The following is a 110,239-nucleotide window of genomic DNA, read 5'->3' on the forward strand; positions in this document are numbered from 1 at the left end:
CGCCGGGCTCAAGCGCGGCGACACGACCACCCGCATCCCTGGGCTGCCCAGCCGGTACGAGGCGCAGAGCGTCGCCTTCGGCAGCGCGGACGACACCCTGTGGATCGGGGTGGTGTGCGGCGTGCACTCGGCCCAGCGGTTCGTCACGCTGATCGGCGACTCGCGGTTGAGCACGCACGAAGGGCGGCCGGCGCTGCGCTGGAACACCCGGGGCAGCGTCCGGCACTTCATGTGGCTCGACCGGCCGGGCCTCGCCGTGTACATCGCGGCGACGCCCGACCTGGCCGACCAGATCGCCACGGTCGCGTCCTCGATCGGCGCCGGGTAGCCCGACCACTGGTACGGACCGCCCTGGTGACCCGCTCTGGTGGCCCGCCTTGGCGGTTAGCGGGCCTCTGATAGCAGCTTGGCGATGCGGCCCACGCCCTCGGCGAGGTCCTGGTCGCCCAGCGCATAGGACAGGCGGAAGTAGCCGGGGGTGCCGAAGGCCTCGCCCGGGACCACCGCGACCTCGGCCTCCTCCAGGATCAGCTCCGCCAGCTCCGCCGAGGTCTGGGGGCGGCGGCCGCGGATCTCCTTGCCGAGCACCTCCTTGACCGACGGGTAGGCGTAGAAGGCGCCCTTCGGCTCCGGGCAGAACACGCCCGGGATGTCGTTGAGCATGCGCACCATCGTCTGGCGGCGGCGGTCGAACGCCTCGCGCATCTCGGACACGGCCGACAGATCACCCTTGACCGCGGCCAGCGCGGCGACCTGGGCCACGTTGGAGACGTTCGAGGTGGCGTGCGACTGGAGGTTGGTGGCCGCCTTGACGACGTCCTTCGGGCCGATCATCCAGCCCACCCGCCAGCCGGTCATCGCGTAGGTCTTGGCGACGCCGTTGAGGATGACGACGTGGTCGGCCGGGACGTAGTGGGCGATGCTGGTGAACTCGGCGCCGCCGTACACCAGATGCTCATAGATCTCGTCGGTGACGACCCACAGGCCGTGCTCGCTCGCCCAGCGGCCGATGGCCTCGACCTCCGCGCGGCTGTAGACCGCGCCGGTCGGGTTGGACGGCGAGACGAACAGCAGCACCTTCGTACGCTCGGTGCGCGCGGCCTCCAGTTGCTCCACCGAGGCCAGGTAGCCGGTGGACTCGTCGGTGACCACGTCGACCTGGACGCCCCCGGCCAGCTTGATCGCCTCGGGGTAGGTGGTCCAGTAGGGGGCGACGGCCAGGACCTCGTCACCCGGGTCCAGCAGGGTCGCGAACGCCTCGTAGACGGCCTGCTTGCCGCCGTTGGTGACCAGGACCTGGGCGGCCTCGACCTGGAAGCCCGAGTCGCGCGCCGTCTTCTCGGCGATGGCCTGCTTCAGCTCGGGCAGGCCGCCCGCCGGGGTGTACTTGTGGTTCTTGGGGTCGCGCGCGGCCTCGACGGCCGCCTCGACGATGTAGCCGGGCGTGGAGAAATCCGGCTCGCCGGCGCCGAAGCCGATGACCGGGCGGCCAGCGGCCTTCATCGCCTTGGCCTTGGCGTCTACGGCGAGGGTGGCGGACTCGGAGATCGCGGAGATTCGTGTGGAGATGCGGGGTCGGGTGGACATGGCTCCATGCTCCCACGATGCTGTTTCCCGGGTGCTGTGACCTGGGCGATCAGATTCGGTTCGACGTGGCGGGGTATTCACCCGTAGACTCTCGCCTGGTCCTGCCGCCGCATGTCGAGCCGCGGTTCGGTCCGGGCAGTGAGCCGGCCGGGGTAGTCTGGTTGGCGACATAGGGCACTAGCGCAATTGGTAGCGCACCGGTCTCCAAAACCGGCGGTTGGGGGTTCGAGTCCCTCGTGCCCTGCGAGTGCGGTCCGCGCAGCTTGGCGTGAAAGCGCGCCGCAATCTGCGTTGGACACGACGGATCAGGTGAGGACTGTGGCGATCGACACGCGCGGCGAGACCGCAGGCAAGCCTAGTGGCGAGAAGAAGACCCGCACATCTCCTGCCCTTTTCTACCGGCAGGTGGTCAACGAGCTGCGTAAGGTCATCTGGCCGACACGCAAGGATCTCATCACCTACACCACGGTCGTTCTGATATTCGTTCTGATCATGGTTGGGATCGTTTACGGCCTCGACGCCGCCCTGGGCTGGGGTGTCATCCGCGTCTTCGGCGGGGAATAACCCTTCGCCACGCGATTCGACGAAAGAGGAAATGTCACCGTGTCCGAGTCTTCATTCCCGGCCGACGAGCCCCGCGAAGAGTGGGACGCCGAGCCGGAAGAGGCCGCTGACGAGGCTGCCGAGCCCGCCGACGACGACGTCGTCGCCGAGGCTCCTGCCGCCGATGAGGTCGATGAGGCCGAGGACGACGACGCTGAGGTTCCCGCCGCCGTCGATGAGGTAGAGGCCGATGACGACGCCGAGGACGAGGACGTCCCGGAGGTCGACCCGGTCGAGGAGTTCAAGCAGTCGCTGCGTGGCCAGCTCGGCGAGTGGTACGTCATCCACTCCTACGCCGGCTACGAGAACCGGGTGAAGTCCAACATCGAGAGCCGCAACGTGTCGCTCAACATGGAGGACTACATCTTCCAGGTCGAGGTGCCCACGCACACCGTCCAGGAGTTCAAGAGCGGCAAGAAGGTCCCGGTCAAGGAGCGCGTGCTGCCCGGCTACGTCCTGGTGCGCATGGAGCTGACCGACGAGTCCTGGGCCGCCGTGCGTAACACGCCCGGTGTGACCGGCTTCGTCGGCCTGTCCAACAAGCCTTCCCCGCTCAGCCTCGACGAGGTCGCCAAGCTGCTGGCCCCGGAGCCGAGCGAAGAGGCCAAGCAGACCAAGACCAAGGCGTCCGCCGGCCCCACGGTCGAGTTCGAGATCGGCGAGTCGGTCACCGTCATGGACGGTCCGTTCGCCACTCTGCCCGCCTCGGTGAGCGAGATCAGCCCCGAGTCGCAGAAGCTCAAGGTGCTGGTCTCCATTTTCGGCCGCGAGACCCCGGTCGAGCTGTCGTTTAACCAGGTCTCCAAGATCTGACATACACTGAGTCGTTCGGCTGGCCGTCTCTCGCGAAGGGCGGCCTTCCGACATGTTCGGCCAGGTACCCGGCCGAACACTTCACCTATCAGGACCCGGAGTAGGAAAAATGCCTCCGAAGAAGAAGATCGCGGCCTTGGTCAAGGTCCAGCTCCCCGCTGGTCAGGCCACCCCGGCCCCGCCCGTCGGTACCGCCCTCGGTCCCCACGGCGTCAACATCATGGACTTCGTCAAGCAGTACAACGCTGCGACGGAGGCTCAGCGGGGCAACATCATCCCCGTTGAGATCACCATCTTCGAAGACCGTAGCTTCACCTTCATCACGAAGACGCCTCCGGCGCCTGAGCTGATCAAGAAGGCCCTGGGCCTCGACAAGGGCAGCGCGGTCCCGCACAAGGAGAAGGTCGGCAAGCTCAGCCGCGAGCAGCTCCGCAGCATCGCCGAGACCAAGATGCCGGACCTCAACGCCAACGACGTCGAAGCAGCGGAGAAGATCATCGCCGGCACCGCCCGGTCGATGGGCATCACCGTCGCCGACTAACCTTCCGACCACCGTGGAAGGGCCGCGCTGGCCCGCACCACAGACTCCACCACAGGAGATAGCCATGCAGCGCAGCAAGGCGCACAAGGACGCGGCGGCCAAGGTCGACCGCGACAAGCTCTACTCTCCGGCCGAAGCCGCCAAGCTGGCCAAGGAGACCACCACCACCAAGTTCGACGCGACCGTCGAAGTCGCGCTCCGACTGGGCGTCGACCCTCGCAAGGCCGACCAGATCGTGCGCGGCACGGTCAACCTCCCGCACGGCACCGGTAAGACCGCCCGGGTCCTGGTCTTCGCGACCGGTGACCGTGCCGAGGCAGCCCGCGAGGCCGGAGCCGACATCGTCGGCGCCGACGAGCTCATCGACGAGATCTCCAAGGGCAACCGCCTCAACGAGTTCGACGCCGTCGTGGCCACCCCCGACCTGATGGGCAAGGTCGGCCGCCTGGGCCGCGTGCTCGGTCCCCGTGGCCTCATGCCCAACCCGAAGACCGGCACCGTGACGCCCGACGTCGCCAAGGCCGTGACGGAGATCAAGGGCGGCAAGATCGAGTTCCGCACCGACCGGCAGGCGAACCTGCACTTCATCATCGGCAAGACGTCGTTCCCCGAGCGCCAGCTCATCGAGAACTACGCCGCCGCGCTGGACGAGGTGCTCCGTCTCAAGCCGTCGGCCGCCAAGGGCCGTTACGTGAAGAAGGTCACCTTCTCCACCACCATGGGCCCCGGCGTCCCGGTCGACCCCAACGCCACCCGCGGGCTCACCGCGGAGCTGGACGGCTAGCCGTACTGGCTGCATCCGCTCAAGGCCCTGCCGTTGTACGGCGGGGCCTTCTGCTTTACCGGCTCGGGCCTTACAGGCACGGTCCTCGCTTCGCTCGGGCAGCCCTTTCTTGGGGCAAGCCCACGTGTGGCAGGCTCCCCTGTAGTCCTGGGCGGTGTCCAGTCTGCTTCGCTCCGTGGTGAGCCCGCTGGCACAGTCGGGGAGGTGTCGACCGTGGGTTGGGAGGGCGAGCGCTGTGCGGGCGGCCGGCTTGGTGGATGATCATCGTGCGCGGCTTGAGCGGCTGTTCTAGGCCTCCGCAGCGGTCGTGAGTAGGTGTCACGGCCCGAGTCCTTCAGGCAAGATCACTATTGCTCTATGCTCCTGAGCGGCAACACTGAGTGATCATCTCGTCTGGGGGAGTCATGCGCGTCAGGAACATCGCCACCGGTCTCGTCGTCGCGGCCCTGCTGTCCGGGCCCCACCCTGCGACGGCGGCCGCCGTCGCGGCGCCCGCGTGCACAGGGGCAGGATGCTTCAACAAGGACCCGCTCACCACCGGATGCGACAAGGACGCCCGGCCGATCGCGGAAGTGTGGTTCCGCGACCGCATGCTGCAGGGGTACTACAGCCCCTCCTGCAAGGCGAAGTGGGCCACCGTGATCGGCGCGCCGCTGGACCGCAGGATCTACGTCAGGAACAACAACGGCACACCGCTGTTCGAGAACATGGTCCACCATGTCGCGTGGACGAAGATGGTCGACGGCACGCGTCCGGCGGAAGCCTGCATCGAGGACACCTCCGTCTGCGCGAGGCCGACGGTGGGCCAGGCCCTCTTCTAACCGTCGGCCCGTGCCTGCCACAGCGCGCTCACCGGTACGGCCAGCATTCGGTCTCCGAAGGAGAAGGTGCCGGTGCCGGTATGCAGGACCAGGCCGGCGATGAAGTCGGGGCCGACGCGCTCGGCGAGGTGACGCAGCCCCTTGAAGTCGTCCGGGCGTACGGTGGACGCCGCCTTGACCTCGATGCCCACCACCTGGCCCTGACGGGTCTCAAGGATGGCGTCCACCTCCACCTGATCCTTGGTTCGGTAGTGGTAGAGCTCGACCAGAGTTTCCGACCAGGTTGTCTGCCTGGCCAGCTCCATGAGGACGAAACCCTCCAGCAGCGGGCCGAACGCGGAGCCCGGCCGCAGCAGGCCGCGAGCGTCGGTGCCGAGCAGGTTCGCGGCCACCCCCGAGTCCACGAAGGCGATCTTGGGGGTGCGGATGGCCCGGCTGCTGATGTTCCTCGACCAGGCGGGTATCCGTTTCACCAGGAAGACTTCTTCGAGGAGCGCGAGGAACCGTGCGGTGGTGCTGCCGGGCAGGCCGAGATCACGGCTCAGGCTCTGGGTGACGAGGAGTTGGCCGGACCTGGCCGCCAGCAGCCTGATCAACGCACGCAGTTCCGCGGTGCGCTCGATCTCCGACAGTTGCATCACATCGCGGTTGATCAGGTCGCCGATGTAGGAGTCGAAGAAGCGTTGCCGGCGACGGGTGACCGCCTCGGGGTAGCCGCCGCGGATCAGGCGTTCGGCGTAGTCCGCTCGGGTCACCTGGGAGTTGTGCCTCAGCGCGGGACCATGGGTGAAGATCGCATCGATGAAGCAGTCGGGCTGTCCGTCGATCTCGCCCTGTGCGAACGGCCAGAGCTCGATCGTCTCCATACGGCCGGGCAGAGTGTCCGGTAGCCCGCGAAGCGCGAGGAGGCGCGACGAGGCGGTGAGCAGGTATCTGCCGGGCCTCGGGTCTGCGTCTACCTGGCACTTGATGGCCAGGAGTAGTTCGGGGGCTCGCTGAATCTCGTCGATGACCATTCGCTCGGGAAAGTCGACGAACCCGCTGGGGTCGCTCAGTGCGGCCTGCCGGGTCACGGCGTCGTCCAGGTCACGCCACTCGGTGCCGTCTGACTTCGCCGGCAGTCGGACCAGTGTGCTCTTGCCCGACTGCCGGGCGCCGTTGACCAGGACGACGCGGGTGTCGGCCAGTGCGTCCTTGATCGCTTGCTCGGCGTGGCGCCGTACCAGCTGCCCGTGAGGTGTCGTGACCATACGTGCACGATGACAGTCGTGGGGAGATGGTCGCCATGATCACGGTGAGATGGTCGCTCGGGTGGTCAGTCTGTGGGGGTGGTGTGGGGGAGGCTGAAGACGAGGATGCGGGTGCCGGTTCGGGTGCCGGGCTGGTGGACGGAGCCGGGGTGGTAATGGAGGAAGGATCCGGCGGGGAAGGTGTGGCCGTTGTCGAGGAGTTCGCCCTCGGCCACGTAGATGAGTTCGTCGGTGGCGTGGTGGTCGGGTTCCGGCCAGGTGGTGCCGGGGGCGAAGTCGAAGGCGCGGGCGGCCAGGGCGCCGCCGGGCAGGCCGCGGCGGACGATGCCGGGGGCGATGTCGCTGGTCTCCACGGTGTCGATGGCCACGTGGGTGAGCTTCGGGATTTCTGGCATGGGGCCCATCGTGGCGGGCGGCGTACCAGGGGGAAAGTGGCTGGAATGTCATCTCTGGGTATATTGCTGCCATGATCAGAGTGGTCGCGCTGGTACATCCTCCGCAGGCGCCGTTCGAGCTGGCGTGTGTCACGGAGGTGTTCGGGCTGCGGCGGCCGGGGATGCCCGCGCGCTATGACTTCGGCATCTGCGCCCTCGAACCCGGGCAGGTGCCCACGCTCGGCGGCTACACGATCGGAGTCGGCGACGGGCTGGAGGCGCTGGAGAGCGCGGACACCGTGGTGATTCCGGGCTGGCAGGCGGACGACGTCCCCGGGGAGATCATTGACGCGGTACGGCGGGCGCATCGCCGTGGGGCGCGGATCGTGTCCATCTGTTCGGCGGCGTTTCTGGTGGCCGAGGCCGGGCTGCTGAGTGGGCGGCGGGCCACCACGCATTGGCGGCGGACGGAGGAACTGGCGCTGCGGTATCCGGATGTGACGGTGGATCCTGACGTTCTCTATGTCGATCACGGCGATGTGGCGACGTCGGCGGGGACCGCCGCTGGACTGGATCTTTGCCTGCACATCGTCAGGAACGACCACGGCGCCGCCTACGCCACGGAGATCGCCCAGCACATGGTGATGCCGCCGCGCAGGGAGGGCGGGCAGGCGCAGTTCGTGCGGCCGGCGCCGGCGCGCGAACGTGACGGGTCGCTGGGTGCGGTGCTCGACTGGGCGGCGGGGCGGCTCGACCAGCCCCTCACGGTCGGGGATCTGGCGCGGCGGGCCCGCCTGTCGCCGCGTACGTTCGCGCGTCGCTTCGCCGCCGATCTGGGGGTCAGCCCTGGTCAGTGGCTGCTCGCCCAGCGGGTGGACGCCGCACGTGAGCTGCTGGAGCGCACGCCGTTGCCCGTCGAGACGATCGCCGCCAGGGTCGGGCTGTCGTCGGCGGTGAACCTGCGGCGCCACTTCCACGCCCGCCTCGGCACCACCCCGGCCGCGTACCGGCGGACTTTCGGCGGGTAGAAGGCGGGTAGGAGACGACGGGAGCGTGGACACGCGTGCCAGAGTGGAGGGCATGGACTACGTCGCTCATTTTCATCGCGAGGTCCAGGCGTTCGAGGCCGCGTGCCGGCGGGTGGCGGGGCGGGAGGCGCCGCCGGTTCCGTCGTGTGCGGGGTGGACGATGTCCGACCTGGTGATGCACCTGTCGGGCGTGCACCGGGTGGTGACGGCGGTCATCGAGGAACGGCTCGCGCAGCCGCCGGATCCCAGCGGGCTGGCGCACCTGCTGCCCGCCGATACCGAGGGGTGGCCGCTGTCGGGGCGGGCGCCGAGCCTCGGGGTGTTGCCGGTCGGCTTGGTCGACTGGTTCGCGGAGGGCGCGGCCGTACTGGGAAACGTGTTCGCCAGGACCGGCCCGGACGAGCGGGTGTGGACGTGGTCGGCGGAGCAGACGGCCGGGTTCTGGTCGCGGATGCAGACGATCGAGGCGGCCATCCACCGGTGGGACGCGGAGAACGCCCTCGGCGAGCCGGGGGACATGGACGCCGAGATGGCCGCGGACGCCGTGGCGCAGACGTTCGAGGTCATGGTCCCGGCTCGGCGGGCGTTGAAGAAGGCCCCGCCGGGGGCGGGGGAGACCTTCCGGTTCGTGTGCGACGAAGGCGCTTGGACGGTGCGGTTCGAGGGGGATGAGCTGCTTGACGCGGGTTCCCCCGACCTTGAGGTCGCGGGTACGGCTTCGCAGCTGATGTTGTTCCTGTGGCAGCGGATCCCCGCCCGACGGCTGGCCGTCTCCGGAGATCCCAAGCTGCTTGATCGCTACTTCGAGCTGGCGCCGCCCGTCTGACCGCGGGGAGATGTGGAGGTGCTGTGCAGATCTAGGGGATTCCCCCGAGGTTTCCCTGGGTTTGTGCGGGGAAGCCGCCAGATCGGTGATTAGCCACATAGGGTCGGAGGCATGGTGAAGCGTAGGTTTTCTCTCGCTGCCGCCGCGGCTGCTGCCGCACTGGTGGTGGCCGGGGTAGCAGGTTGTGGATCGACGGCGCAGCCCATCCAGGTCAACCTGGCCGCCTCGGAGGTGCTCACGCAGGCTGCGCAGAAGACCGAGCAGGTATCCAGCTACACCGTTGACGCGGTGGTCAACGCGACGGACCCCAACGGGCAGAGCGGAAAGCTCCAGGGCCGGATGCTCTACCAGGGCAAGCCGACGCTGGCGATCGATCTCACCGTTGACACGGCGGGATTCGGCGACCGCGAGCTGCCGGGCGGGGCCAGGGCGGTCCTGCAGGGCGACGTCGTCTACGTCAAGGTCGACGCCCTCAACAAGCTCGTCGGAGCCACCAAGCCGTGGATCAAGGTTTCGCTCAGCGAGGCCGACAGCCGCGGTGAGGTGCAGCAGTATCTGGCGCAGGTCCAGCAGTTCGACCTGGCGGCGGTCACGAAGATGGTCACCGCCTCGAAGGATGTCAAGCAGGTCGGCACCGAGAGCGTGAACGGCGTCGACACGACCCACTTCAGCGGCACGTTCCCGGTCGAGGCGGCGGTGCAACTGCTGCCGGCCGACGAGCAGCAGCGCGCCAAGGAGAACATGGCCGAGCTGAAGGACGTCAAGTTCGACATCTGGGTCGACGGCCAGGGCCTTCCGGCGAAGCTCCAGCTCAACGGTGAGAAGCAGGGCGGCAAGCTCGACGCCACCCTGTTCTTCAAGGGCTTCAACGAGCCCGTCAACATCCAGACTCCGCCCGCGGACCAGGTCGGCGAAATGCCGTCGAACGTCCCGCAGCCGAGCCCGTCGAACTCGTAGCGGCAACCCACAAGAGAACATCGATTTGGAAACTCGGCGACCAGCCCGTAGTCTGGTCGTTGCCGAAGACCGCCGGTTGTCACCTTGGCCAGTCCTGGTGACCGAAGGATCCGCTTCTTGCGGACGGCCCGCGCAGGTGTGATACGAGTTTCCCCACACGATGAGTGTGTGTGAAGCCCCGTGCGCCCTGCGCCCGGGGCTGTTCTCATTTCTGGGCCTTCTCCGGCGGAACATCCTGGAAGGAGGCCCATGGCGAGGCCGGATAAGGCGAGCGCGGTCGCCGAGCTCAAGAACGAGTTCGTTGGAAGCAGCGCAGCCGTTCTGACCGAGTACCGCGGTCTCACCGTCGCTCAGCTCAAGGAGCTGCGCGTTGCACTCGGTGGGAATGCGAAGTTCGCCGTGGCGAAGAACACCCTCACCAAGATCGCTGCCAACGAGGCCGGTCTGACGGGCCTCGACGGCCTGCTCAGCGGCCCGACCGCGATCGCCTTCGTCAGCGGCGACGTCGTCGAGGCTGCCAAGGGTCTGCGTGACTTCGCCAAGGCCAATCCCCTCCTGGTGATCAAGGGCGGTGTCCTCGACGGCAAGACGCTGGACGCCACGGAGATCACCAAGCTCGCCGACCTGGAGTCGCGCGAGGTTCTCCTCGCGAAGCTGGCCGGTGCGATGAAGGCGAAGCAGTCCGCTGCTGCCGCCATGTTCGCCGCGCTGCCCACCAACATGGCTCAGCTGGCCGAAGCCCTGCGCGCCAAGCGCGCGGAGGCCGGCGAGTAGCTGGGGGTTGCCGCACTTAACCGCGGTCCCGATCCACCTTTAAAGCACATCCCATACGGAGGAAAACATGGCGAAGCTCAGCACCGACGAGCTGCTCGGCGCGTTCAAGGAGATGACCCTTCTCGAGCTCTCCGAGTTCGTGAAGGTCTTCGAGGAGACGTTCGACGTCAAGGCTGCCGCCCCGGTCGCCGTCGCCGCCGCTGCCGCCCCGGCCGCCGGTGGTGGCGAGGCCGCCGCTGAGGAGCAGGACGAGTTCGACGTCATCCTCGAGGCCGCCGGCGACAAGAAGATCCAGGTCATCAAGGAGATCCGCGCGCTGACCTCCCTCGGCCTCAAGGAGGCCAAGGACCTGGTCGACGGCGCTCCGAAGTCCGTCTTCGAGAGCAAGGTCAACAAGGAGCAGGCGGAGAAGGCCAAGGCTGCCCTCGAGGGCGCCGGCGCCAGCGTCACCGTGAAGTAACTTTCACGCTTCCGAAAGAGGCGGCCACACCCAGGTGCCGGGTGTGCCGCCTCTTTTGCTTTTCACGCTGTCTCAACCCGCTTTTCGGTGCGTTCCGGGTTGCGGCTGTTTCGACCCCGCCCTTCCGTGCGTTTCCGGTTGCGGCTGGTTCAACCCCGCCCTTCCATTACGGCTCCCGCCACCCCACCCGCCCCGCCGCCCTCAGCGGGCCTCCGTCGAGCGATGGTCATGAGGGCTCACGGGGTCCTCGCCGCGACAACTCCGCACTTGGCCACGTTCAGGCGATTCTCATGGCCGTCTCAGGCCGGGGTGCCCAGCGTCGCGTACCCCGATAACCGGCCAGTAACAAGTTATTAGAATCTGTTCCAATTCCGCGGAACACGGCTAACGTGATGGGAACTTGAAAGTAAAGTGTGCGTCACGTTACCCCATGCTCGCGGAAGGTGACCGGTGGGCGTCGAAGTCGTGGTCGAGGGGCTGACCAAATCGTTCGGTCGGCAGGTCATCTGGCAGGACGTCTCGCTGACGCTGCCCGCGGGCGAGATCTCGGTGCTGCTCGGCCCTTCCGGCACCGGCAAGTCCGTCTTCCTCAAGACGCTCGTCGGCCTGCTGCGTCCCGACCGCGGCCACATCTGGATCGACGGCTACGACCTGGCCAACTGCAGCGAGGACAAGCTCTACGAGCTGCGCCGGCTGTTCGGCGTGCTCTTCCAGGACGGCGCGCTGTTCGGCTCGCTGAGCCTGTTCGACAACATCGCCTTCCCGCTGCGCGAGCACACCAAGAAGAGCGAGACCCAGATCCGCCAGATCGTCATGGAGAAGATGGAACTCGTCGGCCTGCTCGGCGCGGAGTCCAAGCTGCCCGGGGAGATCTCCGGCGGCATGCGCAAGCGCGCGGGCCTGGCCAGGGCGCTGGTGCTCGATCCGGAGATCATCCTCGTCGACGAGCCGGACTCGGGGCTCGACCCGGTGCGCACCGCGTACCTCAACCAGCTCTTCGTCGATCTCAACACCGACTTCGAGGCCACGTTCCTCATCGTCACCCACGACATCAACACCGCCCGTACCGTGCCTGACGACATCGGGCTGCTGTTCCGCCGGGAGCTGGTGATGTTCGGGCCGCGCGAGATGCTGCTGTCGAGCGACGAGCCGGTCGTGCGCCAGTTCCTCAACGCGCGCCGCCACGGCCCGATCGGCATGTCGGAGGAGAAGGACGTCTCCGAACTGGAGGCCGAGGCCCAGATGGGCCACGACCCCGGCTCGTTGCCGCCGATCCCGCCGCAGCTCATGCCCACGGGCAACCGGGTGCGCCGCAGCCAGCAGCCGCCCGGCGCCTGGCTGGCCGCCCACGGGGTGATCCCGCCGCAGGGCTCGTTCGTCGACGACCGCGGGCGTAACTGGCTGGAGGAGTACCCTCGGCTGGTCAGCGCCCATCTCAACGGCGTCAGGTAACCCCCGCGCATGGACGGACCGGCCTTTTTCGCGGCCCAGAACGACTACTCTCCGCACTCGAAAGGACGCGACACGTGATCAGGGCGAGCGGCGCGTTCGTGGCGCTCACGCTCGACACCCTGCGTGCCGTGCCCAAGCGGCCCTTCCACTGGCGGGAGTTCCTGCAGCAGGCCTGGTTCATCGTCAGCGTCAGCGCCCTGCCCACGGCGCTGGTGTCCATCCCGTTCGGCGCCGTGCTCGCCCTTCAGGCGGGCAACCTGATCCGCCAGTTCGGCGCCCAGTCGTTCACCGGCGCCACCGCCGTGCTCGGCATCGTGCGCGAGGCCGGCCCGGTCGTGACCGCGCTGATGATCTCGGGCGCGGCGGGCAGCGCCATCTGCGCCGACCTGGGCGCGCGCAGGATCCGCGAGGAGATCGACGCGCTTGAGGTGCTCGGCATCGACCCTCTCCACCGCCTCGTGGTGCCCAGAGTGGCGGCGTGCGCGGTCGTCGCGCCCCTGCTCAACGGCCTGGTGACCACGGTCGGCCTGATCGCCAGTTATCTGTTCAACGTGATCGCCCAGGGCGGCTCGCCCGGCTCGTACCTGCAGTCGTTCAACGCGCTGGCGGAGCTGTCGGACCTGTGGATCTCCGAGGTCAAGGCGCTCGTCTTCGGCGCCACGGCCGGGATGATCGCCTGCTTCAAGGGGCTGAGCGCGGCCGGCGGGCCCAAGGGCGTCGGCGACGCCGTCAACCAGACGGTGGTCTTCGCGGCCATGGTCCTGTTCGCCGAGAACTTCCTCATCAGCGCGGCGGTGTGGTGATGTCACTCAACAGGCAGGGCGAGTTCTACACCAAGGCCTTCCTCCAACTGCCCCGCGCGCTCCGCTACCGCGCCGAGATCCTGCGGCTGCTGTCGGAGGTGAGCCTCGGCACCGGTGGCCTGGCCGTCATCGGCGGCACGATGGCGATCGTCGCGTTCATGACCTTCTTCGCCGGCACCGAGGTCGGCCTGCAGGGCTACACCGCACTCGACCAGATCGGCACCTCGGCCTTCGCCGGGTTCCTCTCCAGCTACATCAACACCCGCGAGATCGCCCCCATCGTGGCCGCCATCGGCCTGTCGGCCACCGTCGGGGCCGGCTTCACGGCCCAGCTCGGCGCGATGCGGATCAGCGACGAGATCGACGCGCTCGAGGTCATGGCGATCCCCTCGGTGCCGTTCCTGGTGGGCACCCGGCTGATCGCCGGGTTCGCCGCCATGCTGCCCCTGTACGTCCTCGGCCTGCTCGCCTCCTACGTCGCCACCCGCCTGATCACCACCGTCCTCTACAGCCAGTCGACCGGCACCTACGACCACTACTTCGACCTCTTCCTCGTGCCCTACGACGTGCTCTGGTCGCTGGGCAAGGTGGTGCTGTTCGCCGTGCTGGTGATCCTCGTGCACTGCTACTACGGCTTCCACGCCTCCGGCGGCCCCGCGGGCGTCGGCGTCGCGGTCGGGCGGGCGGTGCGCGCGGTGCTGGTCGCGGTGAACGTGGCCAACGTCCTGCTCGGCCTGGCCATCTGGGGCACCACGACCACGGTACGGCTGGCCGGATGAGACACGGCGCCGCCCTGCTGGCCCTGATCGCCGCCTTCACGGCGGTGACCGCCGCGGCGTACTTCAAGGTGTTCTCCGGCGCGACGATCGTGACCCTGTCGGCCCCCAGAGCCGGTCTCCAGCTAGGCCCACGCGCCGACGTCAAGGTACGCGGCGTCATCGTCGGCGAGGTCACCGCCCTGAAGGCGACCACCGGAGGCGCGGAGCTCACCCTCGCCCTCGACCACCCCGTCGACCGCGCCGCCACGGCCAGGTTCCTGCCGAAGACCGTCTTCGGCGAGAAGTACGTGGACCTCGTCCCGCCCGCGACCCCGACCTCCGAGCTGCGCGACGGCGACCGCCTGATCGCCCCGGCCGCCGCCGTCGAGGTGGCGCAGGTGCTCGACCGGCTGCTGCCGCTGCTGCGGAGCATCCACCCGGAACGGCTGGCCACCACCCTGACCGCCCTCGCCACCGCCCTGGAAGGCAGAGGCGCCGGAACCGGTGCCACCCTGGACAGGGCCGAGGACTACCTCACCCGGCTCACCCCCCACCTTCCGGCGATCCGCCGCGACCTCTCCGCCCTCGCCGACGTCACCGGCCTGTACGGCCAGGCCGCCCCCGACCTCCTGCGCACGCTGGCCAACTCCGCCGCGCTGAGCAGGACGCTCACCGGCAGAGAGGCCGAGATCGACCGGCTCGCCCGCGTGGTCACCAGGAGCGCGGGCAAGGCCGACGCTCTGCTGACGGTCAACGAGACCGGTCTGGTGGGGCTCCAGCACGTGTCCAGGCCCGCCCTCGACCTCGCCGCCCGCTACGCGCCGACGGTGCCGTGCGTGTTCCAGGGCCTTGACCGCCTGCGGCCGCTGCTGGACGAGGCGTTCGGTGACGGGCGGGTGAAGGCGGTGCTGGAGCTGGTCAGGCCGGCGCCGCCGTACAGGGAAGGGACCGACGCGCCCGCTTACCGCGACACCAGGGGCCCGCGCTGCTACGGCCTGCCCCGCCCGAAGGTGCCCTTCCCCGGGGTGCGGTTCGCCGACGGCGCCGAGGATCTGGCGGGGCTGATGCTGCGATGACCACGCTGAAGGCGGCGATCAAGCTCGGGCTGTTCGGACTGGCGACGACCCTGTGCGTGGCCATGCTGGCGATCACGATCTCCGGGACGCAGTTCGCCGCGGCGAGCGTCTACCGCGCGGTGTTCACCGACGCCACCGGGCTGCGGCCGGGCGACGACGTGCGGGCCGCCGGCGTACGCGTGGGCCGCGTGGAGGAGATCGCGCTGGCCGGGACGCGCGCCGAGGTCTCCTTCACCGTCCTCGAACGCACCCGGCTGCCCCGCGGCGTCATCGCCGCGATCCGCTGGCGCAACCTGGTGGGCGACCGCTACCTCGCGCTGTCCACCGGCCGCGGCGGACCCGGCGCGCTGCGGCCGGGCGAGCTGATCACCGACACCCGCCCGGCGCTCGACGTCACCGCGCTGTTCAACGGCTTCCGCCCGCTGCTCAAGGCCATCCGCCCGGAAGACGTCAACAAGCTGAGCTGGCAGATCGTCCAGGTGCTCCAGGGGGAGGGCGGCACCGTCGACAGCCTCCTCGGCCACGTCGCCTCGCTCACCGGCACGCTCGCCGACCGCGACGCCGTCATCGGCCGGGTGATCGACAACCTCACCGCGGTGCTCGCCGAGATCGCCGGCCGCGAGAACGCCTACAGCGAACTCGTCGCAGACCTGCGGTCGCTGGTCAGCGGCCTGGCCGAGGACCGCAAGGCCATCGGCGAATCCCTCGCCGCCCTCGACCGGCTCGCCGGCGTCACCGCGGGCTTCACCGAGCGCGCCAGGCCCGACCTCAAGGCCGGAATCCGGCACGCCGACAGTTTCCTCGCCGCGCTCAACGAGGAGCGGGCGCTGATCGACAAGACCATCAAGGACGTGCCGATCCGCCTCAACCAGCTCACCCGCGCCGTCTCCTACGGCTCGTGGTTCAACTTCTACCTCTGCTCCCTGGAGGTCCGGGCGGGCGCGACCACCACGCCGAAGATCGTCAACGAGAGCCGCCGATGCCGCTGACCCCCTTCCGCCACCGCGACCCGCTCCCGCTGGGCATCGCCGGCCTGGCCGCCGTCGCGGCGCTGGTGGCCGGTGTGCTGGCCGTACCCGAGCTGAAGACCGGCACCGTGTACACGGCCGCCTTCGCCGAGTCGGCGGGGCTGCGGCCGGGCGAGGACGTCATCGTGGCCGGGGTGAAGGTCGGCGAGGTGAGCGAGGTCGAACTGGAGGGCGCGCACGTCCGCGTCGGCCTGCGCCTGGAGCGCGAGGTGCAACTGGGCTCGCGGACCCGCGCGCACATCCGGCTGGCGACGCTGCTCGGCTCCCACCACGTCCAGCTCGAACCCCACGGCCCCGGCCGCCTCGACCGCGCCATCCCGGTCGAGCGGACCAGCGTGCCGTACGAGATCATGCCCGCACTCGGCGACCTCGCCGGCAGCGCAGCCCGCATCGACGCGGGCGCGCTCAAGAGCGCGCTCGACACGCTCGCCCAGACCCTGGACGGCTCCTCGGCGGAGATCCGCGCCTCCGTGCGCGGCCTCGGCCGCCTCTCGCGGACCGTCGCCTCCCGCGACGACAAACTCCACGATCTGGTACGGCACGCCGAAACCGTCACCGGCCTGGTGGCCGGCCGCAACCAGGATCTCCGCGCCCTGATCAAGGACGGCGACCTCCTGCTGCGCGAGATCTCCGCCCGCCGCGCCGTCATCCACAGCCTGTTGATGAACACGCTGGAGCTGACCGCGGAGATCGACGGACTGATCGCCGACAACCGGACCACGCTCAAGCCCGCTCTGCGGCAGTTGCGGGAGTTCGTCGGGCTGCTGCGGCGCAACGAGGAGAGCCTCGACCATTCCCTGCGGCTGCTGGCGCCCTTCACCCGGCAGTTCACCGACGCGGTCGGCAACGGACGCTGGTTCGACGCGATCGTCCAGAACCTCGTGCCGCTGCCCGCCTCCGTCAAGATGCCCGACCGCACGCTCGGAGGGCTGGCTCCGTGAAGACACCCGTCGCGATCACGGCCCTGCTGCTGGCCGCCGGCTGCGGTTTCGAGGGCGTCCAGTCGCTCCCGCTGCCCGGCGGAGCCGACCTCGGGCAGAACCCGCGCGAGGTGACGATCGAGTTCGCCGACGCCCTCGACCTCGTCCCGCACTCGCTGTGCAAGCTCAACGACGTCACCGTCGGCAAGGTCACCGCGATCGAACTGGCCGCCGGCTGGCGGGCCGAGGTCACCTGCACGGTCAGGGCCGACGCCGCGCTGCCCGCGGGGACCGGCGCCGCCATCTCCCAGACGAGCCTGCTCGGCGAGAAGTTCGTCAAGCTGGTCCCCGCCGGCACCGGCAGCCTGGGCGGCCGCATCCCGCTGAGCCGCACCACCCGGACCGCCGAGGTCGAGCAGGTGCTCGCCGCCGCCTCGCTGCTGGTCAACGGCGGCGGCCTGGAACAACTGGCCACCATCAACACCGAACTCGGCGCCATGCTCGACGGCCGCACCGGCACCGTCAGGAACCTGCTGCGCCGCCTCGACGCGTTCACCGCCGCGGTCGACGGCTCCAAGGGCGACATCGTCCGCCTCATCGGCAACCTCGACCGGCTCACCGCCACCCTGGCCGCCCAGCGCCGGACCCTGCGCGCCGTCGCCACCGACATCGGCCCCGCGGTCAAGCAACTGCGCCGCCAGCGCGCCGACCTCACCCGCATGCTCACCGCCCTGGCCCGCCTCGGCCGCACCGCCACCCGCGTCGTCACGCGTTCCCAGGACGACACCCTCGCCAACCTCGCCCACCTGCGCGCCCTGCTGGCCGACCTCGACCGCGCCCGCCACGAGATCGCCACGAACCTGGGCACCGCGCTCACCTTCCCCTTCCCCGGCTCGGCCACCGGCCTGCTGCGCGGCGACTACGGCAACGTCGACGTCACCGTGGACCTCACCCCGTCCACCACCCTGGACAACCTCCTCGGCAGGAGCCCGCGATGAGCCTGCGGATCAAGCTGGCCGCCTTCCTCGCCATCAGCCTCGCGGCCACCGCGTACACGCTGGTCCGCTACGCGCGGGTCGGCGCCGACCTGTTCGAGCCCGCCTACCGGGTCGGTGTCGAACTGGCCGAGGCCGGCGGCCTGTTCGAACACGCCGAGGTCACCTACCGCGGCGTCCAGGTCGGCCGCGTCGAGTCGCTGTCCCTCACCGCCGACGGAGTGCGCGCCGTGCTCCGCCTGCGGCCCGAGCCGCCGGTGCCCGCCACGGGGCTGCTCGCCGTCGTCGCCAACCGCTCGGGCGTGGGCGAGCAGTACCTCGACCTCCAGCCTTCGGGTACGGCGCGGCCGTACCTGAAGGAAGGCGACACGATCGCCAGGGAACGGACCGCGCTGCCGATCACCACCGCCCAGTTGCTCGGCGACGCCGAGCGGCTGCTGACGTCGGTGGACCCGCGCGACACCGAGACCGTCGTGACCGAGCTGGAACAGGCCTTCGGCGGCAACGCCGCGCACCTGCGGCGGCTGCTGGCGGCGGGCGAGGAGCTGACGGCGGCGGCCGTGGAGGTCCTGCCCGAGACGGTCACGCTGATCGAGCGAGGGGAGACGGTGCTGCGCACGCAGCGGGCCGAGGGCGGGCATCTGAAGCGGTTCGCGCGCGACCTCGCCTCGCTGACCGGTTCGCTGCGCGAGGGTTCGGCGGACCTGGAGCGCACGATCGACGCCGCAGGCCCGGCGGCGCGCTCGGCGGAGAAGCTCGTGGACGGGCTCGAACCGCACCTGCGGCCGCTGCTGGGCAACCTGATCGTCGGCGGCCGCACCGTCTCGGCCCGGGTGGCGGCGCTGCGCCAGCTGCTCATCGGCTACCCGGCGGGCGTGGCCGGGGCCTTCACCGTGGTCGGGCGCGACGGGCTGCACTTCGGGCTCAACCTCAACCTCAACGTGCCGCCGCCGTGCACGCGCGGCTACGAGGACGTACGCCGCCGCTATCCCCAGGACACCCGGGTGAAGGCGGTCGACCCGCGCGCGACCTGCACGGAGCCGGAGGGCTCGCCGACCGGTGTGCGCGGGGGCGCGGATGTGCCGCCGCCGGGCGTACCGCCGTCGATCCCGGGTCTGGAAGAGTGGCTCGCGGGTAATGATCCGGCGATCAGGAAGGAGCGGACATGACAGGCACCGCCTCTCGGTCCGCCGCTTGGCTGACGATCATCGTGCTCGGGGTGCTCGCGCTGCTGCTCGGCGGGTTCGCGCTGTGGGTCAGCGGCGAGCTCCGCGGCGAACAGGCCACCGACGACGACCGGGCCGCCGCGCTCGACGCCGCGGGCACCCACGCGGTCAACCTGCTCTCGCTCAACTACAAGACCGTCGACGCCGACCTCGGGCGCATCCTGGCGACCTCGACCGGGGCCGCGCGGGCCGAGTACACCGCCAACGCCGCCCGGCTCAAGGAGACCACGATCACCAACAAGGTCGTCCAGCACGGCGTGCTGCGCGCCCGCGGGCTGGAGTCCATGACGGGCGGCATCGCCAAGGTCCTGGTGGTGGCCGACGTCGAGATCCGCTGGGAGGGTTCCAAGAACGCCCCTCAGGAGCGCTTCTACCGCTGGTCGATGGATGTGACCAAGGTCGGCGGGGTCTGGCTGGTGTCGAAGGCGGTGCAGGTGCTGTGAAGGCCGTGGCGATCGGGGTGCTGGCGGCGCTCGTACTGGGGCTGTCGGTGGCCCTCTGGGTGATGTGGACGGATCTGCGGCACCTGCGCGACGGGCAGTCCGCGGGCGTCGAGGCGATGGCCGCCGCCAAGGCCGTGGCGCCGGACCTGCTGTCGTACAACCACCGCACGATCGAGCAGGACCTGGCGCGGGCCGGCGAGCACACCACGGGCCAGCTGACCACCCATTACAAGGAGCTGGCCACCACCCTCGTGCCCACCGCCAAGGCCCAGAAGACCGTCCAGACGACCGCGGTCGCCGGGGCGGCCGTCGAGCGCGCGGAACCCGACCGGGTAGAGGTTCTCCTGTTCGTCAACACGGGTACGGTCAAGGAGCTGCCCGGCGAGGCCGAGCCCCAGCAACAGATCACCCAGAACCGCGCCAGGTTCGTCATGATCAGGACAGCCGGCCGCTGGCTCGTCGCCGACCTGTCGACGCTGCTGGGCACCGCCTGAGGCCCCGGGCGCGGCGCGTCCTTCAATTGTTATCAAAATTCAGGTTTAGCGAGTCCTTGCCCAGGGGTATCCCAGTCACTGCTACACCGGTTGTCGGCATGGGTTCGACCCTCGGTGTGACGGAGCGTTAGCCGTCCCCGTTCGCGGGTATCGTCTTGGGCCTGACGGTAGGCGCCCGATCACGCAGGGGAGAAATCCCAGCGTCGCGGCCCCGACCCGGCGGAAAGTCGCGGTTGTGGGCTTGACGTTTGCGTCCGAACGGGCGATGCTGCGACCAACGTGGAGCATGCAGCGAGAGCGAAGTGGACAGGCGTGTGCCGTTCGGCTACACTGCCCCTTTGCGCTGCCCTTTGACGACCCGCGATGCTTGCTCACGTTGCGAGGTTGTCTGGCGTGCGTGTAGTCAGTCCGCCGCGAGCCCTCGGAAGGACATCTGTTGGCAGCCTCGCGCAACGCCTCCGCCGTACCCGCTGGTCCCAATCGCGTTTCGTTTTCGCGTATCCAGGAGCCCCTCGAAGTTCCTGATCTTCTCGCCCTGCAAACCGAGTCCTTTGACTGGCTGCTGGGCAACGAGAAGTGGAAGGCCCGGGTTGAGGCGGCTCGTCAGGCCGGGCGCAAGGACGTCCCGACCCAGTCGGGCCTCGAAGAGATCTTCGAAGAGATCAGTCCCATTGAGGACTTCTCGGGGACCATGTCCTTGTCGTTCCGCGACCACCGGTTCGAGCCGCCCAAGTACTCAGTAGACGAGTGCAAAGACAAGGACATGACCTTCTCCGCCCCGATGTTCGTCACGGCGGAGTTCATCAATAACACCACTGGCGAGATCAAGAGCCAGACGGTGTTCATGGGCGATTTCCCGCTCATGACGCCGAAGGGCACCTTCATCATCAACGGCACCGAGCGTGTCGTCGTCTCCCAGCTGGTCCGGTCCCCGGGTGTCTACTTCGGCCGCAGTGTCGACAAGACCTCGGACAAGGACCTGTTCGACTGCCGTGTCATCCCCTCGCGGGGTGCCTGGCTGGAGTTCGAGATCGACAAGCGCGACAGCGTCGGTGTGCGCATCGACCGCAAGCGCAAGCAGGCCGTCACCGTGCTTCTCAAGGCACTGGGATGGACCAACGAACAGATCCTCGAGCGCTTCGGCCAGTACGAGTCGATGCGGGCCACCCTGGAGAAGGACCACACGGCCGGCCAGGATGACGCCCTGCTCGACATCTACCGCAAGCTCCGTCCGGGCGAGCCGCCGACCAAGGAGTCGGCGCAGACCCTGCTGGAGAACCTGTACTTCAACCCCAAGCGCTACGACCTCGCCAAGGTCGGCCGCTACAAGATCAACAAGAAGCTCGGGGTCGACAGCGACATCACGCAGGGCACCCTCACCGAGGACGACATCGTCTCCACGATCGAGTACATCGTCCGCCTGCACGCGGGCGAGGAGTCGATGCCGAGTGCCCAGGGCGACCGGATCGTCGAGACCGACGACATCGACCACTTCGGCAACCGTCGTCTGCGCAGTGTCGGCGAGCTCATCCAGAACCAGGTCCGCCTGGGCCTGGCCCGGATGGAGCGCGTCGTCCGTGAGCGGATGACCACGCAGGACGTCGAGGCGATCACGCCGCAGACCCTGATCAACATCCGCCCGGTCGTGGCCTCGATCCGGGAGTTCTTCGGCACCTCGCAGCTGTCGCAGTTCATGGACCAGACCAACCCGCTGGCCGGCCTGACGCACAAGCGGCGTCTGTCCGCGCTGGGCCCCGGTGGTCTGTCCCGTGAGCGGGCCGGCTTCGAGGTCCGAGACGTGCACCCGTCCCACTACGGCCGGATGTGCCCGATCGAGACGCCCGAAGGCCCGAACATCGGTCTGATCGGCTCGCTGGCCTCCTACGGCCGGATCAACGCCTTCGGCTTCGTCGAGACGCCTTACCGCAAGGTCGTCGACGGCAAGGTGATCGAGCAGGTCGACTACCTGACCGCCGACGAGGAGGACCGCTTCGTCAAGGCGCAGGCCAACACGGTGCTCAACCCCGACGGCACCTTCGCCGAGTCGCGCGTCCTGGTCCGCACCAAGGGCGGCGAGACCGAACTCGCGCGTGCCGAGGAAGTCGACTACATCGACGTGTCGCCGCGCCAGATGGTGTCGGTCGCCACGGCGATGATCCCCTTCCTGGAGCACGACGACGCCAACCGCGCGCTCATGGGCTCCAACATGCAGAGGCAGTCCGTGCCGCTGCTGAAGAGCGAGGCGCCGCTGGTCGGAACCGGTATGGAGTACCGTGCCGCGACCGACGCCGGCGATGTCATCAGCGCCGAGAAGGCCGGGGTGGTGGAGGAGGTCTCCGCCGACTACGTCACCGTGATGAACGACGACGGCACCCGCACGACTTACCGTGTCGCCAAGTTCAAGCGTTCCAACCAGGGCACCTCGTTCAACCAGAAGCCCATCGTCGTCGAAGGCGACCGGGTCGAGGTCAACCAGGTGATCGCCGACGGTCCCTGCACCGACCAGGGCGAGATGGCCCTGGGCAAGAACCTGCTCGTGGCGTTCATGCCGTGGGAGGGCCACAACTACGAAGACGCGATCATCCTGTCGCAGCGGCTGGTGCAGGACGACGTCCTGTCCTCGATCCACATCGAGGAGCACGAGGTCGACGCCCGTGACACCAAGCTGGGCCCCGAGGAGATCACCCGGGACATCCCGAACGTCTCCGAAGAGGTCCTGGCCGACCTCGACGAGCGCGGCATCATCCGCATCGGCGCCGAGGTCGTACCCGGCGACATCCTCGTCGGCAAGGTCACGCCCAAGGGCGAGACCGAGCTGACCCCCGAGGAGCGGCTGCTGCGCGCGATCTTCGGCGAGAAGGCCCGCGAGGTGCGTGACACCTCGCTGAAGGTGCCGCACGGCGAGCAGGGCAAGGTCATCGGCGTCCGCGTGTTCTCCCGTGACGAGGGCGACGAGCTTCCCCCCGGTGTCAACGAGCTGGTCCGCGTGTACGTGGCCCAGAAGCGTAAGATCACCGACGGTGACAAGCTCGCCGGCCGCCACGGCAACAAGGGCGTCATCTCCAAGATCCTGCCCGTCGAGGACATGCCGTTCCTCGAGGACGGCACGCCGGTCGACATCATCCTCAACCCGCTGGGCGTGCCCGGCCGAATGAACATCGGGCAGGTGCTCGAGGCTCACCTCGGCTGGATCGCGGCCCGCGGCTGGGACATCTCGGGCCTGACCGAGCAGTGGGCGGAACGCCTGCGCGAGAAGGGCTTCGAGCAGGTCGCGCCGCGTACCAACGTGGCGACGCCGGTCTTCGACGGCGCCCACGAGGAGGAGATCGTCGGTCTGCTCAGCAACACCCTGCCCAACCGCGACGGCGATCGCATGGTGCAGGAGAGCGGGAAGGCGCAGCTGTTCGACGGCCGCTCCGGCGAGCCGTTCCCCTACCCGATCGCGGTGGGCTACAGCTACATCCTGAAGCTGCTGCACCTGGTGGACGACAAGATCCACGCCCGGTCCACCGGCCCGTACTCCATGATCACCCAGCAGCCGCTCGGCGGTAAGGCCCAGTTCGGCGGCCAGCGCTTCGGTGAGATGGAGGTGTGGGCGCTGGAGGCCTACGGCGCGGCGTACGCCCTGCAGGAGCTCCTGACCATCAAGTCCGACGACGTCCTCGGCCGGGTCAAGGTCTACGAGGCCATCGTCAAGGGCGAGAACATCCCCGAGCCCGGCATCCCCGAATCCTTCAAGGTCCTCATCAAGGAAATGCAGTCGCTGTGCCTGAACGTCGAGGTGCTCTCCAGCGACGGCATGTCCATCGAGATGCGCGACACCGACGAGGACGTCTTCAGGGCCGCCGAAGAGCTCGGTATCGATCTGTCCCGGCGTGAGCCGAGCAGCGTGGAAGAAGTCTGAGGGGGAGATCGCACATGCTAGACGTCAACTTCTTCGACGAGCTCCGGATCGGGCTGGCGACGGCCGACGACATCCGCCAGTGGTCACACGGCGAGGTCAAGAAGCCGGAGACGATCAACTACCGGACGCTCAAGCCGGAAAAGGACGGACTCTTCTGCGAGAAGATCTTCGGCCCGACCCGCGACTGGGAGTGCTACTGCGGTAAGTACAAGCGCGTCCGCTTCAAGGGCATCATCTGTGAGCGCTGCGGCGTCGAGGTCACTCGCGCCAAGGTGCGTCGTGAGCGGATGGGCCACATCGAGCTGGCCGCGCCCGTCACGCACATCTGGTACTTCAAGGGCGTTCCCTCGCGTCTCGGCTACCTGCTTGACCTGGCCCCGAAGGACCTCGAGAAGGTCATCTACTTCGCGGCCTACATGATCACGCAGGTCGACGCCGAGATGCGCGACCGTGACCTGCCCTCGCTCGAGGCGAAGATCTCGGTCGAGCGGCAGCACATCGAGCAGCGTCGTGACGCCGACATCGAGACCAGGCAGAAGAAGCTCGAAGGCGACCTGGCCGAGCTTGAGGCCGCGGGCGCCAAGGGCGACCAGCGCCGCAAGGTCCGCGAGGGCGCCGAGCGCGAGATGCGCCAGCTGCGCGACCGCGCGCAGCGCGAGCTCGACCGCCTGGACGAGGTGTGGAGCCGGTTCAAGAACCTCAAGGTCCAGGACCTTGAGGGCGACGAGCTGCTCTACCGCGAGATGCGCGACCGTTTCGGCCGCTACTTCAAGGGCGGCATGGGCGCGCAGGCGATCCAGGACCGTCTGACCAGCTTCGACCTCGACGCCGAGGCCGAGAACCTGCGCGAGACGATCCGCAGCGGCAAGGGCCAGAAGAAGGCCCGCGCCCTCAAGCGGCTCAAGGTCGTCTCGGCGTTCCTCAACACCACCAACTCGCCGCGCGGGATGGTGCTCGACTGCATCCCGGTCATCCCGCCGGACCTGCGCCCGATGGTGCAGCTCGACGGTGGCCGGTTCGCGACCTCCGACCTCAACGACCTCTACCGTCGTGTGATCAACCGGAACAACCGCCTCAAGCGTCTCCTTGACCTCGGCGCCCCCGAGATCATCGTGAACAACGAGAAGCGGATGCTCCAGGAGGCCGTCGACTCGCTGTTCGACAACGGCCGCCGCGGCCGCCCGGTCACGGGCCCCGGCAACCGTCCGCTCAAGTCCCTCAGCGACATGCTGAAGGGCAAGCAGGGCCGCTTCCGCCAGAACCTGCTGGGCAAGCGTGTCGACTACTCCGGCCGTTCGGTCATCGTCGTCGGCCCGCAGCTGAAGCTGCACCAGTGCGGTCTGCCCAAGCAGATGGCGCTGGAGCTGTTCAAGCCGTTCGTGATGAAGCGCCTGGTTGACCTCAACCACGCGCAGAACATCAAGTCGGCCAAGCGGATGGTCGAGCGCGCCCGCCCGGTCGTGTGGGACGTGCTCGAAGAGGTCATCACCGAGCACCCCGTGCTGCTCAACCGCGCTCCGACGCTCCACCGCCTGGGCATCCAGGCGTTCGAGCCGCAGCTGGTCGAGGGCAAGGCCATCCAGATCCACCCGCTCGTCTGCACCGCGTTCAACGCGGACTTCGACGGCGACCAGATGGCCGTGCACCTGCCGCTGTCGGCTGAGGCCCAGGCCGAGGCACGCATCCTGATGCTCTCGACCAACAACATCCTCAAGCCGGCCGACGGCAAGCCCGTGACGATGCCCACCCAGGACATGGTCATCGGCCTCTACTGGCTGACCACGCAGAAGGAGGGCGCCCTCGGCGAGGGCCGCGTCTTCGGCTCCGTGGCCGAGGCCCAGATGGCGTTCGACCGCCGCGAGCTGGACATTCAGGCGAAGATCCAGATCCGGCTCAAGGACGTCTTCCCCGCGCGCGACTGGGTCGCGCCGGAGGGCTGGGAGCAGGGCGACCCGATCCGCCTGGAGACGACGTTCGGCCGGTGCCTGTTCAACCAGACGCTGCCGCCGAACTACCCGTTCGTCAACTTCCAGGTCGGCAAGAAGCAGTTGTCCACGATCGTGAACGAGCTGGCCGAGACCTACCCCAAGGTCGAGGTCGCGGCTTCGCTCGACGCGCTCAAGGACGCCGGCTTCCGCTGGGCGACCCGCTCCGGTGTCACGATCTCGATCGACGACGTCGTCGCGCCGCCCAACAAGGCCGAGATCATGGAGAACTACGAGCGCCGGGCCGACAAGGTCCAGCGTGAGTACGAGCGCGGCCTGATCACCGACGAGGAGCGCCGCCAGGAGCTCATCGAGATCTGGACCCACGCCACCGCGGACGTCGAGACCGACATGGTCAACGCGTTCCCGGCGACGAACCCGGTCTGGATGATGCTCAACTCCGGCGCCCGCGGTAACAAGATGCAGGTGCGTCAGATCGCCGGTATCCGCGGCCTGGTGTCCAACACCAAGGGTGAGACGATCCCGCGTCCGATCAAGGCCTCGTTCCGCGAGGGCCTGTCGGTGCTGGAGTACTTCATCTCCACCCACGGTCAGCGGAAGGGTCTGGCCGACACCGCCCTGCGTACCGCCGACTCGGGTTACCTGACCCGTCGTCTGGTGGACGTGGCGCAGGACGTCATCGTGCGCGAGATCGACTGCGGCACCGACCGCGCGGTTCCGCTGCACGTCGGCGACCGTGACGCGGCGGGCAACCTGGTCAAGGCCGACAACGCCGAGTCCAACGTGCACGGCCGCATCCTGGCCGAGGACGTCGAGGTCGACGGCAAGATCATCGCCCCGGCGGGTGTCGACATCAACGACATCCACGTGACCGACCTGGTCAACGCCGGGATCGAGACCGTGCGCACCCGCTCCGCGCTGGTGTGCGAGGCCAAGATCGGTGTCTGCGCGACCTGCTACGGCCGCTCGCTGGCCACCGGCAAGCTCGTGGACGTCGGCGAGGCGGTCGGCATCATCGCCGCCCAGTCGATCGGTGAGCCCGGTACCCAGCTGACGATGCGTACCTTCCACACCGGTGGTGTGGCCGGTGCGGACATCACCCACGGTCTGCCCCGTGTCCAGGAGCTCTTCGAGGCGCGCATCCCCAAGGGTGTCGCCCCGATCTCCGAGGCCGAGGGCCGCGCGCGGATCGACGAGACCGACAAGACCCGCAAGGTGGTCATCACCCCGGACGACGGTTCCGAGGAGATCGCCTACCCGGTGTCGATGCGGTCGCGTCTGCTCGTCTCGGAAGGCCAGCACGTCAAGGTCGGCCAGCAGCTGATCGCGGGTGCGGTCAACCCGAACGAGGTCCTGCGCATCATGGGCCCGCGCGAGGTGCAGCTGCACCTGGTCGCCGAGGTCCAGCAGGTGTACCGCTCGCAGGGTGTGTCGATCCACGACAAGCACATCGAGATCATCGTCCGCCAGATGCTCAAGCGCGTGAACGTGCTGGAGTCGGGCGACACCGACCTGCTCCCCGGCGAGCTGGTCGAGCGTCCCCGCTTCGAGAACATGAACCGCGAGACCGTGGCCGAGGGCGGCCAGCCCGCCGCCGGCCGTCCGGTCCTCATGGGCATCACGAAGGCGTCGCTGGCCACCGAGTCGTGGCTGTCGGCGGCCTCCTTCCAGGAGACGACCAGGGTCCTGACGGACGCGGCGATCCACGCCAAGTCCGACTCGCTCCTGGGCCTGAAGGAGAACGTCATCATCGGTAAGCTCATCCCGGCCGGTACGGGCATGCCCCAGTACCGCAACATCCGGGTGGAGCCGACTGAGGAGGCCAAGGCCGCGATGTACACGGTCGGCGGCTACGACGGCTCCGCGGCGGACTACACGTTCGGCACCGGGTCGGGCGAGGCTGTGCCGCTGGAGGAGTACGACTTCGGCCAGTACAACCGATGAGCCGGTCGCGCTAGACGGTTAGTGGAGGCGCCCGAGATCTACGGATCTCGGGCGCTTCCGCGTCTGTGCGAGGATCGGGCCATGCGGCCCCTGGGGCGCGCAGGGGCCCGCTGGGAGGGCACTCACGTGCAAGGGTTGCCGGGGGCTTGCCGTACCCGCGTAGAAGGTTGGTGTAACGAGGGCAGAACAGTGGCCCGGAGCGGGTAAACTTGGCGCGGAGTCTGCTACTGACCACGGCGCGAAACATATCGACGCGCAGCCGTTTTGACGTGCTGCGCGGGGCTAGGTAGTCTTGCCCTTCGTGCCCGTGTATTCATGGGCTCTCACGCGTGCGCTCGCAATGGCGCGGCGTGGCCTCCCCCTGGCGTTCTTCTACGCGGGAGTGTGGCTCTGTAAGAGCGCGACACGCCCGACCGCGTGGGTCGAAGCAGGGGAGAAAACCGCAGGTCATGACACCGGCAGTACCTGCGAAATGCACAACCTGACGTATCACCGGCTTAGGCATGAACGGAGTGGCAGTGCCCACTATTCAGCAGTTGGTCCGCAAGGGCCGGCAGGACAAGGTCTCCAAGACCAAGACTCCTGCCCTAAAGGGGAGTCCGCAGCGACGCGGCGTCTGCCAGCGCGTCTACACCACGACCCCCAAGAAGCCGAACTCGGCACTGCGCAAGGTGGCCCGTGTCCGCCTCACCAACGGCATCGAGGTCACGGCCTACATCCCGGGTGTGGGTCACAACCTGCAGGAGCACTCCATCGTGCTCGTGCGTGGCGGTCGTGTGAAGGACCTGCCGGGTGTTCGCTACAAGATCATCCGTGGCTCGCTCGACACCCAGGGTGTCCGTAACCGCAAGCAGGCCCGCAGCCGCTACGGCGCGAAGAAGGAGAAGAGCTAACTATGCCTCGCAAGGGTTCTCCTGGCCGCCGTCAGCTCATGTCTGACCCGGTTTACAGCTCGCCGCTGGTTACGGCCCTGATCAACAAGGTGCTGCTGGACGGCAAGCGCTCCATCGCGCAGTCGATCGTCTACGGCGCCCTCGAGGGCTGCAAGGACAAGACCGGCAACGACCCGGTCATCACGCTCAAGCGTGCCCTCGACAACGTCAAGCCCACTCTCGAGGTCCGCAGCCGCCGTGTCGGTGGCGCGACCTACCAGGTCCCGGTCGAGGTGCGCGCCTCGCGCAGCACCACCCTGGCCCTGCGTTGGCTGGTGCAGTACTCCCGCGCCCGCCGTGAGAAGACCATGACCGAGCGCCTCATGAACGAGCTCCTCGACGCCAGCAACGGCCTGGGGGCGAGTGTCAAGAAGCGCGAGGACACCCACAAGATGGCCGAGTCCAACAAGGCCTTCGCCCACTACCGCTGGTAACAGCGGGTTCGACGAGACGACGAGGACGCGAGAGAAGTGGCCGCAACGACCGCTCTTGACCTGGCCAAGGTCCGCAACATTGGGATCATCGCCCATATCGATGCGGGCAAGACCACGACGACCGAGCGCATCCTGTTCTACACCGGTATCAACTACAAGATCGGTGAGGTCCACGATGGCGCTGCCACCATGGACTGGATGGAGCAGGAGCAGGAGCGCGGCATCACGATCACGTCCGCCGCGACGACTGCCGAGTGGGACGGTCACACGATCAACCTGATCGACACCCCGGGCCACGTCGACTTCACCATCGAGGTTGAGCGCAACCTGCGCGTCCTCGACGGCGCGGTCACCGTGTTCGACGGTGTCGCGGGTGTCGAACCGCAGTCCGAGACGGTGTGGCGGCAGGCTGACCGCTACGGCGTTCCGCGCATCTGCTTCGTTAACAAGATGGACCGCGTCGGCGCGGAGTTCCACCGCTGCGTCGACATGATGGTCAGCCGTCTGGCGGCGACGCCGGCGGTTGTCCAGCTTCCGTGGGGCGTCGAGGCCGGCTTCAAGGGCGTCATCGACCTCATCCGGATGAAGGGCCTGCTCTGGAGCGAAGAGGCGGCCAAGGGCGAGATGTACGACGTCGTCGACATCCCGGCCGACCACGCCGAGATCGCTCGCGAGTGGCGCGACCGTCTGGTCGAGACCGTCGCCGAGAACGACGACGAGCTGATGGAGCTCTACCTCGACGCCGTCGAGCCCACCGAGGAGCAGCTGGTCGCCGCCATCCGGCGCGCGACCCTGGCCAGCGCCATCAACCCGGTCCTCACCGGCACCGCGTTCAAGAACAAGGGCGTGCAGCCCCTGCTCGACGCCATCGTCGCCTACCTCCCCGCGCCGACCGACATCCCGGCCTTCAAGGGCCACGCGGTCGGCAACGAAGAGGAGATCATCGAGCGGCACGCGGACCCCGAGGAGCCCTTCTCGGCTCTGGCCTTCAAGATCATGAGCGACCCGCACCTGGGCAAGCTCACCTACCTCCGCATCTACTCGGGTTCGCTCGAGACCGGCTCGCAGGTGCTCAACCCTGTGAAGGGCCGTAAGGAGCGGATCGGCAAGATCTACCAGATGCACGCCAACAAGCGCGAAGAGCGCCCGTCGGCGTACGCCGGTCAGATCGTCGCCGTCATGGGTCTGAAGGACACCACGACCGGTCACACGCTCTGCGACGTGAACAAGCCCGTGGTTCTGGAGTCGATGACGTTCCCGGCCCCGGTCATCCAGGTCGCGATCGAGCCCAAGACCAAGGGCGACCAGGAGAAGCTGTCCACCGCCATTCAGCGTCTGGCCGAGGAGGACCCGTCCTTCCGCGTCCAGCGTGACGAGGAGACCGGTCAGACGATCATCTCCGGCATGGGCGAGCTCCACCTGGAGATCATCGTCGACCGTATGCGCCGCGAGTTCAAGGTCGAGGCCAACGTCGGTCGTCCGCAGGTCGCCTACCGCGAGACCATCCGCCGCAAGGTGGAGAAGGTCGACTACACCCACAAGAAGCAGACCGGTGGTTCCGGTCAGTTCGCGCGGGTCATCATCAACCTCGAGCCGCTCGGCGAAGGCAACGACGGGTACGAGTTCGAGAACAAGGTCTCGGGTGGCCGCGTCCCGAGGGAGTACATCCCCTCGGTCGACGCCGGCGCCCAGGAAGCCGCCGAGTTCGGCGTGCTGGCCGGTTACCCGATGGTCGGCGTGAAGGTGACGCTGACCGACGGTGCCGCGCACGACGTCGACTCCTCGGAAATGGCCTTCAAGATCGCTGGCTCGATGGCCTTCAAGGAGGCCGCGCGCAAGGCGGACGCTGTGCTTCTCGAGCCGATGATGGCCGTCGAGGTCACCACGCCCGAGGACTACATGGGTGACGTCATCGGTGACCTCAACGGCCGCCGCGGGCAGATCCAGTCGATGGACGAGCGCTCCGGCGCCCGCGTCATCACCGCCCTGGTTCCGCTGTCCGAGATGTTCGGCTACGTGGGTGACCTTCGTAGCAAGACGCAGGGCCGCGCGAGCTACAGCATGCAGTTCGACTCCTACGCGGAGGTGCCGCCCGGCATCGCCAAGGAGATCGTCGCGAAGGCCCGGGGCGAGTAGTACAAACCCCGGAGTCCCTGGTGAGGCGGTGCGAGCCGCCTCACCGCCCAGGGGCCGGGTAACTTCCCGGGCCCGAGTGTGAAGTAAGTCAGTCAGATTCTCTAAGGAGAGAACCAGTGGCTAAGGCCAAGTTCGAGCGGACTAAGCCGCACGTGAACATCGGCACCATTGGGCACATCGACCACGGCAAGACCACTCTGACCGCGGCGATCACCCAGGTGCTGCACAAGCGCTTCCCCGAGATCAATGAGGCGACCCCGTTCGACAAGATCGACAAGGCGCCCGAGGAGAAGGCTCGCGGCATCACGATCTCGATCGCGCACGTCGAGTACCAGACCGAGAAGCGCCACTACGCTCACGTGGACTGCCCCGGTCACGCCGACTACGTGAAGAACATGATCACCGGTGCTGCCCAGATGGACGGCGCGATTCTGGTGGTCGCGGCGACCGACGGTCCGATGCCCCAGACGAAGGAGCACGTCCTCCTGGCTCGCCAGGTCGGCGTTCCCTACATCGTCGTGGCGCTCAACAAGTCCGACATGGTGGACGACGAGGAGATCCTGGAGCTCGTCGAGCTCGAGGTTCGTGAGCTCCTGTCCGCTCAGGAGTTCCCCGGCGACGACCTCCCCGTGGTCCGCGTCTCCGCGCTCAAGGCGCTGGAGGGCGACACCAAGTGGGAGGACAGCATCATCGAGCTGATGACCGCTGTCGACGAGAACGTCCCCGAGCCGGTCCGTGAGACCGACAAGCCGTTCCTGATGCCGGTCGAGGACGTTTTCTCGATCACGGGTCGCGGCACCGTCGTCACCGGTCGTATCGAGCGCGGTGTGGTCAAGGTCAACGAGACCGTCGACATCATCGGCATCAAGGAAGACAAGACCACCACCACGGTCACCGGTGTCGAGATGTTCCGCAAGCTGCTCGACGAGGGCCAGGCCGGTGACAACGTCGGTCTGCTCCTGCGTGGCATCAAGCGCGAGGACGTCGAGCGCGGTCAGTGTGTCATCAAGCCGGGCACCACGACCCCGCACACCGAGTTCGAGGCTCAGGTCTACATCCTGGGCAAGGACGAGGGCGGCCGCCACACGCCGTTCTTCAACAACTACCGCCCGCAGTTCTACTTCCGTACGACGGACGTGACCGGTGTGGTGAACCTCCCCGAGGGCACCGAGATGGTCATGCCGGGCGACAACACCGAGATGCGCGTTGAGCTGATCCAGCCCATCGCCATGGAGGACGGTCTGAAGTTCGCGATCCGTGAGGGTGGCCGCACCGTCGGCGCCGGTCGCGTGACGAAGATCCTCAAGTAGCACGATTCGCCGGGGCGGCGGTCGGCCTCATCACAGGGCCGGCCGCCGATCCGCGAAAGCTCCAGCACGGCTCCACGCAAAGCCGTGATCTCGCAGTGGCTTCGGACGACCGCAGGTTGTGACCGAAGTAACTGCCGGATCACGGAAGAAAACGGCAGATCGTATGCGTCTGCTACGTGGGGTTATCGGGCGGTTTCGCCCGTATGAACAGCGGCAACAGGCCGCACGATACTTTTTCAGACGACAGCGAAGGACACCGAGGCCACTATGGCGGGACAGAAGATCCGCATCCGGCTTAAGGCCTATGACCACGAGGTCATCGATAGCTCGGCCAAGAAGATCGTCGAGACGGTGACGCGGACTGGCGCGAAGGTCGCGGGCCCGGTGCCGCTGCCGACCGAGAAGAACGTGTACTGCGTCATCCGCTCGCCGCACAAGTACAAGGACAGCCGCGAGCACTTTGAGATGCGCACGCACAAGCGGCTGATTGACATCATCGACCCCACGCCCAAGACCGTCGACTCGCTCATGCGGCTCGACCTCCCCGCGGGCGTTGACATCTCGATCAAGCTCTGAGGGAACGCACTGACATGGCTAAGACGATCAAGGGCGTCCTGGGCAAGAAGCTCGGCATGACCCAGGTCTTCGACGCGGACAACCGGATGGTTCCGGTGACCGTGGTCGAGGCCGGTCCGTGCGTGGTGACCCGCGTCCGCAGCGCTGAGAAGGACGGCTACTCCGCCATCCAGCTCGGCTTCGGGCAGGTCGACCCCCGGAAGGTCAACAAGCCGCTCGGCGACTACCTGCGTAAGCACGACATCACCCCGCGCCGTTACTTTGCGGAGATCCGCACCGACGACGCGAGCGACTACACCCTGGGCCAGGAACTGCTGGCCGACACCTTCGAGGCCGGCCAGTACGTCGACGTGACTGGCAAGTCCAAGGGCAAGGGCTTCGCCGGTGTCATGAAGCGCCACGGCTTCAAGGGCCTGGGCGCCTCGCACGGTACGCAGCGCAAGCACCGCTCGCCGGGTTCCATCGGTGGCTGCGCCACCCCGGGCCGCGTATTCAAGGGTCTTCGCATGGCTGGCCGGATGGGTAACGTCCGCACCACCGTGCAGAGCCTCAAGGTTCACGCCGTGGACGCCGAGAAGGGCCTCATCCTGATCAAGGGTGCGATCCCCGGCGCCAACGGCAGCCTGGTCCTCGTCCGTACCGCTGCCAAGAAGGGGGCTGCCAAGTGAGTACCACTATTGACGTCCTCGACGCCAGCGGCGCGAAGACCGGCACGGTTGACCTCCCCGAGAACATCTTCGGGGTCAAGGTCAACGTTCCGCTGATCCACCAGGTGGTCGTGGCCCAGCTCGCCGCTCGCCGGCAGGGCACCCACAAGGCCAAGACCCGTGGTGAGGTCCGTGGTGGCGGCAAGAAGCCTTACCGCCAGAAGGGCACCGGCCGCGCCCGTCAGGGTTCGACCCGCGCGCCCCAGTTCGCCGGCGGTGGCGTCGTCCACGGTCCGGTCCCGCGCGACTACTCGCAGCGGACCCCGAAGAAGATGAAGGCCGCCGCCCTGCGTGGCGCCCTGTCCGACCGGGCGTCCGGCAACCGCGTTCACGTGGTCAGCACGCTGGTCACGGGGGAGACCCCGAAGACCAAGGCCGCCCTGGAGGCGCTGCGTAAGATCACCCAGGCTCCGCGCGTTCTCGTCGTCGTCGACGAGGCCGACGAGCTGACCTGGATGAGCCTGCGCAACGCTCCGGAGGTCCACCTGCTGGACGCCGGGCAGCTGAACACCTACGACGTGCTCGTCCACGACGACGTGGTCTTCACGCAGGAGGCCTACGACCAGGTCGTCGCGCGGCTTTCGGTCGAGTCGAGCAAGAAGGAAGACGCCTGATGGAGAAGATCGCCGACCCGCGCGACGTCATCATCAAGCCGGTCGTCTCCGAGAAGAGCTACGGCCTGATCGATGAGCACAACAAGTACACGTTCCTGGTCCGTAAGACCGCGAACAAGACTCAGGTGAAGATTGCCGTCGAGCAGATCTTCGGGGTCAAGGTCAGCAGCGTGAACACCATCAACCGGCAGGGCAAGCGCAAGCGCACCCGCACCGGTTTCGGCAAGCGTCCCGACACCAAGCGCGCGATTGTGAGCCTGGTCGAGGGCGATCGGATCGACATCTTCGGTCAGATCGGCTAGTGCTCGCCGTACATAGCTAGAAAAGGGCGAACCGCCGCATGTTCGTGCGGCGGGCTCTCCCATGTAACCGACAAAGGATGAACGAAAAAGATGGGCATCCGTAAGTACAAGCCGACGACCCCGGGTCGCCGCGGCTCGAGTGTCTCGGACTTCTCCGAGATCACCCGCAGCACGCCCGAGAAGTCGCTGCTTGCGCCCCTTCACAGCAAGGGCGGCCGCAACGTACACGGCCGGGTCACCGCTCGCCACCAAGGCGGCGGTCACAAGCGCGCCTACAGGATTATCGACTTCCGCAGGCATGACAAGGACGGCATTCCGGCCAAGGTCGCTCACATCGAGTACGACCCCAACCGGACCGCCAACATCGCTCTGCTGCACTACGCCGATGGTGAGAAGCGCTACATCATCGCTCCCACCGGCCTCAAGCAGGGCGACCGGATCGAGAACGGCCCTTCGGCCGACATCAAGCCGGGCAACTGCCTGCCGCTGCGCAACATCCCGACCGGTACCTTCATCCACGCGGTGGAGCTCCGTCCGGGCGGTGGCGCCAAGCTGGGTCGTTCCGCCGGTGCGCAGATCCAGCTGCTCGCCAAGGAAGGCCAGTACGCCACGCTGCGTATGCCTTCCGGCGAAATGCGCATGGTCGACGTGCGTTGCCGCGCGACTGTCGGTCAGGTGGGCAACGCCGAGCAGGCCAACATCAACTGGGGCAAGGCCGGACGTATGCGGTGGAAGGGCAAGCGCCCGACCGTCCGCGGTGTCGCGATGAACCCCGTCGACCACCCCCACGGTGGTGGTGAGGGTAAGACCTCCGGTGGTCGCCACCCGGTCAACCCCAAGGGCAAGCCCGAGGGCCGTACCCGTCAGGCGAACAAGGCCAGTGACAGGCTGATCATCCGCCGTCGGTCCAAGAGGAAGAAGCGGTAGGAGCAGCCACAATGCCACGTAGCCTTAAGAAGGGCCCCTTCGTGGACGACCACCTTCAGAAGAAGGTCGAAGTCCAGAACGAAAAGGGTTCCAAGAACGTCATCAAGACGTGGTCGCGCCGGTCGATGATCGTGCCCGACATGCTCGGTCACACGATCGCCGTGCACGACGGCCGCAAGCACGTCCCGGTGTTCGTCACCGAGTCGATGATCGGCCACAAGCTCGGCGAGTTCGCGCCTACGCGGACGTTCCGCAGCCACGTCAAGGAAGACCGCCGCAGCCGGCGATAAACAGCCTTCAGAAGTAAGAGGAGTAAGCGATGGAAGCCAGGGCTCAGGCGCGGTTCGTCCGTGTCACGCCCCTCAAGGCCCGCCGCGTGGTGGACCTTATTCGCGGGCTGCCCGCTTCGGAGGCGCAGGCCGTGCTGCAGTTCGCTCCCCAGGCGGCGAGCGAGCCGATCTACAAGGTGCTCTCGAGCGCGATGGCGAACGCGGAGCACAACTTCAAGCTCGACCCCGAGTCGCTCGTCGTGAGCCGTGCGTGGGTCGACGAGGGCCCGACGCTGAAGCGGTTCCGTCCGCGTGCCCAGGGTCGCGCCTATCGGATCAACAAGCGGACGAGCCACATCACCGTGATCGTGGAGTCCCGCGAGCCGAAGGGAAGGACCCGATAGTGGGCCAGAAGGTTAACCCGCACGGGTTCCGCCTCGGCATCACGACCGACTTCAAGAGCCGGTGGTACGCCGACAAGCTGTACAAGTCATACGTCGCCGAGGACGTGTCGATCCGCCGCATGCTGCAGAAGGGCATGGAGCGGGCCGGCATCTCCAAGGTCGAGATCGAGCGCACGACGGACCGCGTACAGGTGGACATCCACACCGCGCGTCCCGGCATCGTCATCGGCCGCCGCGGCGCCGAGGCGGACCGCATCCGTGGTGACCTGGAGAAGCTGACCAAGAAGCAGGTTCAGCTCAACATTCTCGAGGTCAAGAACCCGGAGATCGACGCTCAGCTGGTGGCTCAGGCCGTCGCCGAGCAGCTGTCCAGCCGTGTCTCGTTCCGCCGCGCCATGCGCAAGGCGATGCAGTCGGCCATGAAGTCCGGCGCCAAGGGCATCCGTGTCCAGTGCTCCGGTCGTCTGGGCGGCGCCGAGATGTCCCGGTCGGAGTTCTACCGCGAGGGTCGCGTGCCGCTGCACACCCTGCGCGCGGACATCGACTACGGCTTCTACGAGGCCCGCACGACCTTCGGCCGTATCGGCGTGAAGGTCTGGATCTACAAGGGCGAGGCTCCGACCAGCCGCGCCGAGCGTGAGGCGGCTGCCGCCGGTGCTCGCGCCGGCCAGCGTCGTGAGCGCGACGACCGTCGTGGTGGCGGCGGCGACCGTCCGCGTCGTGGTGGTGGCGCCGGTGGCGCTCGCCGCGGTGGCGGTGGCGGTGGCCGTGGCGACCGCGCCCCCCGCACCGAGGCGGCCGCACAGGCTGCCCCCGAGACCGGCCCGGCTGCGCAGCCGGGTGCTGAAGGGAGCTGACCATGCTGATCCCGCGCAGGGTCAAGCACCGCAAGCAGCACCGGCCCGACCGCAGTGGCGCCGCCAAGGGTGGCACCAGGGTCACGTTCGGCGAGTTCGGCATTCAGGCGATTGAGCACTCCTACGTGACCAACCGCCAGATCGAGTCCGCGCGTATCGCGATGACCCGCCACATCAAGCGTGGTGGCAAGGTGTGGATCAACATCTACCCCGACCGTCCCCTCACCAAGAAGCCCGCCGAGACCCGCATGGGTTCCGGTAAGGGTTCGCCGGAGTGGTGGATCGCCAACGTCAAGCCCGGACGCGTGATGTTCGAGCTGTCGGGTGTCGCGGAGCCGGTGGCTCGCGAAGCGCTCAAGCGCGCGATCCACAAGCTCCCGATGAAGTGCAAGATCGTCAAGCGTGAAGTGGGTGAGGCGTGATGGCCAAGAGCCTGACCGCCGGCGAGCTGCGGGTGGAGGACCAGGACACCCTGGTCCAGAAGCTCAAGGAAGCCAAGGAGGAGCTGTTCAACCTTCGCTTCCAGTCAGCGACCGGTCAGTTGGAGAGCCACGGGCGGCTGCGTGCCGTTCGCCGCGAGATCGCCCGCATCTACACCGTGATGCGCGAGCGCGAGCTCGGCATTGTCACGGTGGTTGAGAAGGAGTCGAGCGATGGCTGAGACCGAGACCACTGAGACGACGCAGCGGACCTTCCGCAAGGTCCGCGAGGGCCTGGTCGTCAGCGACAAGATGGACAAGACCGTCGTCGTCGCTGTCGAGGACCGCGTCAAGCACCGTCTGTACGGCAAGGTCATCCGCCGTACGACCAAGTACAAGGCACACGACGAGGCCAACGCCTGTGGCGTCGGCGACCGCGTGCTGCTCATGGAGACCCGCCCGCTCTCCGCTACCAAGCGGTGGCGCGTGGTGGAGATCCTCGAGAAGGCCAAGTAAGGCCCGCTCGGATATATGCGCGCCTCGTGGGGGCTGTCTCGACAGCCCCCATGACGGCGTCCAAGGACGTGGCCGTCGTACGGCTGCCGCGTCGCCTGCGGTGCGGCCTCTCTCCTGGAGAGGGGCTGTGGCCGGGGGAACAAGACAACGACAGGTTCCGCCAGGCTCGGCTCGCTGAGAACCGGCGCGACTAACAGGAGTAACAGTGATCCAGCAGGAGTCGCGACTCAAGGTCGCCGACAACACGGGTGCCAAGGAGATTCTCTGCATCCGCGTTCTCGGTGGCTCGGGTCGACGCTACGCGGGTATCGGCGACGTGATCGTCGCCACGGTTAAGGACGCCCTCCCCGGCAGCACGGGCGTCAAGAAGGGTGACGTGGTCAAGGCCGTCGTCGTCCGCACGGTCAAGGAGCGCCGCCGGCCTGACGGCTCCTACATCCGCTTCGACGAGAACGCCGCCGTCATCATCAAGGACAGCGGCGACCCTCGTGGCACTCGTATCTTCGGCCCGGTCGGCCGCGAGCTGCGCGACAAGAAGTTCATGCGCATCATCTCGCTCGCTCCGGAGGTGTTGTAATGCCGAAGTTCCTGCACGTGAAGAAGGGTGACCTGGTTCAGGTCATCGCCGGCAAGGACAAGGGTGCCAAGGGCCGGGTCATCGCCTCCCTCCCGCACGAGGACCGTGTGGTGGTCGAGGGCGTCAACCTGATCAAGAAGCACTCGAAGGAGACCAACCAGGGTCCGCGTGGCGCCAAGCAGGGCGGCGTGCAGACCATGGAGGCCCCCATCCACGTGAGCAACGTGAAGAAGCTCAAGGACGACAAGCCCGCGGAGAAGAAGGCCGACGAGAAGAAGGCCGACGCTTCGGAGGGTGAGGACAGCTGATGACTGCCACGACCACCGAGACCGAGCGTCCGACGCCGCGCCTCAAGACGAAGTACCGCGAGGAGATCATCGCGAAGCTTCGTGAGGAGTTCGGCTTCGAGAACGTCATGCTGGTGCCCGGCCTGACCAAGATCAAGGTCAACATGGGTGTCGGCGAGGCCGCTCGCGACTCCAAGCTGATCGAGGGCGCTGTCCGCGACCTCACGGTGATCACCGGCCAGAAGCCGGCCGTCGTCCGCGCCCGCAAGTCCATCGCGCAGTTCAAGCTGCGTGAGGGCATGCCGATCGGCGCGCACGTGACCCTTCGCGGCGACCGGATGTGGGAGTTCCTCGACAGGCTGCTGTCGCTGGCGCTGCCCCGTATCCGTGACTTCCGCGGTCTGTCGCCGAAGCAGTTCGACGGCAACGGCAACTACACCTTCGGTCTGACCGAGCAGGTCATGTTCCACGAGGTCGACCAGGACAAGGTCGACCGCCCGCGGGGCATGGACATCACGGTCGTGACCACCGCGAAGAACGACGACGAGGGCCGGGCGCTGCTGAAGCTCCTCGGCTTCCCTTTCAAGGAGGCCTAAACGATGGCGAAGAAGTCGCTGATCGCCAAGGCGGGGCGTAAGCAGAAGTTCGAGGTCCGGGCCTACACCCGTTGCTCTCGCTGTGGCCGTCCCCGCGCCGTCTACAGGAAGTTCGGCCTGTGCCGTGTCTGCTTCCGTGAGATGGCGCACCGGGGCGAGCTGCCCGGCATCACCAAGTCCAGCTGGTAGGTACTCTAAGGGGCGGCCGTTCTCCGGCCGTCCCTGGAGTGCGCCAGCCGTACTTTCCAGATATATCCAAACTGGGTGCTCCGTCGGAGCGCCCGTGACCACGCCGAAGGTCCACCGGTAGAGCTCTGCTTCACCGACTGGAAACCGCGGCGAGGAAGGCCGTTGGCCATGACGATGACCGACCCGATCGCAGACATGTTGACGCGTCTGCGCAATGCGAATTCGGCATATCACGACAGCGTGACCATGCCGTATTCCAAGATCAAGGCGCACATCGCCGAGATCCTCCAGCAGGAGGGTTACATCCAGGCCTGGACCGTTGAGGACGCCAAGGTCGGGAAGAACCTCGTGGTGGAGCTCAAGTTCGGGCCGAGCCGTGAGCGTTCGCTCGCGGGGCTGCGCCGGGTTTCCAAGCCCGGGCTGCGTGTATATGCGAAGAAGGACAACCTGCCTCGAGTTCTGGGCGGGCTGGGCGTCGCGATCATTTCGACGTCTGGCGGGCTCATGACCGACAAGCAGGCCGGCAAGCGTGGCGTGGGCGGCGAAGTCCTCGCCTACGTCTGGTAGAGGGGAGGAACACAGCATGTCGCGAATCGGACGGCTGCCCATCCCTGTGCCCAGTGGCGTAGACATCACGATCACCGGCCAGGACGTCCAGGTCAAGGGCCCGAAGGGCACGCTTTCTCACACGGTGGCCGAGCCCATTTCGGTGGCTCGCGCCGAAGACGGGACCATCGCGGTCTCCCGTCCCAATGACGAGAACAAGGTCCGTGCGCTGCACGGCCTGTCTCGCACGCTCATCGCCAACATGGTGCAGGGTGTCACTCAGGGCTACTCCAAGAGCCTTGAGATCGTCGGTGTCGGCTACCGCGTTCAGGCCAAGGGCCCGTCGCAGCTCGAGTTCGCGCTCGGCTTCAGCCACCCGGTGATCGTTGACGCTCCCGAGGGTGTCACCTTCCGCGTCGAGAAGCCGACGCTGTTCCACGTGGACGGCATCGACAAGCAGAAGGTCGGCGAGGTCGCCGCGAACATCCGCAAGCTGCGCAAGCCTGACCCCTACAAGGGCAAGGGTGTGCGGTACCAAGGCGAGCAGATCCGCCGCAAGGTCGGAAAGGCTGGTAAGTAGGCATGGCTGGCAAGACTGCGTACAGCAAGCACACGGCTGCCCGCACCGTCTCGCGGGCCCGCCGTCACGGCCGCGTCCGCAAGAAGGTCGTCGGTACGGCGGAGCGTCCGCGCCTCGTCGTCAACCGCTCGACCCGGCACCTGTTCGTCCAGATCGTGGACGACTCCAAGGGTCACACGCTGGTCAGCGCCTCGACCATGGACGCCACGCTGCGTTCGGCCGAGGGCGACAAGACCGCGAAGGCCAAGAAGGTCGGCGAGCTCCTCGCTCAGCGGGCCAAGGATGCCGGTATCACCGCTGTCGTGTTCGACCGTGGTGGTAACCGCTACGCGGGCCGTATCGCCGCTCTGGCGGACAGCGCCCGTGAAGGCGGGCTCGAGTTCTGATGAGGAACCGAGGATCGCAACTGATGGCAACAGCTGAGAAGAGGAACCACTGATGGCTGCAGCTCCGCGTCGCGGTGGCGGCACCGGTGGCGAGCGGCGGGACCGTCGCGACGACCGCCGCGGTGGCGCCGCCGACAAGGGCGTTTCGTACATCGAGCGCGTAGTGAAGATCAACCGAGTGGCCAAGGTCGTGAAGGGTGGTCGTCGCTTCAGCTTCACCGCCCTGGTAGTCGTCGGTGACGGCAACGGCCTGGTCGGCGTCGGCTACGGCAAGGCCAAGGAAGTCCCCGCGGCCATCGCCAAGGGTGTCGAAGAGGCGAAGAAGCACTTCTTCCGCGTTCCTCGCATCCAGGGCACCATTCCGCACACCGTGCAGGGCGAGGAGGCGGCCGGCGTCGTCTTCCTGCGTCCGGCCTCGGCCGGTACCGGCGTCATCGCCGGTGGCCCGGTGCGCGCGGTCCTGGAGTGCGCGGGCATCCACGACGTGCTGTCCAAGTCGCTCGGCTCGGACAACCCGATCAACATCGTGCACGCCACGGTCGCGGCGCTGCGGGGTCTGTCGACTCCCGAGGCGATCGCGGCCCGTCGTGGCCTGCCGATCGAGGACGTCGCTCCCAAGGCGATGCTCAAGGCGCGCGCCGAGGGTATTGCCGAGGCTGCCGCGGCGGCTAAGGCGGTGAGCTAGTCATGGCACGCCTGAAGATCACTCAGGTTCGCTCGAAGATCGGTGGCAAGCAGAACCAGCGTGACTCGCTGCGTTCGCTTGGCCTGAAGCGAATCGGCGACGTCGTCGTCAAGGAGGACCGTCCCGAGATCCGTGGGATGGTCTCCGTGGTGACGCACCTCGTCGTGGTGGAAGAGGTCGACTAGTCATGACTGACAAGGCTCCGCTCAAGATTCACGACCTGCGTCCTGCTCCTGGATCCAACAAGTCGAAGGTCCGCAAGGGCCGCGGCGAGGCGTCCAAGGGCAAGACCGCTGGTCGCGGCACCAAGGGCTCGCGGGCCCGCACGACGGTTCCCCTCGGTTTCGAGGGTGGCCAGGTGCCGCTGCAGCGCCGTCTGCCGAAGCTGAAGGGCTTCTCCAACGCGCTGTTCAAGACGACGTACCAGGTTGTCAACCTGGACAAGCTCGGCGAGCTGTTCCCCGACGGTGGCGAGGTCACCGTCGAGACGCTGGTCGCCAAGGGCGCCGTCCGCAAGAACCAGCCGGTGAAGGTCCTCGGCACCGGTGAGATCTCCGTCGCGGTGAACGTGCAGGCTCACGCCTTCTCGGGTTCCGCGAAGGAGAAGATCACCGCTGCTGGTGGGTCCGTTACCGAGCTGTAAGACCGCTATGACGAGGCGTGGGGGCCCTGACCATGGGCCCTCACGCCCGTAGTGCGTTAGAGTTCGCGAGACGGCAGGCATCTGTCCGGCTCGAATTGACTTGACACTTCAAATGGCAGATCCCCGCACCATCGCATACTCACACCGCCACCATGGCGCGCAGGAGGGACCGTGCTGACCGCGTTTACCCGGGCGTTCCGGACGCCGGACCTGCGCAAGAAGTTGCTCTTCACTCTGGGCATCATCGCGCTGTTCCGACTCGGCTCGGTTCTTCCGACTCCGGGCGTTCACGTCCAGAATCTCGCGACCTGTCTCGAACAAGCACGAGACAGTTCCGCCGGCAACATCTATGGAATGGTGCAGCTGTTCAGCGGCGGCGCCCTTCTGAAGTTGTCGGTTTTCGCGCTGGGCATCATGCCGTACATCACCGCGAGCATCATTCTGCAGCTGCTCGTCGTCGTGATCCCCCGACTAGAAGCCCTGAAGAAGGAGGGGCAGGCCGGGCAGACGAAGATCACGCAGTACACGCGTTATCTGACCATCGGCCTCGGCATTCTCCAGTCGACCGCCTTCATCGCGCTGGCCCGTACCGGTCAGCTGTTCCCGCAGTGCCAGCAGGAGATCCTGCTCGACCCGGACAACATCTTCGGGATCGTCACGATGGTCATCATCATGACGGCGGGCACCTCGGTGATCATGTGGCTCGGTGAGCTCATCACCGACCGCGGTGTCGGCAATGGTATGTCGATCCTCATCTTCACGCAGGTCGTCGCGGTCTTCCCGTCCGAGCTGGCCAACATCTTCCAGGCGAACAGGTTCACCTTCGCCGCCGTTCTGGTGGTCGGTATCTTCATGATCGCCGCGGTCGTCTTCGTCGAGCAGGCTCAGCGCCGCATCCCCGTGCAGTACGCCAAGCGGATGGTCGGGCGCCGGATGTATGGCGGCACTTCCACCTACATCCCGCTGAAGGTGAACCAGGCGGGCATCATCCCGGTCATCTTCGCGTCGTCCCTGCTTTATCTGCCGCAGCTGCTCACCTCGCTGTTCGCCAACGCGGAGAGCCCGAACGCGGTGGTGCAGTGGATCTCGCAGAACTTCGTGACGGGCGACACCCCGATCTACATGATCACGTTCTTCCTCCTGATCGTGTTCTTCACCTACTTCTACGTGTCGATCACCTTCAACCCCACTGAGATCGCCGACAACATGAAGAAGTACGGTGGGTTCATTCCGGGTATCCGCCCGGGACGGCCTACGGCCGAATACCTGAACTTCGTGCTCACCCGGCTGACCGCGCCCGGCGCGCTGTATCTGGGTCTGATCGCCATGGTCCCGATCGTCGCTCTGGCCATCGCCGGTGCGAGCCAGAACTTCCCGTTCGGAGGGACGAGCATTCTCATCATGGTTGGTGTCGGCCTGGACACGGTGAAGCAGATCGAAAGCCAGCTCCAGCAGCGTAACTACGAAGGTTTCCTGCGCTAGTGAGGCTGGTTCTGGTCGGGCCCCCCGGAGCGGGTAAGGGGACACAGGCCCAGTACATCGCATCAAACCTGTCCATCCCGAAGATCTCGACAGGTGACATTTTCCGTGCCAATGTCTCGGGCGGCACGGAGCTCGGCAGGCTCGCCAAGACGTACATGGACCGCGGTGACCTCGTGCCCGACGAGGTCACGATCGCCATGGTCCGTGACCGGCTCCGTGAGGACGACGCGCAGGACGGTTTCCTGCTCGACGGCTTCCCCCGCAACGTGTCGCAGGCCGAGGTGCTGCGCGACATGCTGAAGGACTGGGAGCAGGGTCTCGACCTCGTGCTGGAGCTCGTGGTCGACGACGAGGAGGTGGTACGCCGGCTGGCCGGCCGGCGTACCTGCAGTCAGTGCGGGCGCATCTGGCACGTCGAGTTCGACGACAAGAAGGACGACGTCTGCGACGCGTGCGGAGGCAAGCTCTTCCAGCGCGACGACGACAAGGAGGAGACCGTCAGGCATCGCCTGGAGGTCTACCAGGAGCAGACGGCGCCGTTGGTCTCCTTCTATGCGAAGGACGACCTTCTCGTGGGCGTCGACGCCACCGGGCCGGTGGAAGAGGTCACGCAGCGGGCCATGGAGGCGATTCGCCCTTTCATGGGATAGCGAGCTAAGTATGCGAGGTGGCGCGGGATTCCGTGCCACCTCGCGGCTATTGTGGGGAATTGACCTCCCGCGTCCGCCCGTTGAAACACCCTGGGGGGTGCCACACGTGTTCAAGAAGAACCGGCATGGAATTCAGATCAAGTCGCCTGAGCAGCTCGAGAAGATGCGGGCGGCCGGTCTGGTCGTCGGGCGTACGCTCGATCTGCTGAAGCGCTCGGTGCGGCCCGGCATGACGCCGCTGGACCTCGATGTGATCGCGGAGAAGGCGATCCGCGAGGAGGGCGCCGTTCCGTCGTTCAAGGGCTATCAGGGCTTTCCCGCGACGATCTGCGCCTCGGTCAACGACGAGGTCGTCCACGGGATCCCGACCAATGCCCGCCAGTTGCGCGAGGGCGACATCATCTCGATCGACTGCGGCGCGATCCTGGACGGCTGGCACGGCGACTCGGCGGTGACCGTCGCGGTGGGTGAGGTGGCGCCCGAGCTGATCGAGCTCATGCGGGTGACGGAGGAGTCGATGTGGCGGGGAATCGCGGCACTCAAGGTGGGCGCGAACCTGTCCAACATCGGCTTCCAGGTGGAGAAGTACGTCAAGTCCCAGGGCCGCTACGGCATCCCCCAGGAGTACGGCGGGCACGGCATCGGCACCGAGATGCACATGGACCCGTGGATCGCCAACCACGGCAAGCCGGGCCGCGGGCCGGTTCTGGAAGAGGGCATGTGCCTGGCGATCGAGCCCATGGTGAACCTGGGCGGAGCGCGTACGCGGGTGCTGGCCGACGAGTGGACCGTCGTGACGATGGACGGCAAGCCCTCCGCGCACTTCGAGCACAGCGTCGCGGTGACACATAATGGTCCTTGGGTGCTAACCGCCCTCGATGGGGGCAAAGAGCGTCTAGCACAGCTGAACTAGCGGCCGGGAGTTGAGGGTGATGGCGCAAAGCCCCGAGATGAGGGCGTCCGACGTCGATCGCGACCGGGTGGCCGCAGTCCTGCGTGAACACACGGCACAGGGCCGCATCACCATGGACGAGTTCAACGATCGGCTTGAGCAGCTGTACCAGAGCAAGACCTATGGCGAGCTGGCCAGGCTCACCGCCGACCTGCCCGACGTGGACCTGCGGGCACGGCCCGCGAAGGCGGTCGGAGCGGGGGCGCCGGCGCCGAAGCAGGGCATGCATCCCGGGATGCGCGGCGCGTGGGGCGCATGGGCGGCGGCCAGCGGCATCAACTGGGTGATCTGGCTGATCGTCAGCGTGACCTCGGGCGACTTCATCTATCCGTGGCCGCTGTGGGTGATGGGGCCGTGGGGTGTGATCCTTCTGCTGAGTACGGTCTTCGGTAGCGGGCCGCGCCGTACGTAAAAGTGGTATGTGTGCATTCCTGCGCAGATCGGGCGGGTTCTGCTTCCTAACGTGAGCGGTGTCGGCAACAGCCGGCCCAACTCCCGGAGGAAGACAGATGCGTAAGTTCCTCGTAGCAGCAGCGATCGCCGGATCCGTCGCCAGCGGCCTCGCCCTCGCCCCCGCCGCCCAGGCGAGCGCCGACACGTCGAGCTCGGCCGGCTTCTGGGGGCCGTACTTCTCCAGCAACGGTGGCAAGGCCTACGCGAAGGGCCGCACCTACAAGTCCGGCGGATACGTGCACACGATCTGGTCCGGCAAGGAGAAGTTCGGCGGCGACAAGAAGTACGGCTACGTCTGGTTCGAGTACTACAAGGGCGGCAGCTGGCACAAGTTCTACCGCCACTGGAACGGCTCGGGCGGCAGCAGCTGGAAGTCCAAGGGCATCAAGAAGATGTACACCTACACCTGCTGGGGCAAGAAGCCGAACCACTACTGCGGTTCGAAGCACCGCATCTACTAGGCGATTCCCGCACAGAGCCCGTCCGTGACCTGGTCACGGGCGGGCTTTGCCCTATATCCGGAGTGAAAGACGCACTCTTTACCGCTGGTGCCAGTTGGCGGCGATCACGAGGGGTAGATGATCTTTGACCAGCGAACCGGCGCTTTAGGGGGACAGATTGAGACGTGTCCTGCTCGGGGTGCTGGTGACCGCGTTCTCCACTACGGGGGCTTCGTCTGCGGAGCTAGGGGTGAGTGTTTCGCCGGCCAGTGCCGGGCCTGGTGAGCGGGTGACCGTCTATGTCCATTCGTGCACGGCTGTGGATCAGGTTGTCGCCTCTTCGATGGCGTTCGCCGGACAGCATGTGCGGCTGGGGCGGGGTGGGAGTCCCGGCGGGTGGGCGGGGAGCGTGGAGGTGCAGGACAACGCGGTCAGCTCGGTGCACGAGGTGACCGCCCGGTGCTCCGATCGGCTGGTCAGGACCTACCTCACCGTGCGCGGCCATCCCCGGCGCGGGCCGGAGACCGGAGGGGGCGGGCTGGCCCTTGGCGGTGGTTCCGGGCTCGCCGACTCCGGGCTCGCCGACTCCGGGCTCGCCGACTCTGGGCTCGCCGACTCCGAGGTCGCGGGTTCCGAGGCTGCGCGGGCGCCTTGGCTGGCGGGGGCGCTGGGTGTGCTCCTTCTGGTGTCCGGGGGCGGTGCGCTGGCCGCCTGGAGGCGGTGGCGCGGCTCGCGTGACGCCGCGCCCTAGAGACTCGTGCCCGCCTGGCGCCGCGTGTCGGCGGTCGTCGGCGCCGGGCGGGCACGTGATCGTCGCTGTGGGGCTCCTTCTGGGCCTTTCCTCCTGTACGGCGCCGCCCGCCGTGCCCTGGGAGGTGGCCGGTGGGCCGCCTGCCGTACCGGGGAAGGGGTGGCCGCGGCCGCTCGCGGGAGAGCTGAGCAGGGCCGAGCCCACGCGGGTGCTGATCCCGCGCCTTCAGGTGAGCGCGCCGCTCGTGGTGCTCGGGGTGGGTGGCGACGGGGCGCTGGCGGTGCCACCTCTGGACCACGGGAATGTGGCCGGATGGTACGGCGGCGGCGTGACGCCGGGGGAGCGTGGCTCGGCGGTGATCGCGGGGCATCTCGACACCAGTCGGGGACCGGCGGTCTTCGCCCGGCTGGGAGAGCTGCGGGCGGGAGACGTGGTGGGCGTGGTGCGCGCCGACGCGAATGTGGCGGTGTTCGTCGTGGAACGGTTGTCGCGCGCGCCCAAGGACCGCTTCCCCGCCGAGGAGGTCTACGGGCCGACGGACACGCGCTGGTTGCGCCTGGTGACCTGTGGAGGCAGCTTCGACCGGGTGCGGCGTACCTATAGCGACAACGTGATCGTGCACGCGCGCTTCCGAGCGGCGTACGCGAGCGCGGACTTGCGCTAAACTGGCGCATGGTTGTGTCAGGACACCTGGCACGCGTTTCGCGTTTTTAGCTCAGGTGTCGTACACTCCTTAGTCGGCTCACTTTGACTGTCACGCGTCGGCGATCCTTGCCGGTCGCCGCTCTCTTCGAAGCGTGATGTCGCGGCTGCAGTGAACCGAAACCTCAGACGACCGATCAGTGAAACGCGAGGGATTTTGGCCAAGAAAGACGGCGCCATCGAGATCGAGGGCACTGTGGTTGAGTCGCTCCCGAACGCCATGTTCCGGGTGCAGCTCGACAACGGCCATAAGGTCCTGGCCCACATCAGCGGCCGGATGCGGATGCACTACATCCGAATCCTGCCTGACGACCGGGTAGTCGTTGAACTGAGCCCCTACGACCTCAGTCGTGGGCGGATCGTCTACCGATACAAGTAACGACGGAACCCGCCGCTCCGCGGGGATGTTCCGGCGTTAGGCGCGGGTTTCGGCCCGCGAGGAAACACGTCTGAGGATACGAAGGACAATGAAGGTTAAGCCGAGCGTCAAGAAGATCTGCGACAAGTGCAAGGTGATTCGCCGGCACGGTCGCGTCATGGTGATCTGCGACAACCTGCGCCACAAGCAGCGTCAGGGCTAGTCGCGGTAAGGCTTCTCCGAGTCCGACACCCGTCAAGGGGTGGCGGGCTCGACGCATGAGCAGCCTGAAGTAATCGCGTGCCACACCCACATCAGTGGGACACCCTCGGTCGGAGGCCGAGGCCCTCACCCCGGGCATGGGGAGGGGCAGTGGAGCGCAAGACCTCCGCCACAGAGAAGGAGAATGCCCGACCATGGCTCGCCTGGTTGGCGTCGATCTCCCCCGCGAAAAGCGGCTGGAGATCGCTCTCACCTACATTTTCGGAATCGGCCGCACCCGGGCCCTTGAGATCCTCAAGGCCACCGGCGTCAGCGGCGACCTTCGCGTGCACCAGCTCTCCGACGCTGAGCTCGTCCCGATGCGTGACTACATCGAGTCGAACTACAAGATCGAGGGTGACCTGCGCCGCGAGGTCCAGGCCGACATCCGTCGCAAGATCGAGATCGGTTGCTACCAGGGCATCCGTCACCGCAAGGGTCTTCCCGTCCACGGCCAGCGCACGCAGACCAACGCGCGCACCCGTAAGGGCAAGAAGAAGACCGTCGCCGGTAAGAAGAAGCCCGGTAAGAAGTAGTTCGCGCAGCCGCGGACCGAAGACCTCAGGAGTAATGGCTAACAATGCCTCCTAAGAGCCGTCAGGGCGCACCGAAGAAGGTGCGCCGCAAGGAAAAGAAGAACGTCGCTCACGGGCACGCCCACATCAAGAGCACGTTCAACAACACGATCGTCTCGATCACCGACCCCAACGGGAACGTGATCTCCTGGGCCAGCGCCGGCCACGTGGGTTTCAAGGGCTCCCGTAAGTCCACCCCGTTCGCCGCCCAGATGGCCGCCGAGAACGCCGCCCGCCGCGCCATGGAGCACGGTATGCGCAAGGTCGACGTCTTCGTGAAGGGCCCCGGCTCCGGCCGTGAGACCGCGATCCGTTCGCTGCAGGCGACCGGGCTCGAGGTCGGCTCCATCCAGGACGTGACCCCGGTTCCGCACAACGGCTGCCGTCCGCCGAAGCGCCGCCGCGTCTGACACCCAGGAGATATTGAGAAATGGCTCGTTACACGGGCGCGGACTGCAAGCTCTGCCGTCGGGAGAAGACCAAGCTCTTCCTCAAGGGCAGCAAGTGCGAATCCGCCAAGTGCCCCATCGAGATCCGTCCTTACCCGCCGGGTGAGCACGGTCGCGGTCGTCCCAAGGAGTCTGAGTACCAGCTCCAGCTTCGTGAGAAGCAGAAGACCCGCCGCATCTACGGCGTCCTCGAGAAGCAGTTCCGCAACTACTACGAGGAAGCCAGCGCCAAGACCGGCAAGTCCGGTGAGGTGCTTCTCCAGATTCTGGAGAGCCGTCTCGACAACGTCGTCTTCCGCGCCGGGTTCGCCCAGTCGCGTGACGCCGCCCGCCAGCAGGTGCGCCACGGCCACATCCTGGTGAACGGCAAGAAGGTCGACATCCCGTCGTACCGCGTTCGCGAGCACGACATCGTCGAGGTCCGCGAGAACAAGCGCAACCTGATGCCGTACGAGGTGGCCCGCGCCACCGCCGGCGAGCGCACCGTTCCGCCGTGGCTCGGCGTCGTGCCGGAGAAGCTCCGCGTCCTGGTTCACCAGCTGCCCGTCCGCGGTCAGATTGACACCCAGGTCCAGGAGCAGCTGATCGTCGAGTACTACTCCAAGTAGTCACTCGCCTCTAAGTGGAGTACGGCCTGCCGTACTCCACTTAAGCTGTTATGGAGAGCGGCGTCATATAGCGGTCGCCGCACTACAAGGGGAGATCCCACATGCTGATCGCTCAGCGTCCGACTCTTCTCGAAGAGTCGCTCGACGAGACCCGGTCCCGATTCGTCATCGAGCCGCTGGAGCCGGGTTTCGGCTACACCATCGGCAACGCGGTGCGGCGTACGCTGCTGTCGTCCATTCCGGGCGCGGCCGTCACCAGCATCCGCATCGAGGGCGTGCTCCACGAGTTCTCGACCGTGCCGGGGGTCAAGGAGGATGTCACCGACATCATCCTGAACCTCAAGGAACTGGTCGTCTCCTCCGAGCACGACGAGCCGGTCGTCATGTACCTGCGCAAGCAGGGCCCGGGTGAGGTCACCGCCGCCGACATCGCGCCTCCGGCCGGTGTCGAGGTGCACAACCCCGAACTGCGCATCGCCACCCTCAACGGCAAGGCGAAGCTGGAGATGGAGCTGACCGTCGAGCGCGGTCGCGGCTACGTCTCCGCCGCGCAGAACAAGCAGCCCGGCCAGGAGATCGGCCGCATTCCGATCGACTCGATCTACTCGCCGGTCCTCAAGGTCACCTACAAGGTCGAGGCGACCCGAGTCGAGCAGCGTACCGACTTCGACCGTCTGATCCTGGACGTCGAGACCAAGGCCGCCATGAAGCCGCGCGACGCCGTGGCGTCGGCCGGCAAGACGCTGGTCGAGCTGTTCGGCCTGGCCCGCGAGCTGAACGTCGAGGCCGAGGGCATCGACATCGGCCCGTCGCCGACCGACGCGGCCCTGGCCGCCGACCTCGCGCTGCCGATCGAGGAGCTGAACCTCACGGTTCGTTCCTACAACTGCCTCAAGCGCGAGGGCATCCACACTGTGGGCGAGCTAGTCGCCCGCAGCGAGCAGGACTTGCTCGATATAAGGAATTTCGGCGCCAAGTCCATCGAAGAGGTCAAGCAGAAGCTCCACGAGATGACGCTTGCTCTCAAGGACTCCCCGCCCGGGTTCGACCCGAGCGCGGTGGCCGGCGGCGGTTACGACGACGACGACTCCGCGTACGTCGAGACCGAGCAGTACTGAGCACGTCCCCGGCGCCCCTCTCGGGGTGACCGGGGTTCGCACTGGTTGATCGCGGGCGCCCCTGCGGGGGCGTCTGGCGGCCCGACTCCGGTACCTCGTACGGCCGTGGCGGGTTCATTCTCAAGGAGAACGTAATGCCCAAGCCCACCAAGGGTGCACGTCTTGGCGGCAGCCCGGCTCACGAGCGGCTGATCCTGGCGAACCTCGCCACCGATCTGTTCCGCTACGGCCGGCTCACCACCACCGTGACCAAGGCCAAGCGCGTCCGCCCGCTGGCGGAGCGCCTGATCACCAAGGCCAAGAAGGGCGACATTCACAACCGTCGCCAGGTGCTGACCGTCGTCAAGGACAAGGGCGTCGTCCACCACCTGTTCACCGAGATCGCCGTGACCTTCGCGGAGCGTCCCGGTGGCTACACCCGGATCACCAAGATCGGTAACCGTAAGGGCGACAACGCGCCCATGGCGGTCATCGAGCTGGTCACCGAGCAGCTGAACCCGGTCACCGTCTCGCGTACCACCCCGGCCGCCGAGGCTGCCGCCGCTCCCGCGGCCGCCGCCGAGGTCGTCGAGGACGTCGCTGAGGAGACCGCCGAGGCCGAGACCACTGAGGCCGAGGCCCCCGAGGCCGCCGACGACGAGGCTCCCGCCAAGGAGACCGAGGCGAAGAAGGACGAGGCCTGATCTTTCAGGCCGTCAACGGGCCCGGACCCCTCTTGCGGGGGTGCGGGCCCGTTGCGCATTCAGGAGATGACATTCAGGAGATGACATTTAGGAGATGACATCGTGGTACGGCTCCGCCTCGACCTCGGCTACGACGGCACCGACTTCTCCGGATGGGCGCGTCAGCCGGGGCGGCGTACGGTGCAGGGCGAGATCGAGGAAGCGCTGACGCGGATCCTGCGGCTGCCGGAGCCGGCCTCGCTGACGGTCGCCGGGCGGACGGATGCCGGGGTGCATGCCCGGGGGCAGGTGGCGCACGTCGACCTGGACGAGGAGTCGCTGGGGCAGCTGGATCCCCGGGGCGGCACGCCTGCGGGACGGGCTGAGAGGCTTGCTGCGCTTGTGCGGAGGTTGGCAGGGATCCTGGCGGCAGATGTACGGATATTTCGCGTCTCGGTGGCTCCTGAGGGCTTTGACGCGCGATTTTCGGCTATGTCCCGGTGGTATGCGTACCGGGTTTGCGACGCTCCGGGGGGAGTGGACCCGTTGGTGCGGCGGGAGGTGGTCTGGCACGCCAGACCGCTGGACGTCGAAGCCATGAACGCCGCGGCCGCGCGGTTGCTGGGTGAGCACGACTTCGCGGCGTTCTGCAAGAAGCGCGAAGGCGCCACGACGATTCGGGAACTGCAGCGGCTCGAGTGGGTGCGGGACGGACGGGGGCTGCTGGTCGCCACCGTGGTCGCGGACGCGTTCTGCCATTCCATGGTCCGGGCGCTGGTCGGGTCGTTGATGGCGGCAGGGGACGGGCGCCGGCCGGTGGAGTGGCCGGGGGAGGTGCTGGCGGCAGCCGTACGGGATTCGGGGGTGCATGTGGCGCCCGCCCACGGGCTGTGCCTGGAGGAGGTCACCTACCCGGAGCCCGCAGACCTCGCCACAAGAGCAGCCACCACCCGCCGCATCCGGACCCTCTAGTTCACCCCATCTGGCGGTACGGCTCGCGCCCACCCATGCCACGCGGCGCCCCGTCTCGGGCCGCCGCGCGACGGGCCCCGGGGCCAGCCGGTCGTGCCCGCACCCGCGGCTCGGGGTGGCGTCATGCGCGGAGCCACACCCGCACGCGCGCCTGCCGGTCCGGGCCATGCCGGGAGCCATGCCGGGAGCCACGCCCGCACGCGGGCCCGCGGCTTCGGCAGGTGTCTTGCCTGGAGTCGCACCCACACCCCCAGCGTTATGGCCGGACCATGCGATGGCATGGGTTTCCGTTGGCGGCGACGTCCTATGCGGGTCAGCTGGCGGCGATTCGGCGTTCCAGGACCTTGGCGGTTTGGTCGCGGAAGCCGCCGCTGATCTTGCCCAGGCCGGTTTCCTTTTCGGTCGGGGTGTGGCCGTCGGCGTAGGTGGCGTAGCTGAAGACGATGTAGCGGCCCCAGACCAGGCCGGCCGCGTAGCCGCCGGCGATGTGGATGCGGTCGCCGCCGCTGCCCGCCGAGCCGGGCAGGGCGCGGAACCAGAGGTTGCGGCTCAGGTTCTTGGCCTGGTCGGCTTCGACGGCCGCGTCCTTCGTGGGCAGGACCGCGAGGCCGGTGGTGACGGCGTAGCGGCGCTTGCTGTCGACGTAGGTGGCGCGTAGGACGCGGCTGCAGTCCTGCTTGCGCAGCGCGTCGGCGAACGGGCCCGCGGCGACCTTCTCGCAGTTCTCGGCCATGCTGGTCTTGACCCTGGTGAACGACCTGCCGCCGATCTTGATCTTCTTGGCGGGGAAGGCCTCGGTGAGGGCGAGCTTCTTGGGGTCGGTCTGCTCGGAGTTCAGGACGGAGGCGCCCGCGGTGTCGTCCGGGGGGTCGGTGGTCGTGGAGGTGGGGGGCTGCGAGGTGGCCGGGGGTTGTGAGGCTGCCGCGTCGGCGGGTTTGGAGCTGTTGATCGACCGGTAGGCGAAGAACGCGCCGGTCGCCACGCCTGCCAGGACCAGCACGCCGAGCGCGGCCAGGAGGACCTTCTTGCCCTTGGCCGGTGGCTGCGGGGGGCCTGGTTGCGGGGGCGCGGTGGGGCCGCCGGGGGTGAACAGGCTGCCCGGCTGGGTGTGCGCCTGCTGGCCTGCGAAGGGCTGGTTGCCGAAGGCCTGGCGGGCCGGGGGCTGGAAGTTGGTCGGCGGGGCTGGTACCGGTGCCTGTGGGCGTGCGGCGTCCGGGTGGGGGCTGTCCGTCGCCGGAGGGCGGGGGCCGGGGAAGGCGGGGATGCCGTGGGGCGGGGTGTCCGAATCGGCCGGGGGCAGCGCCATGGGCTGCCTCGGCGCGGGCAGCGCGGGCTTCGGGCCCCAGACCTCCGGTGGGAACGGGAGCTCGGGCAGTTGGTGCGGGCCGGTGTCGTCGGACTGCTTCATCGGCCACACCGGGATGTCACCGGGCTCGGCCTGGCGAGCCACCGGAAGGGTGAGGCCGGGGTCGGACGGCTGGCCCGGTCCGGGGCCCTGGTGTCCGGGCGGCTGGTTCGGTCCGGGGCCCTGGTGTCCGGGCGGCTGGTTCGGTCCGGCGCCCTGGTGTTCGGGTGGCTGGTTCGGTCCGGTGCTCTGGTGTCCGGGCTGCTGGTGTGGGGCGGTGCTTTGGTGTCCGGGTGGATGGAGCGGGCTGCCAGGGGGCTGGGGTGGGTTGCTTTGGGGGGCTGTGGCGGGGTGCTGGACGTCCTGGGGGTTTGCGGGTACGGCGGGCGTACCCGGCCACGGTGCCGGGGGTTCCAGGGCGTCGTAGTCGGCGCCGGGGATGGGTTCGCCGGTCGCCGCGGGCCACGGGGGTACCGCCGGGTCGGTCACCGGGGACGGCCACACCTGCATGCCTGCCGCCGCGGCGGTGAAGCCGGGCGGGGGTTCCCACGTGGGCTCGCCGGGAGGCGGGGTGTCGGACGGGAGTTCCGGCTTGGGCCAGGAGGTCCGGGTGAGCTGGGGGTCGTCGGGCTCGGGGTCGGCGAACCAGTCGTACTCGGCTTCCTCGCCGGGGACCTCCCACGGCTTCGCGCCCGGGAAGGCGGGCAGCTCGGGCAGGTCGGGCAGATCGGCGGTGGGCACGGGCTCGGGGGCCGGGGCCGCAACGTTCCACGGCTGGACGTCGGCCCCTGGCAAGGGGTTGGCCGGGTTGGTGTCGGCGGTGCCGAAGTCCGGGGCAGGACCGGGAGGCGGTGGGTACCCGAGCGCGTCCGTCGGCGGCGGCTGAGGGCCGCTGTCGGCGGGGGTGCCGTAGGTGGGCACGTTCTGCGCGGGCGGGTCGTGTGGGCCGGCGTTGCCGGGCGCGCCATGGGGGTTGCCGGAAGGACCGTACGCGGGCGCGCCATGCGGGCCGCTGTCGAGCGGGTGTCCGGGCATCGGCCTGGTGGGGTCGTGGCGGGGGTCCGGGGTGGTGGCGCGGGGGGCCTCGGGCCAGGACGGGGGCTGGGGCAGGGAGGACTGGCCCGGCAAGAGTGGCTGGCCCGGCGGGGGTGGCTGGCTCAGCAGAGGTGGTTGCCCCGGCAGAGGTGGCTGCCCCGGCAGAGGTGGTTGGCCCAGCAGGGGTGGGTCGCCGGGCAGGGGTGGCTGGCCCGGCGGAGGGGGCTGGGTCGGGAGGGGTGGCTCGGGGAGCGGGAGGTTGGGGGGCGGGCCCGGGTAGACGGGGATGGGGGCGCCGCCGGCACTTGGCCACGGCAGGCGCTCCGCCGTCTCCTGCTGGTCGCCCTCGCCACCATCCTGTACGGCGTCGCCGTACAGGATGGGCGGGGTTGTTGGGTCGTCGGCGGGTGAGAGGAGCTGGCCGAAGCTCGGCGGCGGTGTCGTCGCCGGAGCGACCGAGCCGTCGGTCTCGGCGCGCTCGTGCTCGGACCCGGGTTCCTGGCCACGCATAAGGGGGAGCCTAGCGAGAAGGTCGAGATCGTCATGCCGGTATGGGCGTTCCCGGCCGGATCGACCGCCTGGTTTGTCGGCTTATGGGGGAGTTTGGTGTGGTTCAGTTCCCGGGGTATCCGCTGAGCGAGCGGGCGTCCAGGGCCTTGAAGGCGGTCGCCTTCGCGATGTCGTCGGCCGCCTGGGCGAGGACCTTGGAGGTCTTCTTGGTCGGTTCCGAGCCGTCCTTGTTCTGGAACCAGACCATGATCGCGTAGTGGCCGTGGACCCAGATCTCGGCGGCGCCGGAGCCCGATCCGATGTACTTGGTGACCGCGTCCTTGCCGGGCAGCGCCTTCACGTACACTGAACGCTTGTCCTTGCCGCCCGCGGCGGCGACCTTCTTGGCCGAGCCGGTGGTGTTGAGGTTCGCGACGCCGACGGTGCCGATGACCTTGCCGGCCTTGTCGCGGAAGCTGGCGCGGACCACCTGGTTGCACTTGCCGGACTTCAGGGCCTTCGCGAGCTTGTCGCCGTTGGCGGCGTCACCGCACTTCTTGTCGTGCTTGGTGATGGTCATCTCGTAGGAGCGCCCGTCCACCGTGAACTTCTTCTGGGGGAAGAGCTCCTTGACCGACAGCGGTTCCGGGTCGGTCTTGCGCTCGCCGGCGAAGCCGAACTCGCCGGGCGGCGCCGACGGCAGCGGCGCGGAGGTACGGCGCGCCGTCTCGGCCTGGCCGGGAGTCTCGGTGTTCCACATGATGACGAGGCCGCCGGCGAGCAGTCCGAGCACGGCCAGCCCGCCCAGGGCGAACCACAGCGGCCCCCGGGAGCGCGGTCCCTCGTCATAGGGGCTCCACATGGTGCTCTGCCGTGTGGTCTCGGTCGTGGCCGAGGCCTCGTCTTCGCCGCCGGTCGATCGCTTTTTGGGGAAACCCATGCCGGGAGATTACCGCGTCAGCGGTAGCCGAAGTCCTGGGTCCACCACAGGCCGGTCGGCCCGTTGGCGACTCCAACGCCGATGGCCACGATGTCGCAGTTGAGGATGTTGCCGCGGTGGGAACGGTTGGTCAGCCACCCGCTGACCGCCTCGCCGGGGGTGGTGTAGCCGCTGCCGATGTTCTCGGCGGCGCCCTGGCGGTAGCCCGCGCGCTCCATCCGCTCCCAAGGTGAGGAACCGTCGGGCGAGACGTGGTCGAGCTTGCCCTCGGTGGCCATCTCCATCGAGTGGGCGCGGGCCGATCGGGTCAGGCGCGTGTCGACCCGCAGCGGCCGGCAGCCCTTCTTGACCCTGGCGCTGTTGGTGAGCACGACCACGCGACGGGCGAACTCGGGCTCCAGCCGTACCACCGGATCGCCGAGGATCTGCGTGGGGTGGTCCTGCGGGAAGAAACCGGAGATCTCGCTCGACGGCGAGGGCAGCGGCTTGGCGGTCGCGCGGCCGTGCGGCTGCGACGGGGTGGTCTCGCGCGGGATCGGGGCCGCGAACGGCTGCTTCTTTGGCGTCGGTACGGCTGTCGCCGCCGCGGGCGGCACGCTTTCGTTGAGGTAGAGCTGCTCGGCCGGCGGCTCGGCGTCGGTCAGGCGGCCGATCAGCACACCGGCGAAGACCGCGGCAGAGAGGCACGCCAGCACCCCCAGGTGGTTCCGGCGCCGGAAAGTCCGCTGGGTCAGCCGGGTGTGAATGCTCTGCCACATGCCGGAGCCAACGATAGGGATGAGCGGTGGTGGTAAAGAAGGGATTGCCGGGAAACGAAATAGAACCGTTCTGTGTCGGGTAGACTCGGCGCTGGTTACCGGTAGCTCTTGAAGTGAGGTAGCCTAGTCAATCGTTGTGTGCATAGGTCCAGAGCGACCGATGCGCGGCGCGTCCGGCGTCATCTCCCATGAAGCCTGCTGAGGCAGGGAGACGGAAGGTCCGGGCTGTCGTGCGCCCGCACCGACCGACAAAGGCGCTGACCGATTCCGGCAGCGGTAAGAAGACGCCGAGCAAGATAAGGCTAACGACCGTGCGCACGTACTCACCGAAGCCCGCTGACGTCGAACGTCAGTGGTACGTCATCGACGCGACCGATGTCGTGCTGGGCCGGCTGGCCAGCCACGTCGCGACCCTGCTCCGCGGCAAGCACAAGCCGATCTTCGCCAACCACGTCGACACCGGTGACTTCGTCATCGTCATCAACGCGGAGAAGATCGCGCTGAGCGGTAACAAGCTTGAGCAGAAGAAGGCTTACCGCCACTCGGGCTACCCGGGCGGTCTGCGTTCCGTGACCTACGGCGAGCTCATGGAGAAGCGCCCCGACAGGGCGGTCGAGAAGGCCGTCAAGGGCATGCTCCCCAAGAACTCCCTCGGCCGGAAGATGGCGAAGAAGCTCAAGGTCTACGCGGGTTCCGAGCACCCGCACCAGGCCCAGCAGCCCGTGCCGTTCGAGATCACCCAGATCGCCCAGTAGTAGTTCGAAAGATTTAGAGGAGAACCGTGGCTGAGCCCACCGGTGTCGAGACGGCCGTCGTCGAGGCCGAGCAGGAGGACTTCTCCACCGAGGAGTTCCCGTCCGAGTACACCACCGAATCCGCCGCCAGCGCCGACGCCCCCGTGCGTAAGCCCGTCACCACGGGCAACTCGTACGGCACCGGCCGCCGCAAGGAGGCGATCGCCCGCGTGCGCATCGTCCCCGGCACCGGCAAGTGGACGATCAACGGTCGTTCGCTGGATGCCTACTTCCCCAACAAGGTCCACCAGCAGATCGTCAACGAGCCCTTCGTGGTGCTCGGTGCCGAGGAGGCCTTCGACGTCATCGCCCGCATCGACGGTGGCGGCGTGACCGGCCAGGCCGGTGCCCTGCGCATGGGCCTGTCCCGCGCGCTGGCGGTCCTGGACGTCGAGAACAACCGTCCGCCGCTGAAGAAGGCCGGCTTCCTCACCCGTGACGCCCGCGCCACGGAGCGGAAGAAGTACGGCCTCAAGAAGGCCCGCAAGGCTCCGCAGTACAGCAAGCGCTAAGTGGGGCGCCTTTTCGGCACCGACGGGGTACGTGGGGTCGCGGGTCGCGACCTCACGGCCGAGCTCGCCATGGACCTTTCGGTCGCGGCGGCTCACGTCCTCGGCGATGCAGGCGCGTTCGCCGCGACCGGCCACAAGAGGCCTGTCGCGGTCGTAGGCCGGGACCCCCGGGCTTCAGGTGAATTCCTGGAGGCCGCGGTGGTCGCCGGCCTCGCGTCGTCCGGAGTGGATGTGCTGCGCCTCGGCGTGCTGCCCACCCCGGCCGTCGCCCACCTCACGGCCGCGCTCGGCGCCGACATCGGCGTCATGCTGTCGGCTTCGCACAACCCGGCGCCGGACAACGGCATCAAGTTCCTGGCCAAGGGCGGCTTCAAGCTGTCCGACGCGGTCGAGGACGAGATCCAGCGGCGGCTCGGTGAGGCGTGGAACAGGCCCGTCGGCTCGGCCGTCGGCCGGGTCAGAGACGCCTACGGCGAGGCCGACCGCTACATCTCCCACCTGCTGACCACCGTCCAGGGCAGCCTTGACGGGCTGAACGTGGTGGTCGACTGCGCGCACGGCGCGGCGCACATGGTGGCGCCGGAAGCGCTCGTACGCGCGGGCGCCCGGGTGGAGGCGATCGGCGCCAGGCCCGACGGGCTCAACATCAACAACGGCTACGGCTCGACCCACCTGGACAAGCTCCAGCAGGTGGTCATCTCGCGCGGCGCCGACCTCGGGGTCGCCTACGACGGCGACGCCGACCGCTGCCTCGCGGTCGACCACACCGGCGCGATCGTCGACGGCGACCGCATCATGGCGGTGCTGGCCAGGGCGATGCACGACGAGGGCACGCTGGCCCACGACACCGTGGTCGCGACCGTGATGTCGAACCTCGGCTTCAAGCTGGCCATGCGTGAGGCCGGGATCAACGTGATCGAGACCGCGGTGGGCGACCGCTACGTTCTCGAACGCATGAAGGCCAACGGCTACAACCTCGGCGGTGAGCAGTCGGGCCACGTCATCATGCTCGACCACGCCACCACCGGCGACGGCCTGCTGACCTCGCTCCACCTGCTGTCGGTGGTCGCGCGGACCGGCAAGACGTTGCGCGAACTGTCCTCGGCGATGACGGCGCTGCCGCAGATCCTCATCAACGTCAAGGACGTCGACAAGGGCAAGGCGTCGGTGCCGGAACTGGTCGCCGCCGTGGCCGCGGCGGAGGCGGAACTGGGCGAGACCGGCCGGGTGCTCATCCGGCCGAGCGGCACGGAGCCGATGATCCGGGTCATGGTCGAGGCCTCATCGGAGGACCAGGCCTCGCAGGTCGCGGGCCGCCTGGCCGATGTGGTGCGCACGTCCTGCTCGTAGAGGTTTTCAAGGGGGTACGGCGGTGCCGTGCCCCCTTTCTCATTCCACGCGCCCGTCGGGATAGACGCGCACCTGGGCGCGTCTGCTCACCTCGGCCAGCGCCTCCGTCGCGGCGTCGGGGTCCCAGGCGAGGCCGGGCTCTTCGATGACCTTCAGGAGCTCGTGCACGGTCTCCAGTCCTCGCCCACCTCGCCGATCCGGGTGGTCAACACTCGCGTGTCGTCGATGGCCCAGCGGGGGAGGTTCACCGCCCGGACGCGGCGGAGCATCTCGGCGGTGAGCGAGGCGGGCAGAGCGATCGCGAGGTTGCTCACCACGCTGCGGTAGTACAGCTCGCCGGTGATGCGAGGAAGGCCTTCGATCAGGGTGACCAGCCGCCTGCTGATCAGTTCGGGGGCGGTTTCCGTGAGGGCGTCCACCAGGTCGTTGCACTCGTCGGGGACTCGCGGATCGTCGGGTGTGGGCGGTGACTCCGCGGCGAGCTGATCGAAGCGGGAGACCAGCGCCTGGATCGCGGCCGGGTCGCCGGTTTTGGCCAGGCAGGTGTATACGCGTTCCCGTAGCGCGGTCTCGTGCTGGAGAACGGCGACCCGGTGGCCGGGATAGGCGGATCTGGGCGTTCCATCGATTCCGCGGGGCACCATCGCCAGCAGCAGCGGAACCCCTTCGTGGTGGCCGTGGTCGGCGAGCGTGGCCGCGGCGCCCACCCTGACCATGGGGTGGGCACGCTCGTCGGCGAGCACGTCGAGGAGTTCGGGCCCGCCGTCGAGCAGTTCGGTCAGCAGCCAGCGGGTCGGCCAGGCGATGCTCTCGTCGCGCAGATGACCGGCCACGGACCCGACGAGCGCCTTGGGCAGGTCCCCCCGCAGGTTGGTGGTGAAGCGCCGGAGGTGCCACGGGTCCGTACGCGGGTCGAGGAGCGCGCACAGCCAGCGGTCTTGGTCGCTGACCCGCAGGAGCAGGCTGACGAGGCCGAAGTCCCGCCAGCCAAGTGAGAGCGCCTCCCACAGTTCGTCCTCGGTGATCTCGCCCAGTTCGAGCAGCGCGTGGCGGCAGTCGTTGAGCGCGTGGTCGGCCCGGGAGTCCTCCCTGCCCAGGTCGTGGAGCTTCCACAACACCGGGACGGCGGCGTGGACCTCCAGCTCACGTGCCTTGTCGACGAGAAGCTCCAGCGGCTTCTCGCTGTCGGGATGGGTGGCGTGCGGGGTCAGGCGTTCCAGCCACTCCACGATGAGCGCCGGTTCGTGCGGGACCTCTGTCCAGTCCTTGAGGAAGTCGGGGGGTGTGCTGAGGTCGGCCAGGCCCAGGGTTTTGGCGACGGCCTTGCGGTGGCTGGGGTCGAGGTCCTTCAGGCGGGGTTCGATCTGGGAGATCCTCGTCGCCCCGATCTCCTTGAACAGCTCGGTCGCCGACTCGTCCGGCGCGGCCAGCATGAGCTCGCCTATCTCCTCGACGATCCGGCCCCGCAGCCACGCGGCCTTGATCCGCGGCGTGCTGACCAGGCAGCGTCCGGCCAGCAGCAGGTCGTTGTGGAACATGTCGTCGTCGCGGGCCACCGGCCCCTCGATGGCGGCGGTGTCCTGGTCGTGGCCGAGCACGGCCAGCAGCAGCGGTGTCGCGTCGTGGAGCCGGCCGGCGAGCAGCAGGATGACCTCCTCCCACCACGGGTCGTGGCGGACCTTGGCGATCTCCGCGATGGCCGGGGCGCCGATCCTGGCGGCGACCTCGGCGGCGAAGTACTCCTGGATGGTCAGGTGCAGGAAGCCGTACACCTCCTGCGCCTGCTCCTTGAGCATCCCGTAGTGCTCGCAGATCTCGCCGAGGATGGCGGGGGCGTCGGCGGGGTCGAGGTCGACGGTGGGCAGGAAGCCGGCGATCACGCCGAGCAGCTCGTCCTTGGCGAAGTAGGCCAGGCCGGCGCGCTGGTAGTGCCAGGCGATCTCTTCCAGGAGGTCGCGTTTGCGGTCGGCGGTGAAGCGGGGGAAGCGCTTGATGTCGCGCTTGCTGTCCCACTCCGTCAGCAGGACCTCGATGGTGCGGGCGTAGAGCTTGGAGCGGCGTTCGGGCAGTTCGAGGTCGGACTCGAAGACGATGGCGATGAGGGAGAGCAGCAGGGGGTTGGCGCTCAGGGTCTGGATGCGGCTGCTGCGGCGTAACGCGGCGGTGAGCTTGTCGCGCTTGTCGTGGTCGTCCTGGAACCAGTTGCCGACGAACTCCTCGATCTGGGAGTCGTCGAAGTCGAGCACCTCCAGCGTTCTGAAGGCGGGCAACTGGCCGCGCCAGCCCGCGCGGCGGCAGGTGACGGCGATGCGGGCGCCGGGGTAGCGGGCGGCCAGGCGGTCGATCTCCTGGATGACGCGCTGGTAGGTGGCGTCGGCCTCGTCGGCGCTCTCGCCGCCCAGGACCTCGTCGAGGCCGTCGATCAGCAGGACCGCGCTGCCGGTGGTGAGGGCGTGGTCGATGAGGTCGGCGGCCTGGAGTTCGCCGTAGCGCTCGGCCCAGCGGGTGCTGACGTAGTCCAGGAGGCCGCCTTCGGCGCGTACCAGGCGGCGCAGTTCGACGAAGACGGGCAGGATCTCGTCGGTGGCGGCCTTGAAACCCAGGTAGCGCAGCATCGTGGTCTTGCCCGCGCCGGGGTCGCCCAGGACGACCATGCGGCGGAAACGGGTGAAGGCCTCTTCCGGGGTGAGGATCTCGGCCTGCTGGTCCTTCTTGCGGGCTCTGGTGAGTCTGACGAGGTCGCCTGGGGCGCGGCCGCGTAGTTCCTGGAGTTCCTCGTGGTGCATGAAGCGCAGCGGCTGCTGGTCGTGGACGCGCAGCTGCACGTACAGGCTCTCGATGTTGAGGGGTTTGGGGTGGTTGAGGAGGTTGATGTGGCGCATGTCGTCGGTCAGCCGGTCGAGCAGGCCGCTGCGGCGGCGGCCGAGCGCCTTCTCCTCGGAGCGGGAGAGTTTGCCCGGCGGGGGCGGGCCCGGGGCGGTCGCGGCCTGGTGGCTCTTGCGCCATTGGTAAAAGCCGAGGCCGGCGGTCAGCAGACCGCCGGCCAGGCCGATCAACGCGACGATGATCTCCGTCCCCATGCAGGGGAGTGTCTCACTCGTCCCCGGTGAGGGAGAAGGCGCGCAGCCGCAGCCCCGCCCAGACGACCGCGCCGACCGTGACGATCGCGATCGCCGGTATGGCCCAGCCGATCGTCACCGCGGTCTGGTCGATGAACGCCGAGGTGGAGATCTGGTCGGCGATGGCCTGGGCCCACTGCTGGATGGAGAAGTTCTGGGCGCCCTTGACGAAGCTGCCCACCATGCCTTCCCAGATCAGCGCGTAGATGATGCCGATCGTGACCGCGTGGCGGGTCAGGACGCCCAGCAGCAGGAAGAGCGCCGCGTACGCGATGCCGCCGAACAGGGAGCCCAGGGCGAATCCGAAGGCGATGCCGTCCTCGTTGCGCACCAGCAGCCAGGCGGCGAGGTAGGTGGGGACGGCGGCGAAGACGGCCAGCATGGAGGCGGCCACGAGGAACTTCGTCTGGGCGATCACCGGCCGGGAGATCGGCTTGGACATCAGATGGATGATGGTGCCGTCGTCGATCTCGGGCGCGATGACGCCGGTGCCGGCGATCAGGCCGAGCAGCGGCAGCATGGTGGCGATCGCGAAGTTCTGCATGAGCAGGATGGCCGAGCGCTGGTCGGCGCCGCCGGTCAGGCGCAGCAGGACGGCCAGCCCGATGAGCGCGAGCGGCAGCAGGAGCAGCAGCAGGATGCGCCGCCTGCCGAGCAGCGCGCGGTAGGTGATCCCGGCAACCACGGTGTTCATCAGGTGCTCCGGTTGATCAGGTAGGAGAAGACGCTCTCCAGGTCCTCGTCGACGGGGGAGACCTGGTGCAGGTTGATGCCCTCGGCGCGGGCGACGCGCGGCAGCAGCCAGGCGAAGCGGCGGAACTCCACCGCCTGCACCTCCAGGCCGTCGGGGCCGAGCGTGACGCCGCCGGAGGAGGCGTCCACGATGAGCGCGGCGGCCAGCTTCCTGTCGTCGCTGGACTTGATGCGGAACAGGTGCGGGCGGTCGGTCATCAGGCGGCGGATCTGCCGGAAGTCGCCGGAGGCCGCGTGGCGACCGGCGACCAGCACCTCGATGTGCTGGGCGACCCGCTCGACCTCTTCGAGGATGTGCGAGCTGAACAGGATGGTCTTTCCGGCGGTGCCCATGGCGCGGATGAGGTCCATCAGGTGCATGCGCTGGCGCGGGTCCATCCCGTTGAACGGCTCGTCGAGCAGCAGCACCTCGGGGTCGTGGACGAGCGCGGCGGCGACCTTGACGCGCTGGCGCATGCCCTTGGAGTAGGTCTCGACGCGGCGGTCCTTCGGCCCTTCCATCTCGACCGTGGCCAGCGCTTTCTGGGCGGCGCTCACGGGGTCGGACAGGCCGTGGAGCTTGGCGGCCGACAGCACGAACTGCCAGCCGGTGAGGAAGCCGTAGACGCCCTCGCGCTCGGGCACCAGACCGATGTTGCGGTAGATGTGGTGGTTCTTCCACACCTTGGTGCCGTCGAGCGTGACGCTGCCTCCCGACGGGCCCAGGAACCCGGCCATCAGGTGCAGGAGCGTCGACTTGCCCGCGCCGTTGGGCCCGAGCAGGCCGGTCACGCCGGGCCCGATCGTCATGGTGACGTCGTTGACCGCCACCACGTTGCCGTACCAGCGCGAGACCTGGGAGAGCTCGAGTTTCATTGGGCCGCCGCCTTCCGGTAGCGCAGGGCCAGCACGCCGAGGGCGAAGGCGATCAGCGCGAGCGTGATCAGCGCGGGCGCGGGGCCCGGAGGGTATCCGCCCTCGGAGTTGGGCGTGGTGCCGAACAACCACACCTGGACCGCGTCCACCAGCCAGAACGGGTTGAGCAGCCACGCCCACTTGGCCGCGGCCTCCTCGTTCAGCGACAACAGCGTGCTGTAGATGACCGGTACGGCGGCCAGTGACAGCAGGTAGACGGCGATGACCGAGGCCACGCCGAGCCCGCGCCGGGGCGTGAGCGAGGCCAGCGCCAGGCCGAACGCGGTCAGCAGCACCGCCAGCAGCAGCGCCATGGCCATCGCGCCCAGGTACTCCTTGGTCTGCGGCGGCCCCGGCAGGTCGATGAGCAGCTCGCCGGCGTAGATGAGCGTGAGCGGCACCGCCACCAGCATGAACAGCGCGACCGTCATCGAGATGACCTTGGCGCTGACGTACTGCGCGACCGCGACCGGCCGCGAGAGGTAGAGCGGCAGCACGCGGTAGCGCAGGTCGGGGGCGACCACGGTGGGCGCCTGCGCGGCCAGGAAGATGGCGATCACCGCCTGCATGATCACCGCGAACGCGCTGTAGGCCATGCCGCGCTGCTGGAGCAGGGCCATCATGGCGATGCTCACGACCGCGGGCAGCAGCATGATGATGGCGAGCAGGAACGGCATGATCTTGCTGCGGGCCGTACGGCCGAGGCCGAAGATGCCGCGCAGGCTGTGCAGCGTCAGCGCCCGCGTCGCGTAGCCGGGGCCCAGTCGCGGCCCGTCGTAGTGGCGGTAGCCGATGTCATAGATCTCAGACGACATCCGCGGCCTCCTCCCTGAAGACGTCCTCGATGCGGTGGCGGCCCTGCTCCATCCGGATGAGGCACAGGTCGAGGTCGACCACGGCGTCGCGGATGGCGTCGAACGTCTCCGGGCCGCTCACCTTGACCAGCAGCAGGCGGCCGTGCTGGGTGACCTGCTGGCCGTGCTCCGCCAGCCGTTCCGCCAAGGGCTGGACGCCCTCCTCGACCTCGACGGTGAGGCTCTGCGTGGCCTGGGTGAACTCGGTGATGGCGGAGGAGCGCAGCAGGCGGCCGGCGTCGATGACGATCACGTGGTCGCAGATGCGCTCCAGCTCGCCGAGCAGGTGGCTGGTGACCAGGACGCTGATACCGAACTCGGTGCCGATGCGGCGGATCAGCGCGAGCATCTCGTCGCGCCCGCGCGGGTCGAGGCCGTTGGTGGGCTCGTCGAGGAAGATCATTTTGGGATCGTGTACGAGCGCCTGCGCCAGCTTGACCCGCTGCTTCATGCCGGTGGAGTAGCCGCCCATGGCACGGTAGCGCTCTTCGGCCAGTCCCACGTGGCGCAGGACGTCGGCGGCGCGTTCGCGGGCGGCCGTGCGCGGCAGCCCGGACATCTGGGCGAGGTGGACGACGAACTCGGTGGCCGACACGTCGGGCGGCAGGCAGTCGTGCTCGGGCATGTAGCCGACGAGGCGGCGAATCTGCGTGCCCTGCGTGGTCACGTCGAGATCGAGCACCTTGGCGCCGCCCGCGGTGGGCGGCAGCAGGCCCAGGAGGATCTTGATCAGTGTCGACTTGCCCGCGCCGTTGGCGCCGACCAGGCCGGTGACGCCGGTTCCGACGTCCACCGTGAGCCGGTCGAGCGCGGTGACGGTCGGGAAGCGTTTGGTCAGCCCCTCGGTAGCGAGGATGTGCATGATCCGGACACTACCCTCCGTGGCCGCCGGGTGGCCTCCTTCAATGGGAGGAGGGGCGTCCTACTTGAGGCCAGACTCTGCGCTGGATCAGGAGGGTGACGGTCCCGGCGAGGACCATGCCGAAGATGTTGACCGCGAGCTGCCAGACCGGCCCCGCCACCTCCGCCCAGTCACCCACCGCGAGCGCCACGGCCAGGTACCCGGCGGCGGGGATGGTGGTGACCGAGATGAAGACGCCGATCAGCGCCGAGGACTTGCCCGAGGTGATCGACAGCACGCCCGCGACTCCGGCCAGCAGCGCGACGATGAACGACCAGCGGTCCGGCTTCACGATGAACTTCACCTCGTCGTTGATCTTGAGGTTCTCGATGTCGATCCAGCCGAGCCAGTGGGAGACCAGCGCGCAGGCGAAGGTGATCGCGATCGCGATGGTGAAGCCGATGAACAACGTCCGCAGCGCCTCGATCACCAGGCGCCATCGCCGGCGCAGGAGCCCGAAGCAGATCGCCGCGACCGCCCCGAACTCCGGCCCGAGCACCATCGCGCCGACGATGAGGATGGGCGAGTTCTGCAGGGCGCCGATGCCCGCGAGCTGCGTGGCGATGGCCAGGAAGGCCACGTACGCCCAGGTGATGCGGGAGTCGTTGTGCACCCGGTGGGCCAGTTCCTCCCACACCACGGCGTCGTCGGGGTCGCCCGGCGCCTCCTCGATCGCCTCCGTGGCGACCTTCGACAGGGCCAGGTCGATGTGCTCGATCGCGATCGACCCCTCGTCCTCCAGCCACTTGAGCTTGGACAGGGTCTCGTTGGCCGACTCCCGCGCGGTGTCGCAGAAGACGAGGTCACCGGCGGGTTCGCGGGCGGCGCCGGGCAGCACCACGATGTTGGTGATGCCCGGACACTCCTCCAGCACCGTCAGCACTTCGTCCGTGCGGCCGGGAGGGCAGATCAATCGAAGATGTAGCACGGGGCCATTGTCGTAGATTCGACGTTGACGTTCTGTTGAACGGGTCCCTTCAGGCTGTGGCCATGTCAATACGCATCTGCCACGTCGACGGCGAGGACTGCTGGTTCGCCGACATCGACGACCAGGGCTGCCAGGGCCGCTTCGCCGTCTACGTGCTGGGGGAGAGCGGGGGCGGGGATCTCACGTACGGCGCAGCCGTACCCGCCTGATCGAGTGGTCGGCGCCCTTCTGCAGGACCAGGTCGGCGCGGCCGCGGGTGGGGGCGATGTTCTCCACCAGGTTCCGCTCGTTGATGTCGCGCCAGACGTTGACGGCGAAGTCGGTGGCCTCTTCGTAGGAGAGTTCGGCGATGTACTTGAAGTAGGACTTGGGGTCTTCGAAGGCGGTTCTGCGCAGTTTGTGGAAGCGGTCGACGTACCAGGACCTGATGTCCTCGACCTTCGCGTCCACGTAGATGGAGTAGTCGAAGTAGTCGTTGACCGCCAGCGAGGTCGGGGGAGCGGGCTGCAGGACGTTCAGCCCCTCGATGATCAAGATATCGGGGTTTTTCACGATCTGGTGGGCCCCGGGGACGATGTCGTACTCAAGGTGGCTGTAGACGGGGGCGCGTACCTCGCCCATGCCCGCCTTCACCTCGGCCACGAACCGCACCAGCGCCCGCCGGTCGTAGCTCTCCGGGAAGCCCTTGCGGTGCATGATGCCCTTGGCTTCGAGGACTTTGTTGGGGTAGAGGAAACTGTCGGTGGTCAGCAGCCCGACGTTGGGGTGCTCCGGCCAGCGGGCCAGCAGCGTGTGCAGCAGCCGCGCCGTCGTCGACTTGCCGACCGCGACGCTTCCGGCGATCCCCAGCACGTACGGCACGCGCGGCCCCGGTTTGCCGAGGAAGGAGCTCAGCACGTTGCTGCGCTCCTGGGACCCGGTGTAGTGCAGGTTGAGCAGCCGGGTGAGGGGGAGGTAGATGTCGGTGACCTCGGCGAGGTCGATGGGATCATCGACGCCGCGAAGGGCTTCCAGCTCGTCTGCGGTGAGAGTCAAGGGCGTGTTTCTGCGGAGATCGCTCCACTGCTCCCTGCTCAGTTCCACGTAGCCGTTGTTCACGTTGGCAGCGTAGCGACGGCGTACAAACCGGGTCCCCAGGGGTGCCCGCGAATCACTCCACAGCCTGTGGACAAAACACGGGGATTACCGGAGCTTGGCGCGGGGAATGATGTACTGCCTTGGCGAGGTCTGACATAGGCCACGATCTTCCGCGCACCTTAACATCCGGTGAACAACGTCACGGAAGGTCAGCACCATGGATCGACGTCGCTTTCTCACCGGAGCGGGAGCCGTCGCGGCGGGTGTCGCCGGGCCGTTCGCCGGAGTCGCCGAGGCCGGCGCCCGGGGCGGCGTACGGCCGGTGCCCGGGTACGGCCCGCTCAGGCCGGTGCCCGACGCCCGGGACGGCCAGGTGCGGCTCTTCCTGCCGGACGGCTTCCGCTACCGCTCGTTCAACGCGGCGGGCGAGACGTTCTCCGACGGCAGCGGGGTGCCGGGCAGGCACGACGGCATGGCCGCCTTCCGCGGCCCGCGCGGCAGCACGATCCTGGTCCGCAACCACGAGGTCAACGGGCCCGTCGGCGCGTTCGGCGATCCGGCCAAGGCCTACGACCCGGCCGCCGGCGGTGGCACCGCGACCCTGCGGGTGACCCCGTACGGGGAGGTGCTGGCCAGTGGGCCCTCGCTCAACGGCACCATGATGAACTGCTCGGGCGGCCCGATGCCGTGGGGCGCCTGGGTGACCTGCGAGGAGACGGTCAACGGCCCCGACGTGGGCAACGACTTCTCCGGCGGCGACAACTCCAAGCTCACCCAGAAGCACGGTTACGTGTTCGAGGTGCCGATCACCGGTGTCGCGCGGCCGGTGCCGATCCGGTCGGCGGGGCGATTCGCGCACGAGTCCGCGGCCTTCGACCCGGTCAGCGGGGCCCTGTACCTCACCGAGGACAACTTCGGCTTCCCGTCCGGCTTCTACCGCTACCTTCCGCCGAGGCATCCGCTCAAGGCCGGGCGCATCCTGGACGGCGGGCGGCTGGAGATGCTGGCCGTACGGGATGAGGACGGGAAGGATCTGTCGGCGGGCCAGCCCGCCGGCGCCGTCTACCGGACTCGATGGGTGGAGATCGCCGAGCCCGACCCGCGGTTCACCGGCAGGCCGGACAACGACACGGCGATACGGGCGGTGAGCCGGCAGGGGCTCGACCAGGGCGCGGCGATCTTCTCCAGGCTGGAGGGCGCCGTCCACCACCACGGCACCGTCTACTTCGTCTCCACCCAGGGTGGCGCCACCGGCGACACGCCGCCGTCCGGGTTCGGAAAGGGCCGCGGGCAGGTCTGGGCCTACGAGACGTGGAGCGGGCGGCTGAGGCTCGCCTACGAGTCGCCCGGCTCGACCGTCCTGGACCTGCCCGACAACGTCACCGTCAGCCCGCGCGGCACGCTGGTGCTGTGCGAGGACGGCGGCGGCGACAACTTCCTGCGCGGCCTGACCAGGCGCGGTGAGATCTTCGACTTCGCCCGGCTGGCGCCCGTGGCCGGCGACCCGGGTGCGGAGTTCGCCGGTTCGACCTTCGGCCCCGGCGGGCGGACCCTCTACGTCAACATCCAGTCGACCCAGGGCGTGTCGTTCGCCATCTGGGGGCCCTGGCATCGGGGCGGCTTCTGACGTGAACGACGTGCGCGGGCATCCGGAATGTTCGCATTTCGCGTACGTCGTGCGCTATGCTGGCGGGCACGTGAGAGGAGCTTCGCATGCCCGCCCAGAAGCAGCCCATTCCCTCGGTGTGGACCCGTCCGCGCCGCCAGCAGCAGCAACCCGCCCTCAGCCGTGAGCGCATCGTCGCCGAGGCCGTGAAGCTCCTCGACGAAGAGGGCATGGACAACCTCAGCATGCGCACGCTCGGCACCCGGCTCAACGCGGGTGCCACCTCCCTGTACCGCCACGTCGCCAACAAGGACGAGCTCATCGAGCTCGTCGTCGACGAGGTGTACGGCGAACTGCGCGTGCCCGAGGCGGAAGGCGACTGGCGGGCGGCGGCGACCGAGTGCGCCGGCAGCCTGCGCTCGATGATCCTGCGCCACCCGTGGGTGGCCTCGGTCCTGGGCCAGGTCGGCCTGGCCGAGCTCGGCCCCAACCTGATGCGCCAGACCGACCGCATGCTGGCCATCTTCACCCTGGCCGGATTCGAGCTCGACGAGGCCAGCCAGGCCATGAGCACGCTCATCTCCTACGTCATCGGCATGTCGACCTCCGAGGCGGCGCTGCTGTCGATGCTGTCCAGGCTCGGCCAGACCGAGGAGGAGCTGGAAGCCCAGATCCGCGCCGCTGCCGCGGAGACCAACCGGGAGCTGCCCCGGCTCCAGGCGCTCGACGAGCACATCCTGAAGAGCGGCGGCGGCCCCGCGGCGATGCGCGACCGGGACTTCCGCTACGGCGTGGACCGCATCCTCGACGGCCTCGCGACCCGCCTGCCCTAGCCTGGGGACATGATCCTGGGCATCGGCGTGGACGTGGTCGACGTCAAGCGGTTCGCGGCGGCCTTGGAGCGCACCCCGGGGCTGCGCGGCAGGCTGTTCACCGAGGACGAGCAGGAAGGCCGGGCCGTCCACTCCCTGGCCGCGCGCTTCGCCGCCAAGGAGGCCGTCGCCAAGGCGCTCGGCGCGCCGCCCGGCCTCGGTCACCTGGAGGCCGAGGTCGTCTGCGACGAGAACGGCCGGCCCGAGCTCCGCGTGCGCGGCAAGGCCGCCGACGTCGCCTACGGCCTGGGCGTCAAGCGCTGGCACCTCTCGCTCTCGCACGACGCGGGTGTGGCGATGGCCTACGTGATCGCGGAGGGATAGCTTCTGATCATGCTTACCGCCTACACCGCCGATCAGATCAGGGCCGCCGAGCAGGCGCTCATGGCGCGCCTGCCCGACGGGACGCTGATGGAGCGCGCCGCCGCCGGGCTGGCCGCCTGCTGCGCCGCGATGCTCGGGCGCGTCTACGGGGCGCGGGTGGTCCTGCTCGTCGGCAGCGGCGACAACGGCGGTGACGCCCTCTATGCCGGCGTACGGCTGGCGCGGCGCGGCGCCCAGGTCGAGGCGGTCCTGGCGGGCAGCAGGGTGCACGAGGCCGGGCTGGCGGCCCTGCGGCAGGCCGGCGGGCGGGTGCGCGGCATCGAGGCCGTGGACCGGGCGGACCTGGTCGTCGACGGGCTGGTCGGGATCGGGGTGGCGGGGGCGCTGCGGGAGCCGTACGCGCGGGCCGTGGCGCGGGTGAACCAGGGGCCGGGGCTGGTGGTCGCCGTGGACGTGCCGTCCGGGGTCGACGCGAGCACGGGACGGGTGCCGGGGCCCGCGGTACGCGCGCAGGTGACGGTCACGATGGGCGCCTGCAAGACCGGGCTGCTGATCGACCCCGGCGCCGGTCACACCGGGCGGCTGGAACTGGTCGACATCGGGCTGGGCGCGTACCTGCCGGATCCGGACGTCGCGGCGCTCACCGACGGGGACGTCGCCGATCTGCTGCCGGAGCCGGGCGCGGAGTCCGACAAGTACCGGAGAGGCGTGGTGGGCGTGGCCGCGGGCAGCGAGGAGTACACCGGGGCCGCGGTGCTGGCCGTCGGCGGGGCGCTGCACGCCGGGGCCGGCATGGTGCGCTACGCCGGCACCGCCGCGCCGGTGGCGCAGGTGCGCTCCCACTGGCCAGAGGCGGTCATCACCGAACTGCGCGAGCCCTCGCTCGACGGCGTCGGCCGCGTGCAGGCCTGGGTGCTCGGCCCCGGGCTCGGCACCGGCGACTTCGCCCACGAGCTGGCCAGGAGGGTGCTGGCCAGCGACGTGCCCGTGCTGGTGGACGCCGACGCGCTCACGCTGGTCTCGCGCGACGCCACGCTGCTGCGCCGCAGCGCGCCCGTGCTGATCACGCCGCACGCCGGGGAACTGGCGCGGCTGATGCGGGTCCCGCGCGAGCGGGTCGAGGCGGGCAGGCTGGAGCACGCCCGCAGGGCGGCGGCCGACCTCGGCGTGACGGTGCTGCTCAAGGGCTCAACGACGCTGGTGGCCGAGCAGGACAGGCCGGTGCGGGTCAACCGTACGGGCACCGCGCGGCTGGCCACGGGCGGCACCGGCGACGTGCTGGCCGGGGTCGCGGGGGCGCTGCTGGCCCAGGGGCTGAGCTGCTACGACGCCGGGTCGTGCGGGGCGTACCTGCACGGGCTGGCCGGACGGCTGGCCGCCGACGGGGCGCCGCTGGTCACCGCGGACGTGGCCGCCGCGATCCCGGCGGCGATCAGGTCGCTGTCGTAGCCGCCCCCGGCTGCAAGCGGGCTGCTATCGAACCTCGCTCAAGCATCGAGTCCAGCTGACACACTGGAAAGATGACATCTCCGGCCGAGGCCCGCATCGATCTGTCCGCCATCAGGCACAACGTCGCCGTGCTCACCGAGCGCGCCGACGGCGCCGCGTTGATGGGCGTGGTCAAGGCGGACGCCTACGGGCACGGGCTGGTGCGGGTGTCGCGGACCCTGCTCGACGCGGGGGTGAGCCGGTTGGGCACCGCCACGCTGAGCGAGGGGCTGGCGTTGCGGGCCGCGGGGATCACCGCTCCGGTCACGTCGTGGCTGCTGACGCGGGGCGGGCCGTACGAGGAGGCGTTGCGCGCGGACGTCGAGCTGTCGGCGGCGGAGACGGGGCTGCTGGGGGAGATCGCCACCGCGGCGCGCGCCACCGGCGTCACCGCGAAGGTGCACCTGGAGGCCGACACGGGCATGAGCAGGGGCGGCGCGCCACTCGCCGCCTGGCCCGAGTTGCTGGCCACCGCGGCGGCGCTGCAGGCCGAGGGCGCCGTCGAGGTCGTGGGCCTGTGGTCCCACTTCGCCTGTGCCGACATCCCCGGCCACCCCTCGATCGAGGCGCAGCTCGACGCCTTCGACCAGGCGCTCAAGATGGCCGACCAGGCCGGCCTCAGCGGGTCCCACGTGATCAGGCACATCGCCAACTCCGCCGCGCTGGTCAACGTGCCGCGCGCCCGCTTCGATCTGGTACGGCCGGGCATCGCCCTCTACGGCCTGAGCCCGATCCCCGAGCTGGGTGATTTCGGTCTGCGCCAGGCGATGACCCTCGTGGCCAGGCTCGCCCTGGTCAAGCGCATGCCGGAGAATTCCGGAGTGTCCTATGGGCACCTTTATGTCACAGATCGCGAGACAACGCTTGGCCTGGTTCCCCTCGGGTACGCCGACGGGATCCTCAGACACGCGACGGGGCGGGTCGAGGTGCTGGCAGGAGGCCGCCGCAGGGCGATCGCCGGCCGGGTGTGCATGGATCAGTTCATGATCGACGTCGATGACGACGTCATCGACGCAGGGGACGAGGTCGTCCTGTTCGGTCCTGGCAAGGACGGCGAGGCCACCTTGCAGGAATGGGCGGATAACCTCGGCACGATCACGCATGAGATCGTGACGAAGATCGGCGCACGCGTGCCGAGAGTTTATGAGGGGACATGACGACGACAACACGGCGGAAGGTTGGGATCGCCGGCGCGATCGTCGGCGCCGCTTCGGCGGGCGTCGCGGGGCTGGCCCTGGCCAAGCGCCTGGCGGTGGGCCGGATCAGGCTGCGCCCCGACTCCGAGGCCAGCGAGCCCTTCGGCGAGCTACGCGGCAGGGAGCGCACCCACACCACCTCCGACGGCATCGACCTGCACGTGCAGATCGACGGCCCCGAGGACGCGCCGCTGACGATCGTGCTGTGTCACGGCTACTGCCTCAACCTGGAGTCCTGGCACTACCAGCGCCGCGACCTGCGCGAGGACTACCGCCTGGTGCTGTGGGACCAGCGCTCCCACGGCCGCTCGCAGCGCGCCGCCCCCGAGGACAGCACGATCGACCGGCTCGGCGATGACCTGGCCGAGGTGCTGGAGCGCTTCGTGCCTGGCCCGTGCGTGCTGGTGGGCCACTCGATGGGCGGCATGACCATCATGGCGCTGGCCGACCGCCACCCCGAGCTCTTCGGCGACAAGATCCGCGCCGTCTCGCTCATGGCCACGAGTGCCGGAAAGCTGGCCGAGCTGACGCTGGGCCTGCCCGCGATGGTCTCCAAGGCGGTCCACAAGATCGCACCGGGCACGATCTCCCTGCTCGGCAAGCGGGGCTCCCTGGTGGACAAGACCCGCCACGCCGGCAGCGACATCGCCTTCCTGATCACTCGCTTCGTCGGCTTCGGCGACTCCAAGAACGTCAGCCCGACCCTGGTCGACTTCGCCGAGTCGATGATCCGCGCCACCCCGACCGAGGTGTTCGCGAACTTCTACCCGGCGCTCATGGACCACGACAAGCTCTCGGCGCTGCACGTGCTCGACCCGGTGCCGACCGCGATCCTCGTGGGCGACAAGGACTGGCTCACCCCGCCCGAGCACGGCAGGGCGATGGCCGAGGCCCTGCCCAGGGCGAGCTTCACCGAGGTGCCCGACACCTCGCACCTCATCCAGTTGGAGCGCCCGGCCGTGGTCAACGAGGCGCTGCGCGATCTGATCAAGGAGATCTAGTGGAAAGGCTCGCCACCGCCGAGGACATGCGCGCGTACGGCACGCGGCTGGCGACCCGGCTGCGCGCGGGAGACCTGCTGGTGCTGTCCGGCCCGCTGGGCGCCGGGAAGACCACGATGGTCCAGGGAATCGCCGAAGGTCTGAAGGTCCGCGGCCCGATCACCTCGCCCACGTTCGTCATCGCCCGCGTGCATCCGTCGCTGTGCGAGGGTCCGCCGCTCGTGCACGCGGACGCGTACCGGCTGGGTGGGGATCTGGAGGTCGACGACCTCGACCTGGACGCCTCGCTGGAGGAGTCGGTCACGGTCGTCGAGTGGGGCGAGGGCCTGGTGGAGGGCCTGTCGGAGGACCGCCTGGAGATCCACATCGACCGGGAGGGCGGCGACGACGTCCGCCTGGTCACCCTGCGCGGGGTCGGCGAGCGCTGGGCCGACACGCCGTCTGATCGCGTAGAAGAGTAAAACGCTCCTCAGGCCCCGGCAACCCTGGCACCCTTGACGAGTATCGACATTGGCGTAAATCATGATCATTGGTCATGGATTTACCTAGATTTTCTGGGTATCAGGTGGGGCGGTATCCGCAATTCTGGTGGATGCTGAGGGAAGTCGGCGGAGTGGGGTGCGGCCGTGCTCAGGGTCAGGCAAGTCGCGTACGCAGGTGCCATCGTCATGATCGGAGTCGTCGGCTGCACAGCCGACGCCTCGACCGATCCCACGGCGACGCCCTCGGCGAGCCTCACGAGCCCCACGACGACCGCGACCACCTCACCACAGGCCACCGCGAGCGCCACCCGGGCGCCCATCGACGTCCAGCTCAACCCCGACCGCGTCACCGCGGGCGAGACCTCCAAGGTCTGGATCCTGGCCAACTGCCCGGTGCCCACCGGCGGCCCCGCGCACGTCGGCACCGCCTCCTCCAACGCGTTCCTGTCCGGCGTCACGCTCAACCCGGTGCCGCCCGCCACACCGTCGGCCACCCCGGCCAACGCCACGGCCACCCCCGCGCCCGTCCCCTGGGTACGCGGGCAGGCGTCGGTCTCCGGCACCGTCAAACGCGGCAACTACACCGTCGACGTCAAGTGCGACGGCACCAGCCACACCGGCAAGGCCACGCTGCGCGTGGTCAGGGCCACCGACGACACGCCCACCGGCGTGCCCACCAAGGCGCCCAGGGCGGGCGGCGGCGGCACGTTCGGCCAGGACGCCGGTGACGACTCCTCGATGCCGATCGGCCCCGTAGGCGTGATCATCGGCCTGGCCCTGGCGGGCGGCGCCGTACTGATCCTCAAGCGCCGCCGGGCCTGAGCATGGCCCGTGCGGGACGGATCGTGCTGGCGGGCGCGATCACCGGCCTGGTGCTGGTGGCGTTCGGCAAGACCGTGGAGAAGAAGGCCGAGGCCGTCGTCCCGGAGAGCATCGGCATCCCCTCGATCGACGTGGACGCCCCGCTGATGAAGCTCGGGCTGACGAAGGACGGCGAGGTCGAGCTGCCGCCGTACGAGAAACCCAAGCTGGCCGGCTGGTACGAGAAGAGCGCCGTCCCGGGGGAGAAGGGCGCCTCCGTCATCGTCGGCCACGTGGACACCAAGACCGCGCCGGCCGTCTTCTACAAGCTGCGGCACCTGCGCAAGGGCCAGCTCGTCCGCGTGGAGCGCAGCGACGGCAAGACCGTGGAGTACAAGGTCGACTCGGTCGAGCAGGTGCACAAGAACGACTTCCCGGCCAAGCGCGTCTACGTCGAGGACGGGCTCAAGCTGGTCACCTGCGGCGGAAAATTCGATTACGCCAAGGGCGAGTACGACGATAACGTCATCGTCTATGCCTCCCCCGCCTGATGCCTCCGGAGTAAGAGTTCCCTGGTCGGACGTGGCCGCGCCGGTGCGCGCCCGGGTCGAGGACCTGCTCGGCGGGCACGTGACCGAGGCCGTCACCCAGACCGGCGGCTTCTCGCCCGCCACCGCCGCGCGGCTGCTGCTCGACACCGGCCGCCGCGCCTTCGTGAAGGCGGTCGGCCCCGGCGTCAACGACCGCGCCACCGCCCTCTACCGCGACGAGGCCCGCGTGGCCGCCGCGCTGCCGCCCAGCGTCCCCGCGCCGCGCATGCTCACCTCCTTCGAGCAGGACGGCTGGGTGGTGCTGCTCTTCGAGGACGTCGACGGCCGCCCGCCGGCGATGCCGTGGCGGCGCGACGAGCTCGACCGCGTCCTGGCCGCCGCCGACGAACTCGCCGCCTCGCTCACCCCCGCGCCCATCGACGCGCCGCCCATCGCCGAGCTCTTCGGCCAGATGTTCCGCGGCTGGCGCCGGCTGCTCGAAGAGGACCACGACGGGCTCGACCCGTGGATCGCCGGCAACCTCGGCGCCCTGGCCGAGCTGGAGTCCGGCTGGGAGCGCGCCGCCGCCGGCGACACGCTCGTCCACGCCGACCTGCGCGCCGACAACGTCCTGCTCACCGACGAACGCGTCTACGTCGTCGACTGGCCCTACGCCTGCCTGGGCGCCGCCTGGTTCGACCGGCTGGCCATGCTGCCGTCCGTCGCCATGCAGGGCGGCCCCCGCCCCGGTGAGCTGCTCGCCGACCCCGACCCGGCCCTGACCTGCGTCATCGCCGCACTGGCCGGCTATTTCGTACGGCAGAGCCGCCAGCCGCCGCCACCCGGCATCCCCACCGTCAGAGCCTTCCAGGCGGCGCAGGGCGAGGTCGCCGTCGACTGGCTTCGCGAACGGACAGGATGGTCATGACGCGGGGCCGGTAGGCTCATTGTTCGTGCTGGTCCTGGCTTTCGATACCGCGACACCCGCCGTCACCGCCGCTCTCCACGACGGTGACCGCGTGCTCGCCGAGTCCACCACGGTCGACGCGCGCCGCCACGGCGAGCTGCTCGTGCCCACCATCGAGAAGGTGCTGGCCGAGGCTCGGGTACGGCTGCGCGACGTGACCGCCATCGTCGCCGGCACCGGCCCCGGCCCCTACACCGGGCTGCGGGTCGGGCTGATGACCGCCCAGGGGCTCGGCACCGCGCTCGGGCTGGCCGAGGTCTACGGCGTCTGCACGCTCGACGCCCTCGCCTACGGCACCCGCAGGGACGAGCCCTTCCTCGTGGTGACCGACGCGCGACGCAAGGAACTGTTCTGGGCCCGCTACGACGACGCGCGCACGCGGGCCGAGGGGCCGTTCGTGGACAAGCCGGCCGACATCCCGCGCGACGGGCTGCCGGTCGCCGGGGCCGACCTCTACCCGGAGGTGCTGGGGGCGGCGGTGGCGCCGCCGTACCCCTTGGCGGGGTTCGTGGCCGCGCTGGCGGCCGAGCGCATCGCGGCGGGGCAGCCGCTCGACGAGCCGCGCCCCATCTACCTGCGGCGGCCCGACGCGGTCGAGCCCAAGGCGCCCAAGAAGGTGACCGACAGGGAGCCCAGGCGGACCAGGGAGCGGGCGTGAGACTGCGGCAGATGACCGACGCGGACCTGCCCGCGGTCATGGCCATCGAGCGCGCGACGTTCCCGCTGGACGCGTGGAGCGAGGGGATGATGCGCGGCGAGCTGGCCGACCAGCCGCGTACCCGGCACTATGTCGTCGCTTTGCGCGACGACGGCGAGATCGTCGGCTACGCGGGGCTCGCCGCGGCCGGCGACCAGGCCGACGTGCAGACCATCGCGGTACTACAGGACCACCAGAGCCGCGGCATCGGCGGCGCGATGCTGACCGAACTGCTCGGCGAGGCGCGCCGGCGCGGGGCCAGGGAGATCTTCCTGGAGGTCAGGTCCGACAACCCGCGGGCCAAGGCGGTCTACGAACGGTTCGGTTTCGAGGAGATCGGCCTGCGCCGGCGCTACTACGACGACGGCACCGACGCGGTCATGATGAGAAGGAAGCTGGATGGCTGACAAGCACGAACCCCTGGTGCTCGGCATCGAGACCTCGTGCGACGAGACCGGGGTGGGGATCGTACGCGGGCACACGCTGCTGGCCAACACGATCGCGTCCAGCATGCACGAGCACGCCAGGTTCGGCGGCGTGGTGCCGGAGGTGGCCTCGCGGGCGCACCTGGAGGCGATGACGCCGGTCGTGGAGGGGGCGCTGGCCGAGGCGGGCCTGACGTTCTCCGACATCGACGCGATCGCGGTCACCGCCGGTCCGGGGCTGGCCGGGGCGCTGCTGGTGGGCGTGGCCGCCGCCAAGTCCTACTCGCTGGGCCTGGGCGTCCCCCTCTACGGCGTCAACCACCTGGCCGCCCACGTCGCCGTCGACCAGCTCGAACACGGGCCGCTGCCCAAACCCTGCATCGCCATGCTGGTGTCCGGCGGTCACTCGTCGCTTCTCCTGGTCCCCGACGTGGCCCAGGACGTGATCTCCCTCGGCTCCACCGTCGACGACGCCGCCGGTGAGGCCTTCGACAAGGTCGCCCGGGTCCTCGGCCTGCCCTTCCCCGGCGGCCCCCACATCGACCGCGCCGCCCGCGAAGGCTCCGCCACCGCGATCGGCTTCCCCCGCGGCAAGATGGACGACGGCACCCTCGACTTCTCCTTCTCCGGCCTGAAGACCGCCGTGGCCCGCTGGGTCGAGGCCCAGGAGTCGATCCACGTGCCCGACGTCGCCGCCTCCTTCCAGGAGGCCGTGGTGGACGTGCTGACCCGCAAGGCCCTTCAGGCGTGCAAGAAGTACGACGTGAAGGACCTGCTCATCGGCGGCGGCGTCGCGGCCAACTCACGGCTGCGCGCGCTGGCCCAGGAGCGTTGCGACAAGGCGGGTGTACGGCTGCGCGTGCCCCGCCCCGGGCTCTGCACCGACAACGGGGCCATGGTCGCCGCGCTGGGTTCTGACCTGGTGGCGGCCGGGATCACCCCGTCGGCGCTGGACATCCCCGCCGACTCGTCACTGCCCATCACGACCGTCCACGTGTAAGGCGACCCCCACTCCACACACCGCTTCCCACCACCTGCGCGCCCCGGGCCTCCGCGTGTTGTGAGGTTCCGGGTTCCCAGGCGTGCCGCGTTGCTGGGTTTCAGGCGCCGATTCCCTCCGGGGCTTTAGGTGTGATGCCAGGCCCGGGGGTTTCGGGTGTGACGGTCCCGGGGGCCTCAGGTGTGATGCCGGGCCCGGGGGTTTCGGGTGTGACGGTCCCCCGGGGTTTCAGGTGTGATGCCGGGTCCGGGGTTTCGGTGTGGCGGTCCCCGGGTTTTTCCGGCGCCGCGCGGTGGGGTGTTGGGCGGTGGGGTTCGGCGCCGCGCTGGACGGCGGCCAGCGCGGCGCACGGAACCCGGTCAAGAGCGGAGTTGTTACGGCGAGCACCCCGTGAGCCCTCACGACCATCGCTCGACGGACGGTCAGGGGTATGGCGGGGCGGGTAGGTGGGCTCTGCCGTAACGGCTCCGGGAGCTTTTGAGGTTTGAAAAGAGCGATCAGTCCTTGGATCGGGTGGGGCGGAGGAGCGCCTCGGCGAGGGCGAGCATGGTCTCCTCCAGGGCGCCGAGGCGCTTGGTGAGGTCGGTGGAGGCGTCGGTGACGGACTGGGTCAGCTCGTCGCGGTCCGGGCGGGCCTCGATCGTGGCCGAGAGTTCGGCGGCGGCGGTGGCCAGGCGTTCGTCGATGGCGTCGAAGCGCTTGACCTGCTCGGTCGTCTGCGAGTCGAGCAGTTCGCCCACCCGCTCGGCGATCGCCAGCGTCGCGGGGAGCTGGCCGACGCGCTGGTTGACCGCCTCGACCCGGTCGTCGACGCCCTCCAGTTGCTCGGTGCCGCGGGTGAGCTGCGTGTCGACGCCGTCGAAGCGGGCGACCACGTGCTCCTCGACCTCGCCGAGGCGCTCGTCGAGGGATTCGAAGGCGTTGTCGAGCTTGTTGAAGCGGCCTTCGGTGCGCGTGGCGGTGTCGGAGCGGTGCTGGTCGGCGGTGGCCAGCCACTCGTCGACGATGGTGACCCGCCCGTCGAGCGTCTCGAAGCGGGCCTCGACCCGGCCGTCGAGGTCGCCGATGCGCTTGCCCATGTGGTTGTCGAGGTCGCCGATGTGGGTGTCGAGCTCGCCGACGCGCTTGTCGAGGCCGACGAGACGGCTGTCGACGCCGCCGACCCTGCCGTCGATGCCGTCGAGGCGGGTGTCGATGTCGGCCAGGCACTCGTCGGCGGTCTCGATGCGGCCGTCGACGCTGGTGAGCCGGCCGTCGACGGCGATGAGGCGGCCGTCGACCCGGTCGACCCGGCTGTCGAGGCCGTCGAGGCGGCCGGACAGGCGCTCCTCCGCCGTCTCGACCCTCGCGCCGACCTGCTCGACGGCGCCCTTGAGCTCCTCGCCGACCGCGCCGATGCGGGCGGTGAGGGTGCCGGACAGGTCGGCCATGCCGCCCTCGACCCGCTCGGTGCGGCCCGTGAGCTCGCCGATGGACTTGTCGAGCCTGGTGAAGCGGTTGGCCGCCGCCTCCATGCTGGCGTTGAGCTGGCCGAGCTTCCCGGCGAAGTCGCCGAGCCGCTTGGCGATGCCCTCGGTGCCGTCGAGCACCGTCTGCAGCCGCTTGAGCGCCTCGTCGACGCTCTCGCCGACCGTGCCGACGTCCGCCCACAGGCTGGGCAGCTCGATGACGGGGCTGACGCGCTGGCTGACGTTCTCGACGCGGGCGTCGACGTTGCCGATCTGCTCGCCGACGGCGTCGACGTGGTCGCGTACCGCCTCCACGTGCTGGGCGAGCCCTTCGGCCCAGGTCGGCGGCTTGGCGGAGATGTCGTCGAGGCGGCCGCTCACGGACTCGAGCGTGCCGCTCAGCCCGCCGAGCTCGCGCTCGCGCACCTCGCGCAGCAGCCACTCCATGCCTTCGAGCCGCTGGCGGATCTCGTCGAGTACGGCCCCTTGGGTGCGCTGCTCGTAGACGTGGTCCTGGGCGGCGCGCGCGAGTAGTTCCCGCATCCTGTCGGATATGGCGGTCTGGCCGCCTGCCTGCAAAAGGGTGGTGTGATTGGAATGATCCACCGAAAGCTCCTTCACTCGCCGACGGAGTGCCGCGCAGCGGTGGGATAGGTCCGGTATGCAATGACTGAAGGAGAACGCGGTAATCCGCTATAGGGGGGAGAACTCCCGCGCGTCCACCTTAGCCTTTGGATCAAGGTCCGTCGGGGTGACTGGAAAAGATCCTGTTTTGTCATTTATGCAGGTGGGAGCCCCAGGCAGATGAGAACAAAAGGTTGGTTCATAATCCGCGTGAGGATGATTACTCCGGACTTGTCACCGGAAAGTCTCAGGTCTCGCCGCAATCGTTCGATGTCCACGGCGGAGCCGCGCTTCTTGATGGTGACATTTCCTATTTCGCGGGCCCGGAGTGCCGCCCGCAGCCGCTTCAGCGAGAACGGCAGCGCCTCGTCCACCTCGTACCTGGCCGCCCAGGGCGTGTCCACCGGCTCGTCCCCGGTGATATAGGCGATCATCGGATCCGCCAGCCGCCCGCCCACCATCTCGGCCACCTCGCCCACCAGATGGGCCCGGATCGCCGCCCCGTCCGGCTCGTAGACGTACCGCCCGAGTTCACCCACCGCGGCATGCACGCCCGTGGGCGTGAGCGTCTGCCCGCCCGGCAGCAGCGTCGCCCTGCGTCCCGCCTGCCCGGGAGTCCAGAGCGCCGCCTCCTTGACCTCCCCCTTGTACGAAACCCACTCGGCCTCGGCCGCCTCCGGTATGTACTCGTACGGAATCCCCGGCGCCACCTTCAGACACGACCCCCGGGCCCGCCCCGCCAGATCCATGACCACCGGCCAGGGCGGCGAGTAGGCCTGCGGGTCGAACGTCCTCCCCCTGGCGGTACGGCGGGCCGGATCGGCGAACAACGCGTCGTACTCCTCCGGGGCCACCTCCGCCGCGTCCCCCACCCGCACGCGTACCCGCTCCGCGACCCCCAGCGCCTCCGCGTTGGCCCGCGCGACGGCGGCGGTGAGCGGATCGAGCTCGACGGCGTCCACGTGATGTCCGGCCCGCGCGAGCTCCAGCGCGTCCCCGCCGATCCCGCAGCAGGCGTCCACCACCCGCGCGGGCCCGTGGGTCATCGAAGTCAGCCGCCGCGCCCGATGCGCCGCTACCTCGGCCCGGGTGGACTGCTCCAGCCCGTGCGGCGTGAAGTACATGAGCCGGGCGTCGTCCCCGAACTTCGCCACCGCCCGCGCCCTGAGCCCGGCCTGGGTGAGGGCGGCCGAGGTGAGCGCGCTGTCGTAGGTCTTCCTGAGCCGCGTGGCCGCCTTGACCGGATCGCTCCCGCTCAGCTCGACCGCCTCGTCCAGAGCTTTGCGGCCGCGGGGCGTCAGCAGATCGAGAAAGGCGTCGAGGTCCACGTCATCCGACGTTAGTGCACGCGGTCAGTCCAGCAGGTCGGCGATGGTGATGCTGATGGGGAAGGGGAACTGGAGCTCAAGCTTGTCGCGGAAGATGCCGATGCCTGAGTAGAAGCTCGTCGCTTCGTCGAGTTCGTAGACGTGCACGACCGGCTGGCCGCGCTCTTCCTCGATGATCCAGAAGTGCCGGATCCCGGCGCTGGCGTAGATCTTCGGCTTGACGTGGATGTCGCGATGCTCGGACTCGGGCGAGACGACCTCGACGACGAGGTGTACTTGCTTGGCGTGGAAGGCGGTGCGGGCCATGTCTCTTGAGGCGTCGGCGTCGACGACGAGCACATCAGGGTCTGGGCGCTGCCACCTGTCGATGCGGATGGTCATCTGTGTGCTCGGCCGCAGATGTGCGGGAGCCTGCGCTTTGAGCATGCCTCGAAGGTTGGAGATCACATACTCGTGGAAGTTGCGTTGGGGGGACATGAGGATGAGGGCTCCGTCAATGAGTTCGACGCGCTTGAAGAGGTCCAGCTCGCCGTTGGGCCCATCCTGCGGCAGCAGGTCGAGATCGTCGGACGTCCAGCCGCCGTCCGGCGGGTAGGGCCAGTTCGCGAGTACGTCTCTCGTACGGTCCATCGTGGCGGTCACATCACTCACTGTAACGTCGGTGTCGTCGCCGTTCGTGGTCATCGAACCACATTCTGCTGCACTTCCCTGTAAGGGAGATGTTCCCGCATTCAGAGCTCCGTGTCGCCCAGGGAGACCAGGAGTTTGCGGAGGGTTTCGGCCAGGGTCTTCTGGTCGGCGGGGGTGAGGGCGGACAGGAGCCTCGCCTCGTTGGCGACGTGGAGGGCCAGGAGGTCGCCGGCCAGGCGTTCGCCCTCCTCGGTCAGCGCCACCAGGACCATGCGGCGGTTGCTCTCCAGCGGCCAGCGCCGTACCAGGCCGCGCTCCACCAGGCGGTCCATGCGGTTGGTCAGGGCGCCGGGGCTGACCAGGGCGGAGGCGGCCAGGTCCTTCATGCACATGGTGTGCTCCGGGTTGCCGCGCAGCAATGTGGCGAGCATGTCGAACTCCCACGGCTCCAGCCCGTGCTCGGCGAAGAACTCCTTGATGCCCCGCTCCAGCAGGCGCGAGGCACGGGACAGGCGGCCCACCACGCCCATCGGGCTCACGTCCACGTCGGGGCGGGTGGCGGCCCACTGCTTCGTGATCGCGTCCACTGCGTCTCGCATGGTGCGCACACTATCAAAAATTTCGAGGTTGAAATGTTCGAGGGTCCGGGCTACTGTCCACCACGTCGAAAGTTTCGATGTCGAAGTGTTTGGGGTGGAAGAGCGATGAAGGTTCTGGTGCTGGGCGCGACGGGGTACGTCGGGGGCGCGCTCGTCGAGGAGCTCGCCGGGCGCGGTCACGAGGTCGTGGCCCTGGTACGGCCGGCCGCCGACGGGGGCAGGCGGCTGCCCGCCGTACCGGAGGAGAGGTATGGGGACCTGTCCGACGCGGCGTCGATCACCGCGGCCGTGACGCCGGACGTCGACGCGGTCGTGCACGCGGCGCAGCTCACCGGCGACGAGGGGACCGACCTTCAGGTGATCGGGGCGCTGCTCGGCGCGGGCAGGCCGGTGGTGTACGTGAGCGGCGTGTGGGTCCTCGGCGCGACCGAGGACGGGCACGAGGAGAGCGCGGCCGACCCGATCCCGATCGTGGGGTACCGGCCGAAGGTGGAGGATCTGGTGCTCGGCGCGGGCGGCGTGGTGGTACGGCCGGGGCTGGTGCACGGGCGCGGCGGCGGGATCCCGGCGATGTTGCGCGGCTGGGCGGCCGAGCGCGGGAGCGGGGTGCACGTGGGCGAGGGCGGGGAAGGATCGTCGTTCGTGCACGTGGACGACCTGGCCGAGCTGATCGCGACGGCGGTGGAGAAGGGGCGGCCCGGCGCGGTCTACCACGGGATCGCCGAGGAGCACGTGCCGCTGGCGCGGGTGGCCTCCGCCGCGGCGTGGTCGGTGGGGGTCGGCGAGGGCGTGGACGTGCTGTCATGGCCGGTGGCGGAGGCGGCGGGGGTCGTGGGCCTGCCGTTCGCCGAAGCGCTCGCGCTCAGCCAGCGTGTCAGCTCTGCGCGAACCCGTGCGGCGCTCGGATGGGCCCCCAGCAGGCCGGGTATCGTCTCCGAGCTGCGGGAAGGCTCTTACGCGCGCTGAGCCGGTTCGTGTTGACTGTCAAGCCCCTCTTGCATATGTTTCGTGTTGGCACTCTCCCCTTGAGAGTGCCAACGTGCGACGAGGCAGGTCTACCACCCGCGACGGCAGGCCCCGCTGGTCGCCTCTTCTAGATCATTCAAATCTGAAGGGGAGGTCCGATCGTGACGACCGCCACTAAGGTTCCCGTTAAGCCGCTCGGCGACCGCATTGTGGTCCAGCCGCTTGAGGCCGAGCAGACCACCGCTTCCGGCCTGGTCATCCCAGACACCGCCAAGGAGAAGCCGCAAGAGGGCAAGGTCCTCGCGGTGGGCCCGGGCAACTGGGACGAGGACGGCGACAAGCGGATTCCGCTTGACGTCTCCGAGGGCGACATCGTCCTCTACAGCAAGTACGGCGGCACTGAGGTCAAGTACGGCGGCGAGGAGTACCTCGTGCTCTCCGCCCGCGACGTTCTCGCGATCATCGAGAAGTAAGCCGGTATGTGTCGGGCCCCGGACGCAGCTCTCAGCAGAGGCGACCGGGGCTTTCGACGCTAGGAGAGGACTTTCAACCAAATGGCGAAGATCCTGGAGTTCGACGAGGACGCGCGGCGCGCTCTTGAGCGCGGCGTCAACGCCCTCGCGGACGCCGTGAAGGTAACCCTCGGCCCGCGTGGCCGTAACGTCGTCATCGACAAGAAGTTCGGTGCTCCGACGATCACGAACGACGGCGTGACCATCGCTCGCGAGGTCGAGCTGGAAGACCGCTACGAGAACCTCGGCGCCCAGCTCGCCAAGGAAGTGGCCACCAAGACCAACGACATCGCGGGTGACGGCACCACCACCGCGACCGTCCTGGCCCAGGCCATGGTCCGCGAAGGTCTGCGCAACGTCGCCGCCGGCGCCTCGCCGCTGTCGCTGAAGCGCGGGATCGACAAGGCCGCCAAGGCCATCAGCGACAAGCTGATCGCCAGCGCCCGCGAGGTCGGCGACAAGAAGGAGATCGCCAACGTCGCGACGATCTCCGCCCAGGACGCCAAGATCGGCGATCTCATCGCCGAGGCGTTCGACAAGGTGGGCAAGGACGGCGTCCTCACGGTCGAAGAGTCCAACGCCATGGGCATGGAGCTCGAGTTCACCGAGGGCATGCAGTTCGACAAGGGCTACCTGTCGCAGTACATGGTGACCGACCCCGAGCGCATGGAGGCCGTCCTGGAGGACGCCTACGTGCTGCTCACCCAGAGCAAGATCGCCTCCATCGCGGACTTCCTGCCGCTGCTGGAGCAGGTCGCGCAGACCAAGAAGCCGCTGTTCGTGGTCGCCGAGGACGTCGAGGGCGAGGCCCTGGCCGTCCTGGTCACCAACAAGATCCGCGGCACGTTCACCTCCGTGGCCGTCAAGGCCCCGGGCTTCGGTGACCGTCGCAAGGCGATGCTCCAGGACATGGCCATCCTCACCGGCGGCCAGGTCGTCGCCGAGGAGGTCGGGCTCAAGCTGGAGCACGTCGGTCTCGAGGTGCTCGGCACGGCCCGCCGCATCGTCGTCACCAAGGACGCCACCACCATCGTGGACGGCGCCGGCGACGCGCAGGCGATCGAGGACCGGGTCAAGGAGATCAAGCTCGCCATCGAGCAGTCCGACTCAGACTGGGACCGCGAGAAGCTGCAGGAGCGCCTGGCCAAGCTGGCCGGCGGTGTGTGCGTGCTGCGTGTCGGCGCCGCCACCGAGGTCGAGCTCAAGGAGAAGAAGCACCGTCTCGAGGACGCGATCTCCGCGACGCGCGCCGCGATCGAGGAGGGCATCGTCTCCGGCGGCGGCACCGCGCTGATCCACGTCGGCAAGGAGCTGGACGACCTCGGCCTCACCGGCGACGAGGCCACTGGCGTGGGCGTCGTCCGCCGCGCGCTGGTCGAGCCGACCCGCTGGATCGCCGAGAACGCCGGCCTCGAGGGCTACGTCGTCACCCACAAGGTGGCGGAGCTGGCCGCCGGCCACGGCCTCAACGCCGCGACCGGCGAGTACGGCAACCTGATCGACCAGGGCGTCATCGACCCCGTCAAGGTCACCCGCTCGGCGGTGCAGAATGCGGCGTCCATCGCCGGCATGCTGCTCACGACGGAGGCCCTGGTGGTCGAGAAGCCCGAGGAGGAGGCCCCCGCCGCCGCCGGCGGGCACGGTCACGGCCACGGCCACTGATCGTTTCTCCTGGATCGTCACCTCCCGAGGCCGCCAAGGCCCGCTGAGGTCGCCACGGCCCGCACCGCTCGCCGGTGCGGGCCGTTTCGCGTCCGTGGGGGCCGTTTCCCGTGTGTGCGGGCTGTCTTCGTGCGTTCCGTTTCCCGTGCGTGCGGTCCTCTGTGCGTGCTGTCTTTCAGGGCTTGGGTCCGTTTTCTTGCGGTCCGCTTTGAGGGGGTGCGTCGGCGGTGGGAGCGGTCGTTCGGGCTGAGGGGCGGGTTCTCGGGGTGGGCGTCTGTGCTGGGGACGCCCCTGGCGGGGCTGGGGTGCGTTCTGCGGTCCTTCCGTTACGGCCCAGCCGTCCTACCCCCACCCGCCGCACAGGGCCGGGCTCCGTCCAGGGTGACGCTCCTCCGGTGATGCGGGGCCGGGCGCCGTTACGCGCGCATCGTGCCCGCCTGGGTGGTTTATGCCTTTGTGCGAGTTTTTATGGGCATGAGGCGTATGTAGCGCATGAGGCCCGGTGGGCGATCTCATGCGTAGGGGCGGCGGCCGGTGGATGTCCAGATGTGGAAAGTTGGGTTATTGCGGTAAACCAACCTATGGAGTAAAGCGTCTCGCGCCCGTGACAATTTTCGCGCATTTCGGGGAATCTGGTGAAATATTCCGACTCCATAGAAAGGCTTAGTGTGGTCGTCCGATTACGGGTAGTTATCGTCTCTTCAATGTGACCAATCCGTAGCCGTTCGCCATGACGACAGGCCGGACCAGGGCGGGCATCATGCCTAACGTGAGCGAGGGAAGCGTCGCCGACGCCAAAATTGGGGTAAGGCTCGCGTCGAGACTTCCGGCACGGACGGATGACTCCGACCTAAGAGAACTGACGAGCCTCGCCGTTGCGGGCGATCGTTCTGCGATCGAATCCCTGCTCGGCGAGTTGCGGCCGATGGTGGTGCGCTATTGCCGCGCCCGGCTGGGCCGGGTTTCCGGGCAATATCACATTGCAGATGACGTGGCCCAGGAGGTCTGCATCGCGGTGCTGTCCGCACTGCCGCGCTACCGGGACATGGGCCGGCCCTTCGCCTCCTTCGTCTTCGGCATCGCCTCGCACAAGGTGGCCGACGCGTTGCGGAGTTCGGTGCGCTCCGCCGTACCCACGCAGGATCTTCCTGACGGGCCCGACGAGGGCCCGGGACCGGAAGAGACCGTGGTCCGCTACATCGAGGTCGAGCACGCGCGCAGGCTGCTGGCCCGGCTGCCCGCCAACCAGCGCGAACTCCTGCTGCTGCGGGTGGTGTCAGGACTGTCGGCCGAAGAGACCGGTAATGTACTCGGCATGTCACCAGGAGCGGTCCGCGTCGCCCAGCATCGGGCGCTGGCCAGGTTGCGGCAGATGGCCGAGCTGGAGTCGGCTTGACGCCGGAGGAACACGTGGAGGGCGCGGTCGCGTACGGCGACCGGACGCCCCCGAGCTCAACCGGCCCGTCGCCCCACGTCCCGGCCGATCCGTCATCCGGCGGCTCGGCCCGTGTGACGGCTGACGGACCTTCTCCCAAGCTCTCGGATGGTCCTGTGCCCGAAGGCTTGTCGGTACGTGGGGGTTCGGCGGCTGCGGATTCCGCTGCGGCCGGCAGGTCTTCTGGGCCGGAGGAGTCCGTCTTGCCGGGGGCCGAGCCCTGTGGGGCGGTGGCCGACAAGGGGGCATCCGCGGCGGTCGGGGAGCGGGTGTCTTGTGCTCTGGCGGATTCCGTGGAGTCGGCGGCCGGGGAACGGCAGCCTGGCAGGGCGGTGGGCGGGGAGTGGGAGCTTCAAGGGTTGACGGCTGAGGAGCAGACGGACGCGTTTCTGGATGCTCTGGCGCTCGGGTATCAGCCTGACGCGACGGATCCGGCGCTACGGCTGCTGGCGGCGTTGCGGCAAGACCTCGACGATCAGCGGCGCTCTTCGGTGTCCATGACGCCGTCGACGTAGCCCCTCGCGTACTCCCAGGTCACGTAGTCGGCGGGGTCGGGGTGGAAGGCGGGCTCGTGTACCTGCGGGCGGCCCTTGTCGATCATCTGGCGGAGGTTGCCGCGGAGCAGTTCCCAGTCGAAGAAGTGCTGTTCGCCGCATTCCGGGCAGTCGAGGACCAGTCCGAGGACGCCCTGAGGCTCCAGCAGCGAGCGAAAGACTTCCACGTCGGCGAGGTCGGTGATGGCCTCGTCGCGCTCGGCCGCCGTCAGCGGCTCCGGGTCGTCGAATTCGCCCATGGCCGAGGAAGGATCGTTCGGATCGTCCGCGAACGGGTCGCGGGGGACGTCTTCCAGCACCTTTCCACCATAGTGACCTAACGCAGCCTGGGCACTAATAAGCACCGCACCGACCCCTTGTGCCGCATTCACCCCGGGACCACAGCTCCCGAAATACCGGCAAACTCCCTGCCAAAGCCCTGGCCAGGCCCCGGGTCCACCTTCCCGACCACGCTGAGGTCCGCTGGTTCGGCCCTCCGGGTTCGGGGCCCGCCGCCTTGGGCCGGCCGGCTCGGGTCGGCTGCTCGGATCGGGCTGTGCCCGGGCTGCTTGTCGGACGGCGCTTCGAGGTGGCCGCCTCGGGTTGGTCGGCCGGAGTGGGCTGCGCTCGGGTGGGTTGTGCTCGGCCGCTTGCCGGTGCCTCTGAGCTCACCGCGCGGGTGCCCGGGGCCGCTGCTTCGCCGCGTGGGTGCGCTGAGGTGTGCCGGCCGGGGTCCGGGACGGTGGCGCGGGTGATACCGGGGGTGAGGGGCGGGGCCGTACCGGAAAGGTGGGGTTAGCCGAGCCAGCCGCGGCGGGAGGCTTCGACGCCGGCGTGGAAGCGGGACTGTGCCCCCAGTTCGGCCATCGCGTCGGCGAAGCGGGCGCGGACGGTGCGGACCGAGACGCCGAGGTGGCGGGCGATCGAGTCGTCGCACATGCCCTGCGCGGCCAGCCGCAGCACCTGGACCATGCCGTCGCCCCGCCGCCCCCACGGCAGGGGTACGGAGCGGCTCCACAGTTCCTCGAAGAGCGAGCGCAGGACGCCGACCACGATGGGCGCGCGGACGAGGTAGAAGTTGTAGGCGTGGTCGGGCAGGCCGCCGCCCCACAGCGCGGGCAGGCCGGCGGCTTCGGGGCCCGCGGTCATGAACCAGCTGGGCACCCGGTCGAGCGTGCGGACCCTTCCGCCGGACTCCAGCAGGCGCGTGAGCTGGTCGCGGACGCCTGGCAGGGCCAGGGTGGTCACCGGGATCACCGCGCGCATGCTGAGCAGGCGGCGTCGCTGGGCGTCGATCCAGGGGTCGGCGAACTTGTGGACGAAGTCGGTCATGGTGCGTTCGTCGGGGATGGCGATCAGCAACTCCAGCGGAGGAGCCTGTACGGCCATGCCGACCACGCTCTCGTAGAGCACGTCGGCCCCGCTGACCAGTTCGACCGGGAAGGGGCCGCTCTGGTAGTGGCGGCCGGCGTCGTAGTCGTGGATGAGGCCGCGGATCGAGCCCAGGGCGGAGTCGATGCGCCGGCTCTCCTCGGCCAGCCGGTCCAGTCGTTCGGCGATCAGCCGGCCGAGGGCGGCGGCCGGGTGCCGGGCGAGGTACTCGCCGGACCGCTCGTCCACCACGCCCAGCCGGACGAGGTCCTCAAGCTGCCTGCCGACCCTGTCGGCGGGGCCGTCCATGGCCTCGGCGAGCTCGGCCAGCGTGGCGCGGTGCAGGCGTAGGACCGCGGTGTACAGCGCGGTCTGTGCCGGGTCGAGGCCCAGCGTCTCGAGTGGATCGGAAACGGTGGTGGGCTCGTTACGCATGTGGGGGGCTCCGTAGGGGGGACACGGGCGTGCGGCGAGGATAACCCGGCACCGGACCTCTGTCCGGGTGTTGCTCTGACTCCTTCGGCGGGGGTGCAACTTCGTGCAATTGCACGTTTTCACATTGCGGTGTGCCCATGAGTAACGCAGGCTTAACCCAGCGTCGGCATCAAGGGTCGGGCGACGCGGCCATCAGGACGCGGAGGGGGGTTCGGTGGCGTAGAGCGCGTCCGACCAGATGCCGGTGGCCGGAGGAACCGGGCGGATCACCGACCGGCCGGTTCCTCCGGCACTTTTGTGCCTCTCCGGGGGCGCCGGGGAGACGGCGGTCCGTGGGGGTCATCGTCCCCCCGGCGCATTCTCACCCCCATCTTGCGGACCCGCGCGGTTCCGTTTGCAGGCAGGCCCTAAACTTGTCGCATCAGCGCATAGGCAGGAGGGGGCCGCAGCATGTCCAAATTCACCCAAACGGGGTTGACCTTCGATGACGTGCTGCTCGTGCCGGGATATTCGGATCTCCAACCGGGGGAAGCGGAGACCGTCACACAGCTGTCGCGCAACATCACGCTCGCCATCCCGCTGGTCTCCGCGGCCATGGACACGGTGACAGAAGCGCGCATGGCGGTGGCCATGGCCCGGCAGGGCGGCATCGGCATCCTGCACCGCAACCTGTCGATCGAGGAGCAGGCCCAGCAGGTCGACCTGGTCAAGCGGTCGGAGGCCGGGATGGTGACGAATCCGGTCACCTGTACTCCGGACGACACACTGGCCGACGTCGAGAGGCTGTGCGCGACGTACCGGATCTCGGGCGTGCCCGTGACCGACCGCGACGGCATCCTCGTCGGCATCGTCACCAACCGTGACATGCGCTTCGAGACCGACCAGAGCCGCCCGGTGCGCGAGGTCATGACGCCGATGCCGCTGGTGACCGCGCCGGTGGGCGTGTCGCGTGACGACGCCTTCTCGCTCCTGCGCAACAACAAGATCGAGAAGCTGCCGCTGATCGACGGCGACGGCCGGTTGCGCGGGCTCATCACGGTCAAGGACTTCACCAAGAGCGAGCAGTACCCGCTGGCTACCAAGGACGCGGGCGGCCGCCTGGTCGTGGGCGCGGCCGTGGGCGTGGGCCCCGACGCAGAGCTGCGGGTCAAGGCGCTGATCGAGGCCGGAGTCGACGTCGTCGTGGTGGACGTGGCCCACGGCCACTCCAAGGGGCTGGCCGACATGATCGCCACGGTCAAGGCCAACAGCAAGGTCGACGTGATCGGCGGCAACATCGCCACCAGGGCGGGCGCGCAGATGCTCGTCGACGCGGGCGCCGACGCGGTCAAGGTGGGCGTGGGCCCCGGCTCGATCTGCACCACCCGCGTCGTGGCCGGGGTGGGCGCGCCGCAGGTCACCGCGATCCATCAGGCCTCGCTTGCCTGTGGTCCCGCGGGGGTTCCGGTGATCGGCGACGGCGGCCTGCAGTACTCGGGCGACATCAGCAAGGCCATCGCGGCGGGTGCCGACGCGGTCATGCTGGGTTCGCTCCTGGCCGGGTGCGAGGAGTCCCCGGGCGAGCTGATCTTCATCAATGGCAAGCAGTTCAAGTCCTACCGCGGCATGGGTTCCCTCGGCGCGGTCCGCAACCGCGAGCGCGGCGGCATGTCCTTCAGCAAGGACCGCTACGCGCAGGCGGACGTGGGCGGCGAGGACAAGTACATCCCCGAGGGCATCGAGGGCCAGGTGCCCTACCGCGGCCCGGTCTCGGCGGTGGCCCACCAGCTGGTGGGCGGTTTGCGCCAGGGTATGTGGTACTCAGGATGCCGCACGATCGCGCAGATGCACTCCGACTGCGAGCTCATGCCGATCACCGCGGCGGGCCTCAAGGAGAGCCACCCGCACGACATCCAGATGACCGTTGAGGCTCCCAACTACCACAGAAGGTAAAACATGACTCAGGTGGAGATCGGCCGGGGCAAGACGGGCCGCCGGGCGTACGCGCTCGACGAGATCGGCCTCGTGCCCTCGCGGCGTACCCGTGACCCGGAAGAGGTCTCGATCGCCTGGCAGATCGACGCTTACCGGTTCGAGCTGCCTGTCGTGGTCGCGCCCATGGACAGTGTCGTCTCGCCGGCGACCGCGATCGAGATCGGCCGCCTCGGCGGCCTGGCGCCGCTCGACCTCGAAGGGCTCTGGACTCGTTACGAGGACCCGTCGCCGCTGCTGGAGGAGTGCGCCGCGCTCGACTCGGCCGCGGCCACCAAGCGGCTCCAGGAGATCTACGCGGCGCCGATCAAGGAAGAGCTGATCGGCCGGCGTATCGAGGAGATCCGCGCCTCGGGCGTCACCGCCGCCGTGCGCCTGTCGCCGCAGCGCACCGTGCAGTACCACAAGACGGTCATCGACGCGGGCGTCGACATCTTCGTCATCCGCGGCACCACCGTCTCGGCCGAGCACGTCTCGGGCAAGGCCGAGCCGCTCAACCTCAAGCAGTTCATCTACGAGCTCGACGTCCCGGTGATCGTCGGCGGCTGCGCCACCCACACGGCGGCGCTGCACCTCATGCGGACCGGCGCGGCCGGCGTGCTGGTCGGCTTCGGCGGCGGCGCCTCCCACACCACCCGCAACGTGCTGGGCGTGGCGGTGCCGATGGCCACGGCCATCTCCGACGTGGCCGCCGCCCGCCGCGACTACATGGACGAGTCCGGCGGCCGGTACGTGCACGTGATCGCCGACGGCGGCATGGGCACCTCCGGTGACATCGCCAAGGCGATCGCCTGCGGCGCCGACGCGGTCATGGTGGGTTCGCCGCTGGCCAGGGCGGCCGAGGCGCCGGGCCACGGGTTCCACTGGGGCTCGGAGGCCCACCACCCCGACCTGCCGCGCGGGCGGCGGGTGGAGTTCGGCACGGTGGGCACGTTGGAGCAGATCCTCCACGGTCCCTCCAGCGTGGCCGACGGCTCGATGAACCTCATGGGCGCGCTGAAGCGCACGATGGCCTCCACCGGCTACTCCGACATCAAGGAGTTCCAGCGCGTGGAGGTCGTGGTCGCGCCGGTGCAGCGCTGACGTCCGCGACACGAAGGACCCGCCCCCTCGGGGTGCGGGTCCTTTTCCGTGTACGGCTAGCCACGGGTGAACCAGGTGACCTGGGCCCCGTTGTCGAAGCTCTCGCGATGGGTGGGCGTGAACAGCGTCGGGTCGAAGCCGCCGGAGAAGGCGGCCACGCCGTCGCCGGCCACGACCGGGTAGCTCTTGATGATCAGCTCGTCGATCTCCGGGAGCACGCTGGCCGCGATCTTGCCGCCGCCGGCCAGCCAGACGTCCATTCCGGTGTCCTCGGCCTTGAGGCGCCTGACCAGCCCGATGGGGTCCTCGGTGACCAGCTCGACGGTGGGGTCGTCGATCTTTCCCAGGGTGGTGGAGACGACGTACTGGCGCAGGTGGGCGTACGGGCTGGTGACATTGATCTCCAGGGCGGGGTCGTAGGTGCCGCGGCCCATCACGAGGGTGTCGAAGCGCTGGTTGGGTGTGCCTTCGAGGCCGACGTGGGCGCGTACGTGCGTGGGCAGGGTCTCGGGGTAGCGGGCGTTGATCCAGGCCGACATCTGGTCGGAGAGCGGGTAGAAGTCCCACTGGTTGGCGGGGCCGGCGATGTAGCCGTCGATGGAGACGCCGACGTAGTAGACAAGCTTTCGCATCTTTAACTCCGTGTGTAGTACTCTGTTTGAAGTGGTTTCAACGTAGTACTACAGATGGAGTGGTGTCAAGTGCGGAAGAATCCGGAGCGGCGGCAGGCGTTGGTCGACGCCGCCATCGAGGTGCTGGCCAAGGAGGGGGCGCGCGGGCTGACGTTCCGCGCGGTCGACGCGGCGGCCGAGGTGCCGACGGGCACCGCGTCCAACTACTTCAGCAGCCGCGACGACCTGCTGACCCAGGCCGGCGGGCGCATCTACGAGCGGCTGCTGCCCGACGACGAGACCATGGCCCTGGCCGACGTGGGGGGCCAGGATCGCGCGCACTTCGCCCGGCTCATGCACGAGCTGGTCGACCGGGTCATGGCCTTCAACACCGGCTTCCTGGCGCTGCTCGAACTGCGCCTGGAGTCCACGCGCCGCCCCGAACTGCGCGAGGTCGTCACCAAGCGCATCCGCGCCGACGTGGATCAGAACATCGCCAATCACGTGGCCTCCGGCCTGCCGGGCGACTCCATGACGGTGGTGACGCTGATGCTCGCGCTCAACTGGCTGATCATGGAACGGCTGACGCTGCCCGAACTCTTCTCCGAGCAGGAGGCGCACGAGCTGGTCGACGTGCTCGTGGAGCGCCTGATCGGCCGTTGACAGTTTATTGGATAGTGCTACTATCTAATCATGATGACTCCTTGGGTGCCGGGACCCGCTGCCGGTCACACGGGCGACGTGCAGGTGATGGCCTCCCGGTTCGAGCTGAAGAGCCTGGCCCAGGTGCCCGGGTTCCTGCTCCAGGCGATGCGGATGCTGTTGCAGGCCCGGCGTAGCGCGGGGGCGGTGGGGGCCACGTTGAAGGCGGCGCCGTTCAGGAAGACCTTCTGGACGTTGTCGGCGTGGACGGACCGCGCGGCGCTCGGCGCGTTCGCCGGGGCGCAACCACATCGCGGCATCGTCCAGGCGTACAAGAGCGGCATGGCGGCATCGACGTTCGAGTTCTGGACGGCCGCCGCCCCCGCCGGTTGGGACGAGGCGCACGAACGCCTCAAGGACGAAGTGGCAGGGTGACGCGCACGCTCAGGCCGCCCTCGGGCGGCGCGCTGAGGTCGAGCGTGCCCTGGTGGGCCTCGACGATGGCGGCCACGATCGACAGGCCGAGACCGAGGCCGTCGCCCGAGGCCCGCCGCCCCGGCTCCAGCCGCCGGAACGGCTGCACCAGCATCGGAACCTGCTCGGACGGGATCACCGCGCCGGAGTTCGTGACGCGGAGGGTGGCAGCGGCGCCGTTCGCGCCGGTCTCCACCGTGATCCGGCCACCCGGCCCGGTGTACGTCACGGCGTTGCCGACCAGGTTCGCGACCAGGCGTTCCAGGAGGGCGCGGTCACCGGAGACCGGCGCGGGAGCCAGGGTCGCGCGGACGCCCGGATGGCCCAGGAACGGCTCCGCGACGGCGGCCAGGTCGAGCGGCTCCCGCCGCCCAAGGCCCTGCTGGCCGCGGGCCAGTGTCAGGAGCGCCTCGATGAGCCGCTCCTGGTGCCGTCCCGCGGCCAGCAGCCTTTCCAGTACGGCCCGCAGCGCCACCACGTCGGCGTCCGGATCGGCCAGCGCCACCTCGGCCATCGCGCGCTGAAGGGTCAGCGGCGTGCGCAGCTCGTGCGAGGCGTTGGCCACGAAGCGGCGCTGCGCGGTGAAAGCCGCGTCGAGCCGGTCGAGAAGCTCGTCGAAGGTGTCGGCCAGCTCCCTGAGCTCGTCGTCTGGTCCGGTCGCCGACAGGCGGCGGTCCAGCCGGTCGGCGGTGATGCGGCGTACCGTCGCGGTCATCACCCCCAGCGGCCGCAACGCCCGCCCGGCGACCAGCCACCCCAGCCAGAGGGAGGCCACGGCCATGGCGCCCAGCGCGATCAGCGAGTTGACCAGCAGGCGCTTGGACATGACCGGTTCCCGGAGGACGCCCAGCGCCGGTTCCCGGACGGTCACGGCCGCCGAGACCCCGCCGACCGGCAGGACGGGGGCGGCCGGTGGGCTGGGGAAGGGAGAGTGCTCGACCAGGAGATAGGTGAGCCCGACCAGAAGCGCCCCGGCCAGGACGAACAGGCCGCTGTAGAGCGCGGTCAGGCGGAATCGCACGGTCCTCATATGCGGTATCCGGCCTGGGGGATGGTTTCGATCAGCGGAGGGTCGCCGAGTTTGCGGCGCAGGCGGCTGATCGTCACCTTCACCGTCTGCGTGAACGGGTCGGCGAACTCGTCCCAGCCGCGCTCCAGCAACTGCTCCGCCGAGACGACCGCGCCCTGCGCGGCCAGCAGCAGCTCCAGCACCGCGAACTCCTTCGGGCTCAGCGTCAGCCGGCGTCCGTCGCGAGTGGCGACCCGCGTGGACGGATCCAGCCTGAGCCCACCGCGAACCAGCACTGGCGGCAACGCGGGCCACGCCCGCCTGGCAAGCGCGCGTACCCGGGCGACCAGCTCGGCGAAGGCGAACGGCTTCGGCAGGTAGTCGTCGGCGCCGATGCCCAGGCCGGTGACGCGGTCGGAGATCGTTCCCGCCGCGGTGAGCATGAGCACCCGCGCGGGCGAGCCGCCGTCCGCGAGCGTCCTGCAAACCTCGTCGCCGTGTACGCCGGGCAGGTCGCGATCCAGGACCACCACGTCATAGGCGTTGGCCGCCGCGCGTTCCAGCGCCGCGTGGCCGTCGAAGACCACGTCCACGGCCATGCCCTCGCGCCGCAGCCCGGCGGCGACCGTCAGGGCCAGTTCCTCGTGGTCCTCGACCATCAGCACCCGCATGATGCCCCAGAATGCCCCGCATCCGGTTACAGCCGGGTAACCGCGGAGGTTCCCGCCCCGCAACCGCCGCTCCGGTTGCCTGGTGCCAGCGCAACCGAACCGGAGGACACCATGCTGGGATCCACCCTGAAAGTCGTGGCCGTGACCGCGGCCGTGATCGCCACCACCGTGGCCGCGCCCCGGCCCCCCGCCGTCGCCCCGCCCGCTCACGACGGGGTGAAGGCGTTCACGGAGTGCGTGCGCTCGCAAGGCCTGCCCGAGTTCCCCGAGGTCATCGTCTCGGAGGAGGAGCTGGTCACAAGCCGGTGAGAACCCGGCTGGGGTGCACGCCACAGACGCCGCCGGGCAAGGGTGGGCCGGTTTCGGGGGCCAAGAATTCGGGTCTCAGGGGGACGACGTGGGCCGTTGCGGTGGGGACCACGTCCGACGTGAGAAGCGATCCCCACGATCGGGGCGCGCGCACGACGGCGGGTGGCGGTGGGGCGGCTTGCCGTAACGGATAGGCGCTCGAAGAGAGGGCGAGGCGTGAACCAAGCGTCAGGCGCGGATCACCTTGACGCCCGCTTCGGAGAGTTGGTCGAAGAGCGCGTCGGAGAGTTGTTCGTCGGTGACGAGGGTGTCGATCTCGGACAGGGGGCAGATGCGGGCGAAGGCGCGTTTGCCGATCTTGGATGAGTCGGCGACCACCACCACCTGGGCGGCGCGGCTGGCGAGCAGGTGGTTGACGCTGGCCTCGCCCTCGTGGTGGGCAGAGGCGCCGAGTTCGGCGTCGAGCGCGTCCACGCCGAGGAACGCCGCGTCGAGGGTGACCTGGTCGAGGACGCCTCCGGCCAGCGGGCCGATGAGTTCGTAGGACTGCTGGCGGGCCACTCCGCCGGTCACCACGATCTTGACGTGCTGGCGGACGGTCAGTTCCGAGGCGATGTTCAGCGCGTTGGTGACGATGGTGAAGCCCGACTCCAGCGTCGAACGAGTGGCCAGCGTGCGGGCCAGTTCCGAGGTGGTGGTGCCGCCGTTGAGGCCGATGACGGCGCCGGGGTTGACGAGTTCGGCGGCGGCCGCGGCTATGCGGTGCTTCTCGTCGGCGTGCCGGGCGGTCTTGTAGCGCAGCGGCAGGTCGTAGCTGACGCTCTGGGCTACGGCCCCGCCCCGCGTGCGCATGAGCATCTGCTGCTGGGCGAGCTGGTCGAAGTCGCGGCGGATGGTGGCGGTGGAGACCTCGAGCGCCTGGGCGGCTTCCTCTACGGAGAGACGGCCCTCCTGGGCGAGCAATTCGAGAATCGCGTTCCATCTGTCATACCTGGACACGATTTGCCTCCTGGGTGATCCGTCAGGAGCAAGCGTGGCACAACCAGGGAGGTCAGAGCGAACAGTGCAGTTTCCTGCTCCATTCTGGTATAAAAAACGCAGAAACAATCAACTCTGGGGAGGTAAGTGGTGACCACCCACACCGAGGCAGAGATCGCATCTCAGCCCGACTGCTGGCGCCGTGCCGTCGAGAACGTTCCCGTCGACGCGCTGCCGCGACCGGGAGAGCGCGTCGCCGTCGTCGGCTGCGGGACCTCCTGGTTCATCGCGATGGCCTACGCCACGCTGCGCGAGCGGGCCGGGCTGGGCGAGACGGACGCGTTCGCCGCCTCCGAGGCGCCCACGGGACGCCGCTACGACCGCGTGCTCGCCCTCACCCGCTCCGGCACCACCACCGAGGTGCTTGAGCTGCTCGGCAAGCTCGGCGACACCAGGACCACGGCGATCACCGCCGACCCGAACACCCCGATCATGAGCGCGGCCGAGCAGGTGATCGTGCTCGACTACGCCGACGAGAAGTCCGTCGTGCAGACCCGCTTCGCCACCACCCAGCTCGCCATGCTCCGCGCGAGCCTCGGCGAGGACCTCACGAAGGCGATCGCCGACGTCGCGGAGGCGGTCGCCGCGCCGCTGCCCGATCAACTGGTCGAGGCCGAGCAGTTCAGCTTCCTCGGCTCCGGCTGGTCGGTGGGCCTGGCTCAGGAGGCGGCGCTGAAGATGCGCGAGGCGTCGCGGTCGTGGACCGAGGCGTACCCGGCCATGGAGTACCGCCACGGCCCGATCAGCATCGCCGGGCCCGGCCGGGTCACCTGGATGCTCGGCGCCGCCCCGGAAGGGCTGCGTGAGCAGGTCGAGGCCACCGGGGGCGGGTTCTTCGAGTCCGAGCTGGACCCGATGGCCGAACTCGTCCGCGCCCAGCGCGTGGCCGTCGCGCGCGCCTTCGCCCGTGGGCTCAACCCGGACGAGCCCCTGCACCTCACGCGATCTGTGATCCTTTCTTCATGAGCATCACAGCATCCGTCACTCTCTCCGACGCCCGCATCGTGAGCCCCGAGGGGGTTCACGACGGGTGGCTGACCATCGAGGACGGCCGGGTCACGCACGTCGGCCAGGGTCCGGCTCCGCGTGACGGTCACAGTCTTGGCGGACGCCACGTCGTGCCCGGGTTCGTGGACATCCACAACCACGGCGGTGCGGGCGGCTCCTTCCCGACCGGCGACCAGGAGACCGCGCGCGACGCGATCGCCCTGCACGGGAAGCACGGCACCACCACGATGGTGGCGAGCCTGGTCAGCGGGCCTGTGACCGGTCTCGCCGCCGCGGCCGCCTCGCTGGCCGACCTGTGTGACGACGGGCTGCTGGCCGGGATCCACTTCGAGGGTCCCTACATCTCCAAGGACCGCTGCGGCGCGCATGACCCGGCCGCGCTGCGCGATCCGTCGCCGGGGGAGTTCGCCGGGCTGGTGAAGGCCGGGCGCGGGCATGTGCGCATGGTCACCATCGCCGCGGAACTGCCCGGCGCGCTCGACACCATCCGCGAGGCCGTCGGCTCCGGCGTGATCGCCGCCATCGGGCACAGCGATGCGACGTTCGAGCAGACGCAGGCCGGGATCGAGGCGGGCGGCAGCGTCGCCACCCACCTGTACAACGCGATGCCCGCGCTGGGCCACCGCGCCCCCGGGCCGATCGCCGCGCTGCTGGAGGACGAGCGGGTGACCGTCGAGCTGATCAACGACGGGGTGCACGTGCACCCGGCGATGATCAAGCTGGCGTTCGACGTCGCGGGGCCGGGCCGTACCGCGCTCATCACCGACGCCATGATGGCCACCGGCCTGTCCGACGGCGTCTACAAGCTCGGCAACATGGACGTGAACGTGGCCGGTGGCGTGGCCAGGCTGGCCACCGACGGCACGATCGCGGGCAGCACGCTCACCATGGACGTCGCCTTCCGGCGCGCGGTGCGGATGGCCGGGCTCACGTTGCCCGAGGCGGTGAGCGTGACCTCGGCGACCCCGGCACGCGTGCTCGGACTGTCGGACCGGCTCGGCACGATCGCCGCGGGCAAGTTCGCCGACCTGGTGGTGCTCTCCTCCGACCTTGAGGTGGAGGGCGTGATGCGGCGCGGAATCTGGATCACGGAGCCCTGATGATCGTCACTGTCACCCTCAACGCCGCCCTGGACACCACCTACCGGGTCGGGGCCGTGGACTGGGACGGCGTCAACCGCGTCTCGGCGGTTCACCGGCGGGCGGGTGGCAAGGGCGTCAACGTGGCCCGCGTGCTGGCCGCCCTCGGTCACGACGTGCTGGCGGTGGGCCTCGCGGGCGGCCCGACCGGCCAGGCCGTCCTGTCCGACCTGGACTCCGCCGGGCTCGCGCACGCCTTCACGCCGATCGCGGGCGAGTCCCGCGCCACACTGGTCATCTCCGCCCACCCCGACGATCCGCCTGCCGCGGAAGATCCGTCGGGCGGGGGAGATCCGTCGGGCGGGGGAGATCCGTCGAGTGCGGGTGGTCTGTCGGGTGCGGGAGGTTTTGCGGGTACGGCGGTGCCCGCCGCGGGCCGGACAGCGTTGTTCAACGAGCCGGGGCCCGAGGTGACACCCGACGAGCTGCGAAATTTCGTGATGTCGTATGAAGCGCGGGTCAAAGCGGCCGATGCGGTCGTGATCTCGGGGAGTCTGCCCCGAGGTGTGCCTGCCGACTTCTATGCCACGCTGGCCCTGATCGCCGCCCGCCACGGCGTGCCCGCCATCGTCGACGCCGACGGTGAGCCGCTGCGCCACGCCCCCACCGGACGGCCCACGATCGTCAAGCCCAACCACGAGGAGCTGGCCAGGGCGGTACCCGGCGGCACCCCGGCCGAAGGCGCCCAGGCCCTGCGCTCCCGTGGCGCCGAGTCGGTGGTCGTCTCCATGGGCAAGGACGGGCTGCTGGCCGTCACGCCGGAGGGGGACTTCCGGGCCCGCATGCCGTACACGGTGGCGGGGAACCCGACGGGCGCGGGCGACGCGCTCGTGGCCGGGCTGGCACTGGGTTTGGTCGAGGCGGCCGCCTGGCCGGAACGACTGCGCCGAGCCGCTGCCCTCGGCGCCGCCGCGGTCGCCGCCCCGGTAGCAGGCGACTTCGACCACAACGTCTACACCGACATCCACCCAAAAATCGACATTTCCTAACCCACACCCGCCCCAGCAAACGGCCCCGGTTCCTGCCGGGACATCCCGATCTGAAGGAGCCCGTCATGCCCCTCGCCGGAATCGGCGACATCATTGCCAGCTCCCCCGCCGGCGTCGGCGCGTTCAACGTGATCCAGCTGGAGCACGCCACCGCCATCGTGGCCGGCGCCGAGGCCCTGGGCCTGCCGGTGGTCCTGCAGATCAGCGAGAACTGCGTCCGCTACCACGGCGCCCTCGCGCCCATCGCCCGCGCCTCGCTGGCCGTGGCCGAGCTGGCCAAGGTGCCGGTGGCCGTTCACCTGGACCATGCCACGCGGCGTGACCTGGTGGAGGAGGCGGTGGAGCTGGGGATCGGGTCGGTGATGTTCGACGCCTCGGCGCTGCCCGACGAGGAGAACGTGCGGGTCACGGCCGAGGTGGCGGCGTACTGCCATGAGCGGGGTGTCTGGGTGGAGGCCGAGCTCGGCGAGGTCGGTGGCAAGGACGGCGTGCACGCGCCCGGCGCGCGCACCAAGCCGCACGAGGCGGTCGACTACGTGGCCCGTACCGGCGTGGACGCCCTGGCCGTCGCGGTCGGCAGCTCGCACGCCATGACCACGAAGGACGCCGTCCTCGACCTGGGCCTGATCGCCGAGCTGCGCGCGGCGGTGCCGGTCCCGCTGGTGCTGCACGGCTCGTCGGGCGTGCCCGACGAGACCCTGAGCGCGGCGGTACGGCAGGGCATGAAGAAGATCAACATAGCCACGCACCTCAACAAGGCGTTCACCGGCGCGGTCCGCGACTACCTGGCCGGCGACGAGAAGGTGGTCGACTCCCGCAAGTACCTCAAGGCCGGCCGCGAGGCGGTGGCCCGCGAGGTGACGCACCTGCTGAGGGTGCTCACGACTCCCGCATGAACCGGAGGAACTCCTGAGGGTCGTCCAGCCAGGGGAAATGCCCGGCGCCTGGCTGGACGGCCATGACCCCGCGCGGGAACAACCTGGCCAGCTCCCGCACGACCTCGGGCATGGCTCCCATGTCGTACTCACCGGCCAATAGGCGCACCGGCCCCTCGAAGTCGCCCAGGGCGGCCCGCGTGGACGGCGGGTCGAAGGCGTCCTGGCCGTAGACGCGCGCGGCCTCGTCGTTGCGCAGCGCGTCCTCGGCGGCGACGCGGGCACGGGCGGCCTCGTCCCAGCGTCCCCAGGAGAACGGCGCGATGGCCGGCCAGTCGCCGGGCCCGCCGCGGCCTTCGGTGATGTTCACCAGCGCGGCATAGGCGCCGGCGAACCAGGGCTCGTCCCTCCTGAGCATGGCGAACTCGCGCCGCCGCGCCCCCGACGGCATCAATCCGACCGCGTACACGCTGGGCGTGACCAGCGTCAGCGACCGGACGCGCTCGGGGTGGCTGGCGGTGTAGAGGACCGCGAGGTTGGCGCCGGCGGAGTGCGCGAGCAGGTCGAGCCGCTCCAGGCCGAGGTCGCGGCGCAGGGCCTCCACGTCGGGGACGAGCCGGTCACAACGGTAGGTGGAGGTGTCCTCCGGTACGGCGGAGCCGCCGGTGCCGCGCAGATCGAGCATGACCAGGCGCCGCTCCTCCGACAGTCCGCCCAGGTCGCCGAGATAGCCGGAGGCGGACATGGGCCCGCCCGGCAGGCAGACCAGCGGCTCGCCGCGGCCGAGCTCGTGGCGGGCCAGGGTGGTTCCGTCGTCGGCGGTGAAGGTGGTGGTGGTCATGGCCGACAAGCCTGGAGGAACCAGGTCACGAACGAGGCGGCGCCGTACAGCACGGAGAAGGAGGGAATGTCGAAAAGGGGGAATAGGGTCGGGGAGGGACAGCCGACGGCGAGGACGAGCGGCAGGGGGACAGATGTCGGGTAAGGGCGCACTCGGGCCGGATGACCGGACGGCGGCGCTTGCGGCCATGGGGGAGCGCGAGCTCGATCTCGTCGTGGTCGGCGGCGGGGTCGTGGGCGCCGGCGTGGCGCTCGACGCGATCACACGCGGGCTGCGGGTCGGCGTGGTGGAGGCCAGGGACTTCGCCTCCGGCACCTCCTCGCGCTCGTCGAAGCTGATCCACGGCGGCCTGCGCTACCTGGAGCAGCTCAACTTCGAACTGGTCCGCGAGGCACTGCAAGAGCGGGCGCTGCTGCTGCAGCGGATCGCGCCGCACCTGGTACGGCCGGTGCCGTTCCTGTTCCCGATGACGCACTTCGGGTGGGAACGGCCCTACGTGGGCGCCGGCGTGGCCCTGTACGACACGCTCGGCCTCGCCTCCGGCCAGAACAGGGGCGTACCGGGCCACCGGCACCTGTCGCGCAGCCGCGCGCTGCGCCTGGCGCCGGCGCTGAAGAAGTCCTCGTTCACCGGCGCCGTGCAGTACTGGGACGCGCAGGTCGACGACGCGCGCTACGTGATGACGCTGCTGCGCACGGCCGCCTCCTACGGCGCGCACGTGGCCCAGCGCGCCCAGGTGGTCGGCTTCCTGCGGGAGGGCGAGCGCGTCACCGGGGTCCGGGTACGCGACCTGGAGAGCGGGGCCGAGCTGGACGTACGCGCCCAGCAGGTGGTCAACGCCACCGGCGTCTGGACCGACGACATCCAGGAACTCGTCGGCGGACGCGGCCAGATCCACGTACGCGCCTCCAAGGGCATCCACCTGGTCGTCCCCAGGGATCGCATCCACTCGCGCACCGGCATCATCCTGCGCACGGAGAAGTCGGTGCTCTTCGTCATCCCGTGGGGCCGCCACTGGATCATCGGCACCACCGACACCGAGTGGACGCTCGACAAGGCGCACCCGGCCGCCTCCCGCGTGGACATCGACTACCTGCTCGACCACGTCAACGCGGTGCTGTCGGTGCCGCTGACGCGCGACGACGTGGAGGGCGTCTACGCGGGGCTGCGCCCGCTGCTGTCGGGCGAGTCGGAGGAGACCTCCAAACTGTCGCGCGAGCACGTCGTCGCCCACCCGGTGCCGGGACTGGTGATGATCGCCGGGGGCAAGTACACGACCTACCGGGTGATGGCCAAGGACGCCGTCGACGCCGTGGCGCACGGCCTCGACCAGCGGGTGCCGCGCTCGTGCACCGACCGCATCCCGCTCGTGGGCGCCGAGGGCTACCAGGCGCTCTGGAACGGCCGCCAGCGCCTGGCCGCCGAGTCCGGCCTGCACGTGGCCAGGATCGAGCACCTGCTCCAGCGGTACGGCTCGCTCATCCACGAGGTCCTGGCCCTGATCGAAGCCGACCCGTCGCTGGGCGGCCCGCTCAACGGCGCCGACGACTACCTGCGCGCCGAGATCGTCTACGCCGCCACCCACGAGGGCGCCAGGCATCTCAACGACGTGCTGACCAGGCGTACCCACATCTCGATCGAGACCTTCCACCGCGGCCTGGCCGTCGCGCACGAGGCGGCCGAGCTGCTCGCCGGGCCGCTCGGCTGGGACGACGAGCAGGTCAAGCGCGAGGTGGAGTACTACACCAAGCGGGTCGAGGCCGAGCGGCTGTCGCAGGAGCAGGACTCCGACCAGGCGGCCGACGCCATCCGGCTGGGCGCGCCGGAGATCGTCCCGGTCCCGGAGCGGTCATGAGCGAACCGTCCCAGCGGCTGTCCGACCCGCGCGAGCTCTTCCTGGCCTACCTCGACTGGTACCGCGAGGTGGTGCTGCGCAAGCTCGACGGCCTGCCCCAGGAGGAGCTGCGCGGCAGCCGCCTGCCTTCTGGGTGGTCGCCGCTGGAGATGGTCAAGCATCTGGCGTACATGGAGCGGCGCTGGATCCGGTGGGGCTTCTGCGGCGAGCCGGTCGAGGACCCGTGGGGCGACCACGAGGACGGCCGCTGGGCGCTGGCGCCGGAGGACACCCTGGAGAGCCTGCGCGCCTTCCTCCTCGAACAGGGCGAGCACACCCGGCGCGCCGTATCGTCCGCCGACCTGGTACGGCAGGCGCCGCCCGGACCCCGGTTCCGGGAGGGCGTGCCGCCTCCGGCGCTGAGCTGGATTCTTTTCCACGTGCTGCAGGAGTACGCGCGGCACGCGGGGCATCTGGACGTCGTTCGGGAGCTGGCCGACGGCGTGGTGGGTGAGTAAGTATTCGCATTACGTAGGTCCTACGTATAGGCGTCGCCCCTGATCGTGATCGATGTTGGCTGTTGATCCCGATCAGGAGGACCTTCATGCGACGACGCATCCCGGTACTCGCCTTACTCGCCGGCGCCCTTGCCTTATCCGGCGCGGGCGTCGCCTCCGGTGAACAGGCCCAGCAGGCCCCGCCGGCGACGCCCGCCGTACACGGCGACGACCACGGCAAGCCGGACATCGACAACAGGAAGGGCGAGGTCAGCCCGCCCGCACAGGCCAGGAGAAGCGGCAAGGAGACCGTCCGCTGGAACGCTCTTGGCACCGCCTCCGTGGTCACGGCCGACACGCCGCTGGCCGAGGGGCTCTCGTCCGATCCGGAGCAGGCGGCCCGCGCCTATCTGGCGGCCAACCCGCAGCTCTTCGGCGAGGCTCTCGGCTCGCTGGAGAAGGTGGCGATCAACCCCATCGGCTCCGGCTTCGCCGTCATGCTGCGGCAGAAGTTCGGCGACCTGCCCGCCGGAGCGGACGGGATGGTCGTGGTCGGCGTCCAGGGCGGCAAGGCCGTCTACGCCTCCTCCTCGCTGTCACGCTCCACGGCCGTGCCTCCCGCGGCCGCGATCACCGAGCAGCGGGCGCTGGAGATCGCGGCCCAGGACGCCGAGATCGACCTGGCCTCGGCGACGACCAAGCAGGTCACCGCGGTGGCGGTGCCCGCGGGCGAGAACGTGCACAGGGCGTTCCAGGTCGTGCTCATCGGCAAGGACGTCGGGTACACGACCCACGTCGACGCCGTCAGCGGCACGATCCTGCTGCGCGAGAACCTGGCCGACCAGTTCGACCCGGAGTGGTCGGTGTTCCCGGCCAACCCGCCGTCCGACTACTCCTCGACCGACAACCGCCAGCGCTGGTGCGCCACCCCCGGTCCCGGCTGCGCCCTCGTGGTCGGCGGCGACCCGGCCACCGGCAAGGCGTGGGACGTGGACCACGCGACGGACACGCCCACGAACACCAGCCTCGGCAACGCGGCCCGCACGTTCGAGAACCGCGCCAGCGGCGACCCGTTCACGGTCGGCACCCGCAGCAACGTCCTGACGCCGAGCCGCAAGTACGTCTACCCGTGGACGAACGCCTGGTACAAGGCGTCGTGCAACCCGGCCGTGCTCGACCAGCCGGGCGAGGCCGACCTCGAGGCGGCGATCTCGAACCTGAGCGTGATGCACAACCGCATGCACGACTGGTCCTACCGGCTCGGCTTCACCGAGACCGCGTGGAACATGCAGGTCAGCAACGGCGACCGCGGCGGCCTCGGCGGCGACCCCGAGCAGGGCAACGCCCAGGCGGGCGCGAAGGTCCTGAGCGTGCGCGACAACGCCAACCAGATCACCGGTCCCGACGGGGTCGCGCCGATCACGAACATGTACATGTGGCAGCCGATCGCCGGCTCCTTCTACTCGCCGTGTGTCGACGGTGACTACGACATGTCGGTCATCGGGCACGAGTACACGCACGCCATCTCCAACCGCATGGTCGCCGGCCCCAACGCCGGCCTCAGCGGCGCGCAGGCGGGTGCGATGGGCGAGAGCATGTCCGACCTGTTCGCGATGGAGTACCTCTACGAGAACGGCTTCCGCCCGCGCGGCAACACCCCGTACGTCACCGGCGGTTACGCCACCGGCGACGCCGAGCGCGGCATCCGCAACTACGACATGTCCAAGTCGGACCTGAACTACAGCAACATCGCCTACGACCTGGTCGGCCAGCAGGTTCACGCCGACGGCGAGATCTGGTCCTCGACCCAGTTCGACGTCCGCAAGGCCTTCCTCAAGAGGTACGGCGACGCCTCCACCCGCGTCCAGCGCGACTGCGCCGAAGGCCGCAGGGCCATCGACAAGTGCCCGGGCAACCGCCGCTGGATCCAGCTCCACTTCGACGCGTTCCTGCTCACGGCCGTCGGCACGCTCAGCTACGTCGACATGCGCGACGCGATGCTGGCCGCCGACCGGCTGCGCTTCGACGGCAAGAACCAGGACATCATGTGGAACGCCTTCGCCGAGCACGGCCTCGGTGACGGCGCCACCAGCAACGGCACCGCCGACCCCGACCCGGTGCCCAGCTTCGTCTCCCCGCACGCCAAGAACGCCACGTTCACACTGAAGCCGGTCGGCGAGGCGAAGGACGCGGCGGTCCGCCTGTACGTGGGCGACTACGAGGGCCGCGTGGTTCCGGTGGCCGACACCGACCCGGCCACCGCGATCGATGAGACCTTCCAGATCGTGCCCGGCAAGTACGACTTCGTGGCGGTCGCGCCGGGCTTCGGCCACAAGCGCTTCTCGCTGCCGGTACTGCCCGGTCTGAAGCTGCCGCTGCCGTTGCCGCTCAGCCGTAACCACGCCTCCGCCGCGGCGGGCGCGACGGCTTCCGGCGACGGCGTCAACCAGGCCAAGCTCATCGACGAGACGGAGGCCACGAACTGGGCCTCGCTGACCGGCCCCGTGGCCGGCAAGAACGTCATCGTCGACCTGGCCGGGACCGAGCCGGTGCGCGTGGGCCGGGTCCAGGTCAGCGCCATGCTCCGGCCGAACATCGGCGACCCGGCCGACCCGGGCACGCAGAACCGCTTCTCGGCGCTGCGCTCGTTCGAGATCCTGGCGTGCGACGCCTCCACCGGGGCCGACTGCGCCAACCCGGCGAGCTTCCGCAAGGTCTACACCAGCCCGTCCGACGCGTTCCAGACGGCCAGGCCCCGCCCGCGCGGCGCCGACCTGCTGATCGAGTCGTTCCGGGTGCGGTCGTCGAAGGCCACCCACCTCATCCTGCGTACGGTGTCCAGCCAGTGCACCGGCAACCCGGTCTACGCCGGTGAGCAGGACCAGGACCCCAACTCCGCCACCGACTGCACCACCGCCAGCCCGCTGGCCGGCCAGATCAGGGCCGCCGAACTGCAGGCGTTCACGCACTAGAAAGGCATGACCCTAGCCCCGCCGCACGCCGTGCGGCGGGGCTAGCCGCTGCTTCCCGGCAGTTGCCTGCGCGAGGTCAGGCCGAGTTTGCGCAGCGCGTTGGCCACGTGCACCTCGACGGTCCTGGGCGACAGGAAGAGGCTCTCGGCGATCTCCCGGTTGGTCAGCCCCTGGGCGGCCAGGCCGATCACCTGCTCCTCGCGCGGCGACACGGCGCCCTTCGCCTCGGCCGGCGCCTCCACCCTGCGGTGCAGCCTGCGCCGGATGCCTGGGGTGATCGAGTCGTAGACCGCCTGTCTGGTCAGGGGCTGGCGCAGGCCGTACCGGCCGGGGGCGGGCTGGTGGAGCAGGCCGCGCCGTACCGCCTCGGCGAGTCCGCGCTCGCTCTGCTCGGGCGGGAGGCCGGCGATGGCGGCGAGCGACCGCTCGCTCGCCGGCTCGTCGAGCACCGCGGCCGCCTGCA

At 69.0% G+C, this 110,239-nt stretch carries 122 protein-coding genes and 1 tRNA gene (2 of these 123 cut by a window edge); 97 read left to right on the forward strand and 26 right to left on the reverse strand.

The window, feature by feature from the left end; all coding sequences use genetic code 11:
* Positions 1-328, forward strand: partial view of a hypothetical protein gene (locus ACFWY5_RS04105; RefSeq protein WP_379630507.1) — the 3' portion only. Its footprint begins 143 nt before the window's first position; the window shows 328 of its 471 coding nt (coding positions 144-471); its start codon lies beyond the left edge, outside the window; the stop codon is at positions 326-328.
* 56 nt (positions 329-384) lie between these two features.
* Here ACFWY5_RS04105 and ACFWY5_RS04110 read toward each other — a convergent pair whose 3' ends face one another.
* Complete coding sequence (locus tag ACFWY5_RS04110) at positions 385-1,587, reverse strand: pyridoxal phosphate-dependent aminotransferase (protein ID WP_379614591.1); 1,203 nt, start codon at positions 1,585-1,587, stop codon at positions 385-387.
* A 171-nt stretch (positions 1,588-1,758) separates the two neighbouring features.
* Between ACFWY5_RS04110 and ACFWY5_RS04115 the strand changes: the two genes are divergently transcribed.
* From ACFWY5_RS04115 to ACFWY5_RS04140, 6 genes are all read left to right on the forward strand, one after another.
* A tRNA-Trp gene (locus tag ACFWY5_RS04115) sits at positions 1,759-1,831 on the forward strand.
* 74 nt (positions 1,832-1,905) lie between these two features.
* Positions 1,906-2,151 carry a preprotein translocase subunit SecE gene (gene secE, locus ACFWY5_RS04120; protein ID WP_184958106.1) on the forward strand — a complete coding sequence of 82 codons (246 nt, stop codon included), beginning with the start codon at positions 1,906-1,908 and terminating at the stop codon, positions 2,149-2,151.
* Between the two features lie 39 nt (positions 2,152-2,190).
* Entirely contained in the window at positions 2,191-3,003 is an 813-nt protein-coding gene (gene nusG, locus ACFWY5_RS04125) for a transcription termination/antitermination protein NusG (protein WP_379630508.1), read from the forward strand.
* A 109-nt stretch (positions 3,004-3,112) separates the two neighbouring features.
* Entirely contained in the window at positions 3,113-3,544 is a 432-nt protein-coding gene (gene rplK / locus ACFWY5_RS04130; protein WP_184958104.1) for a 50S ribosomal protein L11, read from the forward strand.
* Positions 3,545-3,608: 64 nt separating this feature from the next.
* Positions 3,609-4,328, forward strand: a complete 720-nt coding sequence (gene rplA / locus ACFWY5_RS04135) for a 50S ribosomal protein L1 (RefSeq protein WP_184958103.1) — start codon at positions 3,609-3,611, stop codon at positions 4,326-4,328.
* Positions 4,329-4,732: 404 nt separating this feature from the next.
* Complete coding sequence (locus ACFWY5_RS04140; RefSeq protein WP_379630509.1) at positions 4,733-5,149, forward strand: DUF2690 domain-containing protein; 417 nt, start codon at positions 4,733-4,735, stop codon at positions 5,147-5,149.
* On the opposite strand, the gene ACFWY5_RS04145 is transcribed toward ACFWY5_RS04140, so the two are convergent.
* Both ACFWY5_RS04145 and ACFWY5_RS04150 read right to left on the reverse strand, forming a co-directional pair.
* Positions 5,146-6,399 (reverse strand): ATP-binding protein, encoded by a 1,254-nt coding sequence (locus tag ACFWY5_RS04145; protein ID WP_379630510.1) that lies wholly within the window; start codon positions 6,397-6,399, stop codon positions 5,146-5,148. The two genes, ACFWY5_RS04140 and ACFWY5_RS04145, sit on opposite strands and share 4 nt — an antisense overlap.
* 65 nt (positions 6,400-6,464) lie before the next feature.
* Positions 6,465-6,794 carry a cupin domain-containing protein gene (locus ACFWY5_RS04150; RefSeq protein WP_379630511.1) on the reverse strand — a complete coding sequence of 110 codons (330 nt, stop codon included), beginning with the start codon at positions 6,792-6,794 and terminating at the stop codon, positions 6,465-6,467.
* 71 nt (positions 6,795-6,865) lie between these two features.
* On the opposite strand from ACFWY5_RS04150, the gene ACFWY5_RS04155 reads away from it, so the two are divergent.
* The 57 genes from ACFWY5_RS04155 (at position 6,866) to truA (ending at position 53,132) form a co-directional block, all read left to right on the forward strand.
* A complete protein-coding gene (locus tag ACFWY5_RS04155) occupies positions 6,866-7,801 on the forward strand; it encodes a helix-turn-helix domain-containing protein (protein WP_379614580.1) in 936 nt (311 codons plus the stop codon).
* A 52-nt stretch (positions 7,802-7,853) separates the two neighbouring features.
* Complete coding sequence (locus ACFWY5_RS04160) at positions 7,854-8,627, forward strand: maleylpyruvate isomerase family mycothiol-dependent enzyme (protein WP_379614578.1); 774 nt, start codon at positions 7,854-7,856, stop codon at positions 8,625-8,627.
* A 111-nt stretch (positions 8,628-8,738) separates the two neighbouring features.
* Positions 8,739-9,584 carry a DUF1396 domain-containing protein gene (locus tag ACFWY5_RS04165; RefSeq protein ID WP_379614576.1) on the forward strand — a complete coding sequence of 282 codons (846 nt, stop codon included), beginning with the start codon at positions 8,739-8,741 and terminating at the stop codon, positions 9,582-9,584.
* A gap of 249 nt (positions 9,585-9,833) precedes the next feature.
* Positions 9,834-10,358, forward strand: a complete 525-nt coding sequence (rplJ, locus tag ACFWY5_RS04170) for a 50S ribosomal protein L10 (RefSeq protein ID WP_379614574.1) — start codon at positions 9,834-9,836, stop codon at positions 10,356-10,358.
* Between the two features lie 67 nt (positions 10,359-10,425).
* Positions 10,426-10,818, forward strand: coding sequence for a 50S ribosomal protein L7/L12 (gene rplL / locus ACFWY5_RS04175; RefSeq protein WP_379614572.1), 393 nt, complete (start codon positions 10,426-10,428; stop codon positions 10,816-10,818).
* Between the two features lie 450 nt (positions 10,819-11,268).
* On the forward strand, positions 11,269-12,270 hold the full coding sequence (locus ACFWY5_RS04180) for an ABC transporter ATP-binding protein (protein WP_379614568.1): 1,002 nt from the start codon (positions 11,269-11,271) through the stop codon (positions 12,268-12,270).
* A 74-nt stretch (positions 12,271-12,344) separates the two neighbouring features.
* Positions 12,345-13,073, forward strand: coding sequence for an MlaE family ABC transporter permease (locus ACFWY5_RS04185; protein WP_379614566.1), 729 nt, complete (start codon positions 12,345-12,347; stop codon positions 13,071-13,073).
* Positions 13,073-13,852, forward strand: coding sequence for an ABC transporter permease (locus tag ACFWY5_RS04190; protein WP_379614563.1), 780 nt, complete (start codon positions 13,073-13,075; stop codon positions 13,850-13,852). The genes ACFWY5_RS04185 and ACFWY5_RS04190 overlap by 1 nt, the downstream gene beginning before the upstream one ends.
* On the forward strand, positions 13,849-14,907 hold the full coding sequence (locus tag ACFWY5_RS04195) for an MCE family protein (protein WP_379614561.1): 1,059 nt from the start codon (positions 13,849-13,851) through the stop codon (positions 14,905-14,907). Before ACFWY5_RS04190 ends, ACFWY5_RS04195 begins: the two co-directional genes overlap by 4 nt.
* On the forward strand, positions 14,904-15,896 hold the full coding sequence (locus tag ACFWY5_RS04200; RefSeq protein WP_379630512.1) for an MlaD family protein: 993 nt from the start codon (positions 14,904-14,906) through the stop codon (positions 15,894-15,896). The genes ACFWY5_RS04195 and ACFWY5_RS04200 overlap by 4 nt, the downstream gene beginning before the upstream one ends.
* Positions 15,887-16,876, forward strand: a complete 990-nt coding sequence (locus ACFWY5_RS04205) for an MCE family protein (protein ID WP_379630513.1) — start codon at positions 15,887-15,889, stop codon at positions 16,874-16,876. The genes ACFWY5_RS04200 and ACFWY5_RS04205 overlap by 10 nt, the downstream gene beginning before the upstream one ends.
* Positions 16,873-17,853: an MCE family protein gene (locus ACFWY5_RS04210; RefSeq protein ID WP_379630514.1), complete on the forward strand. Its 981-nt coding sequence runs from the start codon at positions 16,873-16,875 to the stop codon at positions 17,851-17,853. The genes ACFWY5_RS04205 and ACFWY5_RS04210 overlap by 4 nt, the downstream gene beginning before the upstream one ends.
* On the forward strand, positions 17,850-19,019 hold the full coding sequence (locus ACFWY5_RS04215; protein WP_379614553.1) for an MCE family protein: 1,170 nt from the start codon (positions 17,850-17,852) through the stop codon (positions 19,017-19,019). Before ACFWY5_RS04210 ends, ACFWY5_RS04215 begins: the two co-directional genes overlap by 4 nt.
* The gene (locus ACFWY5_RS04220) at positions 19,016-19,519 is read left to right on the forward strand and encodes a hypothetical protein (protein WP_379614551.1); all 504 of its coding nucleotides are present in this window, start codon (positions 19,016-19,018) and stop codon (positions 19,517-19,519) included. The genes ACFWY5_RS04215 and ACFWY5_RS04220 overlap by 4 nt, the downstream gene beginning before the upstream one ends.
* Positions 19,516-20,013: a hypothetical protein gene (locus tag ACFWY5_RS04225; protein ID WP_379614549.1), complete on the forward strand. Its 498-nt coding sequence runs from the start codon at positions 19,516-19,518 to the stop codon at positions 20,011-20,013. The genes ACFWY5_RS04220 and ACFWY5_RS04225 overlap by 4 nt, the downstream gene beginning before the upstream one ends.
* Before the next feature lie 436 nt (positions 20,014-20,449).
* Complete coding sequence (gene rpoB, locus ACFWY5_RS04230) at positions 20,450-23,917, forward strand: DNA-directed RNA polymerase subunit beta (protein WP_379614547.1); 3,468 nt, start codon at positions 20,450-20,452, stop codon at positions 23,915-23,917.
* Positions 23,918-23,931: 14 nt separating this feature from the next.
* Positions 23,932-27,807 carry a DNA-directed RNA polymerase subunit beta' gene (locus ACFWY5_RS04235; protein ID WP_379614545.1) on the forward strand — a complete coding sequence of 1,292 codons (3,876 nt, stop codon included), beginning with the start codon at positions 23,932-23,934 and terminating at the stop codon, positions 27,805-27,807.
* 518 nt (positions 27,808-28,325) lie between these two features.
* Positions 28,326-28,700, forward strand: a complete 375-nt coding sequence (gene rpsL / locus ACFWY5_RS04240) for a 30S ribosomal protein S12 (protein WP_020542315.1) — start codon at positions 28,326-28,328, stop codon at positions 28,698-28,700.
* 2 nt (positions 28,701-28,702) lie between these two features.
* Positions 28,703-29,173: a 30S ribosomal protein S7 gene (rpsG, locus tag ACFWY5_RS04245; protein WP_184958080.1), complete on the forward strand. Its 471-nt coding sequence runs from the start codon at positions 28,703-28,705 to the stop codon at positions 29,171-29,173.
* 36 nt (positions 29,174-29,209) lie between these two features.
* Positions 29,210-31,309 carry an elongation factor G gene (fusA, locus tag ACFWY5_RS04250; RefSeq protein ID WP_379614542.1) on the forward strand — a complete coding sequence of 700 codons (2,100 nt, stop codon included), beginning with the start codon at positions 29,210-29,212 and terminating at the stop codon, positions 31,307-31,309.
* A gap of 116 nt (positions 31,310-31,425) precedes the next feature.
* Positions 31,426-32,619: an elongation factor Tu gene (gene tuf, locus ACFWY5_RS04255; RefSeq protein WP_379614540.1), complete on the forward strand. Its 1,194-nt coding sequence runs from the start codon at positions 31,426-31,428 to the stop codon at positions 32,617-32,619.
* A 267-nt stretch (positions 32,620-32,886) separates the two neighbouring features.
* Positions 32,887-33,195: a 30S ribosomal protein S10 gene (rpsJ, locus tag ACFWY5_RS04260; protein ID WP_012887830.1), complete on the forward strand. Its 309-nt coding sequence runs from the start codon at positions 32,887-32,889 to the stop codon at positions 33,193-33,195.
* Between the two features lie 14 nt (positions 33,196-33,209).
* Positions 33,210-33,863, forward strand: a complete 654-nt coding sequence (gene rplC / locus ACFWY5_RS04265) for a 50S ribosomal protein L3 (RefSeq protein WP_184958077.1) — start codon at positions 33,210-33,212, stop codon at positions 33,861-33,863.
* On the forward strand, positions 33,860-34,516 hold the full coding sequence (gene rplD / locus ACFWY5_RS04270) for a 50S ribosomal protein L4 (protein ID WP_379614538.1): 657 nt from the start codon (positions 33,860-33,862) through the stop codon (positions 34,514-34,516). Before rplC ends, rplD begins: the two co-directional genes overlap by 4 nt.
* On the forward strand, positions 34,516-34,818 hold the full coding sequence (gene rplW, locus ACFWY5_RS04275; RefSeq protein ID WP_379614536.1) for a 50S ribosomal protein L23: 303 nt from the start codon (positions 34,516-34,518) through the stop codon (positions 34,816-34,818). The genes rplD and rplW overlap by 1 nt, the downstream gene beginning before the upstream one ends.
* A 90-nt stretch (positions 34,819-34,908) precedes the next feature.
* Positions 34,909-35,745 carry a 50S ribosomal protein L2 gene (gene rplB, locus ACFWY5_RS04280; protein ID WP_379570559.1) on the forward strand — a complete coding sequence of 279 codons (837 nt, stop codon included), beginning with the start codon at positions 34,909-34,911 and terminating at the stop codon, positions 35,743-35,745.
* A gap of 11 nt (positions 35,746-35,756) precedes the next feature.
* Positions 35,757-36,035, forward strand: a complete 279-nt coding sequence (gene rpsS, locus ACFWY5_RS04285) for a 30S ribosomal protein S19 (RefSeq protein ID WP_184958073.1) — start codon at positions 35,757-35,759, stop codon at positions 36,033-36,035.
* Between the two features lie 29 nt (positions 36,036-36,064).
* The gene (gene rplV, locus ACFWY5_RS04290) at positions 36,065-36,418 is read left to right on the forward strand and encodes a 50S ribosomal protein L22 (protein ID WP_379614534.1); all 354 of its coding nucleotides are present in this window, start codon (positions 36,065-36,067) and stop codon (positions 36,416-36,418) included.
* Positions 36,418-37,275 (forward strand): 30S ribosomal protein S3, encoded by an 858-nt coding sequence (gene rpsC / locus ACFWY5_RS04295; RefSeq protein ID WP_379614532.1) that lies wholly within the window; start codon positions 36,418-36,420, stop codon positions 37,273-37,275. Before rplV ends, rpsC begins: the two co-directional genes overlap by 1 nt.
* 2 nt (positions 37,276-37,277) lie before the next feature.
* The gene (gene rplP, locus ACFWY5_RS04300) at positions 37,278-37,697 is read left to right on the forward strand and encodes a 50S ribosomal protein L16 (RefSeq protein WP_184958070.1); all 420 of its coding nucleotides are present in this window, start codon (positions 37,278-37,280) and stop codon (positions 37,695-37,697) included.
* On the forward strand, positions 37,697-37,936 hold the full coding sequence (rpmC, locus tag ACFWY5_RS04305) for a 50S ribosomal protein L29 (RefSeq protein ID WP_184958069.1): 240 nt from the start codon (positions 37,697-37,699) through the stop codon (positions 37,934-37,936). The genes rplP and rpmC overlap by 1 nt, the downstream gene beginning before the upstream one ends.
* Positions 37,929-38,210 carry a 30S ribosomal protein S17 gene (gene rpsQ / locus ACFWY5_RS04310; protein WP_184958068.1) on the forward strand — a complete coding sequence of 94 codons (282 nt, stop codon included), beginning with the start codon at positions 37,929-37,931 and terminating at the stop codon, positions 38,208-38,210. Before rpmC ends, rpsQ begins: the two co-directional genes overlap by 8 nt.
* A gap of 205 nt (positions 38,211-38,415) precedes the next feature.
* Positions 38,416-38,787 (forward strand): 50S ribosomal protein L14, encoded by a 372-nt coding sequence (rplN, locus tag ACFWY5_RS04315; protein WP_043623452.1) that lies wholly within the window; start codon positions 38,416-38,418, stop codon positions 38,785-38,787.
* An 11-nt stretch (positions 38,788-38,798) separates the two neighbouring features.
* A complete protein-coding gene (gene rplX, locus ACFWY5_RS04320; RefSeq protein WP_379614716.1) occupies positions 38,799-39,095 on the forward strand; it encodes a 50S ribosomal protein L24 in 297 nt (98 codons plus the stop codon).
* On the forward strand, positions 39,095-39,670 hold the full coding sequence (gene rplE, locus ACFWY5_RS04325; RefSeq protein ID WP_184958066.1) for a 50S ribosomal protein L5: 576 nt from the start codon (positions 39,095-39,097) through the stop codon (positions 39,668-39,670). The genes rplX and rplE overlap by 1 nt, the downstream gene beginning before the upstream one ends.
* 3 nt (positions 39,671-39,673) lie before the next feature.
* Positions 39,674-39,859, forward strand: coding sequence for a type Z 30S ribosomal protein S14 (locus ACFWY5_RS04330; RefSeq protein ID WP_020542298.1), 186 nt, complete (start codon positions 39,674-39,676; stop codon positions 39,857-39,859).
* A 168-nt stretch (positions 39,860-40,027) separates the two neighbouring features.
* Positions 40,028-40,426: a 30S ribosomal protein S8 gene (gene rpsH / locus ACFWY5_RS04335; RefSeq protein ID WP_184958065.1), complete on the forward strand. Its 399-nt coding sequence runs from the start codon at positions 40,028-40,030 to the stop codon at positions 40,424-40,426.
* A 16-nt stretch (positions 40,427-40,442) separates the two neighbouring features.
* Positions 40,443-40,985 carry a 50S ribosomal protein L6 gene (gene rplF, locus ACFWY5_RS04340; RefSeq protein WP_379614528.1) on the forward strand — a complete coding sequence of 181 codons (543 nt, stop codon included), beginning with the start codon at positions 40,443-40,445 and terminating at the stop codon, positions 40,983-40,985.
* Positions 40,986-40,987: 2 nt separating this feature from the next.
* Positions 40,988-41,371: a 50S ribosomal protein L18 gene (rplR, locus tag ACFWY5_RS04345; protein WP_184958063.1), complete on the forward strand. Its 384-nt coding sequence runs from the start codon at positions 40,988-40,990 to the stop codon at positions 41,369-41,371.
* Between the two features lie 52 nt (positions 41,372-41,423).
* On the forward strand, positions 41,424-42,056 hold the full coding sequence (gene rpsE, locus ACFWY5_RS04350) for a 30S ribosomal protein S5 (protein WP_379614526.1): 633 nt from the start codon (positions 41,424-41,426) through the stop codon (positions 42,054-42,056).
* Between the two features lie 2 nt (positions 42,057-42,058).
* Positions 42,059-42,241 carry a 50S ribosomal protein L30 gene (gene rpmD / locus ACFWY5_RS04355; protein ID WP_049572666.1) on the forward strand — a complete coding sequence of 61 codons (183 nt, stop codon included), beginning with the start codon at positions 42,059-42,061 and terminating at the stop codon, positions 42,239-42,241.
* Between the two features lie 2 nt (positions 42,242-42,243).
* Positions 42,244-42,699, forward strand: coding sequence for a 50S ribosomal protein L15 (gene rplO / locus ACFWY5_RS04360; RefSeq protein WP_184958061.1), 456 nt, complete (start codon positions 42,244-42,246; stop codon positions 42,697-42,699).
* A gap of 171 nt (positions 42,700-42,870) precedes the next feature.
* A complete protein-coding gene (gene secY, locus ACFWY5_RS04365; protein ID WP_379614523.1) occupies positions 42,871-44,181 on the forward strand; it encodes a preprotein translocase subunit SecY in 1,311 nt (436 codons plus the stop codon).
* Entirely contained in the window at positions 44,181-44,831 is a 651-nt protein-coding gene (locus ACFWY5_RS04370; RefSeq protein WP_379630515.1) for an adenylate kinase, read from the forward strand. Before secY ends, ACFWY5_RS04370 begins: the two co-directional genes overlap by 1 nt.
* Positions 44,832-44,937: 106 nt before the next feature.
* Positions 44,938-45,744, forward strand: a complete 807-nt coding sequence (gene map / locus ACFWY5_RS04375) for a type I methionyl aminopeptidase (protein WP_379614519.1) — start codon at positions 44,938-44,940, stop codon at positions 45,742-45,744.
* 37 nt (positions 45,745-45,781) lie between these two features.
* Complete coding sequence (locus tag ACFWY5_RS04380; protein WP_379614517.1) at positions 45,782-46,195, forward strand: DUF1707 domain-containing protein; 414 nt, start codon at positions 45,782-45,784, stop codon at positions 46,193-46,195.
* Positions 46,196-46,292: 97 nt separating this feature from the next.
* A complete protein-coding gene (locus ACFWY5_RS04385; protein WP_379614515.1) occupies positions 46,293-46,697 on the forward strand; it encodes a hypothetical protein in 405 nt (134 codons plus the stop codon).
* 394 nt (positions 46,698-47,091) lie between these two features.
* On the forward strand, positions 47,092-47,427 hold the full coding sequence (locus tag ACFWY5_RS04390) for a hypothetical protein (protein WP_379614513.1): 336 nt from the start codon (positions 47,092-47,094) through the stop codon (positions 47,425-47,427).
* 55 nt (positions 47,428-47,482) lie between these two features.
* On the forward strand, positions 47,483-48,091 hold the full coding sequence (locus tag ACFWY5_RS04395; protein ID WP_379614511.1) for a class F sortase: 609 nt from the start codon (positions 47,483-47,485) through the stop codon (positions 48,089-48,091).
* A 195-nt stretch (positions 48,092-48,286) separates the two neighbouring features.
* Positions 48,287-48,508: a translation initiation factor IF-1 gene (gene infA, locus ACFWY5_RS04400; RefSeq protein WP_012887858.1), complete on the forward strand. Its 222-nt coding sequence runs from the start codon at positions 48,287-48,289 to the stop codon at positions 48,506-48,508.
* An 88-nt stretch (positions 48,509-48,596) separates the two neighbouring features.
* Entirely contained in the window at positions 48,597-48,710 is a 114-nt protein-coding gene (rpmJ, locus tag ACFWY5_RS04405; protein WP_003956441.1) for a 50S ribosomal protein L36, read from the forward strand.
* A 193-nt stretch (positions 48,711-48,903) separates the two neighbouring features.
* Positions 48,904-49,284, forward strand: coding sequence for a 30S ribosomal protein S13 (rpsM, locus tag ACFWY5_RS04410; RefSeq protein WP_379614509.1), 381 nt, complete (start codon positions 48,904-48,906; stop codon positions 49,282-49,284).
* 44 nt (positions 49,285-49,328) lie between these two features.
* On the forward strand, positions 49,329-49,733 hold the full coding sequence (gene rpsK, locus ACFWY5_RS04415) for a 30S ribosomal protein S11 (protein ID WP_020542285.1): 405 nt from the start codon (positions 49,329-49,331) through the stop codon (positions 49,731-49,733).
* A gap of 20 nt (positions 49,734-49,753) precedes the next feature.
* The gene (gene rpsD / locus ACFWY5_RS04420) at positions 49,754-50,380 is read left to right on the forward strand and encodes a 30S ribosomal protein S4 (RefSeq protein WP_379614507.1); all 627 of its coding nucleotides are present in this window, start codon (positions 49,754-49,756) and stop codon (positions 50,378-50,380) included.
* A gap of 101 nt (positions 50,381-50,481) precedes the next feature.
* A complete protein-coding gene (locus ACFWY5_RS04425; RefSeq protein WP_184958053.1) occupies positions 50,482-51,498 on the forward strand; it encodes a DNA-directed RNA polymerase subunit alpha in 1,017 nt (338 codons plus the stop codon).
* Between the two features lie 134 nt (positions 51,499-51,632).
* A complete protein-coding gene (gene rplQ, locus ACFWY5_RS04430) occupies positions 51,633-52,181 on the forward strand; it encodes a 50S ribosomal protein L17 (protein WP_379614504.1) in 549 nt (182 codons plus the stop codon).
* Between the two features lie 102 nt (positions 52,182-52,283).
* Positions 52,284-53,132, forward strand: coding sequence for a tRNA pseudouridine(38-40) synthase TruA (truA, locus tag ACFWY5_RS04435; protein ID WP_379630516.1), 849 nt, complete (start codon positions 52,284-52,286; stop codon positions 53,130-53,132).
* A 313-nt stretch (positions 53,133-53,445) separates the two neighbouring features.
* On the opposite strand, the gene ACFWY5_RS04440 is transcribed toward truA, so the two are convergent.
* The 3 genes from ACFWY5_RS04440 to ACFWY5_RS04450 form a co-directional block, all read right to left on the reverse strand.
* On the reverse strand, positions 53,446-56,022 hold the full coding sequence (locus ACFWY5_RS04440; RefSeq protein ID WP_379630517.1) for a hypothetical protein: 2,577 nt from the start codon (positions 56,020-56,022) through the stop codon (positions 53,446-53,448).
* Between the two features lie 103 nt (positions 56,023-56,125).
* Positions 56,126-56,941 carry a hypothetical protein gene (locus tag ACFWY5_RS04445; protein WP_379630518.1) on the reverse strand — a complete coding sequence of 272 codons (816 nt, stop codon included), beginning with the start codon at positions 56,939-56,941 and terminating at the stop codon, positions 56,126-56,128.
* A gap of 17 nt (positions 56,942-56,958) precedes the next feature.
* Positions 56,959-57,699, reverse strand: coding sequence for a CAP domain-containing protein (locus tag ACFWY5_RS04450; RefSeq protein ID WP_379614496.1), 741 nt, complete (start codon positions 57,697-57,699; stop codon positions 56,959-56,961).
* Positions 57,700-58,010: 311 nt separating this feature from the next.
* Here ACFWY5_RS04450 and rplM point away from each other — a divergent pair, with 311 nt between their 5' ends.
* Genes rplM through glmM form a run of 3 tightly spaced genes read left to right on the forward strand, consistent with a single transcriptional unit; the run spans position 58,011 to position 60,355 of the window.
* The gene (rplM, locus tag ACFWY5_RS04455) at positions 58,011-58,454 is read left to right on the forward strand and encodes a 50S ribosomal protein L13 (RefSeq protein ID WP_184958047.1); all 444 of its coding nucleotides are present in this window, start codon (positions 58,011-58,013) and stop codon (positions 58,452-58,454) included.
* 26 nt (positions 58,455-58,480) lie between these two features.
* The gene (rpsI, locus tag ACFWY5_RS04460) at positions 58,481-59,005 is read left to right on the forward strand and encodes a 30S ribosomal protein S9 (RefSeq protein WP_379614493.1); all 525 of its coding nucleotides are present in this window, start codon (positions 58,481-58,483) and stop codon (positions 59,003-59,005) included.
* Complete coding sequence (glmM, locus tag ACFWY5_RS04465) at positions 59,006-60,355, forward strand: phosphoglucosamine mutase (RefSeq protein WP_379614491.1); 1,350 nt, start codon at positions 59,006-59,008, stop codon at positions 60,353-60,355.
* A 39-nt stretch (positions 60,356-60,394) separates the two neighbouring features.
* Here the strand turns inward: glmM and ACFWY5_RS04470 are convergent, their stop codons facing one another.
* The 7 genes from ACFWY5_RS04470 to ACFWY5_RS04500 are packed head-to-tail and all read right to left on the reverse strand — an operon-like array spanning position 60,395 to position 67,804.
* Positions 60,395-60,523 (reverse strand): hypothetical protein, encoded by a 129-nt coding sequence (locus ACFWY5_RS04470; protein WP_379630519.1) that lies wholly within the window; start codon positions 60,521-60,523, stop codon positions 60,395-60,397.
* Entirely contained in the window at positions 60,508-63,435 is a 2,928-nt protein-coding gene (locus tag ACFWY5_RS04475) for an NACHT domain-containing protein (RefSeq protein ID WP_379630520.1), read from the reverse strand. The genes ACFWY5_RS04470 and ACFWY5_RS04475 overlap by 16 nt, the downstream gene beginning before the upstream one ends.
* A 13-nt stretch (positions 63,436-63,448) precedes the next feature.
* Positions 63,449-64,168 (reverse strand): ABC transporter permease subunit, encoded by a 720-nt coding sequence (locus ACFWY5_RS04480; protein WP_379614485.1) that lies wholly within the window; start codon positions 64,166-64,168, stop codon positions 63,449-63,451.
* A complete protein-coding gene (locus ACFWY5_RS04485; RefSeq protein ID WP_379614483.1) occupies positions 64,168-65,082 on the reverse strand; it encodes an ABC transporter ATP-binding protein in 915 nt (304 codons plus the stop codon). The genes ACFWY5_RS04480 and ACFWY5_RS04485 overlap by 1 nt, the downstream gene beginning before the upstream one ends.
* The gene (locus ACFWY5_RS04490; RefSeq protein WP_379614481.1) at positions 65,079-65,936 is read right to left on the reverse strand and encodes an ABC transporter permease subunit; all 858 of its coding nucleotides are present in this window, start codon (positions 65,934-65,936) and stop codon (positions 65,079-65,081) included. Before ACFWY5_RS04490 ends, ACFWY5_RS04485 begins: the two co-directional genes overlap by 4 nt.
* Entirely contained in the window at positions 65,926-66,837 is a 912-nt protein-coding gene (locus ACFWY5_RS04495) for an ABC transporter ATP-binding protein (RefSeq protein ID WP_379614479.1), read from the reverse strand. The genes ACFWY5_RS04490 and ACFWY5_RS04495 overlap by 11 nt, the downstream gene beginning before the upstream one ends.
* Positions 66,838-66,877: 40 nt before the next feature.
* Positions 66,878-67,804, reverse strand: a complete 927-nt coding sequence (locus tag ACFWY5_RS04500; RefSeq protein WP_379614477.1) for a DUF389 domain-containing protein — start codon at positions 67,802-67,804, stop codon at positions 66,878-66,880.
* A gap of 62 nt (positions 67,805-67,866) precedes the next feature.
* Between ACFWY5_RS04500 and ACFWY5_RS04505 the strand changes: the two genes are divergently transcribed.
* Positions 67,867-68,013: a hypothetical protein gene (locus ACFWY5_RS04505; protein ID WP_379614475.1), complete on the forward strand. Its 147-nt coding sequence runs from the start codon at positions 67,867-67,869 to the stop codon at positions 68,011-68,013.
* On the opposite strand, the gene coaA is transcribed toward ACFWY5_RS04505, so the two are convergent.
* Positions 67,985-68,887 carry a type I pantothenate kinase gene (coaA, locus tag ACFWY5_RS04510; protein WP_379614714.1) on the reverse strand — a complete coding sequence of 301 codons (903 nt, stop codon included), beginning with the start codon at positions 68,885-68,887 and terminating at the stop codon, positions 67,985-67,987. The genes ACFWY5_RS04505 and coaA overlap by 29 nt on opposite strands.
* A 211-nt stretch (positions 68,888-69,098) precedes the next feature.
* On the opposite strand from coaA, the gene ACFWY5_RS04515 reads away from it, so the two are divergent.
* The 13 genes from ACFWY5_RS04515 to tsaD all read left to right on the forward strand — a co-directional run bounded on the left by ACFWY5_RS04515 (position 69,099) and on the right by tsaD (position 80,270).
* Positions 69,099-70,508 (forward strand): alkaline phosphatase PhoX, encoded by a 1,410-nt coding sequence (locus tag ACFWY5_RS04515; RefSeq protein WP_379614473.1) that lies wholly within the window; start codon positions 69,099-69,101, stop codon positions 70,506-70,508.
* A gap of 86 nt (positions 70,509-70,594) precedes the next feature.
* Positions 70,595-71,320 carry a TetR/AcrR family transcriptional regulator gene (locus tag ACFWY5_RS04520; protein WP_379614471.1) on the forward strand — a complete coding sequence of 242 codons (726 nt, stop codon included), beginning with the start codon at positions 70,595-70,597 and terminating at the stop codon, positions 71,318-71,320.
* A gap of 9 nt (positions 71,321-71,329) precedes the next feature.
* A complete protein-coding gene (locus tag ACFWY5_RS04525) occupies positions 71,330-71,683 on the forward strand; it encodes a holo-ACP synthase (RefSeq protein WP_379614469.1) in 354 nt (117 codons plus the stop codon).
* 9 nt (positions 71,684-71,692) lie between these two features.
* The gene (locus ACFWY5_RS04530; RefSeq protein WP_379614467.1) at positions 71,693-73,132 is read left to right on the forward strand and encodes an NAD(P)H-hydrate dehydratase; all 1,440 of its coding nucleotides are present in this window, start codon (positions 71,693-71,695) and stop codon (positions 73,130-73,132) included.
* Between the two features lie 71 nt (positions 73,133-73,203).
* Positions 73,204-74,328, forward strand: coding sequence for an alanine racemase (gene alr, locus ACFWY5_RS04535; protein ID WP_379614465.1), 1,125 nt, complete (start codon positions 73,204-73,206; stop codon positions 74,326-74,328).
* A complete protein-coding gene (locus tag ACFWY5_RS04540) occupies positions 74,325-75,368 on the forward strand; it encodes an alpha/beta fold hydrolase (RefSeq protein ID WP_379614463.1) in 1,044 nt (347 codons plus the stop codon). The genes alr and ACFWY5_RS04540 overlap by 4 nt, the downstream gene beginning before the upstream one ends.
* Positions 75,368-75,829, forward strand: coding sequence for a tRNA (adenosine(37)-N6)-threonylcarbamoyltransferase complex ATPase subunit type 1 TsaE (gene tsaE / locus ACFWY5_RS04545; RefSeq protein ID WP_379614461.1), 462 nt, complete (start codon positions 75,368-75,370; stop codon positions 75,827-75,829). The genes ACFWY5_RS04540 and tsaE overlap by 1 nt, the downstream gene beginning before the upstream one ends.
* A gap of 207 nt (positions 75,830-76,036) precedes the next feature.
* Positions 76,037-76,672, forward strand: coding sequence for a hypothetical protein (locus tag ACFWY5_RS04550; protein ID WP_379614459.1), 636 nt, complete (start codon positions 76,037-76,039; stop codon positions 76,670-76,672).
* Positions 76,673-76,674: 2 nt separating this feature from the next.
* The gene (locus ACFWY5_RS04555; protein WP_379614457.1) at positions 76,675-77,202 is read left to right on the forward strand and encodes a class F sortase; all 528 of its coding nucleotides are present in this window, start codon (positions 76,675-76,677) and stop codon (positions 77,200-77,202) included.
* A gap of 31 nt (positions 77,203-77,233) precedes the next feature.
* On the forward strand, positions 77,234-78,109 hold the full coding sequence (locus ACFWY5_RS04560; RefSeq protein WP_379614455.1) for a phosphotransferase family protein: 876 nt from the start codon (positions 77,234-77,236) through the stop codon (positions 78,107-78,109).
* A gap of 25 nt (positions 78,110-78,134) precedes the next feature.
* A complete protein-coding gene (tsaB, locus tag ACFWY5_RS04565) occupies positions 78,135-78,806 on the forward strand; it encodes a tRNA (adenosine(37)-N6)-threonylcarbamoyltransferase complex dimerization subunit type 1 TsaB (protein WP_379614453.1) in 672 nt (223 codons plus the stop codon).
* An 11-nt stretch (positions 78,807-78,817) separates the two neighbouring features.
* Complete coding sequence (gene rimI / locus ACFWY5_RS04570) at positions 78,818-79,252, forward strand: ribosomal protein S18-alanine N-acetyltransferase (protein WP_379614711.1); 435 nt, start codon at positions 78,818-78,820, stop codon at positions 79,250-79,252.
* The gene (tsaD, locus tag ACFWY5_RS04575) at positions 79,245-80,270 is read left to right on the forward strand and encodes a tRNA (adenosine(37)-N6)-threonylcarbamoyltransferase complex transferase subunit TsaD (protein WP_379614451.1); all 1,026 of its coding nucleotides are present in this window, start codon (positions 79,245-79,247) and stop codon (positions 80,268-80,270) included. The genes rimI and tsaD overlap by 8 nt, the downstream gene beginning before the upstream one ends.
* Positions 80,271-80,767: 497 nt before the next feature.
* Here tsaD and ACFWY5_RS04580 read toward each other — a convergent pair whose 3' ends face one another.
* From ACFWY5_RS04580 to ACFWY5_RS04595, 4 genes are all read right to left on the reverse strand, one after another.
* Entirely contained in the window at positions 80,768-82,324 is a 1,557-nt protein-coding gene (locus ACFWY5_RS04580) for a hypothetical protein (protein WP_379614449.1), read from the reverse strand.
* A 173-nt stretch (positions 82,325-82,497) separates the two neighbouring features.
* On the reverse strand, positions 82,498-83,670 hold the full coding sequence (locus ACFWY5_RS04585) for a methyltransferase domain-containing protein (protein ID WP_379614447.1): 1,173 nt from the start codon (positions 83,668-83,670) through the stop codon (positions 82,498-82,500).
* Positions 83,671-83,694: 24 nt separating this feature from the next.
* The gene (locus ACFWY5_RS04590; protein WP_379630521.1) at positions 83,695-84,354 is read right to left on the reverse strand and encodes a Uma2 family endonuclease; all 660 of its coding nucleotides are present in this window, start codon (positions 84,352-84,354) and stop codon (positions 83,695-83,697) included.
* A 47-nt stretch (positions 84,355-84,401) separates the two neighbouring features.
* The gene (locus ACFWY5_RS04595) at positions 84,402-84,899 is read right to left on the reverse strand and encodes a MarR family winged helix-turn-helix transcriptional regulator (RefSeq protein ID WP_379614443.1); all 498 of its coding nucleotides are present in this window, start codon (positions 84,897-84,899) and stop codon (positions 84,402-84,404) included.
* Between the two features lie 105 nt (positions 84,900-85,004).
* On the opposite strand from ACFWY5_RS04595, the gene ACFWY5_RS04600 reads away from it, so the two are divergent.
* From ACFWY5_RS04600 to ACFWY5_RS04615, 4 genes are all read left to right on the forward strand, one after another.
* Positions 85,005-85,865, forward strand: coding sequence for an NAD-dependent epimerase/dehydratase family protein (locus tag ACFWY5_RS04600; protein WP_379614441.1), 861 nt, complete (start codon positions 85,005-85,007; stop codon positions 85,863-85,865).
* Positions 85,866-86,023: 158 nt separating this feature from the next.
* A complete protein-coding gene (groES, locus tag ACFWY5_RS04605) occupies positions 86,024-86,338 on the forward strand; it encodes a co-chaperone GroES (protein WP_197093639.1) in 315 nt (104 codons plus the stop codon).
* Between the two features lie 81 nt (positions 86,339-86,419).
* The gene (groL, locus tag ACFWY5_RS04610; RefSeq protein WP_379614439.1) at positions 86,420-88,039 is read left to right on the forward strand and encodes a chaperonin GroEL; all 1,620 of its coding nucleotides are present in this window, start codon (positions 86,420-86,422) and stop codon (positions 88,037-88,039) included.
* Positions 88,040-88,799: 760 nt separating this feature from the next.
* Positions 88,800-89,435, forward strand: coding sequence for a sigma-70 family RNA polymerase sigma factor (locus tag ACFWY5_RS04615; protein WP_184958018.1), 636 nt, complete (start codon positions 88,800-88,802; stop codon positions 89,433-89,435).
* A gap of 514 nt (positions 89,436-89,949) precedes the next feature.
* Here the strand turns inward: ACFWY5_RS04615 and ACFWY5_RS04620 are convergent.
* Positions 89,950-90,327, reverse strand: coding sequence for a DUF5319 domain-containing protein (locus ACFWY5_RS04620; protein WP_379614437.1), 378 nt, complete (start codon positions 90,325-90,327; stop codon positions 89,950-89,952).
* Positions 90,328-90,802: 475 nt separating this feature from the next.
* On the reverse strand, positions 90,803-91,813 hold the full coding sequence (locus ACFWY5_RS04625; RefSeq protein ID WP_379614433.1) for a helix-turn-helix domain-containing protein: 1,011 nt from the start codon (positions 91,811-91,813) through the stop codon (positions 90,803-90,805).
* A gap of 450 nt (positions 91,814-92,263) precedes the next feature.
* Between ACFWY5_RS04625 and guaB the strand changes: the two genes are divergently transcribed.
* Complete coding sequence (guaB, locus tag ACFWY5_RS04630; RefSeq protein ID WP_379614431.1) at positions 92,264-93,745, forward strand: IMP dehydrogenase; 1,482 nt, start codon at positions 92,264-92,266, stop codon at positions 93,743-93,745.
* Between the two features lie 3 nt (positions 93,746-93,748).
* Positions 93,749-94,867: a GuaB3 family IMP dehydrogenase-related protein gene (locus ACFWY5_RS04635; RefSeq protein WP_379614429.1), complete on the forward strand. Its 1,119-nt coding sequence runs from the start codon at positions 93,749-93,751 to the stop codon at positions 94,865-94,867.
* 56 nt (positions 94,868-94,923) lie between these two features.
* Here ACFWY5_RS04635 and ACFWY5_RS04640 read toward each other — a convergent pair whose 3' ends face one another.
* Complete coding sequence (locus tag ACFWY5_RS04640; protein WP_379614427.1) at positions 94,924-95,499, reverse strand: dihydrofolate reductase family protein; 576 nt, start codon at positions 95,497-95,499, stop codon at positions 94,924-94,926.
* Between the two features lie 69 nt (positions 95,500-95,568).
* Between ACFWY5_RS04640 and ACFWY5_RS04645 the strand changes: the two genes are divergently transcribed.
* Together ACFWY5_RS04645 and ACFWY5_RS04650 are read left to right on the forward strand one after the other, a co-directional pair.
* The gene (locus ACFWY5_RS04645) at positions 95,569-96,141 is read left to right on the forward strand and encodes a TetR/AcrR family transcriptional regulator (protein WP_379614425.1); all 573 of its coding nucleotides are present in this window, start codon (positions 95,569-95,571) and stop codon (positions 96,139-96,141) included.
* 30 nt (positions 96,142-96,171) lie between these two features.
* The gene (locus ACFWY5_RS04650; RefSeq protein WP_379614423.1) at positions 96,172-96,555 is read left to right on the forward strand and encodes a hypothetical protein; all 384 of its coding nucleotides are present in this window, start codon (positions 96,172-96,174) and stop codon (positions 96,553-96,555) included.
* Here the strand turns inward: ACFWY5_RS04650 and ACFWY5_RS04655 are convergent.
* Together ACFWY5_RS04655 and ACFWY5_RS04660 are read right to left on the reverse strand one after the other, a co-directional pair.
* Complete coding sequence (locus tag ACFWY5_RS04655; RefSeq protein ID WP_379614421.1) at positions 96,533-97,624, reverse strand: sensor histidine kinase; 1,092 nt, start codon at positions 97,622-97,624, stop codon at positions 96,533-96,535. The two genes, ACFWY5_RS04650 and ACFWY5_RS04655, sit on opposite strands and share 23 nt — an antisense overlap.
* A complete protein-coding gene (locus tag ACFWY5_RS04660) occupies positions 97,621-98,274 on the reverse strand; it encodes a response regulator transcription factor (RefSeq protein ID WP_379614419.1) in 654 nt (217 codons plus the stop codon). Before ACFWY5_RS04660 ends, ACFWY5_RS04655 begins: the two co-directional genes overlap by 4 nt.
* Before the next feature lie 111 nt (positions 98,275-98,385).
* On the opposite strand from ACFWY5_RS04660, the gene ACFWY5_RS04665 reads away from it, so the two are divergent.
* Positions 98,386-98,583 (forward strand): hypothetical protein, encoded by a 198-nt coding sequence (locus ACFWY5_RS04665; protein WP_379614417.1) that lies wholly within the window; start codon positions 98,386-98,388, stop codon positions 98,581-98,583.
* Between the two features lie 228 nt (positions 98,584-98,811).
* On the opposite strand, the gene ACFWY5_RS04670 is transcribed toward ACFWY5_RS04665, so the two are convergent.
* Positions 98,812-99,582 (reverse strand): DeoR/GlpR family DNA-binding transcription regulator, encoded by a 771-nt coding sequence (locus ACFWY5_RS04670; RefSeq protein ID WP_379614415.1) that lies wholly within the window; start codon positions 99,580-99,582, stop codon positions 98,812-98,814.
* A 129-nt stretch (positions 99,583-99,711) separates the two neighbouring features.
* Between ACFWY5_RS04670 and ACFWY5_RS04675 the strand changes: the two genes are divergently transcribed.
* The 4 genes from ACFWY5_RS04675 to ACFWY5_RS04690 all read left to right on the forward strand — a co-directional run bounded on the left by ACFWY5_RS04675 (position 99,712) and on the right by ACFWY5_RS04690 (position 103,653).
* On the forward strand, positions 99,712-100,587 hold the full coding sequence (locus ACFWY5_RS04675; RefSeq protein WP_379614413.1) for an SIS domain-containing protein: 876 nt from the start codon (positions 99,712-99,714) through the stop codon (positions 100,585-100,587).
* Entirely contained in the window at positions 100,584-101,729 is a 1,146-nt protein-coding gene (gene nagA / locus ACFWY5_RS04680; RefSeq protein WP_379630522.1) for an N-acetylglucosamine-6-phosphate deacetylase, read from the forward strand. Before ACFWY5_RS04675 ends, nagA begins: the two co-directional genes overlap by 4 nt.
* Positions 101,729-102,757, forward strand: coding sequence for a 1-phosphofructokinase family hexose kinase (locus ACFWY5_RS04685; protein ID WP_379630523.1), 1,029 nt, complete (start codon positions 101,729-101,731; stop codon positions 102,755-102,757). The genes nagA and ACFWY5_RS04685 overlap by 1 nt, the downstream gene beginning before the upstream one ends.
* A 65-nt stretch (positions 102,758-102,822) precedes the next feature.
* Positions 102,823-103,653, forward strand: coding sequence for a ketose-bisphosphate aldolase (locus ACFWY5_RS04690; RefSeq protein ID WP_379614407.1), 831 nt, complete (start codon positions 102,823-102,825; stop codon positions 103,651-103,653).
* Here the strand turns inward: ACFWY5_RS04690 and ACFWY5_RS04695 are convergent.
* Positions 103,637-104,473, reverse strand: a complete 837-nt coding sequence (locus ACFWY5_RS04695; RefSeq protein WP_379630524.1) for an alpha/beta fold hydrolase — start codon at positions 104,471-104,473, stop codon at positions 103,637-103,639. The genes ACFWY5_RS04690 and ACFWY5_RS04695 overlap by 17 nt on opposite strands.
* 133 nt (positions 104,474-104,606) lie before the next feature.
* Between ACFWY5_RS04695 and ACFWY5_RS04700 the strand changes: the two genes are divergently transcribed.
* The 3 genes from ACFWY5_RS04700 (at position 104,607) to ACFWY5_RS04710 (ending at position 109,776) form a co-directional block, all read left to right on the forward strand.
* The gene (locus ACFWY5_RS04700; protein ID WP_379614403.1) at positions 104,607-106,328 is read left to right on the forward strand and encodes a glycerol-3-phosphate dehydrogenase/oxidase; all 1,722 of its coding nucleotides are present in this window, start codon (positions 104,607-104,609) and stop codon (positions 106,326-106,328) included.
* Positions 106,325-106,825 (forward strand): DinB family protein, encoded by a 501-nt coding sequence (locus tag ACFWY5_RS04705; RefSeq protein ID WP_379630525.1) that lies wholly within the window; start codon positions 106,325-106,327, stop codon positions 106,823-106,825. Before ACFWY5_RS04700 ends, ACFWY5_RS04705 begins: the two co-directional genes overlap by 4 nt.
* An 86-nt stretch (positions 106,826-106,911) precedes the next feature.
* A complete protein-coding gene (locus ACFWY5_RS04710; RefSeq protein ID WP_379630526.1) occupies positions 106,912-109,776 on the forward strand; it encodes a M36 family metallopeptidase in 2,865 nt (954 codons plus the stop codon).
* Between the two features lie 41 nt (positions 109,777-109,817).
* Here the strand turns inward: ACFWY5_RS04710 and ACFWY5_RS04715 are convergent, their stop codons facing one another.
* Positions 109,818-110,239, reverse strand: the final stretch of a protein-coding gene (locus tag ACFWY5_RS04715; RefSeq protein WP_379614397.1) for an AAA family ATPase. The gene runs 763 nt beyond the window's last position; 422 of the gene's 1,185 nt are visible here — the last part of the coding sequence; the start codon falls outside the window, past its right edge — the gene reads right to left on this strand; the stop codon is at positions 109,818-109,820.

This window comes from Nonomuraea sp. NPDC059007 (assembly GCF_042740555.1).
GTDB lineage: Bacteria > Actinomycetota > Actinomycetes > Streptosporangiales > Streptosporangiaceae > Nonomuraea.

What these genes read in the sequence shown, in the direction of transcription:
- ACFWY5_RS04550 (WP_379614459.1), top strand. Translation starts at nt 76,037, where the DNA reads ATGATCGGAGTCGTCGGCTGCACAGCCGACGCCTCGACCGATCCCACG.
- guaB (WP_379614431.1), top strand. Translation starts at nt 92,264, where the DNA reads ATGTCCAAATTCACCCAAACGGGGTTGACCTTCGATGACGTGCTGCTC.
- ACFWY5_RS04445 (WP_379630518.1), bottom strand. Translation starts at nt 56,941, where the DNA reads ATGGGTTTCCCCAAAAAGCGATCGACCGGCGGCGAAGACGAGGCCTCG.
- ACFWY5_RS04195 (WP_379614561.1), top strand. Translation starts at nt 13,849, where the DNA reads ATGAGACACGGCGCCGCCCTGCTGGCCCTGATCGCCGCCTTCACGGCG.
- rplB (WP_379570559.1), top strand. Translation starts at nt 34,909, where the DNA reads ATGGGCATCCGTAAGTACAAGCCGACGACCCCGGGTCGCCGCGGCTCG.
- rpsE (WP_379614526.1), top strand. Translation starts at nt 41,424, where the DNA reads ATGGCTGCAGCTCCGCGTCGCGGTGGCGGCACCGGTGGCGAGCGGCGG.
- ACFWY5_RS04625 (WP_379614433.1), bottom strand. Translation starts at nt 91,813, where the DNA reads ATGCGTAACGAGCCCACCACCGTTTCCGATCCACTCGAGACGCTGGGC.
- ACFWY5_RS04235 (WP_379614545.1), top strand. Translation starts at nt 23,932, where the DNA reads ATGCTAGACGTCAACTTCTTCGACGAGCTCCGGATCGGGCTGGCGACG.
- ACFWY5_RS04685 (WP_379630523.1), top strand. Translation starts at nt 101,729, where the DNA reads ATGATCGTCACTGTCACCCTCAACGCCGCCCTGGACACCACCTACCGG.
- rplW (WP_379614536.1), top strand. Translation starts at nt 34,516, where the DNA reads ATGGAGAAGATCGCCGACCCGCGCGACGTCATCATCAAGCCGGTCGTC.
- groL (WP_379614439.1), top strand. Translation starts at nt 86,420, where the DNA reads ATGGCGAAGATCCTGGAGTTCGACGAGGACGCGCGGCGCGCTCTTGAG.
- ACFWY5_RS04690 (WP_379614407.1), top strand. Translation starts at nt 102,823, where the DNA reads ATGCCCCTCGCCGGAATCGGCGACATCATTGCCAGCTCCCCCGCCGGC.
- rplC (WP_184958077.1), top strand. Translation starts at nt 33,210, where the DNA reads ATGGCTAAGACGATCAAGGGCGTCCTGGGCAAGAAGCTCGGCATGACC.
- rpsS (WP_184958073.1), top strand. Translation starts at nt 35,757, where the DNA reads ATGCCACGTAGCCTTAAGAAGGGCCCCTTCGTGGACGACCACCTTCAG.
- rplP (WP_184958070.1), top strand. Translation starts at nt 37,278, where the DNA reads ATGCTGATCCCGCGCAGGGTCAAGCACCGCAAGCAGCACCGGCCCGAC.
- ACFWY5_RS04215 (WP_379614553.1), top strand. Translation starts at nt 17,850, where the DNA reads ATGAGCCTGCGGATCAAGCTGGCCGCCTTCCTCGCCATCAGCCTCGCG.
- ACFWY5_RS04145 (WP_379630510.1), bottom strand. Translation starts at nt 6,399, where the DNA reads ATGGTCACGACACCTCACGGGCAGCTGGTACGGCGCCACGCCGAGCAA.
- ACFWY5_RS04150 (WP_379630511.1), bottom strand. Translation starts at nt 6,794, where the DNA reads ATGCCAGAAATCCCGAAGCTCACCCACGTGGCCATCGACACCGTGGAG.
- rpsK (WP_020542285.1), top strand. Translation starts at nt 49,329, where the DNA reads ATGCCTCCTAAGAGCCGTCAGGGCGCACCGAAGAAGGTGCGCCGCAAG.
- alr (WP_379614465.1), top strand. Translation starts at nt 73,204, where the DNA reads ATGACATCTCCGGCCGAGGCCCGCATCGATCTGTCCGCCATCAGGCAC.
- ACFWY5_RS04530 (WP_379614467.1), top strand. Translation starts at nt 71,693, where the DNA reads ATGCTTACCGCCTACACCGCCGATCAGATCAGGGCCGCCGAGCAGGCG.
- ACFWY5_RS04440 (WP_379630517.1), bottom strand. Translation starts at nt 56,022, where the DNA reads ATGCGTGGCCAGGAACCCGGGTCCGAGCACGAGCGCGCCGAGACCGAC.
- ACFWY5_RS04475 (WP_379630520.1), bottom strand. Translation starts at nt 63,435, where the DNA reads ATGGGGACGGAGATCATCGTCGCGTTGATCGGCCTGGCCGGCGGTCTG.
- ACFWY5_RS04485 (WP_379614483.1), bottom strand. Translation starts at nt 65,082, where the DNA reads ATGAAACTCGAGCTCTCCCAGGTCTCGCGCTGGTACGGCAACGTGGTG.
- rplE (WP_184958066.1), top strand. Translation starts at nt 39,095, where the DNA reads ATGACTGCCACGACCACCGAGACCGAGCGTCCGACGCCGCGCCTCAAG.
- ACFWY5_RS04705 (WP_379630525.1), top strand. Translation starts at nt 106,325, where the DNA reads ATGAGCGAACCGTCCCAGCGGCTGTCCGACCCGCGCGAGCTCTTCCTG.
- rpmD (WP_049572666.1), top strand. Translation starts at nt 42,059, where the DNA reads ATGGCACGCCTGAAGATCACTCAGGTTCGCTCGAAGATCGGTGGCAAG.
- rplR (WP_184958063.1), top strand. Translation starts at nt 40,988, where the DNA reads ATGGCTGGCAAGACTGCGTACAGCAAGCACACGGCTGCCCGCACCGTC.
- rpsJ (WP_012887830.1), top strand. Translation starts at nt 32,887, where the DNA reads ATGGCGGGACAGAAGATCCGCATCCGGCTTAAGGCCTATGACCACGAG.
- rplL (WP_379614572.1), top strand. Translation starts at nt 10,426, where the DNA reads ATGGCGAAGCTCAGCACCGACGAGCTGCTCGGCGCGTTCAAGGAGATG.
- ACFWY5_RS04650 (WP_379614423.1), top strand. Translation starts at nt 96,172, where the DNA reads ATGATGACTCCTTGGGTGCCGGGACCCGCTGCCGGTCACACGGGCGAC.
- rpsQ (WP_184958068.1), top strand. Translation starts at nt 37,929, where the DNA reads ATGGCTGAGACCGAGACCACTGAGACGACGCAGCGGACCTTCCGCAAG.
- ACFWY5_RS04450 (WP_379614496.1), bottom strand. Translation starts at nt 57,699, where the DNA reads ATGTGGCAGAGCATTCACACCCGGCTGACCCAGCGGACTTTCCGGCGC.
- ACFWY5_RS04695 (WP_379630524.1), bottom strand. Translation starts at nt 104,473, where the DNA reads ATGACCACCACCACCTTCACCGCCGACGACGGAACCACCCTGGCCCGC.
- ACFWY5_RS04220 (WP_379614551.1), top strand. Translation starts at nt 19,016, where the DNA reads ATGACAGGCACCGCCTCTCGGTCCGCCGCTTGGCTGACGATCATCGTG.
- rplQ (WP_379614504.1), top strand. Translation starts at nt 51,633, where the DNA reads ATGCCCAAGCCCACCAAGGGTGCACGTCTTGGCGGCAGCCCGGCTCAC.
- rimI (WP_379614711.1), top strand. Translation starts at nt 78,818, where the DNA reads ATGACCGACGCGGACCTGCCCGCGGTCATGGCCATCGAGCGCGCGACG.
- ACFWY5_RS04515 (WP_379614473.1), top strand. Translation starts at nt 69,099, where the DNA reads ATGGATCGACGTCGCTTTCTCACCGGAGCGGGAGCCGTCGCGGCGGGT.
- ACFWY5_RS04640 (WP_379614427.1), bottom strand. Translation starts at nt 95,499, where the DNA reads ATGCGAAAGCTTGTCTACTACGTCGGCGTCTCCATCGACGGCTACATC.
- ACFWY5_RS04520 (WP_379614471.1), top strand. Translation starts at nt 70,595, where the DNA reads ATGCCCGCCCAGAAGCAGCCCATTCCCTCGGTGTGGACCCGTCCGCGC.
- ACFWY5_RS04660 (WP_379614419.1), bottom strand. Translation starts at nt 98,274, where the DNA reads ATGCGGGTGCTGATGGTCGAGGACCACGAGGAACTGGCCCTGACGGTC.
- ACFWY5_RS04655 (WP_379614421.1), bottom strand. Translation starts at nt 97,624, where the DNA reads ATGAGGACCGTGCGATTCCGCCTGACCGCGCTCTACAGCGGCCTGTTC.
- rpmJ (WP_003956441.1), top strand. Translation starts at nt 48,597, where the DNA reads ATGAAGGTTAAGCCGAGCGTCAAGAAGATCTGCGACAAGTGCAAGGTG.
- ACFWY5_RS04710 (WP_379630526.1), top strand. Translation starts at nt 106,912, where the DNA reads ATGCGACGACGCATCCCGGTACTCGCCTTACTCGCCGGCGCCCTTGCC.
- ACFWY5_RS04155 (WP_379614580.1), top strand. Translation starts at nt 6,866, where the DNA reads ATGATCAGAGTGGTCGCGCTGGTACATCCTCCGCAGGCGCCGTTCGAG.
- ACFWY5_RS04490 (WP_379614481.1), bottom strand. Translation starts at nt 65,936, where the DNA reads ATGTCGTCTGAGATCTATGACATCGGCTACCGCCACTACGACGGGCCG.
- ACFWY5_RS04595 (WP_379614443.1), bottom strand. Translation starts at nt 84,899, where the DNA reads ATGCGAGACGCAGTGGACGCGATCACGAAGCAGTGGGCCGCCACCCGC.
- ACFWY5_RS04200 (WP_379630512.1), top strand. Translation starts at nt 14,904, where the DNA reads ATGACCACGCTGAAGGCGGCGATCAAGCTCGGGCTGTTCGGACTGGCG.
- ACFWY5_RS04385 (WP_379614515.1), top strand. Translation starts at nt 46,293, where the DNA reads ATGCGTAAGTTCCTCGTAGCAGCAGCGATCGCCGGATCCGTCGCCAGC.
- ACFWY5_RS04600 (WP_379614441.1), top strand. Translation starts at nt 85,005, where the DNA reads ATGAAGGTTCTGGTGCTGGGCGCGACGGGGTACGTCGGGGGCGCGCTC.
- ACFWY5_RS04380 (WP_379614517.1), top strand. Translation starts at nt 45,782, where the DNA reads ATGAGGGCGTCCGACGTCGATCGCGACCGGGTGGCCGCAGTCCTGCGT.
- tsaD (WP_379614451.1), top strand. Translation starts at nt 79,245, where the DNA reads ATGGCTGACAAGCACGAACCCCTGGTGCTCGGCATCGAGACCTCGTGC.
- rpsG (WP_184958080.1), top strand. Translation starts at nt 28,703, where the DNA reads ATGCCTCGCAAGGGTTCTCCTGGCCGCCGTCAGCTCATGTCTGACCCG.
- rplO (WP_184958061.1), top strand. Translation starts at nt 42,244, where the DNA reads ATGACTGACAAGGCTCCGCTCAAGATTCACGACCTGCGTCCTGCTCCT.
- ACFWY5_RS04525 (WP_379614469.1), top strand. Translation starts at nt 71,330, where the DNA reads ATGATCCTGGGCATCGGCGTGGACGTGGTCGACGTCAAGCGGTTCGCG.
- ACFWY5_RS04140 (WP_379630509.1), top strand. Translation starts at nt 4,733, where the DNA reads ATGCGCGTCAGGAACATCGCCACCGGTCTCGTCGTCGCGGCCCTGCTG.
- rpsM (WP_379614509.1), top strand. Translation starts at nt 48,904, where the DNA reads ATGGCTCGCCTGGTTGGCGTCGATCTCCCCCGCGAAAAGCGGCTGGAG.
- rplJ (WP_379614574.1), top strand. Translation starts at nt 9,834, where the DNA reads ATGGCGAGGCCGGATAAGGCGAGCGCGGTCGCCGAGCTCAAGAACGAG.
- ACFWY5_RS04165 (WP_379614576.1), top strand. Translation starts at nt 8,739, where the DNA reads ATGGTGAAGCGTAGGTTTTCTCTCGCTGCCGCCGCGGCTGCTGCCGCA.
- ACFWY5_RS04590 (WP_379630521.1), bottom strand. Translation starts at nt 84,354, where the DNA reads ATGACCACGAACGGCGACGACACCGACGTTACAGTGAGTGATGTGACC.
- ACFWY5_RS04110 (WP_379614591.1), bottom strand. Translation starts at nt 1,587, where the DNA reads ATGTCCACCCGACCCCGCATCTCCACACGAATCTCCGCGATCTCCGAG.
- ACFWY5_RS04205 (WP_379630513.1), top strand. Translation starts at nt 15,887, where the DNA reads ATGCCGCTGACCCCCTTCCGCCACCGCGACCCGCTCCCGCTGGGCATC.
- ACFWY5_RS04330 (WP_020542298.1), top strand. Translation starts at nt 39,674, where the DNA reads ATGGCGAAGAAGTCGCTGATCGCCAAGGCGGGGCGTAAGCAGAAGTTC.
- ACFWY5_RS04425 (WP_184958053.1), top strand. Translation starts at nt 50,482, where the DNA reads ATGCTGATCGCTCAGCGTCCGACTCTTCTCGAAGAGTCGCTCGACGAG.
- ACFWY5_RS04555 (WP_379614457.1), top strand. Translation starts at nt 76,675, where the DNA reads ATGGCCCGTGCGGGACGGATCGTGCTGGCGGGCGCGATCACCGGCCTG.
- rplK (WP_184958104.1), top strand. Translation starts at nt 3,113, where the DNA reads ATGCCTCCGAAGAAGAAGATCGCGGCCTTGGTCAAGGTCCAGCTCCCC.
- ACFWY5_RS04540 (WP_379614463.1), top strand. Translation starts at nt 74,325, where the DNA reads ATGACGACGACAACACGGCGGAAGGTTGGGATCGCCGGCGCGATCGTC.
- rplF (WP_379614528.1), top strand. Translation starts at nt 40,443, where the DNA reads ATGTCGCGAATCGGACGGCTGCCCATCCCTGTGCCCAGTGGCGTAGAC.
- ACFWY5_RS04505 (WP_379614475.1), top strand. Translation starts at nt 67,867, where the DNA reads ATGTCAATACGCATCTGCCACGTCGACGGCGAGGACTGCTGGTTCGCC.
- ACFWY5_RS04700 (WP_379614403.1), top strand. Translation starts at nt 104,607, where the DNA reads ATGTCGGGTAAGGGCGCACTCGGGCCGGATGACCGGACGGCGGCGCTT.
- ACFWY5_RS04190 (WP_379614563.1), top strand. Translation starts at nt 13,073, where the DNA reads ATGTCACTCAACAGGCAGGGCGAGTTCTACACCAAGGCCTTCCTCCAA.
- ACFWY5_RS04495 (WP_379614479.1), bottom strand. Translation starts at nt 66,837, where the DNA reads ATGCACATCCTCGCTACCGAGGGGCTGACCAAACGCTTCCCGACCGTC.
- rpmC (WP_184958069.1), top strand. Translation starts at nt 37,697, where the DNA reads ATGGCCAAGAGCCTGACCGCCGGCGAGCTGCGGGTGGAGGACCAGGAC.
- rpsH (WP_184958065.1), top strand. Translation starts at nt 40,028, where the DNA reads ATGACGATGACCGACCCGATCGCAGACATGTTGACGCGTCTGCGCAAT.
- ACFWY5_RS04480 (WP_379614485.1), bottom strand. Translation starts at nt 64,168, where the DNA reads ATGAACACCGTGGTTGCCGGGATCACCTACCGCGCGCTGCTCGGCAGG.
- rplA (WP_184958103.1), top strand. Translation starts at nt 3,609, where the DNA reads ATGCAGCGCAGCAAGGCGCACAAGGACGCGGCGGCCAAGGTCGACCGC.
- ACFWY5_RS04635 (WP_379614429.1), top strand. Translation starts at nt 93,749, where the DNA reads ATGACTCAGGTGGAGATCGGCCGGGGCAAGACGGGCCGCCGGGCGTAC.
- ACFWY5_RS04160 (WP_379614578.1), top strand. Translation starts at nt 7,854, where the DNA reads ATGGACTACGTCGCTCATTTTCATCGCGAGGTCCAGGCGTTCGAGGCC.
- ACFWY5_RS04665 (WP_379614417.1), top strand. Translation starts at nt 98,386, where the DNA reads ATGCTGGGATCCACCCTGAAAGTCGTGGCCGTGACCGCGGCCGTGATC.
- nagA (WP_379630522.1), top strand. Translation starts at nt 100,584, where the DNA reads ATGAGCATCACAGCATCCGTCACTCTCTCCGACGCCCGCATCGTGAGC.
- rpsD (WP_379614507.1), top strand. Translation starts at nt 49,754, where the DNA reads ATGGCTCGTTACACGGGCGCGGACTGCAAGCTCTGCCGTCGGGAGAAG.
- ACFWY5_RS04615 (WP_184958018.1), top strand. Translation starts at nt 88,800, where the DNA reads ATGCCTAACGTGAGCGAGGGAAGCGTCGCCGACGCCAAAATTGGGGTA.
- rplV (WP_379614534.1), top strand. Translation starts at nt 36,065, where the DNA reads ATGGAAGCCAGGGCTCAGGCGCGGTTCGTCCGTGTCACGCCCCTCAAG.